The organism is Paenarthrobacter histidinolovorans (genome assembly GCF_014647595.1).
GTDB lineage: Bacteria > Actinomycetota > Actinomycetes > Actinomycetales > Micrococcaceae > Arthrobacter > Arthrobacter histidinolovorans.
The window spans coordinates 57,400-170,350 of record NZ_BMPM01000002.1; the positions used below are offsets into that span (position 1 = coordinate 57,400).

General features: G+C 63.4%; 111 protein-coding genes and 3 tRNA genes (1 of these 114 cut by a window edge). 38 read left to right on the forward strand and 76 right to left on the reverse strand.

All coding sequences use genetic code 11. The features are described 5' to 3' along the window. Nucleotides 1–6: 6 nt before the first annotated feature. From miaA to IEY62_RS04905, 5 genes are all read right to left on the reverse strand, one after another. A complete protein-coding gene (gene miaA / locus IEY62_RS04885; RefSeq protein ID WP_189014549.1) occupies nt 7–924 on the reverse strand; it encodes a tRNA (adenosine(37)-N6)-dimethylallyltransferase MiaA in 918 nt (305 codons plus the stop codon). A gap of 17 nt (nt 925–941) precedes the next feature. Further along, complete coding sequence (gene miaB / locus IEY62_RS04890; protein ID WP_189014551.1) at nt 942–2,471, reverse strand: tRNA (N6-isopentenyl adenosine(37)-C2)-methylthiotransferase MiaB; 1,530 nt, start codon at nt 2,469–2,471, stop codon at nt 942–944. Then, the gene (locus tag IEY62_RS04895) at nt 2,471–3,013 is read right to left on the reverse strand and encodes a regulatory protein RecX (RefSeq protein WP_189014553.1); all 543 of its coding nucleotides are present in this window, start codon (nt 3,011–3,013) and stop codon (nt 2,471–2,473) included. Before IEY62_RS04895 ends, miaB begins: the two co-directional genes overlap by 1 nt. After that, complete coding sequence (recA, locus tag IEY62_RS04900; RefSeq protein WP_018779075.1) at nt 3,003–4,043, reverse strand: recombinase RecA; 1,041 nt, start codon at nt 4,041–4,043, stop codon at nt 3,003–3,005. The genes IEY62_RS04895 and recA overlap by 11 nt, the downstream gene beginning before the upstream one ends. Nucleotides 4,044–4,299: 256 nt before the next feature. Further along, nucleotides 4,300–4,524 carry a DUF3046 domain-containing protein gene (locus tag IEY62_RS04905; RefSeq protein ID WP_189014555.1) on the reverse strand — a complete coding sequence of 75 codons (225 nt, stop codon included), beginning with the start codon at nt 4,522–4,524 and terminating at the stop codon, nt 4,300–4,302. A 41-nt stretch (nt 4,525–4,565) separates the two neighbouring features. Between IEY62_RS04905 and IEY62_RS04910 the strand changes: the two genes are divergently transcribed. Then, nucleotides 4,566–5,114: a MarR family winged helix-turn-helix transcriptional regulator gene (locus tag IEY62_RS04910; protein WP_189014557.1), complete on the forward strand. Its 549-nt coding sequence runs from the start codon at nt 4,566–4,568 to the stop codon at nt 5,112–5,114. A 136-nt stretch (nt 5,115–5,250) separates the two neighbouring features. Here IEY62_RS04910 and IEY62_RS04915 read toward each other — a convergent pair whose 3' ends face one another. The 7 genes from IEY62_RS04915 to IEY62_RS04945 form a co-directional block, all read right to left on the reverse strand. Beyond that, the gene (locus IEY62_RS04915) at nt 5,251–5,685 is read right to left on the reverse strand and encodes a helix-turn-helix domain-containing protein (RefSeq protein WP_189015675.1); all 435 of its coding nucleotides are present in this window, start codon (nt 5,683–5,685) and stop codon (nt 5,251–5,253) included. A gap of 137 nt (nt 5,686–5,822) precedes the next feature. Then, the gene (locus tag IEY62_RS04920; RefSeq protein ID WP_189014565.1) at nt 5,823–6,323 is read right to left on the reverse strand and encodes a CinA family protein; all 501 of its coding nucleotides are present in this window, start codon (nt 6,321–6,323) and stop codon (nt 5,823–5,825) included. Next, nucleotides 6,320–6,922 (reverse strand): CDP-diacylglycerol--glycerol-3-phosphate 3-phosphatidyltransferase, encoded by a 603-nt coding sequence (pgsA, locus tag IEY62_RS04925; RefSeq protein WP_189014567.1) that lies wholly within the window; start codon nt 6,920–6,922, stop codon nt 6,320–6,322. Before pgsA ends, IEY62_RS04920 begins: the two co-directional genes overlap by 4 nt. A gap of 24 nt (nt 6,923–6,946) precedes the next feature. Next, a complete protein-coding gene (locus tag IEY62_RS04930) occupies nt 6,947–9,808 on the reverse strand; it encodes an FtsK/SpoIIIE family DNA translocase (RefSeq protein WP_189014569.1) in 2,862 nt (953 codons plus the stop codon). A gap of 75 nt (nt 9,809–9,883) precedes the next feature. Further along, the gene (locus IEY62_RS04935) at nt 9,884–11,575 is read right to left on the reverse strand and encodes a ribonuclease J (RefSeq protein WP_189014571.1); all 1,692 of its coding nucleotides are present in this window, start codon (nt 11,573–11,575) and stop codon (nt 9,884–9,886) included. Nucleotides 11,576–11,581: 6 nt separating this feature from the next. Then, complete coding sequence (dapA, locus tag IEY62_RS04940; protein WP_189014573.1) at nt 11,582–12,514, reverse strand: 4-hydroxy-tetrahydrodipicolinate synthase; 933 nt, start codon at nt 12,512–12,514, stop codon at nt 11,582–11,584. A gap of 79 nt (nt 12,515–12,593) precedes the next feature. Continuing rightward, complete coding sequence (locus IEY62_RS04945) at nt 12,594–12,929, reverse strand: hypothetical protein (RefSeq protein WP_189014575.1); 336 nt, start codon at nt 12,927–12,929, stop codon at nt 12,594–12,596. Between the two features lie 106 nt (nt 12,930–13,035). Between IEY62_RS04945 and IEY62_RS04950 the strand changes: the two genes are divergently transcribed. Next, on the forward strand, nt 13,036–14,271 hold the full coding sequence (locus tag IEY62_RS04950) for a heparan-alpha-glucosaminide N-acetyltransferase domain-containing protein (RefSeq protein WP_189014578.1): 1,236 nt from the start codon (nt 13,036–13,038) through the stop codon (nt 14,269–14,271). Here IEY62_RS04950 and IEY62_RS04955 read toward each other — a convergent pair. Genes IEY62_RS04955 through IEY62_RS04995 form a run of 9 tightly spaced genes read right to left on the reverse strand, consistent with a single transcriptional unit; the run spans nt 14,247 to nt 21,864 of the window. Then, nucleotides 14,247–14,735 (reverse strand): hypothetical protein, encoded by a 489-nt coding sequence (locus IEY62_RS04955; RefSeq protein ID WP_189014580.1) that lies wholly within the window; start codon nt 14,733–14,735, stop codon nt 14,247–14,249. The two genes, IEY62_RS04950 and IEY62_RS04955, sit on opposite strands and share 25 nt — an antisense overlap. A gap of 3 nt (nt 14,736–14,738) precedes the next feature. Next, nucleotides 14,739–15,497 carry a 4-hydroxy-tetrahydrodipicolinate reductase gene (gene dapB, locus IEY62_RS04960; protein ID WP_189014582.1) on the reverse strand — a complete coding sequence of 253 codons (759 nt, stop codon included), beginning with the start codon at nt 15,495–15,497 and terminating at the stop codon, nt 14,739–14,741. A 51-nt stretch (nt 15,498–15,548) separates the two neighbouring features. Then, a complete protein-coding gene (locus IEY62_RS04965; protein ID WP_189014584.1) occupies nt 15,549–16,004 on the reverse strand; it encodes a molybdenum cofactor biosynthesis protein MoaE in 456 nt (151 codons plus the stop codon). Then, nucleotides 15,994–16,497, reverse strand: a complete 504-nt coding sequence (locus tag IEY62_RS04970; protein WP_189014586.1) for a MogA/MoaB family molybdenum cofactor biosynthesis protein — start codon at nt 16,495–16,497, stop codon at nt 15,994–15,996. The genes IEY62_RS04965 and IEY62_RS04970 overlap by 11 nt, the downstream gene beginning before the upstream one ends. Continuing rightward, a complete protein-coding gene (gene moaC, locus IEY62_RS04975; protein WP_189014588.1) occupies nt 16,494–17,030 on the reverse strand; it encodes a cyclic pyranopterin monophosphate synthase MoaC in 537 nt (178 codons plus the stop codon). The genes IEY62_RS04970 and moaC overlap by 4 nt, the downstream gene beginning before the upstream one ends. Next, entirely contained in the window at nt 17,018–18,241 is a 1,224-nt protein-coding gene (locus IEY62_RS04980; RefSeq protein ID WP_189015677.1) for a molybdopterin molybdotransferase MoeA, read from the reverse strand. The genes moaC and IEY62_RS04980 overlap by 13 nt, the downstream gene beginning before the upstream one ends. A 56-nt stretch (nt 18,242–18,297) precedes the next feature. Then, the gene (locus IEY62_RS04985; RefSeq protein WP_189014590.1) at nt 18,298–19,887 is read right to left on the reverse strand and encodes a molybdopterin-dependent oxidoreductase; all 1,590 of its coding nucleotides are present in this window, start codon (nt 19,885–19,887) and stop codon (nt 18,298–18,300) included. After that, nucleotides 19,884–21,128, reverse strand: coding sequence for a sensor histidine kinase (locus IEY62_RS04990; RefSeq protein WP_189014592.1), 1,245 nt, complete (start codon nt 21,126–21,128; stop codon nt 19,884–19,886). The genes IEY62_RS04985 and IEY62_RS04990 overlap by 4 nt, the downstream gene beginning before the upstream one ends. After that, nucleotides 21,118–21,864, reverse strand: coding sequence for a response regulator transcription factor (locus IEY62_RS04995; protein ID WP_189014594.1), 747 nt, complete (start codon nt 21,862–21,864; stop codon nt 21,118–21,120). The genes IEY62_RS04990 and IEY62_RS04995 overlap by 11 nt, the downstream gene beginning before the upstream one ends. Before the next feature lie 133 nt (nt 21,865–21,997). Here IEY62_RS04995 and moaA point away from each other — a divergent pair, with 133 nt between their 5' ends. Both moaA and IEY62_RS05005 read left to right on the forward strand, forming a co-directional pair. Next, nucleotides 21,998–23,137 carry a GTP 3',8-cyclase MoaA gene (gene moaA, locus IEY62_RS05000; protein ID WP_189014596.1) on the forward strand — a complete coding sequence of 380 codons (1,140 nt, stop codon included), beginning with the start codon at nt 21,998–22,000 and terminating at the stop codon, nt 23,135–23,137. A 4-nt stretch (nt 23,138–23,141) separates the two neighbouring features. After that, on the forward strand, nt 23,142–23,408 hold the full coding sequence (locus tag IEY62_RS05005; protein ID WP_189014598.1) for a MoaD/ThiS family protein: 267 nt from the start codon (nt 23,142–23,144) through the stop codon (nt 23,406–23,408). Here the strand turns inward: IEY62_RS05005 and IEY62_RS05010 are convergent. From IEY62_RS05010 to truB, 8 genes are all read right to left on the reverse strand, one after another. Then, nucleotides 23,405–23,884: a DUF1579 family protein gene (locus IEY62_RS05010; RefSeq protein WP_189014600.1), complete on the reverse strand. Its 480-nt coding sequence runs from the start codon at nt 23,882–23,884 to the stop codon at nt 23,405–23,407. The two genes, IEY62_RS05005 and IEY62_RS05010, sit on opposite strands and share 4 nt — an antisense overlap. A 101-nt stretch (nt 23,885–23,985) precedes the next feature. After that, nucleotides 23,986–25,329, reverse strand: coding sequence for a M16 family metallopeptidase (locus IEY62_RS05015; protein ID WP_189014602.1), 1,344 nt, complete (start codon nt 25,327–25,329; stop codon nt 23,986–23,988). Between the two features lie 81 nt (nt 25,330–25,410). Continuing rightward, the gene (locus IEY62_RS05020) at nt 25,411–27,663 is read right to left on the reverse strand and encodes a polyribonucleotide nucleotidyltransferase (protein WP_189014604.1); all 2,253 of its coding nucleotides are present in this window, start codon (nt 27,661–27,663) and stop codon (nt 25,411–25,413) included. 241 nt (nt 27,664–27,904) lie between these two features. Then, nucleotides 27,905–28,174, reverse strand: coding sequence for a 30S ribosomal protein S15 (gene rpsO, locus IEY62_RS05025; RefSeq protein WP_039240590.1), 270 nt, complete (start codon nt 28,172–28,174; stop codon nt 27,905–27,907). 159 nt (nt 28,175–28,333) lie between these two features. Further along, nucleotides 28,334–29,317: a bifunctional riboflavin kinase/FAD synthetase gene (locus IEY62_RS05030; RefSeq protein ID WP_189014606.1), complete on the reverse strand. Its 984-nt coding sequence runs from the start codon at nt 29,315–29,317 to the stop codon at nt 28,334–28,336. Nucleotides 29,318–29,405: 88 nt separating this feature from the next. Beyond that, nucleotides 29,406–29,840 carry a hypothetical protein gene (locus IEY62_RS05035; protein ID WP_229785085.1) on the reverse strand — a complete coding sequence of 145 codons (435 nt, stop codon included), beginning with the start codon at nt 29,838–29,840 and terminating at the stop codon, nt 29,406–29,408. Between the two features lie 20 nt (nt 29,841–29,860). Continuing rightward, a complete protein-coding gene (locus IEY62_RS05040; protein WP_189014610.1) occupies nt 29,861–30,214 on the reverse strand; it encodes a hypothetical protein in 354 nt (117 codons plus the stop codon). Between the two features lie 2 nt (nt 30,215–30,216). Further along, nucleotides 30,217–31,170: a tRNA pseudouridine(55) synthase TruB gene (gene truB, locus IEY62_RS05045; RefSeq protein WP_189014612.1), complete on the reverse strand. Its 954-nt coding sequence runs from the start codon at nt 31,168–31,170 to the stop codon at nt 30,217–30,219. A gap of 34 nt (nt 31,171–31,204) precedes the next feature. Here truB and IEY62_RS05050 point away from each other — a divergent pair, with 34 nt between their 5' ends. After that, the gene (locus IEY62_RS05050) at nt 31,205–32,359 is read left to right on the forward strand and encodes a pyridoxal phosphate-dependent aminotransferase (RefSeq protein ID WP_189014614.1); all 1,155 of its coding nucleotides are present in this window, start codon (nt 31,205–31,207) and stop codon (nt 32,357–32,359) included. A gap of 40 nt (nt 32,360–32,399) precedes the next feature. Here the strand turns inward: IEY62_RS05050 and IEY62_RS05055 are convergent, their stop codons facing one another. The 6 genes from IEY62_RS05055 to IEY62_RS05080 form a co-directional block, all read right to left on the reverse strand. After that, on the reverse strand, nt 32,400–32,882 hold the full coding sequence (locus IEY62_RS05055; RefSeq protein WP_189014616.1) for a nucleoside deaminase: 483 nt from the start codon (nt 32,880–32,882) through the stop codon (nt 32,400–32,402). Between the two features lie 86 nt (nt 32,883–32,968). Further along, complete coding sequence (rbfA, locus tag IEY62_RS05060; RefSeq protein WP_189014619.1) at nt 32,969–33,472, reverse strand: 30S ribosome-binding factor RbfA; 504 nt, start codon at nt 33,470–33,472, stop codon at nt 32,969–32,971. 78 nt (nt 33,473–33,550) lie between these two features. After that, the gene (infB, locus tag IEY62_RS05065) at nt 33,551–36,391 is read right to left on the reverse strand and encodes a translation initiation factor IF-2 (RefSeq protein WP_189014621.1); all 2,841 of its coding nucleotides are present in this window, start codon (nt 36,389–36,391) and stop codon (nt 33,551–33,553) included. A 152-nt stretch (nt 36,392–36,543) separates the two neighbouring features. After that, entirely contained in the window at nt 36,544–36,885 is a 342-nt protein-coding gene (locus tag IEY62_RS05070) for a YlxR family protein (protein WP_189014623.1), read from the reverse strand. A 194-nt stretch (nt 36,886–37,079) separates the two neighbouring features. Further along, on the reverse strand, nt 37,080–38,060 hold the full coding sequence (gene nusA, locus IEY62_RS05075; protein ID WP_018779040.1) for a transcription termination factor NusA: 981 nt from the start codon (nt 38,058–38,060) through the stop codon (nt 37,080–37,082). Further along, nucleotides 38,060–38,671 (reverse strand): ribosome maturation factor RimP, encoded by a 612-nt coding sequence (locus IEY62_RS05080; RefSeq protein WP_189014625.1) that lies wholly within the window; start codon nt 38,669–38,671, stop codon nt 38,060–38,062. The genes nusA and IEY62_RS05080 overlap by 1 nt, the downstream gene beginning before the upstream one ends. A gap of 105 nt (nt 38,672–38,776) precedes the next feature. On the opposite strand from IEY62_RS05080, the gene IEY62_RS05085 reads away from it, so the two are divergent. From IEY62_RS05085 to IEY62_RS05095, 3 genes are all read left to right on the forward strand, one after another. Then, nucleotides 38,777–39,901: a DUF4439 domain-containing protein gene (locus IEY62_RS05085; RefSeq protein ID WP_229785087.1), complete on the forward strand. Its 1,125-nt coding sequence runs from the start codon at nt 38,777–38,779 to the stop codon at nt 39,899–39,901. Between the two features lie 66 nt (nt 39,902–39,967). Continuing rightward, on the forward strand, nt 39,968–40,696 hold the full coding sequence (locus IEY62_RS05090; RefSeq protein WP_189014629.1) for a VIT1/CCC1 transporter family protein: 729 nt from the start codon (nt 39,968–39,970) through the stop codon (nt 40,694–40,696). Between the two features lie 49 nt (nt 40,697–40,745). Further along, a complete protein-coding gene (locus IEY62_RS05095) occupies nt 40,746–41,750 on the forward strand; it encodes an aminoglycoside phosphotransferase family protein (RefSeq protein ID WP_189015680.1) in 1,005 nt (334 codons plus the stop codon). A 14-nt stretch (nt 41,751–41,764) separates the two neighbouring features. Here the strand turns inward: IEY62_RS05095 and IEY62_RS05100 are convergent, their stop codons facing one another. The 3 genes from IEY62_RS05100 to IEY62_RS05110 all read right to left on the reverse strand — a co-directional run bounded on the left by IEY62_RS05100 (nt 41,765) and on the right by IEY62_RS05110 (nt 44,809). Next, nucleotides 41,765–42,559: a sulfite exporter TauE/SafE family protein gene (locus IEY62_RS05100; protein WP_189014631.1), complete on the reverse strand. Its 795-nt coding sequence runs from the start codon at nt 42,557–42,559 to the stop codon at nt 41,765–41,767. Then, nucleotides 42,556–44,367: a proline--tRNA ligase gene (locus tag IEY62_RS05105; protein ID WP_189014633.1), complete on the reverse strand. Its 1,812-nt coding sequence runs from the start codon at nt 44,365–44,367 to the stop codon at nt 42,556–42,558. The genes IEY62_RS05100 and IEY62_RS05105 overlap by 4 nt, the downstream gene beginning before the upstream one ends. Before the next feature lie 217 nt (nt 44,368–44,584). After that, nucleotides 44,585–44,809: a hypothetical protein gene (locus tag IEY62_RS05110; RefSeq protein ID WP_189015682.1), complete on the reverse strand. Its 225-nt coding sequence runs from the start codon at nt 44,807–44,809 to the stop codon at nt 44,585–44,587. Nucleotides 44,810–44,997: 188 nt separating this feature from the next. On the opposite strand from IEY62_RS05110, the gene IEY62_RS05115 reads away from it, so the two are divergent. From IEY62_RS05115 to IEY62_RS05125, 3 genes are read left to right on the forward strand one after another with little or no spacing between them, the layout of a single operon-like run. After that, nucleotides 44,998–45,777, forward strand: a complete 780-nt coding sequence (locus IEY62_RS05115) for an ABC transporter ATP-binding protein (RefSeq protein ID WP_189014635.1) — start codon at nt 44,998–45,000, stop codon at nt 45,775–45,777. An 8-nt stretch (nt 45,778–45,785) separates the two neighbouring features. Next, nucleotides 45,786–46,529 carry an ABC transporter permease gene (locus IEY62_RS05120; RefSeq protein WP_229785138.1) on the forward strand — a complete coding sequence of 248 codons (744 nt, stop codon included), beginning with the start codon at nt 45,786–45,788 and terminating at the stop codon, nt 46,527–46,529. After that, on the forward strand, nt 46,526–47,137 hold the full coding sequence (locus IEY62_RS05125; protein WP_189014639.1) for a TetR/AcrR family transcriptional regulator: 612 nt from the start codon (nt 46,526–46,528) through the stop codon (nt 47,135–47,137). The genes IEY62_RS05120 and IEY62_RS05125 overlap by 4 nt, the downstream gene beginning before the upstream one ends. A 59-nt stretch (nt 47,138–47,196) precedes the next feature. Here IEY62_RS05125 and IEY62_RS05130 read toward each other — a convergent pair whose 3' ends face one another. The 6 genes from IEY62_RS05130 to dxr form a co-directional block, all read right to left on the reverse strand. Further along, the gene (locus IEY62_RS05130; protein ID WP_189014641.1) at nt 47,197–47,931 is read right to left on the reverse strand and encodes a hypothetical protein; all 735 of its coding nucleotides are present in this window, start codon (nt 47,929–47,931) and stop codon (nt 47,197–47,199) included. A gap of 92 nt (nt 47,932–48,023) precedes the next feature. Beyond that, complete coding sequence (locus IEY62_RS05135; protein WP_189015684.1) at nt 48,024–48,902, reverse strand: GNAT family N-acetyltransferase; 879 nt, start codon at nt 48,900–48,902, stop codon at nt 48,024–48,026. Beyond that, a complete protein-coding gene (ispG, locus tag IEY62_RS05140) occupies nt 48,865–50,031 on the reverse strand; it encodes a flavodoxin-dependent (E)-4-hydroxy-3-methylbut-2-enyl-diphosphate synthase (protein ID WP_018779026.1) in 1,167 nt (388 codons plus the stop codon). Before ispG ends, IEY62_RS05135 begins: the two co-directional genes overlap by 38 nt. Before the next feature lie 48 nt (nt 50,032–50,079). Further along, entirely contained in the window at nt 50,080–50,373 is a 294-nt protein-coding gene (locus tag IEY62_RS05145) for a YciI family protein (protein ID WP_018779025.1), read from the reverse strand. A 63-nt stretch (nt 50,374–50,436) separates the two neighbouring features. Continuing rightward, nucleotides 50,437–51,768, reverse strand: coding sequence for a M50 family metallopeptidase (locus tag IEY62_RS05150; protein WP_189014649.1), 1,332 nt, complete (start codon nt 51,766–51,768; stop codon nt 50,437–50,439). A gap of 33 nt (nt 51,769–51,801) precedes the next feature. Further along, the gene (gene dxr / locus IEY62_RS05155; RefSeq protein ID WP_189014651.1) at nt 51,802–52,989 is read right to left on the reverse strand and encodes a 1-deoxy-D-xylulose-5-phosphate reductoisomerase; all 1,188 of its coding nucleotides are present in this window, start codon (nt 52,987–52,989) and stop codon (nt 51,802–51,804) included. A gap of 101 nt (nt 52,990–53,090) precedes the next feature. Between dxr and IEY62_RS05160 the strand changes: the two genes are divergently transcribed. Further along, entirely contained in the window at nt 53,091–54,551 is a 1,461-nt protein-coding gene (locus tag IEY62_RS05160) for a lipase maturation factor family protein (RefSeq protein WP_189014653.1), read from the forward strand. On the opposite strand, the gene IEY62_RS05165 is transcribed toward IEY62_RS05160, so the two are convergent. Next, nucleotides 54,548–55,585 carry a LacI family DNA-binding transcriptional regulator gene (locus IEY62_RS05165; RefSeq protein ID WP_189014655.1) on the reverse strand — a complete coding sequence of 346 codons (1,038 nt, stop codon included), beginning with the start codon at nt 55,583–55,585 and terminating at the stop codon, nt 54,548–54,550. The genes IEY62_RS05160 and IEY62_RS05165 overlap by 4 nt on opposite strands. A gap of 242 nt (nt 55,586–55,827) precedes the next feature. On the opposite strand from IEY62_RS05165, the gene IEY62_RS05170 reads away from it, so the two are divergent. From IEY62_RS05170 to IEY62_RS05200, 7 genes are read left to right on the forward strand one after another with little or no spacing between them, the layout of a single operon-like run. Beyond that, nucleotides 55,828–57,153 (forward strand): extracellular solute-binding protein, encoded by a 1,326-nt coding sequence (locus tag IEY62_RS05170; protein ID WP_189014663.1) that lies wholly within the window; start codon nt 55,828–55,830, stop codon nt 57,151–57,153. Then, on the forward strand, nt 57,150–58,079 hold the full coding sequence (locus IEY62_RS05175; RefSeq protein WP_189014665.1) for a carbohydrate ABC transporter permease: 930 nt from the start codon (nt 57,150–57,152) through the stop codon (nt 58,077–58,079). The genes IEY62_RS05170 and IEY62_RS05175 overlap by 4 nt, the downstream gene beginning before the upstream one ends. A 1-nt stretch (nt 58,080) precedes the next feature. Then, nucleotides 58,081–58,986 (forward strand): carbohydrate ABC transporter permease, encoded by a 906-nt coding sequence (locus IEY62_RS05180; protein WP_189014667.1) that lies wholly within the window; start codon nt 58,081–58,083, stop codon nt 58,984–58,986. A 13-nt stretch (nt 58,987–58,999) separates the two neighbouring features. Beyond that, nucleotides 59,000–60,187, forward strand: a complete 1,188-nt coding sequence (locus IEY62_RS05185) for a Gfo/Idh/MocA family protein (protein WP_189014669.1) — start codon at nt 59,000–59,002, stop codon at nt 60,185–60,187. Continuing rightward, complete coding sequence (locus tag IEY62_RS05190) at nt 60,184–61,188, forward strand: sugar phosphate isomerase/epimerase family protein (RefSeq protein WP_189014671.1); 1,005 nt, start codon at nt 60,184–60,186, stop codon at nt 61,186–61,188. The genes IEY62_RS05185 and IEY62_RS05190 overlap by 4 nt, the downstream gene beginning before the upstream one ends. A 46-nt stretch (nt 61,189–61,234) precedes the next feature. After that, on the forward strand, nt 61,235–61,936 hold the full coding sequence (locus tag IEY62_RS05195) for a ThuA domain-containing protein (RefSeq protein ID WP_189014673.1): 702 nt from the start codon (nt 61,235–61,237) through the stop codon (nt 61,934–61,936). Next, nucleotides 61,921–63,042: a Gfo/Idh/MocA family protein gene (locus IEY62_RS05200; RefSeq protein WP_189014675.1), complete on the forward strand. Its 1,122-nt coding sequence runs from the start codon at nt 61,921–61,923 to the stop codon at nt 63,040–63,042. Before IEY62_RS05195 ends, IEY62_RS05200 begins: the two co-directional genes overlap by 16 nt. A gap of 64 nt (nt 63,043–63,106) precedes the next feature. Here the strand turns inward: IEY62_RS05200 and IEY62_RS05205 are convergent, their stop codons facing one another. The 7 genes from IEY62_RS05205 to IEY62_RS05235 are packed head-to-tail and all read right to left on the reverse strand — an operon-like array spanning nt 63,107 to nt 71,064. After that, nucleotides 63,107–63,943: an HpcH/HpaI aldolase/citrate lyase family protein gene (locus tag IEY62_RS05205; RefSeq protein WP_189014678.1), complete on the reverse strand. Its 837-nt coding sequence runs from the start codon at nt 63,941–63,943 to the stop codon at nt 63,107–63,109. A 58-nt stretch (nt 63,944–64,001) separates the two neighbouring features. Continuing rightward, a complete protein-coding gene (locus tag IEY62_RS05210) occupies nt 64,002–64,496 on the reverse strand; it encodes a MaoC family dehydratase (protein ID WP_189014680.1) in 495 nt (164 codons plus the stop codon). Beyond that, a complete protein-coding gene (locus IEY62_RS05215; protein ID WP_189015686.1) occupies nt 64,493–65,245 on the reverse strand; it encodes a CoA transferase subunit B in 753 nt (250 codons plus the stop codon). The genes IEY62_RS05210 and IEY62_RS05215 overlap by 4 nt, the downstream gene beginning before the upstream one ends. Beyond that, nucleotides 65,245–66,048, reverse strand: a complete 804-nt coding sequence (locus IEY62_RS05220) for a CoA transferase subunit A (RefSeq protein ID WP_189014682.1) — start codon at nt 66,046–66,048, stop codon at nt 65,245–65,247. Before IEY62_RS05220 ends, IEY62_RS05215 begins: the two co-directional genes overlap by 1 nt. A 38-nt stretch (nt 66,049–66,086) precedes the next feature. Continuing rightward, nucleotides 66,087–67,250 (reverse strand): acyl-CoA dehydrogenase family protein, encoded by a 1,164-nt coding sequence (locus tag IEY62_RS05225; protein ID WP_189014684.1) that lies wholly within the window; start codon nt 67,248–67,250, stop codon nt 66,087–66,089. Beyond that, nucleotides 67,247–69,451, reverse strand: a complete 2,205-nt coding sequence (locus IEY62_RS05230) for an ATP-binding protein (protein ID WP_189014686.1) — start codon at nt 69,449–69,451, stop codon at nt 67,247–67,249. Before IEY62_RS05230 ends, IEY62_RS05225 begins: the two co-directional genes overlap by 4 nt. A gap of 2 nt (nt 69,452–69,453) precedes the next feature. Continuing rightward, nucleotides 69,454–71,064, reverse strand: coding sequence for a carboxyl transferase domain-containing protein (locus IEY62_RS05235; protein ID WP_189014687.1), 1,611 nt, complete (start codon nt 71,062–71,064; stop codon nt 69,454–69,456). Nucleotides 71,065–71,204: 140 nt separating this feature from the next. Between IEY62_RS05235 and IEY62_RS05240 the strand changes: the two genes are divergently transcribed. The 3 genes from IEY62_RS05240 (at nt 71,205) to IEY62_RS05250 (ending at nt 74,953) form a co-directional block, all read left to right on the forward strand. Continuing rightward, nucleotides 71,205–71,837, forward strand: a complete 633-nt coding sequence (locus tag IEY62_RS05240; protein WP_189014688.1) for an SACE_7040 family transcriptional regulator — start codon at nt 71,205–71,207, stop codon at nt 71,835–71,837. 75 nt (nt 71,838–71,912) lie between these two features. Continuing rightward, a complete protein-coding gene (locus IEY62_RS05245) occupies nt 71,913–73,745 on the forward strand; it encodes an HNH endonuclease signature motif containing protein (protein ID WP_189014689.1) in 1,833 nt (610 codons plus the stop codon). A 335-nt stretch (nt 73,746–74,080) separates the two neighbouring features. Then, nucleotides 74,081–74,953, forward strand: coding sequence for an NAD-dependent epimerase/dehydratase family protein (locus IEY62_RS05250; protein ID WP_189014690.1), 873 nt, complete (start codon nt 74,081–74,083; stop codon nt 74,951–74,953). A 111-nt stretch (nt 74,954–75,064) separates the two neighbouring features. Here IEY62_RS05250 and IEY62_RS05255 read toward each other — a convergent pair whose 3' ends face one another. From IEY62_RS05255 to pdhA, 3 genes are read right to left on the reverse strand one after another with little or no spacing between them, the layout of a single operon-like run. Next, a complete protein-coding gene (locus IEY62_RS05255) occupies nt 75,065–76,438 on the reverse strand; it encodes a dihydrolipoamide acetyltransferase family protein (RefSeq protein ID WP_189014691.1) in 1,374 nt (457 codons plus the stop codon). Further along, the gene (locus IEY62_RS05260; RefSeq protein WP_189014692.1) at nt 76,435–77,445 is read right to left on the reverse strand and encodes an alpha-ketoacid dehydrogenase subunit beta; all 1,011 of its coding nucleotides are present in this window, start codon (nt 77,443–77,445) and stop codon (nt 76,435–76,437) included. Before IEY62_RS05260 ends, IEY62_RS05255 begins: the two co-directional genes overlap by 4 nt. Next, nucleotides 77,445–78,614 (reverse strand): pyruvate dehydrogenase (acetyl-transferring) E1 component subunit alpha, encoded by a 1,170-nt coding sequence (gene pdhA / locus IEY62_RS05265; protein WP_189014694.1) that lies wholly within the window; start codon nt 78,612–78,614, stop codon nt 77,445–77,447. The genes IEY62_RS05260 and pdhA overlap by 1 nt, the downstream gene beginning before the upstream one ends. 195 nt (nt 78,615–78,809) lie before the next feature. Between pdhA and IEY62_RS05270 the strand changes: the two genes are divergently transcribed. The 5 genes from IEY62_RS05270 to IEY62_RS05290 all read left to right on the forward strand — a co-directional run bounded on the left by IEY62_RS05270 (nt 78,810) and on the right by IEY62_RS05290 (nt 82,489). Further along, nucleotides 78,810–79,280 carry an Lrp/AsnC family transcriptional regulator gene (locus IEY62_RS05270; RefSeq protein WP_189014696.1) on the forward strand — a complete coding sequence of 157 codons (471 nt, stop codon included), beginning with the start codon at nt 78,810–78,812 and terminating at the stop codon, nt 79,278–79,280. A gap of 149 nt (nt 79,281–79,429) precedes the next feature. Further along, on the forward strand, nt 79,430–80,215 hold the full coding sequence (locus IEY62_RS05275) for a hypothetical protein (RefSeq protein WP_229785090.1): 786 nt from the start codon (nt 79,430–79,432) through the stop codon (nt 80,213–80,215). Nucleotides 80,216–80,343: 128 nt separating this feature from the next. Beyond that, complete coding sequence (locus IEY62_RS05280; protein WP_189014698.1) at nt 80,344–80,751, forward strand: DUF4383 domain-containing protein; 408 nt, start codon at nt 80,344–80,346, stop codon at nt 80,749–80,751. Nucleotides 80,752–80,785: 34 nt separating this feature from the next. Next, complete coding sequence (locus tag IEY62_RS05285; RefSeq protein WP_189014700.1) at nt 80,786–81,391, forward strand: hypothetical protein; 606 nt, start codon at nt 80,786–80,788, stop codon at nt 81,389–81,391. Nucleotides 81,392–81,469: 78 nt separating this feature from the next. Continuing rightward, nucleotides 81,470–82,489, forward strand: a complete 1,020-nt coding sequence (locus IEY62_RS05290) for a PHP domain-containing protein (RefSeq protein ID WP_189014702.1) — start codon at nt 81,470–81,472, stop codon at nt 82,487–82,489. A 58-nt stretch (nt 82,490–82,547) separates the two neighbouring features. Here the strand turns inward: IEY62_RS05290 and IEY62_RS05295 are convergent, their stop codons facing one another. Together IEY62_RS05295 and IEY62_RS05300 are read right to left on the reverse strand one after the other, a co-directional pair. Then, nucleotides 82,548–84,167: a solute symporter family protein gene (locus IEY62_RS05295; protein WP_189014704.1), complete on the reverse strand. Its 1,620-nt coding sequence runs from the start codon at nt 84,165–84,167 to the stop codon at nt 82,548–82,550. Continuing rightward, on the reverse strand, nt 84,164–84,544 hold the full coding sequence (locus IEY62_RS05300) for a DUF485 domain-containing protein (protein WP_189014706.1): 381 nt from the start codon (nt 84,542–84,544) through the stop codon (nt 84,164–84,166). Before IEY62_RS05300 ends, IEY62_RS05295 begins: the two co-directional genes overlap by 4 nt. 201 nt (nt 84,545–84,745) lie before the next feature. On the opposite strand from IEY62_RS05300, the gene IEY62_RS05305 reads away from it, so the two are divergent. The 5 genes from IEY62_RS05305 to IEY62_RS05325 are packed head-to-tail and all read left to right on the forward strand — an operon-like array spanning nt 84,746 to nt 89,245. Beyond that, nucleotides 84,746–85,936, forward strand: a complete 1,191-nt coding sequence (locus IEY62_RS05305) for a sensor histidine kinase (RefSeq protein WP_189014708.1) — start codon at nt 84,746–84,748, stop codon at nt 85,934–85,936. A 21-nt stretch (nt 85,937–85,957) separates the two neighbouring features. Next, a complete protein-coding gene (locus IEY62_RS05310; RefSeq protein WP_189014710.1) occupies nt 85,958–86,677 on the forward strand; it encodes a LytR/AlgR family response regulator transcription factor in 720 nt (239 codons plus the stop codon). Then, a complete protein-coding gene (locus IEY62_RS05315) occupies nt 86,674–87,036 on the forward strand; it encodes a hypothetical protein (RefSeq protein WP_189014711.1) in 363 nt (120 codons plus the stop codon). Before IEY62_RS05310 ends, IEY62_RS05315 begins: the two co-directional genes overlap by 4 nt. Continuing rightward, nucleotides 87,033–88,499 carry a sodium/solute symporter gene (locus IEY62_RS05320; RefSeq protein ID WP_189014712.1) on the forward strand — a complete coding sequence of 489 codons (1,467 nt, stop codon included), beginning with the start codon at nt 87,033–87,035 and terminating at the stop codon, nt 88,497–88,499. Before IEY62_RS05315 ends, IEY62_RS05320 begins: the two co-directional genes overlap by 4 nt. A 41-nt stretch (nt 88,500–88,540) precedes the next feature. Further along, on the forward strand, nt 88,541–89,245 hold the full coding sequence (locus tag IEY62_RS05325) for a hypothetical protein (RefSeq protein WP_189014713.1): 705 nt from the start codon (nt 88,541–88,543) through the stop codon (nt 89,243–89,245). 3 nt (nt 89,246–89,248) lie between these two features. Here IEY62_RS05325 and IEY62_RS05330 read toward each other — a convergent pair whose 3' ends face one another. The 6 genes from IEY62_RS05330 to rpsB all read right to left on the reverse strand — a co-directional run bounded on the left by IEY62_RS05330 (nt 89,249) and on the right by rpsB (nt 94,135). Next, nucleotides 89,249–89,833, reverse strand: a complete 585-nt coding sequence (locus IEY62_RS05330; RefSeq protein ID WP_189014714.1) for a DivIVA domain-containing protein — start codon at nt 89,831–89,833, stop codon at nt 89,249–89,251. A gap of 20 nt (nt 89,834–89,853) precedes the next feature. After that, a complete protein-coding gene (locus IEY62_RS05335) occupies nt 89,854–90,789 on the reverse strand; it encodes a phosphatidate cytidylyltransferase (protein WP_189014715.1) in 936 nt (311 codons plus the stop codon). Then, nucleotides 90,789–91,346 (reverse strand): ribosome recycling factor, encoded by a 558-nt coding sequence (gene frr / locus IEY62_RS05340; protein WP_018777486.1) that lies wholly within the window; start codon nt 91,344–91,346, stop codon nt 90,789–90,791. Before frr ends, IEY62_RS05335 begins: the two co-directional genes overlap by 1 nt. A 101-nt stretch (nt 91,347–91,447) precedes the next feature. Beyond that, nucleotides 91,448–92,185, reverse strand: coding sequence for a UMP kinase (gene pyrH / locus IEY62_RS05345; protein WP_018777485.1), 738 nt, complete (start codon nt 92,183–92,185; stop codon nt 91,448–91,450). Between the two features lie 121 nt (nt 92,186–92,306). After that, nucleotides 92,307–93,143, reverse strand: a complete 837-nt coding sequence (gene tsf, locus IEY62_RS05350; RefSeq protein ID WP_011774217.1) for a translation elongation factor Ts — start codon at nt 93,141–93,143, stop codon at nt 92,307–92,309. A 122-nt stretch (nt 93,144–93,265) separates the two neighbouring features. Next, the gene (gene rpsB / locus IEY62_RS05355) at nt 93,266–94,135 is read right to left on the reverse strand and encodes a 30S ribosomal protein S2 (RefSeq protein ID WP_189014716.1); all 870 of its coding nucleotides are present in this window, start codon (nt 94,133–94,135) and stop codon (nt 93,266–93,268) included. A 407-nt stretch (nt 94,136–94,542) separates the two neighbouring features. On the opposite strand from rpsB, the gene IEY62_RS05360 reads away from it, so the two are divergent. After that, on the forward strand, nt 94,543–95,037 hold the full coding sequence (locus IEY62_RS05360) for a M23 family metallopeptidase (protein ID WP_189014718.1): 495 nt from the start codon (nt 94,543–94,545) through the stop codon (nt 95,035–95,037). A gap of 26 nt (nt 95,038–95,063) precedes the next feature. Here IEY62_RS05360 and IEY62_RS05365 read toward each other — a convergent pair whose 3' ends face one another. The 6 genes from IEY62_RS05365 to IEY62_RS05390 all read right to left on the reverse strand — a co-directional run bounded on the left by IEY62_RS05365 (nt 95,064) and on the right by IEY62_RS05390 (nt 100,336). Then, nucleotides 95,064–96,254, reverse strand: a complete 1,191-nt coding sequence (locus tag IEY62_RS05365; protein WP_189014720.1) for an acyl-CoA dehydrogenase family protein — start codon at nt 96,252–96,254, stop codon at nt 95,064–95,066. Between the two features lie 198 nt (nt 96,255–96,452). Further along, nucleotides 96,453–96,526, reverse strand: a tRNA-Ile gene (locus IEY62_RS05370). An 84-nt stretch (nt 96,527–96,610) separates the two neighbouring features. Then, complete coding sequence (locus tag IEY62_RS05375) at nt 96,611–97,807, reverse strand: glycosyltransferase (protein WP_189014722.1); 1,197 nt, start codon at nt 97,805–97,807, stop codon at nt 96,611–96,613. 107 nt (nt 97,808–97,914) lie between these two features. Next, complete coding sequence (locus tag IEY62_RS05380) at nt 97,915–98,820, reverse strand: DMT family transporter (RefSeq protein WP_189014724.1); 906 nt, start codon at nt 98,818–98,820, stop codon at nt 97,915–97,917. Continuing rightward, nucleotides 98,820–99,443 carry a CDP-alcohol phosphatidyltransferase family protein gene (locus tag IEY62_RS05385; protein WP_189014726.1) on the reverse strand — a complete coding sequence of 208 codons (624 nt, stop codon included), beginning with the start codon at nt 99,441–99,443 and terminating at the stop codon, nt 98,820–98,822. Before IEY62_RS05385 ends, IEY62_RS05380 begins: the two co-directional genes overlap by 1 nt. 44 nt (nt 99,444–99,487) lie before the next feature. After that, a complete protein-coding gene (locus tag IEY62_RS05390; RefSeq protein WP_189014728.1) occupies nt 99,488–100,336 on the reverse strand; it encodes a phage holin family protein in 849 nt (282 codons plus the stop codon). Between the two features lie 171 nt (nt 100,337–100,507). On the opposite strand from IEY62_RS05390, the gene IEY62_RS05395 reads away from it, so the two are divergent. The 5 genes from IEY62_RS05395 to IEY62_RS05415 all read left to right on the forward strand — a co-directional run bounded on the left by IEY62_RS05395 (nt 100,508) and on the right by IEY62_RS05415 (nt 106,374). Further along, a complete protein-coding gene (locus tag IEY62_RS05395) occupies nt 100,508–101,737 on the forward strand; it encodes a multidrug effflux MFS transporter (protein WP_189014730.1) in 1,230 nt (409 codons plus the stop codon). A 48-nt stretch (nt 101,738–101,785) separates the two neighbouring features. Next, entirely contained in the window at nt 101,786–101,965 is a 180-nt protein-coding gene (locus IEY62_RS05400; RefSeq protein ID WP_189014732.1) for a glycine zipper domain-containing protein, read from the forward strand. A 155-nt stretch (nt 101,966–102,120) separates the two neighbouring features. Next, entirely contained in the window at nt 102,121–104,619 is a 2,499-nt protein-coding gene (locus IEY62_RS05405) for a bifunctional lysylphosphatidylglycerol flippase/synthetase MprF (protein WP_189014734.1), read from the forward strand. A gap of 22 nt (nt 104,620–104,641) precedes the next feature. Continuing rightward, nucleotides 104,642–105,925, forward strand: a complete 1,284-nt coding sequence (locus tag IEY62_RS05410) for an alpha/beta hydrolase (RefSeq protein WP_189014736.1) — start codon at nt 104,642–104,644, stop codon at nt 105,923–105,925. A gap of 41 nt (nt 105,926–105,966) precedes the next feature. Continuing rightward, nucleotides 105,967–106,374: a hypothetical protein gene (locus tag IEY62_RS05415; RefSeq protein WP_039240465.1), complete on the forward strand. Its 408-nt coding sequence runs from the start codon at nt 105,967–105,969 to the stop codon at nt 106,372–106,374. A gap of 46 nt (nt 106,375–106,420) precedes the next feature. Here the strand turns inward: IEY62_RS05415 and IEY62_RS05420 are convergent. The 7 genes from IEY62_RS05420 to IEY62_RS05450 form a co-directional block, all read right to left on the reverse strand. Beyond that, nucleotides 106,421–106,493 (reverse strand) — tRNA-Asn (locus tag IEY62_RS05420). Between the two features lie 115 nt (nt 106,494–106,608). Further along, a tRNA-Asn gene (locus tag IEY62_RS05425) sits at nt 106,609–106,681 on the reverse strand. 53 nt (nt 106,682–106,734) lie between these two features. Further along, nucleotides 106,735–108,618 carry a DNA primase gene (gene dnaG / locus IEY62_RS05430; RefSeq protein ID WP_189014738.1) on the reverse strand — a complete coding sequence of 628 codons (1,884 nt, stop codon included), beginning with the start codon at nt 108,616–108,618 and terminating at the stop codon, nt 106,735–106,737. Between the two features lie 49 nt (nt 108,619–108,667). Continuing rightward, nucleotides 108,668–109,984 carry a deoxyguanosinetriphosphate triphosphohydrolase gene (locus IEY62_RS05435; RefSeq protein WP_189014739.1) on the reverse strand — a complete coding sequence of 439 codons (1,317 nt, stop codon included), beginning with the start codon at nt 109,982–109,984 and terminating at the stop codon, nt 108,668–108,670. Between the two features lie 64 nt (nt 109,985–110,048). After that, nucleotides 110,049–111,230 carry a tRNA dihydrouridine synthase DusB gene (dusB, locus tag IEY62_RS05440; RefSeq protein WP_189014742.1) on the reverse strand — a complete coding sequence of 394 codons (1,182 nt, stop codon included), beginning with the start codon at nt 111,228–111,230 and terminating at the stop codon, nt 110,049–110,051. Between the two features lie 43 nt (nt 111,231–111,273). Continuing rightward, nucleotides 111,274–111,885: a response regulator transcription factor gene (locus IEY62_RS05445; protein ID WP_189014744.1), complete on the reverse strand. Its 612-nt coding sequence runs from the start codon at nt 111,883–111,885 to the stop codon at nt 111,274–111,276. Further along, nucleotides 111,882–112,951: the 3' portion of a sensor histidine kinase gene (locus IEY62_RS05450; RefSeq protein WP_189014746.1), read on the reverse strand. The gene runs 40 nt beyond the window's last position; only the last 1,070 of its 1,110 coding nucleotides appear in the window; its start codon lies off the right edge, out of view; it ends in the stop codon at nt 111,882–111,884. Before IEY62_RS05450 ends, IEY62_RS05445 begins: the two co-directional genes overlap by 4 nt.

A 112,951-nucleotide genomic window follows, 5' to 3' on the forward strand; every position in this document is an offset into this window, starting at 1 on the left:
CTGCGTTTACTCCTGGGCGCGGACTACCGAGACGGCCCGGGACGCTAGCCCGGGGTCTTTCCAGTCCAGCCACGAGATCCGTGGATCGGCCCGGAACCAGGTGAGCTGACGGCGGGCGAACTGCCTCGTGGCGACGATGGTTTCCCCGGCTGCGTCCGCGACGTCCATTTCGCCGTCCAGGACCCTCAGGAACTGTGCGTACCCCAGAGCCCGGGATGCGGTCTTGCCGTGGCGCAACCCCTGGGCGTCGAGCCGTTCCACCTCTTTCTCCAGGCCGGCTTCCACCATGCGGTGCACCCGTTGGCCAAGTCGCTCCCGGAGTTCTTCGCGATCTACGGACAAACCGATCTGAACAGCGGGTTGGTAGTACTCCCGCTGGGGCATGAATGAACTGAAGGGGCGACCTGTCAGTCCGTGTACCTCCAGAGCGCGGACTACCCTTCGGGCGTCGCCAAGGCGGGCTGCCGAGACGGGATCCACTTCCTCCAGGCGGGCCCTGAGGGGAGCCAGACCTTTGGCCGCGTACTCGTCCTCAAGGCTTTGGCGCAAAGCGGGATCCGTTCCTGGAAACTCCAGGATGTCCAGAGCCGCGCGCACGTACAATCCTGACCCACCCACCAGAATGGCGCGCTTCCCCCTCGAGTGGATGTCCTCGATGACTGCCCGGCATTCGGCTTGGAAGTCCGCCACACTTGCTTCCTGCGTGACATCCATGATGTCCAGGAGATGATGCGGAATGCCTTTCCGCTCTTCCACGCTGATCTTGGCCGTGCCAATATCCATGCCCCGGTAGAACTGCAGCGCATCAGCGTTGATGACTTCTCCACCGAGTGCCAGGGCAAGGTTGACGCCCAGGTCCGACTTTCCCGAACCTGTTGGCCCGACCACGGCAATGACCGGCTGGGCGTAATGGGAGTGCGACATGGGAATGGACGACGCGGCTACGCGCGACGGATCGGCAGCGCGGGCATGCCCAAGGACACTCCGGTCTTGCCGTTGGATGCGCCTGGTCCGGGGACACCGCAGGAATCGGCCTGCGACCGGTCCCATGCATCCCCTGCCCGGGAACGCCGCACGACGTAGTCACCGGTCGTCGCGGGGTCCGCAATCAGGTGGAAGGCCGCTGCTTCCGTAATGGTCACAGTGACGAAGTCGCCGGGGCGAGGCATCTCCGCACCTGCCGGCACGGAAAAATGAACAAGCCGCTGGTCCTTGGACCGCCCGGAAAGCCGATGGGTCGCCTCAGCTTTCCTGCCTGCCTGGGCTGTCACCAGGACCTCGACCCTCCGGCCAAGCTGCGCAGCGTTTTCCTCGGCAGCAATGCGGTCCTGCAGTGCGGTGAGCCGTTCGAAGCGCTCCTGGACCACCGCCTTGGGCAGTTGCTCCGGCAAGTCGGCGGCCGGCGTTCCCGGACGCTTGGAGTACTGGAACGTGAAGGCCGAGGAAAACCGGGACTTCTCCACGACGTCCAAGGTCGCTTGGAAATCTTCTTCGGTTTCACCCGGGAATCCCACGATGATGTCGGTGGTAATGGCAGCGTTTGGAATCCGCTCACGCACTTTGTCCAGGATGCCGAGGAAGCGGCTGGAACGGTACGAGCGACGCATATCCTTGAGGACTTTGTCCGACCCCGACTGCAGTGGCATGTGGAGCTGCGGCATCACGTTGGGGGTTTCAGCCATGGCATCAATGACGTCATCCGTGAACGCGGCGGGGTGCGGGCTGGTGAACCGCACGCGTTCAAGGCCCTCTATGTCGCCGCAGGCCCGAAGCAGTTTGGAGAACGCCTGGCGATCACCGAATTCCACCCCGTATGAGTTCACGTTCTGGCCCAGCAACGTCACTTCCACAACGCCGTCATCAACGAGGGCCTGGATTTCGGCGAGGATCTCGCCTGGACGGCGGTCCTTTTCCTTGCCGCGCAGCGAGGGCACGATGCAGAACGTGCAGGTGTTGTTGCACCCGACCGAGATGGAAACCCATCCCGAGTACACGGATTCACGCTTGGTGGGGAGCGTGGACGGGAAGACGTCCAGGGATTCCAGGATTTCGAGTTGGGCCTCGTTGTTGTGCCGGGCGCGTTTGAGGAGGGCCGGCAGGGCACCTACGTTGTGGGTGCCGAAGACGGCGTCTACCCACGGCGCCTTCCGGACAATGGTCTCGCGGTCCTTCTGCGCCAGGCACCCGCCAACGGCAATCTGCATACCGGGGTTGGCCTCTTTGACCTGCCGCAATTGCCCGAGGTTTCCGTAAAGTTTGTTGTCCGCGTTTTCCCGGACTGCGCAGGTGTTGAAGACGACGACGTCGGCAACGTCGCCCTCTGCGGGTACATACCCGGCGTCCTCCAGCAGCCCTGCCATGCGCTCGGAATCATGGACGTTCATCTGGCAACCGAAAGTACGGACCTGATAGGTCCTGGGCTCAGCCGAAGCAGTGGTGGCAGGTGTTGGGGAAGGAATGGTCAAACTCACTACTCAAGGGTACCGGCTTCTGCCAGCACCTCACCGACGATTCTGAAGGCCAACGACGGCGCGTAGCCCTTGCGCGCCAACATGGAGGCCAGCCTGCGTGTGTACTTGTCCCGCTCGGAACGGTCCGAAAGGTTCATGCCCGGCCGAAGTTTGCGCTGCACAAGATCCCTCGCAGCTGATTCTTCATCCTGGTCGCTGAGTTGGGACAGTGCGTCCTCGGCGGCCTCGAGGACGATCCCTTTGTCAGCCAGTTCGCGACGAAGTGCGCTCTTGGCCAACTTCTTGCTTTGCGATCGGCTCCGCACCCACATCCGGGCGAATTCAGCATCATCAATCAGCTGAACTTCCTCGAAACGGTCCAGTACCGCCTCGGCAACGTGCTCGGGAACGTTGCGTTCGGCCAGTTTGCGGGACAGCTGCAGCCGGCTCCGTGGCGCCATGGTCAACTGCCGCAGGACGATGGCCCGCGCCACGGACTCGGGGTCGGGCTCGGAGTCTGCAGCTACTGCAGACTCCGGGTCCGGCCCTGTGCTAGCCGTCAACGGCCTTCAGCTTTGGGGAGTCTTCCTCCGGCTTGACTCCCACACCAAGCTTCTCCTTGATCAGGCGCTCCAGCTCCTGGGCCAACTCCGGGTTGTCCCGCAGGAACCGCCGCGAGTTTTCCATGCCCTGGCCTAGCTGGTCGCCGTCGTACGTGAACCACGAACCGGACTTCTTGATGATGCCGTGTTCAACGCCCATGTCGATGATGCCGCCCTCACGGGAGATGCCCTGACCATAGATGATGTCGAACTCGGCGATCTTGAACGGCGGAGCCATCTTGTTCTTGACGATCTTGGCCTTGGTGCGGTTACCAACTGAATCCGCACCCTCTTTCAGGGTCTGGATACGACGAACGTCGATGCGGACAGAAGCGTAGAACTTAAGTGCCTTGCCACCGGTGGTGGTTTCCGGCGAACCAAAGAAGACGCCGATCTTTTCACGCAGCTGGTTGATGAAGATCGCAGTGGTCTTGGTCTGGCTCAAACGACCGGTGATTTTACGCAGCGCCTGGCTCATGAGGCGGGCCTGGAGGCCAACGTGGGAGTCACCCATCTCGCCTTCGATTTCGGCGCGGGGAACCAAGGCGGCCACGGAGTCGATGACGATGATGTCCAGGGAACCGGAACCCACCAGCATGTCCATGATTTCCAGGGCCTGCTCACCGGTATCCGGCTGGGAAACGAGGAGGGCGTCGGTGTCGACACCCAGCTTCGCGGCGTAGTCCGGGTCCAGCGCGTGCTCGGCGTCGATGAATGCTGCGATGCCACCGGCCCGCTGGGCGTTGGCTACGGCGTGCAGCGCCACGGTGGTCTTACCGGACGATTCCGGACCGTAGATTTCAACAACACGGCCGCGGGGCAGGCCGCCAATGCCAAGGGCCACGTCCAGCGCAATGGAACCGGTGGGAATGACCTCGATGGGCGCGCGGGTGTCGTCACCCAAGCGCATGATGGAGCCTTTGCCGAACTGCTTGTCGATCTGGGCAAGCGCTGCTTCGAGCGCCTTTTCACGATCCGGGGTTGCCGCCATGGTTCACACCTCTGATGCTTTCTCGCTGTGGAGTGGCCCGATAGGCCGCTTTCCTGTCATCCCAGACGCTATTACGGCGGCCTGACATTTTTAGGTGCCGACTCCGGCTATGTGGATATCCTGCTTGCCGAATGCTGTGGAATGCGTCCTACGGGATCAATTTTCCTCTCACAGGAGCATATCCCCATCCGAACAGATATTCGAACAATGGCGCGGCGTGTCCCCGCGTCCCGGGGCATCCCTGCCGGGGTCAGGCTCAGTTCGCGGCGGGCTTGATGTCCCTTCCGAGCCTGCGCTCGGGGGGAACGTCCTGGACCTCGCACATGGCCAGCCACACCTCGCGGGGTTGGTATCCGGCGGCCAACGCCTCCACGGCTGTCCGGCCGCCCACACCGGCGAGTACCAGTGAAGTGGCCAGGACACGGGAATAGCCGGCCCCGAATTCATCGTCCATCAATCGCCAAAAGTCACTTGCCCTCACGGATAGAGTCTCTCATGTCAGTGGACTCTAGAATGGTTGCCATGAGCAATCCTCTCCAGAGCGCGCCAGGTTCGGCCGTGCCAGGCGACGACGTCGACGACGCCCTCCAGCAGGTGGAACACCAGCTGAGCCTGCTCTGGCGCCGCGCCCGTTCGATCTCCCACCAGCTGTCCCGCCAGGTCCACCCTGACATGGAACCTGCCGCCTACGGGCTGCTCACTGTCATCAGGAGGGAAGGCCCCATCCGCCTCACTGACCTGGCCACTTGCATCGGCGTGGGCAAGCCATCGGTGAGCCGGCAGATCGCCTTCCTTGAGAGCATTGGCCTCGTTTACAAGGAAGCGGATCCCCAGGACGGACGGGCGCAGTCCATCCGCCTGACGGAAAAGGGCGAAGAGAAAATGCACCTCGTCCAGGATGCCAGGCGCCAGGTTTTCCGGGAAAGGCTTGGCGAGTGGCCCTTGGAAGATGTCCAGACGCTGGCCGACTACATGGGACGCCTGAATGCCATCTACGGAGACGGCGCCCTCAGGGACCTGGGAACCAAGGAAGCCGGAGTCGACACCGCGGACAATTCAACCGGCGCGTGACATGACGCCACAGGCTGTCCCGCACAGGCAATCACATACCGGCGGCCCGCCACGGCAGAGCAAACAAGCACGGCAAAGCAAACAAGTAGGTCCCCAGCCTCAGGCTGGGGACCTACTTCGTTGCTTATGGAACCGTTTAGCGGGCTCCGGAGAGCATTCCCTGGGGGAAGTCGTCCGTGAGTCCGAGATCGCGGCCATAGCGCTGTGAGAATTCCTGCGGGACGGTGTCCGGGACAGCAACACCTTCTGCAACGGCCACGCGGTCGCTGACTTCGCGAAGCATGTGGGACAAAGGAACGTCCAAGGCTGTGCAGATAGAGGACAGGAGCTCGGAAGAAGCCTCCTTCTGGCCCCGTTCCACTTCGCTCAAGTAGCCAAGTGAGACGCGGGCGCTGTGCGAAACCTCGCGAAGGGTACGGCCCTGACGCTGGCGGACATCGCGCAGTACATCACCGATCTCGTGGCGTAGTACAACCATTTTGCGCTCCTTCTGTTCGCTCTGTGCCTGATCAGCCAAGCCCACATCCTTCCAGCGGACAACGCCGTTCACGGATACGGGCTGCTTTACCATCTGTATCGCCATGCTCCCTCGTTGATCCGGTTCGCTGGCTGGCGGACCGGGTATGTTTTTACATCCTAGGCGCCCCGGCTCTTCCGAAGCGACACAATGACACAACTATTGGCAATGAGTTTTTGTTCCCGACTACTTTACGAACGGTAACCAACGTCACTCAACGCGGCAAGCAGGCGCGCCAAAGCGGCCTCGCAGGCCTGTTCGCGGATGGACTGCCGGTCGCCGTCGAAGCTGTACTCGAACGACCCGACACCCTGTGGCGAGGCCACGCCAATGAACACGGTGCCGACGCCTTTGCCGTCATGCGGCTCGGGTCCTGCAACGCCGGTGGTCGATATCCCGATGTCGGCAGCGCAAGCCCGGCGTGCGCCGTCGGCCATTGCCTCGGCGACGCCGCCGTCAACGGAGCCGACCGTCGCAAGAAGCTCCTCCGGGACGCCCAGAATGCCGGCCTTGACCGAGTTCTGGTAGGCGACCACCCCGCCTTGCAGCATGGCCGACGCCCCCGGAGTGTTGGCCAGCGCCGCTGCCACGAGACCTGCCGTCAAGGACTCAGCCGTAGCCACCGTGAGGCCACTGCGGATAGCGGTGCCCACAACCGTCGTCGCGGTTTCCGCGGTGCCGCCGGAGATCATGGGCGACGTCCCGCAGCACGCAGCCTGATGGCCTGGAGGACATATTCGACGCCGGTCCAGAGCGTGATGGCGAGGGCAACCATCATGACCCAGAAAGCGACGGCGCCCAGCCACGGGGCGATCGCCTGGAGGGGAAGGATGTAAAGGAAGATTGCCACGGTCTGAACCACAGTCTTGAGCTTTCCGCCACGGGAGGCCGGCATGACCCCGTACCGGATCACGACGAAGCGCAGTGCCGTGATACCCCATTCACGGACCAGAATCAGGATTGTGACCCACCACGGCAACTCCCCCAGGATGGACAGCAACACCAGTGCTGAGCCGATGAGCAGCTTGTCCGCAATCGGGTCGGCGATTTTGCCGAAGTTGGTAACGAGGCCGCGCGCCCGGGCGATGTCGCCGTCGAGCTTGTCCGTATAGATCGCTACCGCGAAAGCAACCACCGCGGCCCACCGCCAGATCCCGTACCCGCCGTCATCGGCCAGCAGGAACCAGACGAAGAAGGGTACCAGGACGATGCGCAGCATCGTGAGGATGTTGGGCAGGTTCCAAACATCGGAACTGCTGGAGGTCGCGTTATCACCCTCGGCTGTAGTCACCCCTCTAGGCTACCGTCTTTGCGGCTAGCGTCCTGTGAGCGACCAGGCGTCTTCGCCGCCCTCGTCATCGTCATCCGGACCGTCCGCGCCGTCATAGTACTCAATGGCCTGGGTCCGGTTGTCGAGGTCGGCCTGCACCAGGTCTTCGGCGTAACCGCCGACGGCGATGTTCGAGTTCGCGTTATCGCTCAGGGCGGCCGTGTGGGCGTCAGGGGTGGCCGGCGACTCCTGACCCTTCATCGCGGCAAGAACAGCGGCGAGGTCATCCGGCTTGACCAGGACATCGCGGGCTTTGGAACCTTCGGACGGTCCCACGACACCACGCGATTCCAAAAGGTCCATGAGGCGTCCGGCCTTGGCGAAGCCAACACGCAGCTTGCGTTGCAGCATGGACGTTGAGCCGAACTGGGTGGTGACCACCAGTTCAGTCGCCTGGAGGAGGACCTCGAGGTCGTCTCCGATGTCGTCGTCGATCTGCTTCTTGGGAGCCTCGGCTGCGACGTCGTCACGGTAGACGGCCTGCAACTGCCCCTTGACGTGCTCAACAACCTTGTGGATTTCGGATTCGGTCACCCAGGCACCCTGGACACGCATGGCCTTCGACGCACCCATGGGCAGGAACAATGCGTCACCCTGTCCAATGAGTTTTTCCGCACCCGGCTGGTCCAGGACCACCCGGGAATCAGTCACTGAGGAGGTGGCGAACGCCATGCGGGACGGCACGTTGGCCTTGATCAGGCCCGTGACGACGTCCACGGAAGGACGCTGGGTGGCCAGCACCAAGTGAATACCGGCGGCGCGTGCCAGCTGGGTGATGCGGACAATCGAGTCTTCGACATCACGCGGTGCCACCATCATGAGGTCCGCGAGTTCGTCCACAATGACCAACAGGTAGGGGTAGGGCTTGATGACACGCTTGGAATCGACCGGCGGCGTTACCTTCCCCGCCCGGACGGCCTTGTTGAAGTCATCAATGTGCTTGTACCCGTAGTTGGCGAGGTCGTCGTAGCGGGCGTCCATTTCCCGGACCACCCATTGGAGGGCCTCCGCGGCCTTCTTTGGATTGGTGATGATGGGTGTGATGAGGTGCGGGACACCCTCGTAGGCAGTGAGTTCCACGCGTTTGGGGTCCACCATGACCATGCGGACTTCATCCGGTGTTGCGCGCATGAGGATGGAGGTGATCATGGAGTTCACGAAGCTCGACTTACCGGCACCGGTAGCACCGGCGACCAGGAGGTGGGGCATCTTGGCGAGGTTGGCCACCACGTAGCCGCCCTCAACGTCCTTACCCACACCCATGACCATCGGGTGGTCGGTACGGCGGGCGTTCTGGCTCCGCAGGACGTCGCCAAGGGACACTGTCTCGCGGTCGGTGTTGGGGATCTCGATACCGATCGCTGACTTGCCCGGGATGGGGCTCAGGATGCGGACGTCGCTTGAAGCCACGGCATAGGAGATGTTCTTGGAAAGCGCGGTAACGCGCTCCACCTTGGTGCCGGGAGACAGCTCAATCTCGTAGCGGGTAACCGTGGGACCACGGCTGAAGCCGGTCACCGCGGCGTCGACGTTGAACTGCGTTAGGGTGTCCGTCAGCGCGGCGACGACGGCGTCATTGGCTTCCGTACGCTCCTTCGGAATGGAGCCCGGTGTCAGGTAGTCCGAGGCAGGCAGCGTGTACGTGACATCGCCGGCCAGTGACAACTGTTCCGTGCGCTGCGGAATCGGCGTGGGCGGCGGCGGAGGCGTAGCGGGCCGAGCCGGAACCTGGGCCGCCACCGGGGCGGTCATTTCGGGGGTCAGGACCGGAATGGCTTCCGTGGGGTTGTCGATGCCGGGGTTGGCGCCCGCGAGGCCCTGGGCAGCCTTGATCTTCTCCACGGCAATTTCTGCCTGCGTAGGACGCCGAACACCCGGCGGCACACGTGGCGCCGGTGCGGCGGGGGTTTCGTCGTCGTCGACTATTGCGTGCTCGAACGCTTCGTCGCCGACGTAACCTTCCAGGCCGGCGTCGGGTTCTTCATCCTTGCCGAAGAGGCGCATGCGCTTCTTCTTCTTCGGCGCGGACGAGGAGCCGTTGCCGTAAAGGTAGCTCCGGTCGTGGTCGTCCTTGCCGGAGTCGTCCATGAGGTCAACGCCCATGAGGTGTTCGTAGGCACCCCGGATGCGGGCGGGAATCGCACCGAAGGGGGTCGCCGTGACGATCAGCAGGGACACAAAAGCCAGGAGACTGTAGACGATGACGGGAACAGCCACGTGGATGGCGGCCAGCGGTGCCGCGGCGAGGAAGCCCAGCATCCCGCCGGCACGACGCAGGCCGTCGAAGCCATCGGCCACGGTGGGCTGGCCCCCGACGACCTGGGCAAGTCCGGAGCCCGCCAGTGTCATGATCATGAATCCGATGCCCACGCGGTTGTTTCCGCGGCCGTCCTGGGGCTTCCGGAAAAGGCGGAAGGCGCAGACGAAAAGCATGAACGGCAGGATCAGGGACATCCAGCCGAAGGTCCCGTTGACCACGCTGTACACGATGTCAGGAAGCCATCCGGTGAGTCCCCACCAGGCGAAAGTAGCAATCGCGATACCCAGCACCAGGTTGAACAGCGCTGCCCCGTCCCTGCGGTCCGCGGGGTCGAGGTCGCTGACGTCGTGGCCGATCCGGCGCACGCCGGCACCCACCACGTGTCCGATTCCCTGCCAGGCGCCGGACAACATGCGAAGCGGAAGCGGAGCCTGGGGCTCGACGGCGGCTGCTTGCTTGGTGCGGGCAGTGCTTCCCCGCCCGCTTTTGCTTGCGGCGCCGGTTTTGGATGCGGCTCCGCCCCGGCCTGTGCCGCCGGATTTATTGCTGGAGCTGCCTCGTGGCGCGGAGGTAGTACGGGTCGCCATACGTGCCACGGTACCGCAAAGGGGTCTGAAATCCGCGGATTTCAGACCCCTTTGGGTGTTCATGTTGCCGGCGGGCTAAGCCTCCAGGACCACCGGAATGATCATGGGGCGGCGGCGGAGCTTGCGGTTGACCCACGTGCCGATGATCCTGCGGACCACCTGCTGCAACTGGTGGTTGGTGTGGTCTGTGTGATTCAGCACAGCCTCTTCGAGTGCGGCGTTGATTTTCGGGATGATCTCGTCGAAAACGGAGTCGTCCTCCGCCACGCCACGGGCGTGGATTTCCGGTCCGGACACGATTTTGCCGGTGGTTCGGCTGATGACCGTGATGACGGAGATGAAGCCTTCATCCCCGAGGACGCGGCGGTCCTTCAGGTCTGCGTCGGTGATTTCGCCAACGCTGGAACCGTCCACGTAGACGAAGCCGACCTCTACCTGCCCCACAATGTTCGCCACGTGGTCCTTGAGGTCGATCACTGTGCCGTTATCGCTGAGGATGATGCCATCGGACGGCACGCCTGATTCCAGGGCGATGTTGCCGTTGGCAATCAAGTGGCGCGTTTCACCGTGCACCGGCATGGCGTTGAGCGGCTCAAGGATGTTGTAGCAGTAGAGCAACTCCCCCGCCGCTGCGTGACCGGAGACGTGGACCTTGGCTGTGCCCTTGTGGATGACGTCGGCTCCGAGCTTGAGGAGGCCGTTGATGATGCGGAACACGGCGTTCTCGTTGCCGGGGATGAGGCTGGACGCCAGGATGACGGTATCGCCCTTGCCAACAATCACCCGGTGGTCGCCGTTGGCCATGCGCGACAGGGCAGCCATCGGCTCACCCTGGGAGCCGGTGGACATGAGGACCACACGGTCGTCCGGCATGTTGTCGATGTTCTTGATGTCCACCAGGATGCCGTCCGGCACCTCCAGGTAACCCAGCTTGGCAGCAATGGCCATGTTCCGGACCATGGAGCGGCCCACGAAGGCAACCTTGCGTCCGTGCTTTGCTGCTGCGTCGAGTACCTGCTGGACGCGGTGCACATGGGAGGAGAAGGAAGCCACAATGATGCGCTTCTTTGCCTGCCCGAACAACCGGTCCAACGTGGGTCCGATTTCCTTCTCTGCTGTGGTGAACCCAGGCACATCGGCGTTGGTGGAGTCGGCCATGAACAGATCCACGCCTTCTTCGCCCAGTCGGGCAAAGTGCCGGAGGTCCGTGATGCGGCCATCCAACGGCAACTGGTCCATCTTGAAGTCACCGGTGTGGAGGACGGTTCCGCCATCAGTACGGATGAACACCGCCAGTGCATCCGGAATGGAGTGGTTGACGGCAATGAATTCACACTCGAACGGACCGAACTGCTCTACCTGGCCCTCCGTGACGGTGAGCGTGTACGGCTTGATCCGGTGCTCCTGCAGTTTCGCTTCCACCAGCGCAAGGGTGAGCTGTGAACCGATCAGCGGAATGTCGGCCTTGAGGCGGAGCAGGTAGGGAACCGCGCCAATGTGGTCCTCGTGGCCGTGGGTGAGGACAACCCCGACCACGTCCTCCAGCCGGTTCTCGATGTAGGAGAAATCGGGCAGGATCAGGTCAACGCCAGGCTGGGTCTCCTCGGGGAAAAGTACCCCGCAGTCGACAATGAGCAGCTTGCCGTCGATCTCGAAGACCGCCATGTTGCGGCCGATCTCTCCCAGTCCACCGAGCGGAACGATCCGCAGCGTACCTTTCGGCAGTTTCGGCGGCGTAACCAGTCCGGGAAGGGCGGTTTGGGTCATATTGTGCTACTTTCCGGCGGAACCATCCTGGACAGTGAAGTCCATTCCGGCTTCCGCCAAATCCCCGCGGATGATTTCGATCTCGGCCGCGTCCGGCTCCACGAGGGGCAAACGGACAACCGAGTTGGGCAGGACTCCCTGCCACTTGAGAATCTGCTTGGCGGCTACTGCGCCTTGGACCCGGGTCATGGTTCCACGAACCACCGGTTCCAGTTCAAAGTTGATGGACCGCGCCGTAGCGAGGTCGTTGTTGTTGACGGCGTCGATCAGCTCGCGGAAGCGGCGCGTGGCCACGTGCGTGGTGACACCCACCAGGCCTACGGCGCCGAGGGCCATCCACTGAAGGGTCAGGCCGTCATCGCCGGAGTAGAAAAGGAGGTCGGTCTCAGCCATGACGCGGGTGGCGGCGGCGAAATCAGCCTTCGCATCCTTGACGGCAACAATGTTCTGGTGCTTGGCCAGCTCGATCATGGTCTCCGGCGCGATGGCAATGGAGGACCGGCCCGGAATGTCATAGAGCATGACCGGCAAGTCGGTGGCCGAGGCGATGGTTTCAAAGTGGGCGCGTACGCCGGCCTGGCTTGGCTTGTTGTAGTAAGGGGTGACGATCAGGAGACCATCAACGCCCAACTCCGCAGCGCGCTGCGAAAGGTGCACCGAGTGCGCGGTGTCGTTGGTTCCCGTGCCGGCGATGATGGCTGCCTTGCCGCCAACGGCTTCCTTGACAGCCCGGAACATGCCCAGGTTTTCGTCGTCCGTAAGGGTGGACGTCTCGCCGGTGGTGCCGGTAACCACCAGTCCGTCGCAGCCATCCTGGACAAGCTTTTCCGCCAGTGCAGCGGCTTGGTCGTAGTCCACCTTGCCGTCTTCGGTGAAGGGGGTGACCATGGCGGTCAGCAGGGTACCAAGGGCGGGAATGGGCGCGCGAACGTCAGACATAGGAAAAACGTTACCCTGTCACGGCCTCGTTACAAGAATGGGTATCGCGTGACGGTCCTCATGCGCCCTGCCACGGAGTCTACGCAACCCCGGGTGTACGGGCGCGCTGACCCGAGCAGTATTGCCCCACGGCACGCTCTTTGAGTTGTTCTGCCCAGGCAACCAAGCGCTGTGAAGCCCGAACGTATTCGAACAGTTCCAGGGGCGTCAGTGATTCCACATCCGTTTCGGACAAGCGGCGCGCCAATTCAGCACCAGGGGCCTGCTCTGCGAGCACCTTACCCTCGCGGCGCCATTGTGTGTCTTCGGGAGGTTCGCCGGCCACGAGCTGCCTGAAAAGGAAGTCGACCACTCCCGGACTCATCGCTTTCATGGGGCCGCCCATGCCATCCGGCCGCTCTGGAACATCGTTCATGCCGCCATGTTATTCGAACATATATTCGAACACAAGGGCGCGGGCCGGCAACGCCGCAGCAGCCGCTCCCGGCCGGCGACGGGACCGGCTGTGAGACGATCGCTGCATGACTTCGCAAGAGACGGCGCCTCCGCGAAAGACACGCGGGCAACGCGCGGCTCCCACCCGGTTGACCGGCGTTGATGCAGCCAGGGGCGCAGCCCTCCTTGGCATGATGGCCACGCACCTGATGCCGACCTTCGGCCCGGCTCCCCAGTGGGAGCCAACAATGGTGGGTCTGGTGTTCTCGGGCCGGTCCGCTGCGCTGTTCGCTGTACTTGCCGGAATCGGCCTTGCCCTGTCCACCGGCAAGCAGGACCCCCGCAGCGGTGCCGAGCTTTGGTCCGCGAGGGGCGGCGTGGCAATGCGCGCGGTGGTGATCGCCGTCGTCGGACTTGCGTTGGGAGGCCTGGACGTCAACGTCGCGGTAATCCTGGTGCACTACGCGATGCTGTTCCTGTGCATCCTGCCGTTCCTGGGCCTGCGACTGAAGACCCTGTGTTTCTGGGCGGCAGGGTGGATCCTTGTTTCACCGGTCCTGGCATATCTGGTCCGCCCGATGCTCCTGGACGCGAACCCGCCGCTCCAGTTGGGGCACAACCCCGGCTGGGAAGACCTGGAAAATCCCGGCCGCCTGCTCGCCGACCTGTTCTTCACCGGGTATTACCCGGTGTTCCAGTGGATTTCCTACCTCCTGGTAGGCCTGGTCATCGGGCGGCTGGCACTGACGACGGCGAGGGTGCCGCTCATGCTGCTGACGTCCGGAATCGTTGTGGCCTGCATGGCGAAAATATGCGGCGTGCTGGCCATGGAGGCCTGGGGCGGGCGGGCAGCCCTGTCGGTGCTTCCCGGCACCCGGGGCTATCCCTTGGAGAGCATGCTCCAGGTCAATCTCGCAGGGCTCCAACAAGTGGACTCGTGGTGGTGGTTGGCGACGGCTTCGCCGCATGCCGGCACCACATTGGACTTGTTGCACACCAGCGGTGTTGCCGCCGGCGTTGTGGGAATTTTCCTGCTTCTTGGCAGGCTTGCCGAACGCCTGAAAGTCAATTTCCTGCTGGTGCTCAGTGGACCGGGCGCCATGACCTTGAGCCTGTACTCCGCACACGTGTGGGTGGTCTCGGGCTTTACCAACCAGCCTCTTCCCGCCGGGTGGACCGACGAAGGCATGTATTGGACGCAGGCACTCGGCGCCATCGGCATCGGCATGTGTTTCGCCTTGCTCCGGCGGCGCGGACCCCTGGAATGGGTGGCCCACATGGCGTCGAGGCTGGGCAGCTACCGTCCGGCGGCGGTGGGCTGAGACCGGAACAGCTTCACGGCGTCGCGCATGGATGCGCGCGCACGTTTGCGGTCACCGGAGGCGTCGTAGGCGCAGCTCAGCCTGAACCAGGAACGCCAATCCCCCGGCGCGGCCTCGGCCTCGGCCCGGTATTTCTCGAACTCGGCATCGGCAGCGGCGCGAACAATCCGTCCGCCCGGGGTTCGTGGCAGGGTGTCCTCCGGCAATCCACCTTCGGCTTCCAGCACCTTGGCCATCTGCTCGGTCCGGGCGCCGAAAAGCAGCTCGCGGATCATGGCCCAGGCACCAATGACAGGAAGCACCAGATAGGCCGCCCCGATGCCTTTGGCAACCAGGTTGGGATCACCGAGCAAAAGGAACGAGCGTTGGACCGAGACCACCAGGTACAACACCAAAAGCAAGGTGATGGCACCCACCCAGATCTTGGTGCGGTTCTTCTTCAGGGTTGCCAGGAAATTTCCCACGTCCTAGAGCCCCAAGTCCAAGTAGCCGTCCAAGCCGACCGTCAGGCCGGGGTTTGCTGCCACTTTCCGCAGCCCCAACAACACTCCGGGCATGAAGGACGCGCGGTCAAAGGAGTCATGGCGCAGCGTCAACTGTTCGCCAGGCCCGCCGAAGAGCACTTCCTGGTGGGCCACCAGTCCGCGGAGCCGGACGCTGTGGACACGGATCCCTTCCACGTCACATCCCCGGGCACCGTCCAGCGAGGTCTCGGTGGCGTCCGGGCTTGCCGGCACCCCGGCTTCCTTGCGGGCCCCGGCAATGAGCTGGGCCGTGCGCACTGCCGTGCCCGAGGGGGCATCGACCTTGTCGGGGTGGTGCAGTTCGATGACTTCCACGGATTCGAAGTACCGCGACGCTTTGGCCGCGAACGCGGACGCCAGCACTGAGCCGAGGGCAAAGTTGGGGGCGATCAGAACACCGGTGTCCGGCTGTTGTTCCAACAGTGCGCGCAGGGATTCCAGTCTTTCGGCATTCCAACCGGTGGTACCCACCACGGCGTGGATTCCGTGTTCAACGGCGAAGCGCACGTTGGTTTCGGTGATGTCCGGAACGGTGAGGTCAACAACGTACTGTGCACCAGCGTCGAGCAGTTTCTCCAGGGAATCACCGCGGCCGAGAGCTGCCACCAGCGTCATGTCCCCGGCTGCTTCAATGGCCTTGACGGCTTCGATTCCCATGCGCCCATTGGCGCCCAGCACTGCAACAGCAAGTTGTTCGGTCATGCCTTTAACCCTACCGCCGGGCAGGACCCGCCAAGGAACCGTGACTGCGTCCTACTCCCCCGCGCCTACCCATTCCACGGTCCCGTCAGAGAAGAACTGTTCCTTCCAGATGGGAACCTGCTCCTTGACCCGGTCCACGAGTTCCGAGCAAACGGCGAACGCCTGTCCCCGGTGGGCAGCTGCAACTGCACATACCAGCGCGGGATCACCGATCTCCAGCGTGCCGATTCTGTGCGCCGCCCAGATTCGGACCGGCTGCTCGGCCTCGCCCGAGTGTTCGGCCACGAGCTGCGCCACGACGTCGGACATGACCTGGTGCGCTGTAGGGTGCGCGCTGTAGCTGAGCCGGTCTACTGATTTGCCGTCGTCGTGGTTACGCACGACACCGCTGAAGCTGACCACCGCACCGGCGGTGTCCGATTCCACCGCTCTGATGGCCTGGTCCACCGAGATCGGCTCGGAGCTGAGGACAGCGCTGACGACTTCGAAGTCTGTTTCAGTGCCCATGGTTTCCTTCCAATTGCTCGCAGAGATGCCCGATCACAGGGTCAAGGACGGCCAGTCCGTCCATGACCCCCTTGGGCGATCCCGGCAGGTTGATGATAAATGTCTTGCCCGCAACTCCCGCGTGGCCGCGGCTCAACATCGCCATGGGGGTCTTGGCAGCGCCGGCGCGGCGGAGGCCTTCCATGATGCCCGGAATCTCCCGGTCCAGCAGTGGAAGCGTCATCTCCGGTGTGTGGTCGTCGGGGCTGAGGCCCGTTCCCCCGCTGGTGATGACAACGGCCGGTTCCTGGGTCAGCAGGGCCCTGAGGGCGGCACCCACAGCTTCGCCGTCGGGGACCACCATGGTGGGGAACGTGTCGAAGCCGTGCTCTTTGAGCCAGTCGAGAATGATCGGACCTGTCTCGTCGGTGTAGATCCCGGCCGCGGCCCGGGTGGAAGCAATCACGACGCCGGCCTTCCGGGGCCCGTGCGCGTTCGGCTCGCATGCGCTCATGCGCCTGCCTCCGGCCTGGAATTCCCGGAGACATCCCAGCTTCCGCTCTTGCCACCACTCTTGGACAGAACCCGGATGCCGTCCAGGACGGCATGTTTGTCCACGGCCTTGATCATGTCGTAAACACTGAGGGCGGCAACGGAGGCGGCCGTCAGCGCTTCCATTTCGACGCCGGTCACGCCCCGTGTCTTGACCGTGGCCAGGATGCCCACCGAGTCCGTCCCCAGCTCAAAGTCCACAGTGACCTTGGAGATGGGCAGGGGATGGCACAGCGGGATCAGTTCAGGTGTTTTCTTTGCAGCCATGATGCCGGCCACCCGTGCCACTGCGAGCGCATCGCCCTTGGGCAGTTCGCCGGCACCCAGCAGGGCGAGGACTTCGGAGGTGGAGCGGACCGTGGCCGTGGCGGTGGCTTCGCGGGTCGTGACGGCTTTTTCGGAGACATCCACCATCTGGGCGGTTCCGTCCTGCCTCAGGTGGGTCAGGCCTGCGGGGCCTGCCGGGGTATCGGGAGTGTGGTTCACAGCATCCATACTTCCACTTCGTCTCCTTCGGCGAGTTCCGTGACGTCCCCGGGGATCTGCACCAAGGCGTTGGCGCGGGCCAGGGCGTGGACCAGATGGGAGCCGGCACCGCCTTCCATGCGGACAACGCCATCCACCACAGTGCCCCGGCGCACCTGGTGCTTGCCCTCCGGCGAGGTTAGGTCGGCGGCCAGGCGCACCCGCAGCACGGGCCGGGGCGAGGGAGTTCCGGCAACCTGCGAAAGAGCGGGGCGCAGGAACATCTCGAAGGAGACCAGGCAGCTGACGGGGTTGCCCGGGAACCCGACGAACGGGGTTCCCTCGAAAGTACCCAGTCCCTGCGGCCCGCCAGGTTGCATGGCGACGTGGAGGAATTCCACTGGATGTCCAGTCATTGCCAGGCGTACGACTTCGTAGGCCCCTTTGCTCACTCCCCCGGTGGATACGATCACGTCCACCGGCTTTTCCGTGTTCCTGAGGTGCTGCCGCAGGACTGCAAGCAGGTCCCCGGGTTGGTCGCCCGAGATGCCGGTGCGGACCACGTCGAGTCCGGCTTGGCGCATGGATGCTTCCAGGAGCGTTCCGTTGGAGTCGTAGATCTTGCCGGCCGTCAGTTCGGTTCCCGGTTCGAGGACCTCGTCCCCTGTTGTGACCAGGAGGACGCGCAGGGGCTGGCGGGTCTCCACCTCGCCCAGGCCCAGCGCGGCCAGCAGCCCCAGCTGGCTTGGTCCCAGCAGTGTGCCGGCGGCCAGCGCCAGCGCCCCCTTTTCGATGTCGCTGCCGCAGTCGCGCACGTACGTCCCGGGCTCTACCGTTGGCAGCTCCACTTCTGCGTCCACATCAGTGGGCGCCGGGAAGGTGCCGGGCGTTGACTTCTCAATAGGTACGACGGCGTCCGCGCCCTCGGGCATCATGGCTCCGGTCATGATCGGAGCAGCATGGCCTGCCTTCAGGGCTTCCGGCGCGGCACCTGCGGGAACTGGCGCCGCTACGCGGAGCCTCGCACCGCCGTCGGGGATGTCTGCTGAGCGGACGGCAAAGCCGTCCATTTGGGAGTTGGCGAAGGGCGGCAGGGACAGCGGTGCGTGGAGGTCGACAGCGAGCACCCTACCGAGTGCGTCCATCAGCGGAAGCCGGAGCGTGCCTTTCCTTGCGGCGGCAGCTGTCAGCAATTCCGCCACTGCCTGGCGGTGGGCTGCAACGGATCTGGGCACGGATATCCTCCTGGGGGCACAATGGGCTCCGGCTATGGTCCGGACGTACCCAGCGTAGATCCTCAGGCCACTTTCACGTTGATGGTGTGGTATCCCGTGGCGCCGTCGGGGGCGACGGGGGCTTTGTCTTCGGTTTGCGGTTGGCCACTTGCGTCGGTGGCCCTGACCTGGATTTCGTAATCGCCAGGTTGGAGATCGATGCCGATCTGCCATTGGTACCACGTGTCGGTGGAGATGGCGCTGGCCAGTTGCGCGCTCTGCCAGGCACCGCGGTTGACCCGGAGCTCTACGCGTTCTATGCCGCGATGTTGTGCCCAGGCAACGCCCCCGAATTGTACTTTTCCTGGCTGCACCGTTCGCCCACTGCGTGGCACGTCAATGCGTGACTGCGTTTTGATGGGCCCGTGATCGCTCCAACCCCGTGGTGTCCAGTACGCGGTGTCGTCCGCGAAACGTGTGACTTTGAGTTCGGTCAACCATTTCGTAGCTGAGACGAACCCGTAGAGTCCGGGCACGATCATGCGGACGGGGAATCCATGCTCCAAAGGAAGCGGCTCTCCGTTCATGCCGATAGCCAACAACGCGTCACGGTCGTCCGTGAGCGCTTCCAAGGGTGTGCTGGCGGTCCAGCCATCGTTGCTGGTGGACAGCACCATGTCCGCGCCGGCCTTGGGTCCGGCCATGGCGAGCAGTTCGCGCACCGGCCACCCCAGCCAAAGGGCGTTTCCGATGAGATCGCCGCCAACATTGTTCGAAACGCAGGCGATGGTGATGTGGCGTTCCGTCATGGGCTTGGCCAGGAGTTCGGCAAAGTCGAGTTCCATCTCACGCTCCACCATTCCGGTGACTTTCAGTTTCCACGAGGGCGGGTCGATGGCCGGGACGGTCAAAGCGGTGTCGATCCTGTAAAAGTCCGTGTTCGGTGTCACCAACGGGCTGATGCCCGGCACGGGCAACGAGGCGCCGGCGGGAACGGTTTGCGGTGGCGTTGCAGGTGCCGGCAGTGCCAACGAACTTCGGAACCCGGCAGCCACAGCGGTTGCCCGTGTGAGGATGGCGGTTACGGTTCCGCCGACCACTGCAGCCAGCGCAGTTCCGGAGATGGCGTTCAGGAAGCTCCGCCTGGCAAGGGGCACCTGCTCACCGCTGTGCTCATCCACTGTGCTGGCCCGCGGAACCCAGGTGTCAAGCCTCCGGATCAGCATCCTTAAGAGCAGCATGGTCACAACAGCAGCGACGATCGGTGCCAGTGCCGCCTGCGGGCTGGCCTGGGCACGGGTCACGACGGCGGTGAGTCCCGCCGCGCCCGCCAGTCCGGCAAGTGCCAGCCCAAGTCCGTGCCGCCGGCGTTCAAGGATCCCGGCGAGCGCAGCAAGGAATCCGGCGACCACCACGATGGAGGCCACCAGGACGACTTTGTCGGCCGTGCCGAAGAGTTGCACGGCCAGATCCTTCACCCCTGGCGGCACTGCGTCTATCACTGCCCCGCCAAGGGCCGTTACGGGAGAAACCAGTGGGCTGAGGAATCCTGCGGTGAGTTCCCCGGCCGCAATCCCTGCCGCCCCGGCGGCGAGACCGGCGGCGGGTGCCCACAACCGCGGTCCGCCGGCGGGGCTTCCGGTTTTGGCGTGGTTGCGTACGGGCGTGCTCATGATGTGCCTCCAAGGCCTTTGTTTGTTTCAGTGCTGCCCTGCAGTCCAGGCTTGGGTGAAGCCGTGGGAAGCGACGGCCCGGGGAACGAACCCGCCGGAAGTTTCAGGGCGAAGCGGCAGCCGCCGTCGACGTTGCCGACCGTCACTGATCCCCCGTGCGCCTTGACGATGCCCGCCACCATGCTGAGTCCGATGCCCGCGCCGCTGTAACTTCCCTGCAGGGACTCCTGGGCGCCGCGTGAGGGGTCTTTCTGCCAACCCGTTTCGAACAGGCGCGGCAGGTCCTCCTCCCGAATGCCACCGCAGTGGTCCTGGACGGCAATGACGGCGCTTCCGTTCTCCCGCCCCACACTGACATGGACGTCGGTCTCCGGCCGGCTGTAGATAATGGCATTGAGGAGGATATTCCTTACGGCCCTGGCCAGGCTGGGTCCGTCCGCCACGGCCATGCACTCACGGTCACCACCGCCGTCGAGCCTGATGCCCCGCTTCGCTGCCAATGGGGCCAGATCCGAGAGGGCATCACTGACGAGGTCGTACAGGTCCAGCGCCTCAGCGCGCAGGTGCAGTGTCCCCGCCTGGATCTTGGATAGTTCCAGGAGGTCGTTGACCATGGCGGTCATCTGCTCGGTCTGCCCGATGATTTTCCGGTAGTAGCCCGGCACATCCGAGGCCATGCCGTCTTCGAGGGCCTCGGCCATGGCACGCATGCTGGCCAGGGGTGTGCGCAGGTCATGGGAAATCCAGGACACGAGTTCACGTCTGGCCGTCTCAATGGCGGCTTCCCGGTCCCTGGATTCGGCGAGGCTCCGGCTGCTGGCTTCAAGTTCCTGTGCGAGTTCCGCGAGCTCCGATGTCATGGCAGGTGCGGCCCTCTTGCCCCCGGGAGCGGAGTGTTCCAGCGTTTCGCCCCGGCCGATCCTGCGGGCCGCATCAACCAGCCGTGCTGCGTTCCTGGACACTCCCGCGCCGAGCACGAGAGCCAATGCAACGGCCACGGCCGACGCCATCGCCAGGATGTACCACATCACTTCGAGGTCCCTGGCGGAGATGAACATCGCGTTGAAGGCACTGACCATCCCGGCCACCAGCACCGCGACGGTGGCAACAACCACCAAACAGATTTGAGCCAGTACTGACGCCCCACGCAGCAACCTCAGGAGGAGCAACGTCGCAGCGCCGATCAGGACTGCCCAGAAGAGGACCCACGCAAGGATGGTCCAGAGCTCGCTACCCTCCATGGGCGGCCTCCCGGTTTCCCTCCGGGACAACGTCAAACCGGTAGCCGACACCCCACACGGTCTTGATGAGTTCGGGCTTGGTGGGGTTTGCTTCTATCTTCTCGCGCAGCCGCCGGACGTGGACGGTCACCGTGGAGAGGTCTCCGAAGTCCCATCCCCACACTGCCTTGATGAGCTCCTCACGGCTGAACACCTGGTTGGGCCTGCGCATCAGGAAGGCCAGGAGGTCGAATTCACGGGCCGTCAAAGCCAGCGGCGCACCGAGGAGTGTGACGGTCCGGGATGCGGGGTCGAGTTCCAGGCCGGCTGACTGGACCGGGGGTTCGGGCGCGTAGTCCTTGATGCTTCGGCGCAGTACCGACTTGACGCGCAGAACGAGTTCCCGGGGAGAAAACGGCTTGGTGACGTAATCGTCAGCCCCCATCTCAAGCCCCAGTATCCGGTCATCTTCCGTTCCCAGGGCCGTGACCATGATGATTGGCACGCTCATGGATTGCCGGAGTCGCCGGCACACTTCCACGCCGTCCAGTCCGGGCAGCATGCGGTCCAGGATGACCAGGTCCGGTTTGCGCTTCCCTGCCAGCGCCAGGGCGGTAAAGCCGTCACCGGCGGTGTCCACCTGGAAGCCGGCCGTCACCAGGTAGTCGCGGACAACAGCGGCAATGGTCTCTTCGTCCTCAACGAGGAGGATACGCCGGTTTCCGGGCTCCGCTGACGCTGCCGTATTTGTGGTCACGCTCTCAGCATAAGTTTGCCGGGGGTGCCCGGCACGCGATTCCGCCGCTCCCCGGCGAACCGTACGGATTCCGTAAGAACTCATGACTGTAACGGGTATCACTGATCGGCCCGCGGTGGCGTAGCCTGAATTTATGAGTGTTCAGTTGGGCATGCCGATGCCCCCTTCCAGCAGTGCCGCAGGCAGCGCGGAAAGCGGCGGGCACGCTCCGCCACCCCGACCTGCCGGAACGCCTGCCGGATTGTGGGACCAGTACGGTCGTCGCGCCACTGACATGCGTCTTTCCTTGACAGACAAATGCAACTTGCGGTGTACGTACTGCATGCCTGCCGAGGGCCTCGATTGGCTTTCCAAGCAGGCTGTCATGACCCGGGATGAGATCGTCCGGATAGTACGCATCGGCGTTACGGCCCTCGGCGTCCGGGAACTCCGCCTCACCGGCGGTGAACCGTTGGTCCGCGCCGACCTCGCCGATATCATCTCCGGCATCCGCAGCGAACATCCGGACCTTCCCATCTCCATGACCACCAACGGTGTGGGGCTGGATAAGAAAGCTGCTGCCCTGAAGGCTGCCGGCCTCACCCGGATCAATGTCTCCCTCGATTCCCTGCATGAGGAAACATTCACCAAACTCACCCGCCGTCCGTTCCTGGACAAGGTCCTGGCCGGTGTGGATGCCGCCTGGGCGGCAGGCCTGGGTCCCGTCAAGCTCAACGCCGTGCTCATGCGTGGCATCAATGACACCGAGTCCCCGGAGCTCCTGGCCTGGGCCTTGGGCCGCGGCTACGAACTTCGCTTCATCGAGCAGATGCCCCTCGACGCCGACCACGGCTGGACGCGCCGCAACATGATTACGGCCGCGGAGATCCGTGGACTCCTGTCCCGGGACTTCGTACTGTCCAGCGATCCCCGCGAAAGGGACGGCGCTCCAGCAGAGCGCTTTGAAGTACGACGCCGGGACGCAGCGTCCGGGGATGCCTCCGGTCCCGTGCTGGGTACAGTCGGCATTATCGCTTCTGTCACCGAACCGTTCTGCTCGGACTGCCGCCGCACGCGCATCACCGCCGAGGGCAAGATCATGAGCTGTCTGTTCTCCCGTGAAGAGTTTGATCTCCTGGGGCTGCTTCGCAGCGGGGCGACGGATGCCGAGCTCGCCGGACGTTGGCAGGACGCCATGTGGATCAAGCCCAAGGCCCATGGCATGGACCATACCGGTCTCGGCGCAGCGGACTTCGTCCAGCCGGACCGCAGCATGAGCGCAATCGGAGGCTGAAAACTTGTTGGTTCGTTACTTCGCTGCCGCGCGCGCGGCAGCGGGAGTCGAAGAAGAACTCCATGCCCTTCCGGAAGGCACCAGTCTGGAAGGACTCCTGGAAGCCGTCCTCGCCGTCGAACGTCCGGCGCCTCCGGAGGGTACGCCGACTCTGGCGAGGATAGTGGCCCGCAGCAGCTTCCTCCGCAATGAAGTGGCCGTCCGGGACCACTCTGTGCCGCTGGGCACAGAAGACGTCATCGACGTCCTTCCGCCGTTCGCCGGAGGCTAGGGGCGCGGCTGTACCGGCGTTTTCCGGAACACGCTTTTGAGCAGGGGGCTGAAAGCGGTGTGGCCTTCCAGCCGCAAGTCAGCCGTGTGCACCAGGACGCCATCTTCAACGCGGAAGGTGTGCTTGGCCACGCCATCGGCGGTGCGCCTTTCCAAGGTCAGGACTCCCGCGCTCCACGTTCCCCTGACGGGAGCGGTCGGCGGCTTTCCCATGCTGTCCACGTAGTACCACAGGGTGTCGCCATGGTCGCGGTCGACCGTGAACATGCCGTGTCCTTCGAAATGGGCACCGTCGGGTTCCCGGTGCCTGTAGCTCTGGACCACTGCGTGTCCACCGGCGGCCTGGGAAAACACCACTTCGGCCTCAGCCGTCCGTGCTGTCCCCCACGGGGACGGCGCGATCTCCGTAATGCCCCTCCAATGGCCAATGAAATCCCGCAGAACATCGGCAGCATGACCGGTTGCGGGCAGGTCCATCACTTCTCCAAAGTCAACGGGGCAGCATCACCTTGTGAGATCATGCTGCCTCGTTGATGGCGCCTGCGTCCAGAGACTGCGGATTTGGAGGAAGGACCGGTTCAGAGACCGAAAGTCTCCGATTCCTCGAAGGGTCCAACAACCGTGATGGTTCGGGGAGCCCCGGCCAGTTCCCGGGCAAGGTCCCGGACCTCTTCGACGGTGACAGCCTGGATGCGGGCCAATGTCTCGTCGATATCCTGGAACTCACCGGAGACCAGCTCTGCCCGGCCCAGCCGGGACATCCGGGAACCCGTATCCTCAAGGGCCAAAACAATCCCGCCGCTGAGCTGTCCGACTGCTTTCCGGAGCTCGTCCTCGGTGATGCCATCCTCAGCCAGCTTGTCCAGCTCCACACCCAGCAACTCCACGACCTGGCGGACCTTGGAAGGCGTGCAACCGGCGTACATCCCGAAGTATCCGGCATCGGCGTAGGCGGCCGTGAACGAGTACGTCGAGTAGACCAAACCGCGCTTTTCCCGGATCTCCTGGAATAGCCGCGAGGACATGCCCCCACCGAGAACGGCGTTGAGAACACTCATGACAAAACGGCGATCATCGGTGGCGACAATCGTGGGGCAGCCCATGATGATGTTCGCTTGTTCCACAGGACGCTTCACCACGTGCAGGCCCGATGTTCCGGCAATGACCGCCCTGCCAGTCCCACGCCGGTCCACCGGAGCGGCATCGGCGTCAAGCTGCCAGCCGGCAGCGGTCAGGGCGTCGAGAACAAGCCCGCAGACGACGTCGTGGTCCAATCCACCCGCAGCGGTAATGACCAACTCTTCCGGCCGGTAGTAGCGCTGGTAGTGCTCCCATACGGAATCGCGTGCCACGGCTTTAATGGCTTCAGGAGTTCCACCGATGGGGCGGGCCAGCGGGTGCTCACCCAGCACGGCGGCCACAAACTTCTCATGGGCTACATCCGTGGGGTCATCGCTGTCCATGGCGATTTCCTCGAGGATAACGTCGCGCTCCTGCTCCAGTTCCGCAGGGTCCAGGACCGCGCCCGTGATCATGTCAGCGATGACATCGATGGCCATGGGGAGATCGGTGTCCAGCACCCGGGCAAAGTAGCAGGTGCTTTCCTTCGCCGTCGCAGCATTGGACTCGCCGCCTACCTCGTCAAACGCCGAGGCAATTTCCAAGGCTGTGCGGCGTTTGGTGCCCTTGAACAACAGGTGCTCAAGGAAGTGTGTTGATCCGTGCTGGCCTTCTGCCTCATCACGGGAACCGACTGCCACCCAGAATCCAATGGTGGCCGATCGCTGGCCCGGCATTGCCTCGGTCAGCACGCGGACGCCGCCAGGAAGAACGGAACGCCGGACAACGGAACCGCCCTCGGCACCATGGATCAATTCGCCGCCAGGAAGAGTTTGCTCCAACGGCAAGGGTACGACAGTCATTAAAGCCTTTCGGGTTAAGGCCGGAAGGGCCGGTGGAGCTTTTTCAAGCCCACCGGCCCTGCCGGGTGTACTGCTTACAGACTACTCTGCGGAAGCTTCTGCGGCCTCGGCCGGAGCGTCCTCGGAAGCTGCGCCTTCTTCATCGGCAACAACCGGCGAGAGGGAGAGCTTTCCGCGGTCGTCGATCTTGGTGATCTCAACCTGGACCTTCTGGCCCACGGAAACGACGTCATCGACGTTGTCCACGCGCTTGCCGTTGGCCAGCTTGCGGAGCTCGGAGATGTGCAGCAGGCCGTCCTTGCCCGGAGTAAGGGAAACGAAGGCGCCGAAGGTAGTGGTCTTGACGACCGTTCCCAGGTAGCGCTCACCGATTTCCGGTACCTGCGGGTTGGCGATGGCGTTGATGGCCGAACGTGCTGCATCTGCAGACGGACCATTGGTGGCGCCGATGTAGACCGTGCCGTCATCCTCGATGGAGATGTCCGCGCCCGTGTCTTCCTGGATCTGGTTGATCATCTTGCCCTTGGGGCCAATGACCTCGCCGATCTTGTCCACGGGGATCTTCACGGCGATGACGCGCGGTGCGAACTCGGAGAGCTCATCCGGGGTGTCAATCGCGGCGTTGATGACCTCGAGGATGTGGAGGCGTGCTTCGCGGGCCTGCTTCAGTGCTGCTGCCAGCACGGACGCGGGGATGCCGTCCAGCTTGGTGTCCAGCTGGATGGCCGTGACGAACTCGGAAGTACCGGCAACCTTGAAGTCCATGTCACCGAAAGCGTCTTCGGCGCCGAGGATGTCGGTCAGGGCTGCGTAGCGGGTCTGGCCGTCAACCTGGTCGGAAACCAGGCCCATGGCGATACCGGCGACGGCTGCCTTCAGCGGCACACCAGCGTTGAGCATGGAGAGCGTCGAAGCGCAGACCGAACCCATGGAGGTGGAACCGTTGGATCCGAGTGCTTCGGATACCTGGCGGATGGCGTAGGGGAATTCTTCCCGGCTGGGCAGAACCGGAACCAGGGCGCGCTCGGCAAGGGCACCGTGGCCGATTTCGCGGCGCTTGGGGGAACCAACGCGGCCGGTTTCACCGGTGGAGTACGGCGGGAAGTTGTAGTTGTGCATGTAGCGCTTGCGCGTTACCGGCGACAACGAGTCGATCTGCTGTTCCATCTTGAGCATGTTCAGCGTGGTGACACCCATGATCTGGGTCTCGCCGCGTTCGAAGATGGCGGAACCGTGAACGCGGGGAAGAACCTCGACCTCAGCCGTCAGCTGGCGGATGTCCGTCAGGCCACGGCCGTCGATACGGACCTGGTCCTTGAGGATGCGCTGGCGCACGACGTGCTTGGTGACCGAGCGGAATGCCGCGGACAGTTCCTTCTCGCGGCCTTCGAACTGGCCGGCAAGTTCCCCAAGGACTTCGTCCTTGAGTTCGTCGGAGGCGTTGTCGCGGTCCTGCTTGTCGGCGATCTGGAAGACAGCAGCCAGCTTGTCGGCAGCTGCGGCTTCAACAGCGGCGTAAACGTCGTCCTGGTAGTCCAGGAAGACCGGGAACTCCACCGTGGGCTTGGCGGCGCGGGCTGCCAGGTCTGCCTGTGCTTCACAGAGTGCCTTGATGAACGGCTTGGCAGCCTCGAGGCCCTCGGAAACAACCTCTTCGGTGGGAGCGGTTGCGCCCTGTTCCTTGATGAGGTTCCAGGAGTTGTCCGTGGCTTCGGCTTCAACCATCATGATGGCGACGTCGTCCCCGGCAATGCGGCCGGCGACAACCATGTTGAAGACAGCGTTTTCGAGCTGCGAGTGCTTGGGGAAAGCAACCCACTGCGAACCCTGCTCGTCGGCGATGAGGGCAACGCGGACGCCACCGATCGGGCCGGAGAACGGGAGACCGGAAAGCTGGGTGGACATCGAGGATGCGTTGATCGCAACGACGTCGTACAGCTCATCGGGGTTGATCGCCAGGACGGTGACGACGATCTGGACCTCGTTGCGCAGGCCCTTGACGAATGCCGGGCGAAGCGGGCGGTCCATCAGGCGGCAAGCCAGGATGGCTTCGGTGGAAGGACGGCCTTCGCGGCGGAAGAACGAACCCGGGATACGGCCGGCAGCGTACATGCGCTCTTCGACATCCACGGTCAGCGGGAAGAAGTCGAAACCTTCGCGCGGCTGCTTGCCTGCGGTGGTTGCGGAGAGCAGTGCGGTGTCTTCGTCGATGTAGACCATCGATGCGCCGGCTGCCTGCTTGGCAAGGCGGCCTGTTTCGAAGCGAATGACGCGCTTTCCAAAACGGCCGTTGTCGATGATGGCTTCGGAGAACTGGATTTCGGGACCCTCCATAGAGAGTCACCTCCGTTTCTGTTAGCGGAAGTCCACCGCATCAACCCAGGCCTCTTCTTTTTTCCTGGCCTGTACTACACCCGGTCATCGATCGAGATCCACGGGCGCCATCATCACAGATGGCCCTCCCGGGAATCACTACCGAGGACCGCGAATGCGCGATGCGGTTGATTCCTGTTTTTAGTTGTTGGTGAAGAAGGCGGCCCGTCCTGCAAGGGCGCGGGCCGCCCCTAAAGGCAGACTAGCGGCGCAGGCCGAGACGCTCGATGAGCGAACGGTAGCGGGCGATGTCAGTGTTCTTCAGGTAGGAAAGCATGCGCTTACGACGACCGACCATGGCCAGCAAACCGCGCTGGGTGTGGAAGTCGTGCTTGTGCTCCTTCATGTGCTCAGTCAGATCCTTGATCCGCTGGGTCAGGACTGCAACCTGGACCTCGGGCGAACCGGTGTCGCCTTCAGAGGTTGCGTATTCCTTGATGATGGACTGCTTTACAGCGGCTTCAAGTGCCACGTGAACTCCTAGAGTTGTGCCGTGCTTCCCGATGCAGCGCCTCGCTGACGGGTTGCCCTGCATGCGTTGCCGCACACAAAAACAGGTCCAGCTGCCACGGACTGCGGCCGGATCCACTCATCAGTTTACCGGCAGGTCAGCAGTGTTGTCGAAACACCCCTAGCGCGGGGCGAGGAGCTCGCGGGCCTGGGCTACATCCAGGCACATTTGTTCCACCAGGGCTTCAGGTCCGCGGTAGGCCACCATGCCCCGCAGGCGCCGGGTGAATTCGACCGCGACGGTCTGCCCGTAAAGGTCGAAGTCCTCCACATTTTCCTCCGGGCGGTCGATCACGTGTGCTTCGACCTGGCGGCTGACGCCATCAAAGGTGGGGTTGGAACCCACGGATATGGCGGCAGGCCAACGCGTACCCGACTGGTCGATCAGCCAACCCGCGTAGATGCCGTCGGCGGGAATGTAGCCCGTTGAATCATGGGAAAGATTCGCTGTGGGGAATCCGAGATCGCGGCCGCGGGCAGCGCCGTGGACAACTTCCCCACGCATCCGGTGGGGCCTGCCCAGCACGGCGGCGGCTGTCACCACATCGCCTTCGGACAAGGCCTCCCGCACCCAGGTGGAGGAACAGCGGCGGTCCGCGTCGCCGTCGTGGTGGAGCGGGAAGCCGCCCGCACCGTATTCGTTGACCACCTGCACGCCGAAGCCCAGCTGTTCGCCCAGTTCCTGCATTGTTACGACGTCGCCGACGTTCCCGGCACCGAACCGCAGATCGTGGCCAACAACAACGTGCGCCGCATGGAGACCGTCGATCAGGACGTCACGAACGAATTCGACCGGTGACATCGCTGCGAGATCCAGGGTGTATTTCATGACCAGTACGGCATCGACGCCGGTGTCGCCCAGCGCCTCCAGCTTGTCCTGCAGGCCCATGATCAGTTCGGGCGCCGCGTCCGGCCGGTGGACCTGGGCCGGATGGGGATCAAAGGTCACGGCGACGGAAGGAATGTTGTACCGCTTTGCCGTGTCCGTCAGCTGCGAGAGGACATGCTGGTGGCCCCGATGTACCCCGTCAAAATTGCCGATGGTGACAACGGTAGGTCCAAAGTCCTTGGGGACCTCGGTGGGATCGTTCCAGATGTGGACCATCAACCTCGCCTTTTACTGCAGATGTTCGTTCCGTCCGGCAACCTCCCGGCGCCGGAACATTCTAAGGTTACCCGCAAGGGCTGTCGGCTCAGGACGGACGGCGCTTGTTGAGCCACAAGAGCCCAAGGATCGGCAGCAACAGGGGCACGAAGCCATACCCCCGGCCAAACAGCGACCACACGGTGTCGTGCGGGAAGGCCACCGGATCGAAGAGGCTGATCGCCCCAACCACCAGCACGCCAACCAGTTCCGTGAGCACAGCGGCCAGCGACACCTTGAACCAGGTGCGGCCGGGCTTGGCCAACGAAATGGTCGCCACAATGTAGACGACGGCGGCAAACGCCGAGAGGATGTGCGCCAACGGAGCTTCGGCGAACTTGGTGGCAATCTGGTAGCCGGCGCGGGCTGTCGCTGACAGGGCGAACACCGCGTATACCGCAATCAGCAGGCGCCCCGGACCGGTGTTCCGGGTGTCTTTCTGCTTCGGCTGCTGGCCGGCGGAGTTTGTCTCGGTTCCAGTCACTTTGTGTTCTTCCTTCAAGGTCAGTACCAGATCTGGTTCATGCGGGCACCCATCACGAATACCGTCACACCCACAGCTGCGAGGACGAAATTGCTCCACCGGGTCCGTTCCAGGATTGCCCAGTACACGGCGCCGAGCGGGATGATCAGTGCCGTGATCAGGTAACCCCAGAACTCCCAGGGCTCCCCGGCAATCTGCTCACCCAAGGCCACGCGGACGATTGAGCCCACCAGGTACACCAGCAGGACAACTTCGATGGCCAGCACGGAGTAGATCGTGGGGTCGTTCGGGGCTTTCTTCATCAAGCCGGCCACAAGGCACATGATGGTGGAGACCAGGCCGACAATCAGGAGTGCGTAAAAGTATCCGTCCATGCCTACTTTGCCTGCCCTGCTCCCGTGTCCGTTCCAGAGCCCGTTCCCGAGCCCGTTCCCGGCGCAAAGACCAACACGGGTTTGGCAAAGGCTCCACTGTCGGCCAGCAAAGCGACCAACTCCCCCGACGGCGCGAACGCTGCGGCGGGATTCCCGGCCGTGGCAGCATCCGCAGTGCCTGCCCCCGGACCGGCAGCAATGCGGCGTCCGAAGGAGATTTCCGTGGTTTCCTCGTCGCTCAGTTCCCGGTTGGGCATCAGGGCACGTGCGGCCAGGGACATATCAAGGACCTCGAGCTCTTCTGCAAGCTCCTCCAAAGTCCTCGCCTGGTCGATCGAGTACGGTCCCACCTGGGTACGACGCAGGGCCGTGAGGTGTCCGCCGACACCCAAGTCGTTGCCAAGGTCGCGGGCCAAGGCCCTGATGTACGTGCCGGAGGAGCATTCCACGGTGACGTCGACGTCAACTACCCTGCCGCCGTCGACCCTGGTGACCGCGTGGATGTCGAAGCGGTGGATGGTGACCGGGCGGGCAGCGAGCTTGACCTCTTCGCCTGAGCGGACCCGGGCGTAGGAACGTTCGCCGTTGACTTTGATGGCGCTGACGCTGCTGGGCACCTGCTGGATGGGACCGGTCAGCGCGGCAACACCGGCTTCGATGGCGTGGTCGGTGACATCCGCTGCGCTGCGGGCCTCCGTAACCTCGCCTTCGGCGTCGTCCGTGATGGTGGTTTCGCCGAGCCTGATGGTGGCGGTATACGTCTTGGACGTGCCAACAATGTAGGTCAGGAGCCGGGTTGCTTTGTTAATGCCCAGCACGAGCACCCCTGTGGCCATGGGATCGAGCGTCCCCGCATGCCCCACTTTCCGGGTGCCGGCCAGCCGCCGCATCCGGCCAACCACATCATGGCTGGTCCATCCCTGCGGTTTGTCAACGATTACCAGTCCAGAAAGCACGCTTACCAGTATATGGGTGGCTAGGATGACTCCCATGCCTTCGCTTGCCCCGCACGTCCGCGACGTCCCCGTGAACCAGATCCGTGAAATCACAGAAGCCGCCTGGGCCACCGCCGGCGCGATCGTCCTCAGCATTGGCGAGCCGGGCTTTGCCCTGCCGCGCCACGTCCTGGAGGCAGGCATCGCCTGCCTGGACAGGGATGAGACCAACTACACACCCAATGCCGGGTTCCCGGCCCTCCGTGAAGCTTTCGCTGCCCGGTTCCGCGCACAGCAAGGGGTGAACATCGGCGCTGAACGGGTGTATGTGGTGGATGGCGCCCAGCAGGGACTGCATTTCGCCATGAGTCTTCTTCTCTCCCCCGGCGACGAAATCCTCATCCCAAATCCCGGGTACCCCACCTTCGCCATGACAAGCCGCCTCCTGCATGCTGTGCCGGTGCAGTACCCCCTCTACCCGCACAACGACTTCCAGCCGCACATCGAGGACATCGAAGCGCTGATCACCCCGCGGACCAAAGTACTGATGCTGAACTCGCCATCCAATCCGCTCGGCGCCGTCATCAGCGAGGAAACCACCCGCGAACTGGTTGCCCTGGCGGTCAAACACGATCTCTGGATCATCTCTGACGAATGCTATGAAGCCTTCACCTTCGACGTCCCGCATGTCAGTCCGGCCCGCTTCGACAGCACCGTTCCCGGGGAGGCCCGGGTTTTCACGTCCCTGACGTTGTCCAAAACGTACGGCTTGACCGGTCTGCGTATCGGGGCGCTGATCTGCCCACCGGGACTGGAGCAGAAGATGAACAACGTCATGGAATCGATTGTGTCGTGTGTTGCGTCGCCGTCGCAGTACGCAGCCCTGGCCGCCTTGACGGGCCCACAAGACTACGTTTCCACCGCCCGCGACCACTACCGGAGCAACCGCGACGCCGCCTCGGCCGTGCTGGTGTCGAAGAACATTCCCTTCCTCGGTGCGCAGGGCGCCTTCTACCTATGGGCCGACGTTTCGCACGTCAGCGACGGGGATGTCCGGACCTGGGTTCGAAAATTCCTTGCGGAATCGGGCGTATCCTTCGCTCCCGGGACGGCGTTTGGATCCATCGGCGAGGGTTGGATACGGATTGCGCTTTGCGGCAATCAGCAAGGACTGCTCGACGGCGTCAATCGCCTTCCCGCCCGGGCGTAGTACTTCCGGCCCGTACAGGTGCGTCCGGGGACGTCGCGTCCTAGTACGCGGTCCGCCGGACGTGGTTCCGCCAGGCCTCGAAAGGCTGATCGGACGCCACGAGAACGGCTTGCTCAACCGGGAGGAGTTCAGGCCGGGAGCCGCTGAAGTACTCGTAGAACACGGCATCGTCGAAACCTGCCCGCGCGGCTCCGTGCCTGTCAGCGGCGAAGTAGACCCGCCCTATCCTGGCCCAGAGCGTGGCTGACAGGCACAGCGGACAAGGCTCGCAGCTGGCGTAGAGCACCGACCCGGAAAGATCGAACTTGCCGATTGCTGCCGCGGCCCGGCGGATCGCCACAACTTCCGCATGGGCCGTGGGATCGTGGTCCCTGGTCACCCGGTTGACTCCCTCATGGGCAGTCCCGTCAGGGGTGACCACGACGGCGCCGAAAGGGCCACCGCCGTCGGCAACGTTCTGCACGGCCAGCTGTATGGCCCGGTTCAGGTATTCATCACGCTGGTGAGCACTGTGCGCAGACATGTTCCCGATCATAGCGAGTCCGGATACAGAAAATGCCCCCAAGAAGGCCTCTTGGGGGCATCAGCTGTGCAAAATCCTGCGTGGGATCAGCGGTTGGCGTCTTCGTCGAGTTCGTTGTCTCCGATGAGGTCGGTGTCCTCTTCGTCGAAGTCGTCCTCGTCGATGTCTGCCGGGGAATCACTCTTGTACGGGTCAGCGTCGCCTGCGGGCTTGGCGCCTGCAGCCAGTGCGGCTACCTCGGCGTCGCGGCGCTTGGCTTCACGCAGCAACTCCTCAAGGTTCGAGGCGTTGACCGGAATCTGGTCTGCCACGAATTCAAGCGTCGGGGTGAGCCGGACCGTGATATTGCGGCCAACTTCCTGCCGGAGCACACCCTTTGCCTTCTCCAAGGCACGTGCAGCGTCAGCGTGCGCTACTTCATCGCCGAACACGGTGTAGTAGATGGTGGCGTGCTGAAGGTCGTTGGTGACGCGGGCGTCGGTGACCGTAATGGACTCGACGCGCGGATCCTTGACCCGGCGCCCGAGGGCCTCGGCGACGACCACCTTGATCCGCTGTGCCAGCTTGGCAGCGCGTGCGGGATCAGCCATGACTTCCTCCTGGAAAGTAGAAACGGGGAACGGAACGGGTCCGCCGGGGCAACCCGACGGACCCGCTCCATACGGAACCTAGACGCGCGGCTTCTCGCGCATTTCGAAGGTCTCGATGATGTCGCCTTCACTGACGTCATTGAAGGAGCCAAGACCGATACCACACTCGAAGTCCGTGCGGACTTCAGTGGCGTCATCCTTGAAACGCTTGAGCGTCTCAACGGTGAGGTTGTCACCGATGATCTTGCCGTCGCGGGTGACACGTGCCTTGGTGTTACGGCGGATGATGCCCGAGCGGACGATCGAACCTGCGATGTTGCCGAACTTGGAAGAACGGAAGACTTCGCGGACCTCGGCAGTACCGAGCTGGACTTCTTCGTATTCCGGCTTGAGCATGCCCTTGAGAGCCATCTCAATGTCATCGATTGCTGCGTAGATGACCGAGTAGAAGCGCATGTCCACGCCTTCGCGGTCGGCCAGTTCAGCAACACGCTCGGCCGGCTTGACGTTGAAGCCGATGATGATGGCGTTGTCCACCGTGGCGAGGTTGACGTCGTTCTGCGTGATGGCACCCACACCGCGGTGGATGACACGGAGCTGAACGTCGTCGTCTCCGACGTCGATCTTGAGCAAGGCATCTTCGAGGGCTTCCACGGCACCGGACACGTCACCCTTGAGGATGAGGTTGAGGGTGTCGATCTTGCCTTCGGCAACGGCCTGGTCGAAGTCTTCCAGGCTGATGCGCTTGCGACGCTTGGCCAGTGCGGCGTTGCGGTCGGCAGCTTCACGCTTCTCAGCGATCTGGCGGGCCGTACGCTCGTCAGGGGTTACCAGGAAGGTGTCACCTGCACGCGGCACGTTGGACAGGCCCAGGACCTGGACGGGACGGGACGGCAGTGCGACATCAAGTGCCTCACCGTTCTCGTCGAACATGGCACGAACACGGCCGTGGGCCGTACCGGCAACGATCGTGTCACCGACAGCCAAAGTACCGGACTGGACCAGGACGGTAGCAACAGCACCGCGGCCCTTGTCCAGGTTCGCTTCGATGGCAATGCCTCGAGCGTCCTTGTCCGGGTTGGCACGCAGGTCCAGGGCGGCATCGGCCGTCAGCAGAACGGCGTCGATCAGTTCGTCGATGTTGAGGTTCTGGCGTGCAGAGACCTCAACGAACATGGTGTCGCCACCGTATTCTTCGGGAACCAGGCCGTACTCGGTCAGCTGGCCCTTGACCTTGTCAGGGTTGGCGCCTTCCTTGTCGATCTTGTTCACAGCGACAACGATCGGCACGTTTGCTGCCTGTGCGTGGTTGAGTGCTTCCACCGTCTGCGGCATAACGCCGTCGTCGGCTGCGACAACCAGGATCGCGATGTCGGTGACCTTCGCACCACGTGCACGCATGGCCGTGAAGGCCTCGTGACCGGGGGTGTCAATGAAGGTGATGTCGCGGGCAGTGCCCTCGTGGACGTGGCTGATCTGGTAGGCACCGATGTGCTGGGTGATGCCACCGTGCTCGCCGGCCACAACGTTGGAGTTGCGGATGGCGTCCAACAGGCGGGTCTTACCGTGGTCAACGTGACCCATGACCGTAACAACCGGTGCGCGGGGCTCAAGGACGTCGTCGCCTTCGGCGTCGAGTTCGTCCTGGATGTTGATGTCGAACTGGTCCAGAAGCTCGCGCTCTTCGTCTTCCGGCGAAACAACCTGGAGCTTGTAGCCAAGTTCGGCGCCAAGCAGGCCAAAGGTGTCCTCGTCGAGGGACTGCGTAGCCGTGGCCATCTCACCAAGGTGGAACAGCACGGTTACCAGCGATGCCGGGTTCGCGTCGATCTTTTCGGCGAAGTCCGTGATGGACGAACCACGACGCAGGCGGATGATGGTCTCACCGTCACCGCGGGGTACTGATACGCCGCCCAGCGACGGAGCACTCATCTGCTCCAGTTCCTGGCGCTTTGCACGCTTCGACTTGCGCTGCTTGCCACGACCGGCACCGCCCTTGCCGAAGGCACCCTGGGTGCCACCGCGACCGCGGCCACCCTTGCCGAAGCCACCGCCGGCGGGAGCTCCGCCACCAGTGCCCGAACCTGGAGCGCCACCGGGACGACCCGGTCCGCCACCCGGACGGCCTGCGCCACCGGGACGGCCTGCGCCACCCGGAGCCGGACGCTCAGTGCGGTTGGGCATCATGCCCGGAGTAGGACGGTTTCCGCCACCGGGACCGCCGGCAGGACGCGGAGCGCCCGGACGGGGTGCGCCAGGACGCGGAGCGCCCGGACGGGGACCACCGGTACCTGCTGCGGGACGGGGACCGCCCGCACCAGCTGCAGGACGCGGGCCACCGGGGCGTTCGCCGTCGTTACGGCGTTCGCCACGGGGCATGCCCTGTGACGGCGCGAACGGGTTGTTGCCCGGACGCGGCGGACGATCGCCGTCGCCACCACGGCCGCGGGGCATGCCCTGCGAGGTGGCAAACGGGTTGTTGCCGGGACGGGGACCGCCCGGACGGGGGGCCTGGCCGCCTTGGCGCGCCGGAGCCGGAGTCTCTGCCTTGGGAGCAGGACGGGCACCGGGCTTCGCGGAAACCGGGGTTGATGCCGCGGGAGCAGCAGGCGCTGCCGGCGCGGCGGGAGCCGGAGCTGCCGGAGCGGGAGCTGCGGGTGCCGGGGCCGGAGCCTTCGGCGCTGCAGGGCCCGGAGCCGGGGCAGCCGGACGGGATGCTGCGGGACGGGCTGCCGCCGGAGCGGCGGACTTTGCAGTGCCGGCACCCGGGTAGGCGTCGCGAAGCTTCTTCACGACGGGGGCCTCAATGGTGGAAGAGGCGGAGCGAACGAATTCGCCCAATTCCTGCAGTTTGGTTACTGCATCTTTGGAAGTAATACCGAGCTCTTTAGCGAGCTCATGTACGCGGACCTTGGCCACATTTCTCCTGTCTCGGTCCGCACCGAGCCAGGCACGAACCGTCTACTTCTTACTGCGGGCCTTTGACGCTTGCGCGATTGAAAGGCCCATTGCAGAGCGCAACAAAGTTGTCATCGTTACGCACTCATCGCTGGGAACTCATCGGGTTTCCATCAGTTTTCTGACCCGCTTTCAGGTTTGGACGGTTTTCCTGCGGCTGCCGGGGCCTCCACAAGTGGCGTACCCGGCATCAGGTAGCGTTCGATGGCGTCGGTTTCAGTAGCGCCCGCGAGGGCCCTTCCGAAAGCGCGACGCTTGATCGCCAATGCCAGGCACTTTTCGGTGGGGTGAAGCCACGCACCCCTGCCGGCCATCCGGCGTCGAACATCGACGAGGACAGCGGTTGAACCGCTGCCCTGGGCGACCAGCCGGACAAGCTCGGACCGGGAGCCTTGCTTCCGGCATCCGATGCACGTACGAACAGGCCCATGGCCGTGTTCGAGCAGTTCAGCCACGACGCGTCCAACCTGCCTTACGTTACTGGCGCCGACGGCCCCGATCCTGCAGATGCAGCCGAGGCACGCCAAAGCGCGCGGATACCGGACGTAAGCCCGGTTCCATCTAGTCTAGCCCCCCGGCCCCTGACTCCTGAAACCAGAAGTCAGGGAGGGCGGCGCGAAAGCAGCGTCCGGAGCCGCCGGTTCTGCCGTTATTCGGATTTGGCCGGGGCTGCGTCCGAAACGATATCGATCCGCCATCCCGTCAGCTTGGCTGCGAGCCGCGCATTCTGGCCTTCTTTGCCGATCGCCAGCGAAAGCTGGTAGTCCGGCACAACGACGCGGGCCGAACGCGTTGCCTCGTCAGTGATTGTGACCGAATTCACCCGCGACGGCGACAGGGAGTTCGCGATGAAGGTTGCCGGATCCTCGCTGAAGTCGACGATATCGATCTTCTCGTCGTTCAGCTCGGTCATGACAGCGCGGACGCGCGAACCCATTTCACCGATGCAGGCGCCCTTGGCGTTGACGCCGGGGATGTTCGCCTTCACGGCAATCTTGGTGCGGTGGCCGGCTTCCCGGGCCAGCGCCACGATCTCCACGGAATGGTCCGCGATCTCCGGAACTTCCATTTCGAAGAGCTTGCGGACCAGGCCGGGATGCGACCGGGAAAGCGTGATGGACGGACCTTTGGCGCCGCGGTGGACATCCACGACGAAGGCGCGCAGGCGGCTTCCGTGCAGGTACTTTTCACCGGGAACCTGTTCGGGCGGGGGAAGCAAAGCTTCCACGGTGCCGAGGTTGACCTGGATCATGTGCGGGTTGTTGCCCTGCTGGATCATTCCGGCAACGAGCTCACCCTCACGGCCCTTGAACTCGCCCAGCACGTTGTCGTCCTCAACGTCACGGAGGCGCTGCAGGATGATCTGGCGTGCGGTACTCGCTGCGATGCGGCCGAAGCCGGCCGGGGTGTCTTCGAACTCGCCGATGGGCTCGCCGTCGTCATCAATCTCAGTGGCCCAGATGGTCACGTGTCCGCTCTTGCGGTCCAGCTCTGCGCGGGCCTTCTCAAAGGCGCCGGGCGTCTTGTGGTAGGCCACCAGCAGGGCTTGCTCGATGGTGGGAATCAGGAGATCCAGCGGGATTTCACGCTCACGCTCCAGGAGTCTCAGTGCGCTCATGTCAATATCCATTAGGCCTCCTCGGAAGGTCCGTTGTGCTCGTCTTCCAGCGCAGCCTCGTGGAGGTGGCTGAATTCAATCTCGACTTTTCCATGGCGGATCCTGTCGAAAGGAATAGTGATGGGGTCGCCCTGCTTGGGCTTCATGCCCTTCTTGACTTCATGCTCGGGAATGATCGTCACCTCGTTCTCACCAACGGAGGTAATGCGTCCCAGGACGTTCTCTCCCTGCATGACGTTGACCCGCACCATGCGGCCACGGGCGCGGTGCCAATGACGGGGTTCGGTCAGCGGGCGCCCTACTCCCGGCGAGGAAACCTCGAGGTCGTACGGACGTCCGTCATCGTGGGGATCGTTGTCCAGAATATCCGACAGGCCCCGGGAGACCTCCGCGATGGCGTCAAGACTGACACCACCGGTTTCTTCCTGGGGAAGGTCCACGACGACGTGGACAGTGCGGTGCGATCCGGCAACGTGGATGGAAACATCCTCGAGGTAGAGCCTGCTGGCGAGGACAGCCGGTTCGAGCAGCGCTTTGAGCCTGCTCTCTTCCGGGTTGTGGATGGTGGCCGTTGAGTTCGATTCAGAACGGTCTGTTGAAGTCGTGGCTTCCGAGTCACTCACGTTGCCCGCCGCCTCCCGATAGATGTTGTTGTGACTACTAGCCTAACGATTATCCCGGGAACATGGTGCACGGAGTTGCCCGCCCGCGTGACACCATGGTGTGTTGTGAAGGGGCAAACAAGCGAAAAACGACGAACACCAGTCTGGGGGCGGGTCCTGCTGGTTGCCGTGGTGGCCTTGTTGGTGGCGGGCACGGGCATGGTGCTGATTCCGCGCGATTCCGGGACTCCTCCACCCGTTTCCTTCTCCGAAGCGGCCCTCACGGATGCCTCGAAAGAGACCGTGGGTTTGCTCGAATCAGCTCAAGCCCTCTCCGCAGCGGACGGGCAGAGCGCCAAAATCCCGGGGCTTGGCGATCTTGTGACATTGCTGACAACCCACACGCGGGCACTGATGGTTCCCGAAGATGCCACCGGCGCAGTCTCCACCCATCCCACTCCTCCGGCCACACCAGCAACAAACACCACATCCGCCACACCGGCAACACGTGCTTCCCTGCTGGAAGAGCTCGCTGTGAGTGGCCGGAAACGCCTGGCGGCTGCCCGCGAAGCCGACGGCGGGATTGCCCGCCTGTTGGCGTCCGTCGGTACCGCCCAACTGCTCCGGGCTGAGACACTCGCCGCCCAGTGGCAATTGCCGTTGCCCGGGGACCCCTCGGCCGACAGCAAGGCTCCGCTTCCTTCGACGGTTCCGGCGGCCACGCCAACCGCGGCGGCTTGTCCCTCAGTCAGCCCCACACCGGAGCCCTCGTCGGCTACGACCGATGCTGCTCTTGCTGCGGCAGTCCGTTCGCAACAAGAGGCGGTGTACGCCTACCAGGTCGCCCTCAAAAGGCTGGACAACAGTGCCGGCACCGCTGCGGCAAGAGACCTGGAAGTGCACGTGCTCTTGCTCCGGCAGGCAGAAGCGCTGACCCGGGCCAACTGCGGAGACGTACCCGTTTCAACGGCCGGCTATCAGCTTCCCGATCTGTTTGCGAAGGATCCCGCTGCGGCCCTCGCCGCCCTGGAAACGTCCTCGTTGCCGGGCTTGGGGGACCTTGTGGCTTTGTCCACCGGTGAGACCCGCGGATGGGCTGTGGACGGCCTTCTGGCGGCGGCCCGCAGGAGCCTTGCCTGGGGTGCCGCTCTTCCGGCCCTGCCGGGTCTCAAGCTCGACGCCGAGGGGTTGCCACCGCTGCCGGCGGCGGGCGCCGCTTCCCCTCCTGCCACGCCATCCGCTGACAGATAAGGCACCGGTGGATAGGCGAGCCTAGCCATGCTGGCAAAGGCCGTCCACTGGTGCTTGGCTAGGGGCATGGCTTCAACGGAAACTGCCACCACCCATGACAATGAACCGCACCGGGACGATCTGGCCCACCGGCTGAACTGGTTGCGGGCCGGGGTGCTGGGCGCCAATGACGGAATCGTGTCAGTCGCCGCGATCGTGGTGGGCGTGGCCGGTGCCACCACCAACACCGGCAGCATCCTGGCTGCCGGAACAGCGGGTTTGGTGGGCGGGGCCATCTCCATGGCTTTGGGCGAATACGTTTCCGTCAGCAGCCAGAGCGACACCCAGAAAGCCCTGATCGAAAAGGAACGCCGGGAACTCGCCGAGCAACCCGAAGATGAACTTAACGAACTTGCCGCGATCTACGAGTCCAAGGGGCTCAGCGCCAAGACGGCCAGGACTGTTGCCGAGGAACTGACCGAGCACGATGCCTTGGCTGCCCACCTGTCCGCCGAACTGAACATTCACGAAAACGACATCGTGAGCCCCTGGAATGCAGCCTTGGCCTCGGCCGTGGCGTTCACCTTGGGGGCAGTGCTTCCGATGCTGGCAATCCTCCTCCCGCCCGCAGAGATGCGTGTACCCCTGACATTCGTTGCTGTGCTTGTGGCCTTGGCCATCACCGGAGCCATTGGGGCCTGGATCGGCGGAGCTTCCCGCGTCAGGGCTGCGGTCCGTGTGGTTCTTGGTGGAGCGCTGGCCTTGGCTGCGACGTTCTCCATCGGAACGCTCTTGGGCGCCAGCGGCGTTTTCTAGGGGCCGCACATTCCCTCAGAGTTAGGCTGTTCGCGTGGCCCTTCACGCGATGATTCCTGTTCCGGGCGATCTGCACGCCCGTTATAACCGTGACTCAGCGGGCCGGGACTGGCTGGCAAGCCTGCCCGGCCTCATTTCCGATGCCCTGGATCGCTGGGGTCTCACCGTGGACCTGGCGCCCGGGGCCGAGCCGTGGAACGGCCACGGCGCCCTGGTGGTGCCCGTCCGGCAAGACGGCTCGCCCGCAGCCCTGAAGATTGCGTTCCCGCACGACGAAGCAAAAGTCGAGCGCCACGCCTTGGCACTCTGGGACGGCCGTGGGGCCGTCCGGATCCTGGCTTCCGACGCCGCCGGTTGCTCCATGCTGTTGGAACGGTTGAATGCCTCCCGGTGGCTTCAGGACGCGCCAATGGAGCAGGCCGTGGACGCATGGGGGCGCATTGTGCGGGAGCTCTCCATACAGCCTGGCGAGGGACGTGAATGGCAAGCGTTCGATCATATCGCCGCGACTGCGGAGCGTTGGAGCGACGAATTGCCCGCAGAATGGGAACGCCTCGACCAGCCCTTTCCACGGTGGCTGTTGGAGGCGGCCCTTGAAGTGTGCCAAACACGCGGAGCCGTGGGTCGACGTTCAAGCAAGGACGTGCTGGTCCACACGGATCTGCACTTCATGAACATCCTGGCCACCACAGAAGACCAGCAGTTGCGCGGAAGCTACCTTGCCATCGATCCGCAGCCGCAGATCGGCGAGGCCGAATTCGCTGTCGCCCCGATCCTGTGGAACCGTATCTCCGACCTCTCCCGGGCGGACCCTGAAGAGGCCCTGCGCGAGCGGTGCCGCGACTTCAGCATTGCAGCCGGCCTGGACGCCGGGGTCGCGGAACAGTGGAGCATCGCCCGCGAAGTCGAAAACGCTTTGTGGTACGCCGCAAAGCCCGGACACGGCGGAGACCTCGCCCGGTCCCTCTGGGTCGCGAGCACCATGGCGGGCCGGACCCTGGACCACCTGCCCCGGGCCCACGACCTTCCGGAACCGGGCGAACTCAAGAGCTGACGGCCCGGGTACTCCTAGGCGAAGTTCTCGTTCCAGACGTCCACGCCCAGTTTGACGATCAGCGCGGCAACCACCATCAGGAAGACGAGGCGCACGAACCTGCTCCCCCTCGCCACGGCGGTCCTGGCACCCAGATAGCCGCCTGCCATGTTGGCCAGACCCAGCACCAGGCCCACGCCCCACAGCAGCGAGCCATGGGGAAGGAAGAAAATCAACGCGCCGGCGTTGGTTGCCATGTTCACGATCTTCGCCTTGGCGCTTGCTTCCAGGAAGGCGTAGCCCATGGCCGAAACCAGGGCAATGACCAGGAACGATCCCGTGCCCGGGCCGATCAGGCCGTCGTAAAAACCAATGACGGCGCCGATAAGGCAGGCCACCACATAGTGCTTGTGGCCATCATGTCGCAATGCAGTCAGCTCGCCTGCACCGGGACGCAAGGCGGTAAAAATCGCGACGGCGATCAGCGCCACTACGATGATCGGTTTGAAGACACTTGCCGGCAGGGACGCCGCCAGGATGGCGCCGCCGAAGCTTCCCGCCAACGCAATCACTGCCATCGGAATCGCGGTTTTGAGGTCCGGACCCACCCGGCGGTAGTACGTCACCGCGCTGGTGGTAGTCCCGAAGATGGAGCCCATCTTGTTGGTCGCCAGTGCCTGGACAGGGGTGATGCCGGGTACCAGCAGCAGGGCGGGGAGCTGGATCAGCCCCCCGCCACCAACCACTGCATCGATCCAGCCGGCTGCGAATCCAGCCACCACAATCAGGATGATCGTGGTGAGCTGGATTGATTCGAAACCCGAAATCACCGGGAACGTACGGCGTTGACCACGTAGTCCACTGCCTTGTCCACCGGGATGTTCTCGGCGTCACCGCTGCGGCGGTCCTTGATCTCCACGACGCCGTCCACGAGTCCGCGGCCAACCGCCAGGATGGTGGGAACGCCCACGAGCTCGGCATCGCCGAACTTCACGCCGGGCGAAACCTTGGGACGGTCATCGAAAATGACCTCCAGGCCTGCTGCCTCGAGCTCGTTGGAGAGCTTCTCGGCAGCTTCGAAGATGTCGTCGCCGCGGCCAACCGCCACCACGTGGACGTCGGCCGGAGCAACCGAGCGCGGCCACACGATGCCGCGGTCGTCGTGGTTGGCTTCGGCCAGGGCTGCCACGGCGCGCGTGACACCAACGCCGTAGGAGCCCATGGTGACCACTACCTGCTTGCCATTCTGGTCAAGGACCTTCAGGTCCAGGGCTTCGGCGTATTTGCGGCCAAGCTGGAAGATGTGGCCCATCTCGATACCACGTGCCGTCTCCAAGGGTCCCGAGCCGTCGGGGGCGGGGTCGCCCGCACGCACTTCGGTGCTCTCGATGACGCCGTCCCAGGTGAAGTCGCGGCCGGCCACCAGGCCGAAGACGTGCTTGCCTTCGGCATTGGCACCGGTGACCCAGCGGGTGCCGGAAACAACACGCGGATCAACCAGGAACAGCACCTTGGAAGTGCCTTCCAGGCCCAGCACGGGCTGATCCAGGGACAGCCCGGGACCGATGTAGCCCTTGACGAGCCACGGCAGCTTCTTGAGATCCTCTTCGTTGGCAGCTTCAAGGCCGATTTCTCCGGCGATGGGCAGGTGGGATCCGATGTTGGCTTCCACCCGCTTCAGGTCAACGGCCCGGTCCCCCGGGACGCCGATAACAACGATCTGGCGCTCACCGGTGGGCAGCGTCACGGCAAGGACCACGTTCTTGAGGGTGTCGGCGGCAGTCCAGGCGCCGCCGTCGGCCTCACTGCGCGGAGCCAGCTGGTTCGCTGCGGCCACCAGGGTATCGATGGTGGGTGTGTTGGGCGTGTCCAGGACTTCGGCTGCAGGAGCGTTGGTGAAGTCCATGTCCACCGGGACAACCGTGGTGACGGCTTCCACGTTGGCGTAGTAGCCGCCGGCCGAGCGAACGAAGGTGTCTTCGCCGATGTCGGTGGGGAACAGGAATTCCTCGCTCTTGGAGCCACCCATGGCACCGGCGGTGGCGGCGACTGGGATCACTTCCAAGCCCAGGCGCTCGAAGATCTTCAAGTACGCAGCACGATGGGCGGCGTAGCTGGCGTCCAGGCCGGCGTCGTCAACGTCGAAGGAGTAGGAATCCTTCATGATGAACTCGCGCCCGCGGAGGAGTCCGGCCCGGGGACGGGCTTCATCGCGGTACTTGTTCTGGATCTGGTAGAGGCTGAGCGGCAGGTCCTTGTAGGACGAGTAGAGGTCCTTGACCAGCAGGGTGAACATTTCCTCGTGCGTGGGGGCAAGAAGGTAGTCGGCGCCCTTACGGTCCTGGAGGCGGAACAGACCCTCGCCGTACTCGGTCCAGCGGTTGGTGGCCTCGTAGGGTTCACGCGGCAGCAATGCCGGGAAATGGACTTCCTGGGCCCCGATCGCAGCCATTTCCTGGCGGATGATTTCCTCAACCTTGCGCAGGACGCTCAGGCCCAGTGGAAGCCAGGTGTAGATGCCGGGAGCGGCGCGGCGGATATAGCCGGCGCGGACCAGGAGCTTGTGACTGGCGACCTCGGCGTCGACGGGATCTTCACGCAGGGTGCGCAGGAATAACTGGGAAAGGCGAAGGACCACGGGTACGTATCCGTTTCTTTGGCAGATGTGGCAAAACAACTGCGTACTAATCTACCGGCTGACGGCCGTGGGCCTTGAACGGACGGCTTTGCGGGCCTGCCCGCTCCGCACACGGAAGAGCCACGCCGTCGCGAGCGGAAGCCCCTGGCCGCTATGGGCTGGTCATCCTGCAATGGCGTGGCTCAACGGCCGGCCGGCCGCGGGCTTTCTCCGTGGACTACCTGGTCTTGCCCTCCAGGGCGACGAGTACGCCTGCGACTGCGAAGTACTTATTGCTGCCGAGCTCGCGGATGGTGTCGATACCCAGGGAATCCTTCAAGGCCTTTGCCGTGGCATCCGTAACACCTGCCAACGCGGCCGGAGATGCATCCAAAATTTCCTTCAGGGTCTTGTCCTCGTACGCCTTGTCGAGTGCTTTGGAAAGATCAACGCCAACTGCCATTGTCACGATTCCCCTCAATAATCACCCGCGCCCCAACGACACGGTTAGGGATGAACCTATGTGATCGACGACACATCGGTCAAGGATTTTTGTACTTTCGATGGATAAGCAGGGCCATTGACCACTACCGGTCATCAGACTTACTTTTAATTCATCACTTGGTGAATTACTCATCTTCTGAGGCCATCATGTCGCACACTGCCCGCCATGCCGCTCCTCCTGCCGCCCCTGCGGCCATCTCGGCCACGGGACTCCACGTTGCCTTGGGGCGGACCAAAGTACTCCACGGCCTGGATTTCACAGTCGAGCCTGGCCGGATTGCCGGGCTTTTGGGCCCCTCCGGCAGCGGCAAGACGACGCTCATGCGCGCCGTCGTCGGGGTCCAGCGGATCACGCAGGGATCCGTGACCGTCCTCGGACTGCCGGCAGGCAGCGCTCCGTTAAGGCGCGACGTCGGATATGTCACCCAGGGCGCCAGCGTCTACGGCGACCTCAGCGTCGAAGCGAACGTCCGCTATTTTGGCGCCATGCACCACGCGACGGCGGCCGATGTCGCCGAGGCGATTGCCGCCGTCGGACTTCAAGGTTTTGCCCGGCAGAAGGCAGCTGACCTGTCAGGTGGCCAATTCAGCCGTGTTTCGTTGGCCTGCGCGCTCGTGGCGCACCCGAAATTGCTGGTCCTGGACGAACCAACCGTCGGGTTGGATCCCGTACTTCGGGCCGAACTGTGGGAGCGGTTTGCCGCCATGGCTGCTGCGGGGACAACCCTGCTGGTCTCCAGCCACGTCATGGAGGAAGCGTCCCATTGCTCCAGCTTGCTGCTCCTGAGGGAAGGACTGCTGTTGGCCCAGCTCACGCCGGCGGAACTGGCCGAGCGCGGCGGCAGCGAAGACCTCGAGCGGGCATTCCTGACCATCATCAAGGCCGCTGAGCGCGGACAGCAGGAAAGCCAGGTGGCGTCGTCATGAACCTTCGAATGACCCTCGCCACCACCACCCGGGTTCTGGACCAGCTTCGGCACGACCACCGAAGCGTGGCACTGATCCTCGTGGTCCCGGCCCTCCTCCTGACGGCCGTCTATTTCCTCTACGAGAATGAAAGTCTGCCGCCTGGGGCAACCCGCACGTTCGATCGCGTGGGACTGATGATGCTGGCCATCTTCCCGTTCGTGGTGATGTTCCTGGTGACGTCCATCACCATGCTGCGCGAACGCACGTCCGGGACCTTGGAACGGCTGCTCACCACCCCCATCCACAAAGCCGATCTGTTGTTCGGCTATGCACTGGCCTTCTCCATCATGGCCGCCTTGCAATCCCTGGTGGCCACTGCCGTGGCGTACTGGATCTTCAACCTGGACATCAAGGGAAGCCCGGCATTGGTGGTACTGATCGCCGTGATCAACGCCGTACTGGGTGTCGCCCTGGGGCTGCTGTGTTCGGCGTTTGCCCGGACGGAATTCCAGGCCGTGCAGTTCATGCCCGTGGTAGTGGTTCCACAGATCCTGCTGTGTGGACTTTTTGTGGCCAGGGAGCACATGAACCAGGCCCTGGACAACATTTCAGGCGTCCTTCCGCTGACGTTCTCCGTGGATGCCTTGAAGGAGATCGCGGGCAACTCCGAAGCCACCGCGACCATGTGGCAGGACGCTCTTGTGATGGGACTGATCGTGGTGGGCGTCCTGGTCCTGGCCTCGCTGACCCTGAGGCGACAAACGCGATGAGCGTTCCGCAGCTGCGGCGCGGCCGGCGAAGTCCGGGCGACCACTCCAGGGAAGCGATCCTTGCAGCAGCGCGCGGGCTTTTCGCAGAGCAGGGATTCGAAGGGACAAGTCTTCGCCAGGTGGCGCGGGAGGCCTCGGTCGATCCGGCCATGGTGCACCACTTCTTCAAAGGAAAAGACGAGTTGTTCGCAGCCAGTGTCGCATTGCCGGCCGACCCTGCCGGCCTGCTGGCCGGCGTCGAAAACGCGGAGCCGGAGGAGCGGGCCGAAGCCCTCGTCCGTACAGTACTGGAGCTGTGGGAAGGTCCGGCCCAACACGCCTTGGTAGCTTTCGCCCGCGGAACCATCGGTTCCAAGGCCAAGACGGCGCTTATCCGTGAGATGGTCAACCGGGCAGTGCTCCCCCGGATCATGGCCGGGCTGCCGGGGTCGGCCGACGAGGTCCGCTTGCGGGGCACCCTCGTGGCAACGCAAGTGGTGGGACTCATGCTGGTGCGGTACGTGATCCGGCTGCAGCCGCTTGCCTCGGCGAAGCAGGAGGAGGTGGTCCGCTTGGTGGCACCGAACATCCAGCGCTACCTCACCGGGGAACTGGACTCCCCCAAGTAGGTAGCAGTACATGCCGTTATGACGGCTCATAACGGCATGTACTGCTACACAGTTGGGTGCTACTTGACGAGCTCTGCAGCCTGGTCAAGCATCGCTTCAAGCTTGGGAAGGTCTGAGTCCATGACCTTCGTACCGGTCGACTGTGCCACCAGGACAACTCCACTCTTGACCGCGCTGACGAACAGCTGTTCCTGTGTTCCGGCCGTACCGGCGGCAGTGCTGTGATAAGCGATGGCGCCCGAAGTCTTGGCAGAGGTCGGCAGCGCCTTGACGCTTGCATGAACCACCTCTCCCATGACTGTCATCTGGATGTCGCCACAGGCAGCAAGATCCTTCGCACTGTTTTCGGCAACCGCTTTGACCTTTTCCTCCGAGGCTCCGGAGAACAAGGACAGGAGTTGAGCCGTCTCGGCAGTTGAACTGGCGGAAGCACCGATGCTCATGGTGGCGCCCTCTTCCATTTGGACACCCCCACCAGTCAGGAAGCTCGTGCAGGCCGCGGGCTCAATGACGCTGTTTGCCAAGAGGTCTTTCACTTGCTTCAGGGTGTCGGCCAAGCGGTCATCCGGCATCACCATAAGGCGGGTCCCTTTACCGTCACGGACGTCGCCAACGATCTTTGTCAGCTCCGCCTTCGAGTACGTGCGGAATTCGACCTCTGACGGCGTGGGTGTCGCAGTTTCGCTGGCCGGAGCGGACGCGGCGTCCGTGGAAGTACCGGCACCGCCGCATGCGGTGAGGCCCATGGCCAACAGTCCTGACACGGCAAAACCGCGCAGCGCATTCTTATTCATTTGTTCCCCAGGGAAGTTCGAGTGATGTGGTGGCGTGCGCCAACCGGAACAACACTACAAGTTGGGCGCGGCAGGCCTGAAAACGGACAGGCCTAAAACAGCACGGTGGCGAAGGTTCCCACCTGTTCAAAACCCACGCGCTGGTACGTGGCCCGCGCTTTGGTGTTGTAGTCGTTGACGTACAGGCTCGTCACCGGGGCGAACGTCCTGGAGAGATTGACGACGGCGGCCATGTACCCGGCGCTCTGGCCACGGCCACGCAGTTCCGGATTCATCCATACGCCCTGGACCTGGGTGACGTCCCGCGTGACGGCTCCCAACTCGGCCTTGAAGACTACTGTGCCGGTGGTATCGATGTGAACCAGGGAGTGGCCCTGGCGGATGAGGCCGGCGACCCTCTTGCTGTAGAACTCCTGGCCTCCCAGGAAGGGAGAGTAGCCCACTTCTTCCTCGAACATGGCGGCACAGGCGGGAAGGATGCGGTCGAAATCCGCCATGGAGCCAAAGGTCAGGGCCGGATTGGCGCCGATGACCGGGCCGCCGGAAATGGCGAGAAGGGGTTGCCCGGCGCGGACCTCGTGGGCCACATGGCCCAATTGCTCGAACCGCGCATAGAGCGCCAGCACCGTCTCGGCCGGTCCGAAGATGGAAGCGTACCGGCGTCCGGTCAGGTGGGCGGCGTTGGCTACGTAGCCGGCCAGGCCCGGCTCCAGCTGGACGGGAACCAGATTGGCACCGGCCCAGCAGGCACCCAGGAGGGTGTCGCCGTCGAAAACTCCGAACACGCTGGCCCCGCCGCTGGTGGGCGCCGCCGTTCCGGTACTTTCCAGATGGGCAAGGATGAAGACGTTCGCTACGGCGTCCTCGTTTGCGAGCGCGCGAAGGGCCAGGGTGTCGGCACCGCCGAGCACCCTGACCCCCAAGCCGTTCTCGTTACGAGACGCTAACCACGGGGCTACCCTTGACAGCATCTTCGCCATCGGCCTCCCCCATCTCTTCAGCGATACGCATGGCCTCTTCGATCAGTGTCTCAACAATTTCGCTTTCCGGCACAGTCTTAATGACTTCGCCCTTCACGAAAATCTGGCCCTTGCCGTTACCGGAGGCCACACCCAGGTCCGCTTCGCGTGCTTCGCCGGGACCGTTGACAACGCAGCCCATCACGGCAACGCGCAACGGAATCTCCATGCCCTCCAGGCCGGCAGTGACCTGCTCCGCGAGGGTGTACACATCCACCTGGGCGCGTCCACAGGATGGGCAGGACACGATCTCCAGCTTGCGCGGACGGAGGTTGAGGGACTGCAGGATCTGGTTGCCCACCTTGATTTCCTCCACCGGCGGGGCGGAGAGGGAAACGCGGATGGTGTCTCCGATGCCACGGGAAAGGAGCGCACCGAAAGCCGTGGCCGACTTGATGGTGCCCTGGAAGGCCGGTCCGGCCTCCGTCACACCCAGGTGGAGGGGCCAGTCGCCCTTTTCGGCCAGCATCTCGTAGGCGGCCACCATGATCACGGGGTCGTTGTGCTTGACGGAGATCTTGAAGTCGTGGAAGCCGTGCTCCTCGAACAGCGAGGCTTCCCACACTGCAGACTCGACCAGCGCCTCAGGCGTTGCCTTGCCGTACTTCTTCAGAATGCCCGGCTCCAGCGACCCTGCATTGACGCCGATGCGGATGGACGTGCCGTGGTCCCGGGCCGCTGCCGCGATTTCCTTGACCTGGTCATCGAACTTCCGGATGTTGCCCGGGTTCACGCGGACTGCGGCACAGCCCGCTTCGATCGCGGCGAAGACGTACTTGGGCTGGAAGTGGATATCGGCGATCACCGGGATCTGCGACTTCCGGGCGATGATCGGCAGGGCTTCGGCATCATCAGCGGAGGGGCAGGCAACGCGCACAATGTCGCAGCCTGACGCCGTAAGTTCAGCAATCTGCTGGAGGGTGGCGTTGATGTCCGTGGTTGGCGTAGTGGTCATGGACTGAACACTGATCGGCGAATCAGAGCCAACGCCAACGGAACCAACCTTGATTTGTCGCGTCTTACGGCGCGGGGCAAGAACGGGGGGTGGGGCTGCTGGCATTCCCAGGCTGACCGAGGTCACGTGGACTCCTTGGGTTGGGGTGGATCGTTGTGGTGGAGGACGCCGGGGCTAGGAAGCGTGTGCTGCCAGGACGCCGATGATGGGGGCCCATTCGGTGGTGCGGATGCCGGCTATAACCCCGGCTTCGGCGAATGGATCCTGCTTGAGGAGGTTATTGAGTTCGGCTTCTTCTGCAGCCTTGAAGATCAGCAAAGCGCCGGCACCGTCGCCATACGGGCCGCTGGCAAGCAGCTTGTCGTCCTCAGCCAATCCGGCGAGCCATGCACGGTGTGCTGGCCGGGCTTCGTCGCGGAGGGCGTCGGAGTCGGCGACGTATACGTACTCAACAGCGAAAACAGTCATGGAGCTAGCCTATCCCCACTGTCCGGCCGTCAATGTTCACAGGTCACCGCTAATGGTCCTGGCTCAACCGAAAATATTGACGGGCTTGACGATGTCCGCGTATATCAGCAGGACGCTCATGCACAGCAGCAGCGCCGCCACTACATAGGTCACCGGCAGCAGCTTCGCGATGTCGAAGGCACCCGGGTCCGGCTTGCCGCGCAACTTGGCCAGGCGGCGTCGCGCTCCTTCGTACAGGGCACCGGCCACATGGCCGCCGTCGAGCGGCAGGAGCGGGATGAGGTTGAAGATGGCCAGGGCGAAGTTGAGCCCGGCCAGCAGGCCGATCAGTGTCCCTATCCGGGCCTGCAGCGGTACCTGTTCCATGGCGGCAACTTCTCCGGCCACTCGGCCAACACCCACCACACTGATGGGGCCGTTGGGATCCCGGGGCTCCTCGCTGAACGCCGCCTTGGCGACGCCAACCACCCTGGCTGGCAGGTTGAAGATCACACCGGAAATTTGTTTGATGTTCTCCCCCGCCATGGGAAGAACGGCCGACGCCGGCTGGGGAACCAGGGCGCTTTGCGCACCAATGCCAAGGAACCCGACTTCCTGGTATTTGAGGACGCCGTTGGCGTCCTGCTCGGGCCGGCCGTCCGTCCCGATTACGGGGCGCGAGGAAAGCACGGGCGTCACGGTGGTCGCCACGGATGCACCATTGCGTTCCACCGTGATGGGCACCTCCCTACCGGCGGAGGACCTGATCCAGCTGGTCAGTTCATCCCAGCTGGTGACTGGCTTGCCGTCGAACGATGTGACCTTGTCATTAGGCTGCAGCCCCGCAGCCGCGGCCGGGGTGAGCTTGCAGTCGGTTGAATCGGGGTCAACGGTTTCGCCTGCCGCCACCTGGCATTTGGAGACGTCGGAGATCGTGGTGGTTGCCTGGGCAACGCCGAAGCCCATGAGCAACACAGCCAGCAGTACCAGGCCAATCACCATGTTCATGGCCGGTCCGCCGAGCATGATGATGATTTTCTTCCAGACGGGAAGCTTGTAGAAGACCCGTCCTTCATCACCCGGACCCACTTCTTCATGGGCGACCGACCGGGCTTCGGTGGCGAGCGTCTGGAACATGCCGGTGCTGGAAGGGCGGACCCCGCCGTCTTCCTTGTTGGGTGGGTACATGCCGATCATCGAGACATAGCCGCCTAACGGCAGCGCCTTGAAGCCGTACTCCGTTTCGCCCTTTTTCCTGGACCAGAGCGTGGGCCCGAAACCGATCATGTACTTGGTGACGCGCACCTTGAAAAGTTTCGCCGGCACCAGGTGGCCTACCTCGTGCAGCGCAATGGAGACAGCAACGCCGATCGCGACGAAGATAACTCCAAGAATGAAGAGAAGGACGGGACTCATGCCGGTGGGACTGCTTCCGTAAAGGTTTGTGGGCTACAGGGCGCTGCGTGAAGCTAAACGATCGTGGGTTCGGGCTCGTGCCCACTTCTCAGCATCCAGCACTGACTCCACTGTTAGCTCAGAGGACCCTGAATGTTCGCTGAGAACGGATTCGACCGTATCGACGATGTCCGTGAACCGGATCCGGCCGGAGTGGAAGGCCTCAACGGCTTCCTCGTTGGCCGCATTGAACACCGCAGGAAAGGTGCTTCCCTGCTTGGCTGCGTCCTTGGCGAGGTCGACGGCCGGGAACGCCACCGCATCCAGCGGTTCGAACGTCCAGCTTGTGGCTTTCGTCCAATCGCAGGCTTGGGCGGCGCGGGGGACCCTGTCGGGCCACCCCAGCCCGAGGGCGATGGGAAGCCTCATATCCGGAGGCGAGGCTTGGGCAATGATGGAACCGTCCACGAACTGAACCATCGAATGGACCACGGACTGGGGGTGGACCACCACCTCGATCCGGTCCAAGGGGACGTCGAACAGCAAGTGCGCTTCGATCACTTCCAAGCCCTTGTTGACCAGGCTGGCCGAGTTGGTTGTCACCATGAGGCCCATGTCCCAGGTGGGGTGGGCCAGCGCTTCCTGCGGAGTGACGTGGTGGAGCTGATCACGGGTGCGGCCACGGAACGGCCCACCGGAAGCGGTCAGGATCAGCTTCTCCACTTCCTGCTCTGTGCCGGACCGGAGGCACTGGGCGATGGCGGAGTGTTCAGAGTCGACGGGAACAATCTGGCCCGGGCGTGCAGCGGCTTTGACCAGGGCGCCGCCGACGATCAGCGACTCCTTGTTGGCCAGGGCCAGCGTAGCCCCCGTGCCAAGCGCAGCGAGCGTGGGGGCCAGGCCGATGGAGCCGGTGATGCCGTTGAGGACTACATCACAGTCGATGGCAGCAACCTCCGTTGAGGCGTCGGGGCCGGCGAAGATTTGTGGAGCAAAGTCCGGCACGCCCGCTTGTGCGGCCGCAGCGGCAATGAACCGCTGCAGGGTGGCTGGATCGCCGTGGGCAATACCCACGGCTTGTGCCCGGGTGTGGACGGCCTGCTGCGCGATGAGTTCAAGGTTTCCTCCGCCGGCGCTCAGCGCCACCACCTCGAACCGGTGCGGGGCGGCGTCGACGACGTCGATCGCCTGCGTGCCGATGGAACCAGTGGACCCGAGGATGACGATCTTGCGCGGCTGCATTCCTTAAGTATCCCAGCCTGCACGAGGGGCCGCGAACGGAAAAGGCATGCCGTCCGTCCTGCACTGCTTGACCGCCCGCCTCCCCCGCGTACCGTGGAGTTGTGGAATGGCTGTCCTGGTTGGATGCGTGGGACCATGAATTCTCCCGGCAGGTGATGCAGCGCGGCACGGCGGCACTCTACGCGGTGGCGTTCCTCTCGACGCTGAACCAGTTTCCCGCCCTTTTGGGCGAACGGGGCCTGCTGCCGGTACCGGCATTCCTGGACCTGGCACGCCGGTTGGCCAGGCCTACTCTTTTCCGCTGGCACTACTCGGATGCGTTGCTCAAGGCGGTGTGCTGGGTGGGAATCGCAGTGGCTGCCTTGTTGCTGGCCGGCCTCCCGCAACTCGGTCCTCCCTGGCTGCCCATGCTGGCTTTCCTTACCCTGTGGTTCCTGTACATGTCGATCGTCAATGTCGGCCAAACGTTCTATGGCTTCGGCTGGGAGATCCTCCTCCTGGAAATGGGATTCACCGTGGCGTTTCTTGGCTCGGACCAGACGCCCCCACCCACCGCCATCCTCCTTCTGATCACCTGGTTGCTCTTTCGGTTGGAGTTCGGTGCAGGAATGATCAAGGTCCGCGGCGGACGGGAGTGGCGGGATATGACGGCAATGTTCTACCACCACGAGACACAGCCGATGCCCGGCCCGCTCAGCAGGCAGGCCCACCTCCTCCCCCGTCCGCTGCACAAGGCAGAGGTAGTGGGGAACCACGTGGCGCAGTTGGTGGTGCCTTTCTTCCTTTTCGCGCCGCAGCCGTTGGCCAGCGCCGCCGCGGGCATCGTCATTCTCACCCAGCTGTGGCTGGTGGCTTCCGGAAACTTCGCGTGGTTGAACTGGGCTGCGATCATCCTGGCTTTCGGGGCGGTGGGCGATTCCGTGGCCCACGCCCTCTTCCCATTCATCCCACTTGAGTGGCACGCCGGTGCCGAAACCCCGGCGTGGTGGCTCGCCGTCGTCGTTCTGGTCACCGTCTTGCTGCTGGTCCTCAGCTACCGACCACTTCTGAACCTGTTCTCGCGCCGGCAGCTCATGAATGCCAGTTTCAACCGATGGCGCCTGGTCAATGCCTATGGGGCGTTCGGGACGGTCACGAAACAACGCATCGAAATCGTCGTGGCAGGCACCCTGGACAAGGAACCCGACGCGCCCGATGACCGCTGGATGGAATACGGCTTCAAGGGAAAACCCGGCGACGTCCGGCGCCTCCCGCGCCAATGGGCGCCCTATCACCTCAGGCTCGACTGGATGATGTGGTTCCTGCCGCTGCGAACCGTCCACGAGGACTGGTTTTACGCCTTCCTTGACAAACTCCTGGAGGCCGACAAGCCAACGCTGGGGCTGCTTCGCCATGACCCGTTCGACGGCGAACGCCCCCGTTGGGTGCGTGCACGCAGCTACCTTTACCGTTTCGCCAGCCGCGCGGAGTTCCGCGAAACCGGTGACCGTTGGGTGCGGGTGCTGTTATACGAGGCCATTGCGCCGCTGCGGCTCAACCCTGCGCGACGGCATTCCCCTTAGCGCGCCGCCGGCGGCGCTGTGGACTCGCGCACAACAAGATGCGTTGCCAGCTCCACGCGGCGGGAGTCAATCTCTTCGCCGTTCTTTTGCCGGAGGATAAAGCTCAAGGCCGATCGCCCCATGTCCTGGAGGGGTTGGGAGACTGAAGTCAAGGGCGGGAGCGATTCTTCTGCCTGCGGTGTTCCGTCAAACCCCACCAGGCTCATGTCCTCCGGGATCCGGATACTCTGCCGCCGGGCCTCAGCCAGGACGCCGAGGGCAATGCTGTCACTGGCGGCGAAGATGGCAGTGGGCGGATCGTCCAGGGCCAGGAGCGCCTTCATGGCCGCGACACCGTTCGAAGAGCGGAACGGGCCGGCAGAGATGTATTCCTCCACCACATGCACTCCGGCGGCCATGAGGGCGGCCATATATCCATGCAACCGGGCCTGGCTGCACTCGGCAGCGGCAGGCCCGCCGATGTAGGCGATACGGCGATGACCGAGTTCCAACAGGTGCGCTGCAGCGGCCTTGCCACCAGCCCAGTTGCTCGCCCCGACACTGAACACGTCGCCCGGTGGCGGGTTCAGGGGATCAACCACCACAACCGGTATCCGGCGACGGTGAAACGCCTCCAGTTGCCCGGATCCAAAGGCAGAAGTGACGACGATCATTCCGCTGCGTCCTTCATCGAGCATGCGCTGCGCACGCTCCTCCGGGCCAAGGGGCGAGGCTGCCTGCCGGCTGGTAACGGAGAGAATGACTTCCATGTCGGAGGCCGCCGCCTGTTCCATGATTCCGTTGAGGACCTCAACGGAATAGGCGGAGTTCAGGGAGTCGAAGACAACTTCAACGGCCTGTTGGGCGGGAGGGCTTTTGCGCTGGAGCGGGGAACGGTATCCGGTCCTTTGCAAAGCGGCGAGAACACGGTTCCGGGTCTCTTCGGCCACGTCCTGGCGGCCGTTAACCACCTTGGACACGGTCGGCGCGGAGACGCCCACTTCCTTGGCGACGGCGGCCAAGGTCAACTTGGGCGGACGCACTTCTCGAACCATGTTCCCCAACTTTCGAAATCTTTCGATGTGTTTTCAGTATCCGGGATAAATCTGGCGTAGGCAATTCATAGGGGAACGCCCGTACATTCGCCGCGAAAGTCCTTGACGGACTGTGACGCAGGCTTTAGTTTAGACCGTGACCTAAATCATGGCTCCGAAATATTTCGATAAATTTCGGGCCAGCACTCTGTTCGGCTAAGCACCAAGGCGTGCTCAACCATGCGACTACCCCTGGAGAAGCAATGAAGCAGTTCCGATCATCCCGGCGTTCTTTCCTGGCCCTCGCGGCCGTCACTCCCTTCGCCGTCATGGCTACCAGTGCCTGCGGCACGTCCGGTCCGGGCGGGGCGAGCGGCGGAGGAGCCAGCATGTGGTTCCTCACAGGTGAGCCCAACCAAACCACCATGCAGAAGGCCGTGGATGCTTTCGGATCGGCTAACCCCGATAACAAGATCGCTGTGACTTACTTCCAGAACGACGCGTACAAGACCAAGATCAAGACGGCCATTGGCGCCGGCCAGGCCCCCACCATCATCTACGGCTGGGGTGGCGGTGGCTTGAAAACCTACGCCGACGCGGGGCAGGTTGAAGACCTCACCAGCTGGTTCGAGTCCAACCCTGACCTCAAGAACAAGTTCTTCCCGTCCTCCTTCGGAGCAGCAACGGTGGACGGCAAGATCTACGCCCTTCCCAACCAGTACGTGGCCCCGATCGTCCTGTTCTACAACAAGGACCTGTTCGACAAAGCCGGAGTTCAGCCGCCCAAGACCTGGGAAGATCTCATGTCCTTGGTCAAGACCTTCAACGACATGGGCGTAGCCCCGTTGTCCCTGGGCGGACAGTCCCGCTGGACCTCCATGATGTGGCTGGAATACCTGCTGGACCGCATCGGCGGACCCGAGGTCTTCCAGGCCATCTTCGAAGGCAAGCCCAACGCCTGGATGGACCCGGCCGTCATTGAAACCGGAACCAAGATCCAGGAACTGGTATCGGCCGACGGCTTCATCAAGGGTTTCTCCTCCATCACGGCGGATTCAAAGGCAGACCAGGCCCTCCTGTTCACCGGCAAAGCGGCCATGATGCTCCAAGGTTCCTGGACCTACGGCGCCATGAAGAAGGACGGACAGAACTTCGTCCAGAACGGAAAGCTCGGATTCGTGAATTTCCCGACCATTGCCGGCGGCAAGGGCGATCCGAAGAACGGCGTGGGCAACCCTGCCCAGTACATGTCGATCTCGGCCAAGGCCACGGACAAGGAAAAAGAGTCAGCCAAGAAGTTCTTCAAGGACGGCATCATGACGGACACCGTCATCGACGCCTACATCAACTCCGGTTCAGTTCCGATCGTTACCGGTATTGAAGACAAGCTTGCCTCCTCGCCGGACAAGGACTTCCTGAACTTCGTCTATGCCCTGGGCAAGGACGCCCCCAGCTTCCAGCAGTCCTGGGATCAGGCCCTGAGCCCGACCGCTGCCGAAGCCCTGCTGAACAACATTGACCAGCTCTTCCTCAAGTCGATCACCCCGCAGCAATTCGCTGAGAACATGAATGCCACCCTGGGCAAATGAGTTCGACAACCTCGCACAGGGCTCTCCCGGGCACGCAGAAGACCCGGGAAACCGTTAAGCAGAAATCCGCGCTTCCCTGGCTGACGCTTCCTGCCTTGTTCTTCTTCGTCGTCTTCGCCGTCATACCCCTGCTCGGCGTACTGGTCTTGAGTTTTGCCAACTGGGACGGAATCGGCGCCATCGGAGCAGCCGGAATGGAGAACTGGACGTCGGTTTTGTCCGACCCCGAGCTCTACAATTCCTTGGGCCTGACCTTCATGATCATGATCGTTTCGTGGCTCGTCCAGACACCCATCAGTCTGCTGCTGGGCGTCTTTACCGCTGGAACGCAACGGTACAGGGCAGCACTGGCCGTGCTGTACTTCCTGCCGCTGCTGCTTTCCTCAGCTGCCGTCGCCATCGCCTACAAGGCGTTGCTGGACCCGAACTTCGGCCTGGCCATGGGCCTGGGGCTTCCGTTCCTTGCCCAGGACTGGCTGGGAGTCCCCCAACTTGCCCTGGGGTTGATCATCTTCGTGATCGCCTGGCAGTTCGTGCCCTTCCACACGCTCATCTATCAAGGTGGGGTCCGCCAAATCCCCAAGTCGCTTTACGAAGCGGCCCAGATTGATGGTGCGGGAACCATTAAGCAGTTCTTCCACATCACCCTCCCCCAGCTGAAGTACACCATCATCACCTCATCAACGCTGATGGTTGTTGGATCTCTGACGTACTTCGACCTCATCTTCGTCCTCACGGGTGGTGGACCGGGTAACTCCACCCGGATCCTGGCGCTGGACATGTACTTACGTGGATTCCGGGCCAACCTCATGGGGCCTGCAAGCGTCATCGCAGTCATCCTCGTGGTCATTGGCCTGGCGCTGGCCTTATTCCTCCAACGCCTTGGCGGCAAGGACCAACAGGGCAGCCAATTGGAAGGTATGTAACGTGAGTACTGTCCTCAAGAGTGATTCAAAACCCGGAACAGCCGCTTCTACGGCATCGTCCATCAAAGCCAAGCAAAGCCTTGGCACACGGATCAGGCGACTGAACATCCCCGGCGGCCTCGGCGGCTGGATCTGGCTCGCCGTCATTATCATCCCGGTCTACTACATCGTCATCACCAGCCTGAAGACCTCCGAAGGCTACTTCGGACAAAACCCGATGGCGTTGCCAACGTCCCCGACCCTGGAGAACTACCAGCTGGTTATTGAAGCCAACTTCTCCACTTACTTCATGAACAGCGTCATCGTCACATTGGGGTCGGTTGTCCCCACGGTCCTGATCGCCTTCATGGCGGCCTTCGCGATTGTGCGTGGCAAAGGCAGGTACTTGAAGTTCGTCAACGGTGTCTTCCTGATGGGACTGGCGATTCCGCTTCAGGCCACCATCATCCCCATCTACCTGATGATCATCCGCCTGAACCTCTATGACAGCCTGCTGGCCATCATGCTTCCGTCCATAGCATTCGCCATACCGCTGACGGTGCTGATCCTGTCCAACTTCATCCGCGACGTACCGAATGAACTGTTCGAATCCATGCGCCTGGACGGATGCAGTGAATGGCAGACGATGTGGCGTTTGGCTCTTCCGTTGACCAAGCCCGCGATCGTCACTGTGGCCATCTACAACGGCCTGCACGTCTGGAACGGGTTCCTGCTCCCACTGGTGCTCACCCAAAGTCCTGGACTGCGCGTCCTTCCCTTGGGACTGTGGTCCTTCCAGGGTGAGTTCAGCGTCAACATTCCCGCCGTTCTTGCCTCCGTCGTGCTAAGCACGCTGCCCATCCTGGTGATCTACGTCCTTGGACGCCGCCAATTGGTCAGCGGCCTCACCGCCGGCTTCAGCAAGTAGAAAGGACTCTCCTGTGACACAAACAAAACCACTGCGCGTTGGAATGGTGGGCTACGCCTTCATGGGCGCCGCACACTCCCACGCCTGGCGTACCGCGCCGCGCTTCTTTGACCTGCCGCGGACACCTGAACTCACGGCTGTGGCCGGCAGGAATCCTGACGGGGTCAAGGCAGCGGCAGCCAAATATGGTTGGGCATCCACCGAAACCGACTGGCGGCGGTTGATCGAACGGGACGACATCGACCTGATCGACATCTGCACCCCCGGCAACACCCACGCCGAAATCGCCATCGCCGCGCTCGAGGCCGGTAAGCATGTCCTTTGTGAAAAGCCGTTGGCGAACTCAGTGGAGGAAGCTGCAAAGATGACCGCTGTGGCAGAGGCCGCGGCCCAGCGCGGAGTCCTGTCCATGTGCGGCTTCAGCTACCGCCGCACCCCTGCTTTGGCATTGGCCAAGAGAATGGTGGAGGACGGCCGTCTGGGCGACATCCGCCATATCCGGGCCCAGTACCTCCAGGACTGGCTTAGTGATGCGGACGCTCCCCTGACCTGGCGGCTGGACAAATCCAAGTCCGGCTCCGGTTCGCTGGGCGATATCGGGGCGCACAGCATTGACGCCGCACAGTGGATCACCGGACTCAATATCACAGGCGTTTCGGCCCTCCTGGAGACGTTCGTGAAGGAACGGCCAGTGGGCGGGGAGCTGGTTGGGCTGGGCGGCCATGGCGGATCAGACGGACCGCGTGGGCCCGTAACCGTGGATGATGCGGCGCTGTTTACGGCACGCTTTGAGTCAGGACCCATCGGCATTTTCGAGGCCACCCGTTTTGCCCTGGGACGCAAGAATGCCATGCGCCTGGAGGTCAACGGTACCAAGGGTTCCCTGGCGTTCGATTTCGAGGACATGAACTCACTCCAGTTCTATGAATCGGCCCTGGAACCGGACGCGGGCTTCCGGAAGATCATGGTCACTGAACCTTCCCACCCCTACACCGCCAACTGGTGGCCCACCGGACATGGCCTGGGCTATGAGCACGGGTTTACCCATCAGGTTGTGGACCTCGTCAATGCCATCGGCGCAGGCGAGCAGCCCTCGCCGTCGTTCGCTGATGCTTTGCAGGTACAAAAGGTGCTGGCCGCCGTGGAGGCCAGCGCGGACAACGAAAGCCGCTGGCAGAACGTCGACAAGGAAGCATCATGACCCGACCCATTACCCTCTTCACCGGCCAGTGGGCTGATCTGCCATTCGAAGAAGTGGCGCGGCTCGCAGGCGAGTGGGGCTTTGACGGCTTGGAGATCGCCTGTTGGGGCGATCATATGGATCCCTGGAAAGTGGTTGAGGACGACGCTTATCTTCAGGGAAAGCTCGACATCCTGGAAAAGCACAACCTGACTGTCCATGCCATTGCCAACCACCTCACCGGGCAGGCCGTTTGCGATGACCCCATCGATGAACGCCACCGTGACATCCTTACGCCAGCGGTGTGGGGAGATGGTGACCCGGAAGGTGTACGCCAGCGCGCGGCTGAGGCGATGAAAACCACAGCCCGCGCCGCCGCGAGGCTCGGCGTCAAGACGGTCACCGGTTTCACCGGCTCTTCCATCTGGAAGTGCGTAGCCATGTTCCCACCGGCGTCCGAGGCCATGATCGAACGCGGGTACCAGGATTTCGCCGATCGATGGAATCCCATCCTGGACGTCTTTGACGAAGTGGGCGTTCGGTTTGCCCTGGAAGTCCACCCGTCGGAAATCGCCTACGACTACTGGACGGCCAAGCGAACCCTGGAAGCCATTGGGCCGCGGGAGAGCTTCGGCTTGAACTTCGACCCGTCGCATTTCATCTGGCAGGACCTGGACCCTGTGATGTTCCTGCAGGACTTCGCCGACAAGATCTTCCATGTCCACGTCAAAGAGTCCGTCCGGCAACTCAATGGACGCAACGGACGTCTTGGTTCCCACCTGCCCTGGGCAGATCCCCGCCGCGGGTGGGACTTCGTCACCGCAGGTCACGGCGACGTGAACTGGGAGCCAATCTTCCGCACCTTGAACGCTGTCGGTTATGACGGACCGACCAGCATCGAATGGGAGGACGCAGGCATGGACCGGTTGGTGGGCGCTCCCCAGGCGCTCCGGTTGGTCCGTGAACTCGCTGCCATCCGCCCTCCGGCCGCTGCCTTTGATGCGGCCTTCGCAACACGCTGAATTCCTACCATGACTCCAGCGAATACGCCCCGATACGAAGGAAACCATGACAAGCAATAACAAGACCGCGTTGGTGGTCCGCGGCGGCTGGGATGGACACCAGCCAATCGAGGCCACGGAGCTTTTCCTGCCCTATTTGAGGGACAACGGCTACGACGTCCGCGTTGAAGAGTCACCCAAGATCTACGCTGACGCCGAATACATGGCCGGAGTGGACCTGATCGTGCAGTGCATGACGATGTCCACCATAGAAAAGGACGAGTTCCAAGGGCTGCGGACCGCGGTCGAAAGCGGCACCGGCCTGGCTGGCTGGCACGGCGGGATCGCCGATTCGTACCGCAACAACTCCGACTACCTTCACCTGATCGGCGGGCAGTTTGCGTGCCACCCTGGCAAGCATGCGGACGAACAGACCGGCGAGCAATCGGACAATTATGTTCCCTACACAGTGAACATGCTGCCCGCCGCAGCCGAACACCCCATTACCCAGGGAATTGGCGATTTTGACCTCGTCACGGAGCAGTACTGGGTTTTGAGCGACGACTACGTTGATGTCCTGGCCACCACCACCCAAAAGGTACGTGAGTGGGATCCTTGGAACCGTGAAGTCACCTCGCCGGCCATCTGGACACGCCAGTGGGGCAAGGGCAAAATCTTCGTCTGCACCCCTGGCCACCGGGTGGAAATCCTCCAGGACAGCAACGTCCGCACCATCATTGAAAGGGGCATGCTGTGGGCATCCCGCTGAACCCCGCCAAGCCGCTCAACGTCGGAGTTATTGGCTGCGGCGCGATCATCGCACAGTACCTGACCAACTTCCGCCGCCTGGAATCGGTGAACCTGGTGGCCGTCGCGGACCTCGATCCCGCAAGGGCGCAGGCGGTAGCGGACTCCTACGAGGGCGTCAGGGCACTGAGTGTGGAAGGACTTTTGGCAGCCGATGATGTTGAGCTGGTGCTGAACCTGACCATCCCGGCAGCTCACGCAGAGATCGCACTAAAGGCAATCGCCGCCGGAAAGTCGGTCTACGGAGAAAAGCCCCTTGCGGCAACAACCACTGAGGCCAAGGAGGTACTTGAGGCAGCGTCCGCCGCCGGCGTGCTGGTTGGCTGCGCCCCGGACACCGTCTTGGGCACCGGCATTCAAACTGCCAGGAAGGCGATCGACGACGGGTTGATTGGCGCACCGGTGTCGGCGACGGCCACCATGGCAACCCCCGGCCACGAGCGCTGGCACCCGAACCCCGACTTCTACTACCAGCCCGGCGGTGGACCCCTGCTCGACATGGGGCCGTACTACGTATCTGCACTGGTCACGTTGCTGGGGCCCGTGGTGTCGGTGGTGGGGGCCGCGAGCCATACCCGCAACGAACGCACCATTGGCTCAGGGCCACGGGAAGGGCAGAAAGTCCCAGTCGACATCGAGTCCCACGTCACCGGGGTTTTGGTCCACGCTTCAGGTGCGCTCTCCACCCTCTTCATGAGCTTCGACGCCGTGAAAACAAAGAGCCCGAACATCGAGATCCACGGCGAAAAGGGGTCGCTGGTCGTCCCGGATCCCAACCATTTCGACGGGGACGTGCAGCTCTTCGCCCTTGGCGCCGAGGACTGGGAAACCCTCCCGGTTTCTGCGGGCTACAAGGACTCGGGCCGCGGCTTCGGCATCGCTGACCTCGCCGCGACACCCGCCGGTCAGGAACCCCGTGCCGGCGGCCAGCTGGCCTTCCATGCACTGGACGTCATGGAATCGGTACTGGCCTCGGCCAAGAGCGGGAAGGCCGAAGTCATCAAGAGCACAGCTGCCAGGCCCGCGGCCGTTCAACTTACGGAACTCGCGACGGCGGTCCACGCCTAACGCTCCGGCCTCCGCCGACTTGGCAATTAGTGCCCATGTTTCCCCACAACATGGGCACTAATTGTCATCTCGCGGGGCGTCCCGCGCGGCGGAGTGTCGCTTCCGCGTGCTTCAGAACAGGTCCATCGATCATTTTTCCCTTGAACTGGAACACCCCCGAGCCGGCGGCAACTGCTGCTTGCAGGAGTTCTTCGGCCTGCGCAACAGCTTCCGGGGCTGGGGAATAAGCCTCCCGGACCACAGCAACCTGGTTCGGGTGGATGCACGCCTTCGCGCCAAACCCGCTGGCCACGGCGTCCGCGGCCTCGGCCAGCAGGCCAGCCAGGTCCGGGATGTTTACGTACACAGAGTCGATGGCTTCCTTGCCCGCGGCTTTGGCCGCCAGCAGCACGGTGGAGCGCGCGTGCAGCGCGACGGCGCGGTAACCGCCGTCGTCGTTCCTGCTGGAAAGTCCGCCCAGGGACGCCAGGAGGTCCTCCGCACCCCACATCATGCCCACGGTGTTGGGCTCGGCAGCGATGGCAGAAGCATTAACTATGCCGGCCGCTGTCTCGCACAGTGCGATGACACTGTAGCCAGCCAGTGCCCGCAACTGCTCTGCGCTTTCCGCTTTGGCCAACATGACCGTGCGGTACGGCGTCCGTTCCAAGGCCTGGAGATCGAGTTCAAAGTCGCGGGTCCCCACAGGATTCACGCGGACGATGGTCCGCTCGGGGTCCAGTCCCCCAGCACCCAGCTGCTCCAGGACCGCATCGCGGGCGCCGGGTTTGTCCCCGGGAGCCACGGCGTCCTCGAAGTCCAGAATAACCGCGTCCGAGCGGTCAGCGGCCTTGCCGAAACGCTCCGGCCGGTCGGCAGGGCAGAAGAGAAGGGCAGGGCCCATGGTGAAGGGAGGGTGCATGAAGTTCCTTGCTGCTGGTCGTGCTGATTGCTGCTGGTCGTGCTGATTGCTGCGTCTGCTAATGGCCGGCGAGGCTCGCGGCGTGCGCTTCCATGGTCCACATGAGGCATGTCCGGGTGGCCAGGGCTACTACGGTTCCGTCCTGGTTTCGGCCCGTGTGCTGCATGGTCACCACGCCCTGTCCGGGCCGGGACGAAGACAAACGCTTTTCCGTGATCACCGTTTCCGTGTACAGCGTATCCCCGTGATAGAGCGGGTGCGGGAAAGTGACGTCCGTCAGCCCCAACTGGGCAATGATGGTTCCCTGCGTCAGCTGGGTCACCGACTGCCCCACCATGGTGGACAGCGTGAACATGGAGTTCATGAGGCGCTGGCCAAACGGCTGTCCGGAACTCCATGCAGCATCCAGGTGCAGGGCTTGCGTGTTCATGGTCAAGGTGGTGAAGAGCACGTTGTCCGTCTCTGTGACGGTGCGACCCGGCTTGTGTGCATAGATCACGCCTTCTTCGAGTTCGTCGAAGTAGAGGCCTCGTTGTTCCACAACCCGCGTCATACAGTGAGCTCCTGGTCCTCTTCGAACAACTCCGCGCCCGTGGCCGCCAGGACGTCATCCAGCGTGACGTTCGGGGCCAGCTCGCGCAACACCAGGCGCGGATCACCTTCGTCCTTGACCACATCGATCACTGCCAGGTCCGTGATGATCCTGTCCACACACCCCTTGCCGGTGAGAGGAAGCGTGCAGTTCCGGACAATCTTCGGCCTGCCGTTACGGTCCACGTGTTCCATCATGACGATGACCTTCTTGGCACCGAACACCAGGTCCATGGCGCCGCCCATACCCTTGACCATCTTGCCGGGAATCATCCAGTTGGCAAGATCTCCGTTGGCGGCGACCTCCATGGCCCCCAGGACCGCCACATCAACGTGTCCACCGCGGATCATGCCGAACGAGGACGCCGAATCGAAGAACGCGGCACCGGCGTTGGTTGTCACGGTTTCCTTGCCGGCGTTGATGAGGTCCGGATCCACCTTGTCCTCGGCAGGATACGGGCCAACACCAAGGATTCCGTTCTCCGAATGGAGGATCACCTCCACGCCGTCCGGAATGTAATTGGGGATCAGGGTAGGCATGCCGATTCCCAGGTTCACGTACTGCCCGTTAACCAGTTCCTTGGCCACTCGGGCGGCCAGTTCGTTGCGGGTCCAGCCCTTTGCTTCGTGGTGTTCGACGTCGGCCCGCCGGTACTCGTGTCGAACGGCTTCGGGACGCGGCGGTAGGTCCTGATAGGTGTTGTCGGCCATCATGACGCTCCTGTCTGTACGTTCGCTGCGGGGGTCAACACGTTCGCTGCGGGGGTCAACGCGACGGTGCGCTTCTCGACCCGTTTCTCAACGGTCCCGGCTACTACGACCCGCTGGACGAAGATCCCCGGCGTGTGGATGTGTTCCGGATCCAGCTCCCCCGGTTCCACGAGTTCCTCGACCTCGGCGATGGTCACCCCGGCTGCCATGGCACAAAGAGGGTTGAAGTTCATGGCGGTCGCATGGAAAACAAGGTTGCCGTGTCGGTCGCCCTTCCAGGCATGGACCAGCCCGAAGTCCGGTGTCAAAGACTCCTCCAGGACGTAGTCGCCGTCGTGGAAAGTCCGCACCTCCTTGGGCGCCGAAGCAACCGCAACGTTGCCTTCGGCGTCGTACTTTTGCGGAAGCCCGCCCTCGGACACCTGGGTTCCCACACCGGCCTTGGTATAGAACGCGGGGATGCCGGCACCGCCGGCGCGCAGCTTCTCGGCCAAGGTGCCCTGCGGGGTAAGGACCACTTCGAGTTCCCCCGCCAGATACTGCCGGGCAAATTCCTTGTTCTCGCCCACGTACGAGCTGATGGTGCGGCGGATGCGGCCATCCTTGAGGAGGATTCCCAAGCCCCAGTCGTCCACCCCGCAGTTGTTGCTGACGGTCTCCAGGTCCGTGGTGCCCTGTTGGTGGAGGGCTTCAATCAGGGAGACGGGGATACCGCACAAGCCGAAACCTCCCACCGCGAGCGAGGCTCCGTCCGGGATGTCCTTCACCGCTTCCGCGGCGCTGGCAACAACCTTGTCAATCATCCTTGATCCTTCCCTGCCACTGACGACCCAACGTACGGTTACAGACCCAGCTCGCGGGCGATGAGCATCAACTGGACCTCAGTGGTGCCTTCCCCGATTTCAAGGATTTTGGAATCGCGGTAATGGCGCGCCACCGTGAATTCGTTGATGAAGCCATAGCCGCCGAACACCTGGGTGGCGTCCCGCGCGTTGTCCATGGCTGCCTCGCCTGCGACCATCTTAGCGATGGCAGCTTCGGTCTTGAACGGCTTCCCCGCCAGCATCCTGGCGGCGGCGTCGTAGTAGGCAAGGCGGGCCGTGTGGGCCCTGGCCTGCATGCGGGCGATCTTGAACTGGATGGCCTGGTATTTGCCAATGTTCTGCCCGAACGCGCTGCGTTCCTTGGCGTACTTCACGGACAGGTCAACGCACCCCTGGGCTGCCCCTGTGGCCAGCGCGGCGATGGCGATGCGGCCCTCGTCCAGGATGGAGAGGAAGTTGGCATAGCCGCGGCCCCTCTCCCCCAGCAGGTTCGCTTCGGGAACCCGGACGTTGTCCAGAGTCAGTGGGTGGGTGTCGGAGGCGTTCCATCCCACCTTGTTGTAGGGCTTTTCCGCGGTGAAACCCGGCGTGTCCGTGGGCACCAGGATGGTTGAAATTTCCTTCTTGGTGCTGCCGTCAGCGTTTTCCTTCCGGCCGGTCACTGCCGTGACGGTGACAAGCGTGGTGATGTCAGTGCCGGAGTTGGTGATGAACTCCTTGTTGCCGTTGATGACCCACTGCCCGTTTTCCAAGATGGCGTGCGTCTTGGTGCCGCCGGCATCGGAACCAGCCTCACGCTCCGTCAAGCCGAAACCGGCCAAGGACCGTCCGGACGCCAATTGCGGCAGCCACTCCTGCTTCTGTTCTTCGGTTCCGAAACGGTAGACCGGCATGGCGCCCAGGGACACCCCGGCTTCCAAGGTGATGGCCACTGACTGGTCCACGCGCCCCAGCTGTTCCAACGCCAAGGCGAGCGCGAAGTAGTCTCCGCCCATCCCGCCGAATTCCTCGGGGAACGGCAGGCCGAAGAGGCCCATCTCCCCCATCTGCTTGACCACTTCGTATGGGAAGCTGTGCTCTTCGTCGTGCTTGGCGGAGACGGGGGCTACTACCTCGTCCGCGAACTCCCGGACGGAGTCGCTGAGGTCCTGGTATTCCTCATTCAGGTCAAACGTGCTCATGGTTGGACTTCCTTGTCTGTGTTCTTGCCAGTGTTGGTGTTCCCGCTGGCGGAGGCCGCTTCCTCGTCGGCGACGGCGACGTGAATGGTGGCGAGCACCTGGTCTGCTTTGACGAGGTCGCCTGGTTTGCTGGTGAGATGAACCGTTCCGGCGACGGACGCCACCAGTTGGTGCTCCATTTTCATGGCTTCAACTGCCAGGAGGACCTGCCCTTCCTCAACTACGTCACCGTTGGCCACGGACACGGAAACCACGGTCCCCGGCATGGGCGAGCGCACCTCCGGATCGGCGGCTCCTTCCACGCGCTGGATCCCTGCGAGTGTCCGCCGCAGTCGTTCGGCCCGGTCCAGGACCTCAAGCCGGCAGGACCAGCCATCGTTGCTCACGAATATCTCCCGTGGGGCGTCCGCAGTGCCCACCGCGTAGGTGACCTGTCCGCCGTCGAACTCCACGGTTATCCCGGTGCCGCTGCGTTCTGCCACCCGAACGCCGACCGGTTCGCCGGCGTCGATCCTTGCCGTCACGGCGCCGGCTTTTTCGGTGATGGCGACCGTAGCCATGCCGGCGCCGGGCAGGCCGAGGGTCGCGGTCCAGGCACCGTTTGCGCCAACGCGCCAGGCATCAGGGGTCCTCCACGCATCTCCCGCGCTCGCCGGTTCAGGCCGTTCAAGCCACAGCGTCAGGGCGGCAGCGATCAGTTCCCGGGGACCCGCGTGCCGGAACTCCATGGACGGCAGCTTGCGTTCGATCAGCCCGGTGTCGAGGTGCCCGGCCCGGACGTCGGAATCGTTGATCAGGAGTCGAAGGTACTCGACGTTCGTGTCCACGCCCAGCAGCGTGTAACGGCCCAGTGCAGCATCCAAGGTGTCCAGAGCAGCGGCCCTGTCCGCGCCCCACGCGATAACTTTGGCGAGCATGGGATCGTAGTCGCCCGTGATCTGCAGCTGGTCCCGCATGGCCGAGTCGATCCGCACATTGGCGTGGGCCTTTTGCTCTCCTGAAACGGTTGCATCCGCCGCACCGTGCTCGGCAAGGGCCACCACCCGTCCCATGGACGGCATGAAGTTCCTCTCGGGCACCTCCGCGTAGACCCGCGCCTCCACGGCATGGCCCTGAAGCACGACGTCGGACTGCGCCACGGTGAGCACCTCACCGGCGGCGATCCTCACCTGCCATTCAACGAGGTCGATACCCGTGACCATTTCCGTGACAGGATGCTCCACCTGCAGCCGGGTGTTCATCTCCATGAAGAAGAACTCATCCGGATGTTCGTCGGATACCAGGAACTCGACGGTTCCGGCGCCGCTGTAGTTGACCGACCGGGCCGCGTTGCAGGCCGCCTCGCCGATCCGCGTCCGCTGGGCAGCGCCGTCCGCCAGCGATTCAAAGAGGGCGGAAGGAGCTTCTTCAATAACCTTTTGGTGCCGGCGTTGCAGGGAGCATTCGCGTTCGCCAAGATGGATGACGTTGCCGTGGTTGTCGGCCAGGACCTGTACCTCAATGTGCCGGGGAGCCCTGATGAGCCGCTCCAGGAACAGAGTGTCGTCGCCGAAGGCGGACGCCGCCACGCGCCTCGCCGTCAAAAGCGTGGAGGCCATATCCTCGGCCCGTTCCACAACGTGCATGCCCTTGCCGCCGCCGCCAGCAGATGGCTTGATCAGCAGGGGAAATCCGACGTCGGGTGCTGCTTCCAGCAGGTCCTGGTCGGTGAGTCCGGGCTTGGCGATGCCGGGAACGCACGGAACGTCATAGGCCATCACGTGGTTCTTGGAGCGGATCTTGTCGCCCATCACTTCGATGGCGCCGATGCCGGGACCGATGAAAGTGATGCCCGCGGCATCCAGGGCTTTGGCGAACTCCACGTTCTCGGACAGGAAACCGTAACCCGGATGAACGGCCTCCGCTCCACTGCGGCGGCAAGCATCGATGATGGCGTCGATCTTCAAGTAGCTCTCCGCAGGCGACGTTCCACCAATGGCGACGGCGGTATCGGCCAGCGCTACGTGTTTTGCGTCCTCGTCCGCGTCCGAATACACGGCGACCGAGCGGATGCCCATGTCCCTCAGGGTCCGGATGACCCGGCAGGCGATTTCACCGCGGTTGGCAACAAGGACGGCAGTAAAGGTTTGTGCTGGGGCTGTTGGGGCTGGGGCTGTTGGGGCTGGGGCTGTTGGGGCTGGGGCTGTTGTTGGCAGGGTCATGGTCACATCCTGAAGAGACCGAAGGAGGTTTCGGGCAGTGGCGGGCGGGAGACGACGTCGAGGGCCATGCCCAGGACTCGCCGGGTGTCAGCGGGGTCGATGATGCCGTCGTCCCACAGCCTCGCGGTGGAATAGTAAGGGCTTCCCTGGTCCTCGTACTGTTGCTTGATGGGAGCTTTGAAAGCTTCCTCATCCTCGGCGGGCCATTCCTGGCCTGCGGCCTCGTACTGGTCCCTCTTGACGGTGGCCAGGACGCTGGAAGCCTGGTTTCCGCCCATGACCGAGATGCGGGCAGCCGGCCACATCCAGAGGAACCGTGGCGAGTAAGCCCGGCCGCACATGGAGTAGTTGCCGGCTCCGAACGAACCGCCGATCACCACCGTCAGTTTCGGCACCCTGGCCGTGGCTACTGCAGTGACCATCTTGGCGCCGTTCTTGGCAATGCCGCCCTGCTCGTAGTCCTTGCCCACCATGAAGCCCGAGAGGTTCTGCAGGAAGATCAAGGGAATGCCGCGTTGATCGCAGAGCTCGATGAAGTGGGCTCCCTTTAAGGACGATTCGCTGAAGAGGACCCCATTGTTGGCCACGATGCCCACCGGATGCCCATGCAGGTGCGCGAACCCGGTCACCAGGGTGGTGCCGTAATTCGTCTTGAATTCGTGGAATTCGGACCCGTCAACGAGTCTCGCGATGACTTCGCGGACGTCATACTGGGCGTTCACGTCCGTGGGAACCACGCCATAGAGCTCTGAAGGGTCGACGACGGGCGGCAGGACGACGTCGGACACGTCCCATGCCGGCTGCGCCGGCTTCGGCAACGTCGCCACGATGTCCCGGACGATTTCCAGCGCGTGCTGATCGTTCTCGGCCAGGTGGTCCGTGACCCCGGAAATCCTCGAGTGAACGTCGCCGCCGCCAAGTTCTTCGGCCGTGACGATCTCGCCGATCGCTGCCTTAACCAACGGAGGTCCGCCCAGGAAAATGGTGCCTTGGTTCCGGACAATGACCGTCTCATCGCTCATCGCCGGCACATATGCGCCACCGGCCGTGCAGGAGCCCATCACGGAGGCGATCTGCGGGATCTTGGCGGCAGACATCCTGGCCTGGTTGTAGAAGATCCGGCCGAAGTGTTCTTTGTCCGGGAAGACCTCGTCCTGCTTGGGAAGGAACGCTCCCCCGGAATCCACCAAATAGATGCACGGAAGCTTGTTCTCGAGCGCAATTTCCTGGGCCCGGAGGTGCTTCTTCACGGTCATGGGATAGTAGGTTCCGCCCTTGACCGTGGCGTCATTGGAGATGACCAGGACGTGCCGGCCATGGACCAGGCCAATGCCGGCGATCACCCCGGCGCCGGGAGAATCGTCGTCGTACATGCCGTTGGCCGCCAATGGAGCGATCTCAAGGAAAGGGCTGCCGTCATCGAGCAGGTAGTCGATGCGTTCCCGCGGCAGGAGCTTACCGCGGGCGATGTGCCGCTGGCGGGATTTTTCCGGTCCGCCCAGGGCTGCCGTTGCAAGGCGCTCCCTTAGTTCCTCCACCAGGGCACGTTGCGCCTCCTGGTTGGCTTCAAAGGTGCCGGTGGCGGCTCCCGTCAGACTGGCAATTGTCTCCATCGACCCCTGTTCCATTCCCGGCTCACCGCCATTTCGGTTAGTGCCGCGTAACTGAAATTTAGGTTAGTCTTTATTAACTGATATGTCCAGCACAGAGGGCTCCTGGCCCGTTGCGTTGGTATGGGCACAAGGAGGACATCGTGACAGCAAGCCCGGAAGCACACGCCGAAGGCCACCGTGCCGCCACAACCCAACGGAGCCAGGCCAAAGAACTCCGCCGGTTGGCACTGCTGTCAGCTGCAGCCGGCCTTTTTGCGGACAACGGATTCAGCCGGGTTTCACTGGAAGACCTGGGAGCCGCAGCCGGCGTCAGTGGACCGGCCGTGTACCGGCACTTTCCTGGAAAGCAGGGAGTCCTCGGTGAACTCCTCCTCAGTGTCAGCCGCGACCTGCTGGACGGCGGTCGTCGCGTAGCAGCGGAGGCCGGCAGTCCCGAGGACGCCTTGAAAGCCTTGGTGGCGTTCCAAGTGGACTTCGCCCTGAGCAACCCGGATGTCATCCGGGTACAGGACCGCGATTTCACCAGCCTCAGTGAGGCAGACCAGGCCGAGGTCCGCTCCTTGCAACGCAGTTATGTGGAGACCTGGGTTGACGTCCTGGCCAGGATTCACGCCGGCGCGGATGTCGCGGGCCTGCGCGTCCGGGCACACGCCGCCTTTGGGTTGATCAACTCCACCCCGCACTCTGTGCGGCATCACGGCCGGAAGATCGCGGTGAAATCCGCGAGGCCCATTCTGGAGCAGATGGCTTTGGCTGCCCTGACATCTGCCTGATCGATTTTTTAGAACCTGGAGCAGCCGTCCGGGTGCAGGGCCAATAATGTCCGACCCTGGTGAAATGCTTTAAACATGGAAGCTATGGGGCAACTGACAGCAGAGTGGGCGGCATCGTCCCCTGCTGTCGCTGCCCTGGCCGCGAGCCACTCACGGCGATACCCGGGCAACTTCCAGTGGATCAAGGGGTCGACGGCGGTAGCCACCTCCATCGGCCGCTTCCACGGTGTTGGGCTACTCACCGACGAGGCCACTTTCTCCGGAAATGCAGGACGCCGGGAACGCGCGTCGGTTGCGGGGTCAGATCTCGCGACACTTTTTGACAGCGGCAAGGCTCTTCTGGACTCCGCACGGCAGACGTTCGCCGGGCAGGCGCCCTCATTCAGTGTGGAGAAGGCGGCCGACTTTGCCGGCATGATCGAGGACATCTCGCGGTCGATCGAGTACCTCCAGGTGGTCGCGGCCCAGGCTGTGGAACGGACCCGGCGCGAGGCGCAGGCGCGGCAGTCAGGGGCGTCCGGGGCACAGGAATGGCGGACGGGGTGGACCGAACCAGACGGTGGCACAGGTGCTGGTGCTGGGGCTGTGGCTGGTGCTGTGAGTAGTTCTGGGGCGGGTGCTGGTTCCGTGGCTGCTGGTGCTGGTGCTGGTGCTGGTGCTGGTGGCAGTGTTTTGGATGATGGGTACCGGAACGCGGCCGAATTCCTCCGGGCCCGGCTGCGGATCGGCATCAGCGAAGCCCGGCGCCGGCTCGCCCTCACAACCGACGTCCTGCCCGGGACAGGAATAACCGGCCACCACGTCCCGGCCCGGCGCGAACACCTCGCCCAAGCCCTCGCCACCGCACAAATACCGTCACGGTCCGCCACGATCATCAGCACCACCCTGGACAAAGTCCAACACCTCACCGACCCGGAGACCCTCACCCGCATCGAACACGCCCTCACCACCACCGCAGCACAATCCGACCCCGACTTCGTCACCACCATGGCCAAACGCTGGATCGACCGCATCGACCAAGACGGCCCCGAACCCACCGAAGAAACCCTCCGCCACACCCAAGGCGCGTTCCTCCGCCGCCGACGCCGCTACGGCCTGCACCACCTCGAAATCTTCGCCACCACCGAACAATACGAAACCCTCGCCACCGCCATGAACACCGCCACCAACCCCCGACTCACCACCACCCCAACCGGCAAAGCAGGAACACCAACCGGCCCGGAACTGGACCGGCGCTCCCGTGCCCAGAAACTCCTCGACGGCCTCGTCGGCGCCTGCGCAGTCGCGATGACCACCAGCAAACTGCCCTCCAACGGCGGACTCCGACCCCAACTCACCGTCACCGTCGACCACCGCGAGCTCTTCAGCCAACTCACCAGCACCACAAAGCCCAACGGAACCGATCAGCACGGCACCCGGACCCAGCCCGACGCCAGCACCCCCACCCAGTACGGCCCCCGGAACACCAACAGCACCGTCAGCACCGGCAGCGCGACCTTCACCGGCCCACTGCACCCCAACACCATCCGCAAAATAGCCTGCGACGCCGAAATCCTCCCCGTCCTGCTCGGCACCGACTCCCAAATCCTCGACATCGGCCGCACCACCCGGATCTTCCCACCCCACATCCGCAAAGCCATCACCGCCCGCGACGGCGGCTGCGCCTTCCCCGACTGCACCCTCCCCGCACCCTGGTGCGAAGCCCACCACATCACCTACTGGTCACACGGCGGCACCACAGGAACCAACAACGGCACCCTCCTCTGCTCCCACCACCACCACCTCATCCACAAAGAACAATGGACCATCACCATCAACACCGGCATCCCCTGGTTCATCCCCCCACCCCACATCGACCCCCACCAAACACCCCGCCGCAACCACCACCACACACCACCCAGAACATGAGCGCGGACGGGTAAACCAGCACCCGACCTGGCGCGCCACGTACCCAAGACAGAGGTGCGACCGTGCCAAACCGCGCCCCGACCAGGGCACCGCACCGCGAACCAGGGCACCGCGCCCCGACCAGGGCACCGCACCCCGAACCAGAGCACCGGGCCCGCTCCTGCCATGCGCACCCGTGCTCCGCCATGTGCTTGGGTCGCTCCCATATTCCTAGGACTCACAGAGCCTGCCTTAAGGGCTGCGCGCTGCGCGTGTGCCGCCTAGGCTGGAAGACCAAAGCCCTGCTGAAAACACAATGCACAGGGTAAGGTCCAGCCACTAACAAGGAGCACACCATGAGGATTGCCGTCACCGGCGGAAGCGGGAAACTGGGCAGAAGTGTTGTCCGTCGGCTCACGGAGGATGGCCACCAGGTGCTCAACATGGACCGGGCCGGCACGCGCGGGCGAGGCTACGTCAGCGTGGACCTCCGGAATTACGGACAGGTCCTGGACGTCATCCTGGGCCTGGATGACCAACACGACGGCCTCGATGCGATCGTTCACCTGGCCGCCATTCCCGCGCCGGGGCTCGCCCCCGACGCCGCGATCTTCGAAAACAACATGGTCTCCACCTACAACGTGTTTCAGGCAGCGCGGCGTGCGGGCATCAAGAAGGTTGTTTATGCATCGAGTGAGACCGTGCTGGGACTTCCCTTCGACATCGACCCTCCCTACATTCCGGTCGATGAGGAATACGCTGCACGCCCGGAAAGCACCTACTCACTGGTCAAGCACCTCGAGGAGCAGATGGCCATCCAGCTGACGCGGTGGGATCCGGATCTGAGCATCACGGCGCTGCGTTTCTCCAATGTCATGGACCCCGAGGACTACGACGCCTTTCCGTCCTTCGACAACGACGCCACACTGCGCAAATGGAACCTTTGGGGCTACATCGACGCCCGGGACGGCGCCCTCGCTGTGGTGCGTGCCCTTGAACATGGGGAACCGGGCTTCGAGACCTTCATCATCGCCGCCGCCGATACTGTGATGAGCCGAAGCAGCGCGGAGCTGGCAGCGGAAGTCTTCCCCGGCGTCGAGGTTCTCAAGGAACTGGGTGAACACGAAACCATGCTGTCCATCGACAAAGCGCGCAAACTGCTGGGTTTCGAACCGGAGCACAGTTGGCGCACGGTCCATTCCAACCGCACCACTCCCACAGAGGACTAGCGCTCAGCGAGGTCTGGCCACCATTGTGCCCCGACGCGCGACGGCCCATCCCTTAGCTGCAGTTTCCTGCAAGCACTCGTAAAGGGATGGGCCGGCGCAGCGTGGGACGCGTCAGATCATGGTCATGACCATGGCGGGGTCGGACAGGATGGCACCGAGGTCCGCAAGGAACCGGGAGCCCTGTTCGCCATCCACCAGGCGGTGGTCGAAGGACAGGCTCAGGGACATGACCTGACGGACTGCCAGTTCGTCGTTCACCACCCACGGTGCCTTCCGCACAGCGCCAAGGGCCACAATGGCGGCCTCGCCCGGGTTGAGGATGGGCGTCCCCGCGTCGATCCCGAACACACCGATGTTCGTGATGGAGATGGTCCCACCGGACAACTCCGACGGCGACGTCTTGCCTGCACGCGCCGTGTCCGTAAGCTGGGTCAACGCTGATGAGAGCTCGCGCAGGGACAGTTGATCAGCATCCTTGATGTTCGGGACGGTCAAGCCCCGCGGTGTCGCAGCGGCGATGCCCAGGTTCACATAGTTGAACTGGACAATCTCCTGGTTCACCTCATCCCAGCGGGAATTCAGTGTGGGATTGTTCCGCAACGCCACCAGGACCGCCTTGGCCGCAATGGTCAGGGGTGTGAGCTTGAAGCCCTCGAAGGTCCTGTTGCCCTTGAGCTTGGCCAGCAGTTCCATGGTGGCCGTGACATCCACCGTGAGGAATTCCGTCACATGCGGGGCAGTAAAGGCGCTCTGCACCATGGCAGCCGCAGTGAACTTCCGGACACCCTTGATGGGCGTTCGCGTCTCGCGGTCGCCCGGCGCTCCAGCAATCCCGGCGGGGACATCCGCTGCGCCGGTGAAGTTCTGGACATCCTCGCGGGTGATGAGCCCGCCCGGGCCGGTTCCTGGAACCACTTCCAAGTCGATCCCCAAGTCACGGGCCAGTTTGCGCACTGGCGGCGTGGACCTCGGCCGCTCCGCAGCGACTTCCGATTCCGGCACGGCGATCGATTCCGGGATAGCCGGAACTTCCGCTGTCGCCTGAACGCGGGCCCGTCGCGTGGGACGGCCGGAATGTTCGACGACGGCGCCGTAACCCACCAGATTCGGCTCGCGCTTCGCGGGGCTCCCCACCGCTTCAGCGGCGCTTGCGGAAGGCGCACCATTCGCAGAAGTCACGACGGCGGACCCGTCACCGGCAGCCGGTGCGCCACCTCCGTTGGAGGACCCGGCGTCGTCCACTTCGAAGGAGACGATCGGCTTCCCGACCTCCACTACCGTTCCCGGTTGCTCGTGAAGGGCAGCGACGGTGCCGGCAAATGGCGACGGCAACTCCACCACCGCTTTGGCCGTCTCAACCTCGGCGATGACCTGGTTCAAGGTGACCGTGTCCCCCACGGCCACCTTCCAGCTCAGGATTTCCGATTCGGTCAATCCCTCGCCAAGGTCCGGCAGCCTGAATTCCTTGATCATGGTGGCGCTCATCCTTCCAGTCCACTCAACGAGTTGCGGCGTCCCAAGGCGCGGTCCACGCCGTCGAGGATCCTGTCCAGATCCGGCAGGTGGTGCATTTCGAGCTTCGAGTAGGGATACGGCACGTCAAAGCCGGTGATCCGGACGGGCGCGGACTCAAGGTAATTGAAGCAGCGTTCCGTAATGCTCGCCGCGATCTCGGCGCCAAGGCCGCCGGACTGCCCAGCTTCGTGGGTGATCACCAGTCGTCCTGTCTTGCGGACGGAAGCTTCCACAACCGGGTAATCCACGGGGGCCAATGAACGCAGATCGATCACTTCCACTGAGATGCCTTCGTCAGCGGCAGCCATGGCTGCATCCTTCGCCGTCTTGACCAACGGACCGTACGCAACCAAGGTGACGTCGGAGCCGGGGCTTACCACTACGGCACGGTCCAGGGGCAATGCCGTGGCAAGGTCGAGTGACTCATCCACATCGCCCTTGTCGTGGTAACGCCTTTTGGGCTCGAAGTAGAGCACGGGATCATCAGAGGCGATGGCCTGCTGGATCATGGTGTAGGCGTCCTGGGGGTTGGAGACAGCCACCACCCTCAGGCCCGAAGTGTGGGTGAAGTACGCTTCAGGCGATTCGGAGTGGTGCTCCGGCGACCCGATGCCACCACCAAAGGGCACGCGGATGGTGATGGGCATCTTGACGCGGCCCTGGGTGCGGTAATGCATCTTGGCTACCTGGCTGACAATTTGGTCGAACGCAGGGTAGATAAAACCGTCGAACTGGATCTCGCACACCGGGCGGTAACCGCGATAGGCCAGCCCCACGGCGGTACCGATAATGCCGGACTCCGCCAGCGGCGAATCAATGACGCGGTGCTTTCCGAAGTCCTTTTGCAGCCCGTCCGTGACACGGAAAACACCACCAAGGGAACCAATATCCTCACCCATGAGGACCACTTTGGGATCATTTTCGAGAGATTTCCGGAGGCCGGCGTTGATTGCCCGGGCAAAAGTAAGCTTGGACATCAGAGTGCACCTTCCTCGACGGGCTGGTTGAAACTGCTCAGGTAGCGGGAGTAGTGGTCCTTCTGGCGCTCGATCCAGGAATTCGGCGTGCTGTAGACGTGGTTGAACACGTCCAACGGCTGCGGGTCGGGCATGCCGATGCAGCTCGAGCGGAGATCGGCTGCAACGGCGTCTGCCTTGGCCTTGACGCGCGCTTCCACATCATCCGTGAGCAGGCCTTTGGCCTCCAGGAGCTTCCGGAGCCTCAGAATGGGGTCCTTGGCGGCCCAATCTTCCAGCTCAATCGGATCGCGGTAGCGGGTGGGGTCATCAGCGGTAGTGTGCGGACCCATGCGGTACGTGACAGCTTCAATGAAGGTCGGTCCCCCGCCCTTGCGCGCCCGGTCCAGGGCCACACGCGTGGCCGCCATGACAGCCAGGACGTCATTGCCGTCCACCCGCATGCTGGGAATACCGAACCCAGTAGGCCTGTCGGCCAACTGAACGTGCGACTGGATGCGCACGGGCTCCGAAATGGCCCAGTGATTGTTCTGGCAGAAGAACACCACAGGAGCCTGGTAGCTGGCTGCGAACACCATGGCCTCGTTGACATCGCCTTCACTCGTTGCGCCGTCGCCGAAGTACGCAAGGACTGCCGTGTTTGCGCCGTCCAGTTGCACGCCCATGGCATAGCCCGTGGCGTGCAGGCTTTGGGAACCGATGATGATCTGGGGAGTGGCCAAGTTGATGCGCTGCGGGTCCCAACCGTACGAAGCATTGCCACGCCACACGCGCGCGATCTCGGAAAGGTGGGCGCCCCGGACGTAGGCCACTCCGCTTTCCCGGTAGCTCGGGAACACGAAGTCGTCGTCGCGCAATGAACGGCTGGAGCCGATCTGCGCTGCTTCCTGGCCGAGGAGCGGCGGCCACAAGGCCAACTCACCCTGGCGTTGGAGTGCCGTGGCTTCTGCGTCGATTCGCCGGATGACGGTCATGTCCTCATAGAGCGAGCACAATTGTTCGTCGCCGACGTCCTTAACCCAGACATCAAACTCGGGATGGCTGATGCGCTCGCCCTCCGGAGACACCAACTGGAGCAAATCGCCGCCAGTCCGCAAAGAGATATGTGCACTTTGTTCCGGGCCCGGAGCATCATGTCGCACTCCCTTGCCCGCCTGATCCGTCAACACAGGTGATCGCAACCTTCCGGCTCGTTTTCGTCGGCGCTCGCAGGACTTGTGATCCTGCCGCACGCCGGCCCTCCGGCACCTTCGCCGGAGTTAATTGTGACCCTACTCACAGAAGGCATCGGGTACAACTACCCTCGATGAAGTTGAGCATTATGCACTATTCGCTACATCCGGGGCGTGCTAATCTTGCGCATTATGCAACCCTTGGATGGCACTGACACCCGTCTCCTTTCCGCGATGGCCAAGGACCCCCGTGGCACTGTGGTTGCCCTCGCGCAGAAGCTTGGCCTCTCCCGCAATACGGTGCAGGCCCGCATGGCGCAGCTCGAAAAGAAGCATGCCTTCCTGTCATTCGAGCGACGGATCAACCCCGTGGCCCTTGGCTACCCCTTGACTGCGTTCATCACCGTCCACGTGCAGCAGCAAAAGCTTGCTTCCCTGGCACGGGACCTGGCCGACATCCCGGAAATCCTCGAAGGCTTTGGCCTTACCGGCTCCGCGGACCTGCTGTTGCGCGTCGTTGCCCTGGACGCGGAAGACCTCTACCGCATCAATGGAAAGATCCTCGGTTGCGACGGAGTGGATCGGACGGACACCGCCCTGGCGATGCGGGAGATGATCCCGTACCGTGTGCAGCCGCTCCTCGGACGTCGCTCCGGGACCTGAAACGCCACCTCAGCCGCGGCTCTGTTCCGCCGTGCCTCTTGCCCGCGGAAGCGGAAATGCGCTTTGATTCAAGAGGACGCACCGGGGGCCGCCCAGAGGATCCCGGCCAGGTGGTGGCGCTGCCGCAGGCTGCCGAAAGGGGCACTACCGTGAGCACTCCGCAAGAACCTAACCAACCCAACCAGAATCAACCCGGGTACAACCCGCCACCGGTTCCTCCCGGGCCCGGGTACCCGCCCCAAACCGGCGCGTCGCCGCAGTGGCAGCAGCCGCCGTCGTCCGCTCCCCAGGGCGGGAACCCGCAGTACGCTGCCCCTGGCCAGTTCCAGCAAAACCCCTACCCTCAGGGACAAAGCCAAGGCCAAGGACAAAGCCCGTCAGGGCAGTATCAACCCGGCCAGTATCAACCCGGCCAGTACCCGCCCGGCCAATACCCGCCCGGCCAATACCCGCCCGGCCAATACCCGCCCGGCCAATATCAACCCGGCCAGTACGGCCAGCAACCGCCCAAGAAGAACCGGAAAGTCCTGTGGATCGTCCTCGGCATCGTCGCGGGCGTCATCGTGCTGGCCGTTGTGGGCGTCCTCATCCTGGTCAACGTGGTGGGCAACGCCACCTCCAAGGCCCGGTCCCTGGCAGACGAGTTCACCAACCTCGTGGTCTCCGGGCAGGCAGAGCAGGCCTACGACAACTACCTCAGCCAGCCCCTCAAGGACGAACTGGACAAGCAGTCCTTCGTGGACGGCATCGCCAGCCTGGAACTGGACAGCTCGTGCAAGCCGAACTACAACTCCGTGAGCGTCGACTCGAACAACGGAAACAACAAGGCCAACCTCGCAGGCAAACTGCAATGCGACGGAAAGACCATTGACCTGCAGTACGTCTTCGAGGGCACCAACGACCTCAAGATGAGCAGCATCCGGCTCCGCCCCTAGCCAGAAAAAATAAATCCGCACTTCCACCCATCCACGCAAACGCATGATCCGAATCACTGCTTGAGAGTCCCGCCCGGGACTCAGCAGGTCGGCCGGGAATCCCGGCCATCACCGGAAGGCTCGGACCAATGCGTACTTCGCCCAATCGCTTGATCGCCACCATCTTCGGAGCCGTCTACCTCCTGGTAGGCGTACTCGGATTCTTCGTCACCTCGGGAATCGGCTTCTTCGCCACCGAGGGCGCCAACTTGATCATTTTCGCCGTGAACCCGCTTCACAACATCATCCACTTGGCCATTGGCGCAGCCCTCCTCCTCGCCGGCATGAACAGCGTCACGTTGTCCAAGTCCATCAACACCACAGTCGGCGGCGTTTACCTGCTGGTCGGCATCGTGGGCCTGTTCCTCGTTGGAAGCTCGCTGAACATCATCGCCCTGAACGGTGCGGACAACGTCCTTCACCTCGCCAGCGCCGTGGTCCTGCTGGGCGTTGCACTGTCTCAGGACAAGGCCACCGTAGCTTCCGCCCGCGCCTGACCATCGACTCCAGAGCACCAGGACGGTAACAGCCATGGACCGCGTGAACCACCCCACCCTGAGGGCAGCCATTGTGCTGTACGTATACTTCGCTGCGATGGCGGCCGGAATGGTTGAACTGTCCCTGGCCGCCGGGTACCTCGCTGGAGCTGGCTCCGCTGCCATCGGCATGGTGGTTGCCGGCGGCGCGGCCCTCACGGCGGGCCTGGCCTTCATGGCCTGGTCGCTGTGGGGGCTGCACCGCAACTCGCTCGTCCTGGCCCGCTACGCACTCCCGGTCCTTGCCACGGCAGCGGCAGCGCACGTAGCAGTCCTCGCCGCCGGTGTTACCTCCCAGCGCTCCCTCGATGTCAGCCATTTTGCTGCCCTCGGCCTGACCCTTATGGCACTTGCCGGGGCAGGTTGGCTCAGGCGGCAACACAAGACCAACGACGGCGGCGCCCACGGCCAGCCAAGGACCGGGCGGCTTCTGGCAGCCGCGTTCGGAGCCGCCGTCGTTGTTGCTTCAGTCGCAACACCCGGACTGGCCGCGTCAATGGCCGGCCAGTACGCCGTTCCGCACGGGGAACACGGCCAGGCACCCGTCGGAGAAAACGGCCAGGGCTCCAATCCCGCCCTGGATCCGGGCCACCACCACTAGGTGGCGGTCACCGGACCGGCGCACCATCAAAACCGTGCCCACTGTTGATGGTGCGCCTGGTTCGTGGATCATGGAGCCATGGATCCCATTGAGGCGCTCGACGAAATCTCCTTCTGGCTCGAACGCAGCCAAGCCCCCACCTTCAAGGTCCAGGCCTTCCGCAAAGCGGCCGACGCCGTACGGCAACTTTCAGCCGATGAGCTTGCCCGGCTTGTGGCCAGCGGGAGGATCACCAGCGTTAAGGGCGTCGGCAGCCGCAGCGCCGAAGTAATCACGCAGGCCTTGGGCGACCGGGTCCCGGACTACCTGGCTGACCTCCGCGAGAAGGGCACCGAGGCCCTCGCGTCAGGCGGTGACACGCTCAGGGCCGCGTTGCGCGGCGACCTCCACAGCCACAGCAATTGGTCCGACGGCGGCTCGCCCATCGAAGCAATGGTGGCGGCGGCCCGCACGCTGGGACGCGAATACCTTGCCCTGACCGACCATTCCCCCAACCTCACCATCGCCAACGGCCTCAGCGTCGAAAGGCTCGAAAATCAGCTGGGGGTGGTGGACGGGATCAATTCTTCGCACGACGACTTCCGCTTGCTCAAGGGCATTGAGGTGGACATCCTGGAGGACGGCACCCTCGACCAGACCCCTGCAATGCTGGACCGGCTCGACGTCGTGGTCGCCAGTGTCCACTCAAAGCTCCGTGCCGATAAGAAGACAATGACCGAAAGGATGCTGGGCGGGATCAGCGATCCCCACACCAACGTCCTGGGACACTGCACCGGACGCCTCGTCCAAGGGTCCCGCGGCACCCGGCCCCAGTCCGAATTCGACGCCCCCAAAGTCTTCAAGGAGTGCGCCGAGTGGGGTGTCGCCGTCGAGATCAACTCGCGGCCGGAACGGCAAGACCCACCGGATGACCTCATCAAGTTGGCCCTCGACGCCGGATGCCTGTTCAGTATTGACAGCGATGCCCACGCGCCCGGCCAGCTCGACTTCCTCCAGTACGGCGCCCAGCGCGCCGAAGCCCTGGGAGTGCCCACGGAACGCATCGTCACCACATGGCCGCTGGCCCAATTGAAAGAGTGGCTCAGCCTGAAGAGATGACGCACGCAAAAGGCTCCCCCGGGAACGCTGTTCCCAGGGGAGCCTTTTTGGTCCGGCCTTAGTGGTCCACCGCCTTCTCGGCGCCGATGCCGGTCAGCGAGCGCACTTCCATTTCCGCTTGCTTGGCCGGGTCCTCGCGCCGCTTGTCCAGCACGGTTCCAAGCCAGCCCAGGAAGAAGGCCAACGGAATGGACACGATGCCCGGGTTGCTCAGCGGGAAGATGGCGAAGTTGGCGCCGGGGATCATGGACGTCTTGGCGCCGGAGACCACGGGCGAGAAAGCGATGAGCAGGATAGCGGCGGCCAGGCCGCCATACATGCTCCACACAGCGCCCTGGGTGGTGAACTTCTTCCAGAAGAGGGAGTACACGATGGTGGGCAGGTTCGCCGATGCCGCAACAGCGAAGGCGAGCGCCACCAGGAAGGCCACGTTCTGGCCGTTGGCGAAGATGCCTCCCAGGATGGCGAGGACGCCGATCACCACCACTGTACGCCGGGCAACCTTGACTTCGGTGGTGGCGTCGGCCTTGCCCTTGGAAATGACGTTTGCGTAGATGTCGTGGGCGAAGGATGCTGCCGCGGTGATGGTCAGTCCGGCCACCACCGCGAGGATGGTTGCGAAGGCCACGGCCGAGATGAATCCAAGCAGCAACGGGCCACCGAGGTGGAAGGCCAGGAGCGGTGCCGCCGAGTTCACGCCACCGGGTGCGGATTTGATGGTTTCTGCACCCACCAGGGCAGCTGCGCCGTAGCCCAGTACCAAAGTGAACAAGTAGAACAGGCCGATCAGCCAGATGGCCCACACAACGGACTTGCGGGCTTCCTTGGCCGTGGGGACGGTGTAGAAGCGCATCAGCACGTGTGGCAGGGCGGCTGTTCCGAGCACCAACGCAAGGCCCAGGGACATGAAGTCGAGCTTGGACGTTTCGGTCTTGCCGTACTGCAGGCCCGGGTTGAGGATATTCGGGTTGTTGGCTGCCTCCGCTGCAGATCCCAGCAGGCTGGAGAGGTTGAAGCCGTAGATCGCAAGCACCATGGCCGTCATGACGGCGGCACCGGCGATCAGCAGGATGGCTTTGATGATCTGCACCCAGGTGGTGCCCTTCATGCCACCGATGAGTACGTACATGATCATCAGGGCGCCGACGACGATAATCACCAGGGCTTGTCCGCCCCAGTCGCTGATACCCAGCAGGAGCGAGATCAGGCTGCCGGCACCGGCCATCTGGGCGAGGAGGTAGAAGAAGCAGACGGCGAGGGTGGACAGTGCCGCCGCAATCCGTACCGGGCGTTGCCGCAAACGGAAGGACAGGACGTCGGCCATGGTGAACTTGCCGGTATTACGGAGCAGTTCGGCCACCAGCAGCAGGGCCACCAACCAGGCGACGAGGAAGCCGATTGAGTACAGGAAGCCGTCATAGCCGTTGATGGCGATGGCGCCGGTGATACCGAGGAACGATGCCGCCGAAAGGTAGTCTCCGGCGATGGCAGTACCGTTCTGTGAGCCGGTAAAGGAACGCCCGGCTGCATAGTAGTCGGCAGCTGTCTTGTTGTTCCGGCTGGCCCTGAAGACAATCACCATGGTGACGGCGACGAAAAGGGCGAAGATGCCCATGTTCAGGAGCGTGGTGTCCTTCAGTGCGGCAACCTCGACTGCCGGGACCATGGTGGTGTTCATTTGGCTCCTCCGTGGATGACGTTGCCGTCCTTATCGAATTGGTGCCCCTCGATCTCATTGCGGATTTCGGCCGCGATGGGGTCCAGCTTCCTGTTGGAGTAGCTCACGTACCAGGCCGTGATGCCGAAAGTGGTGACGAACTGGAGCAGGCCAAGGAGCAGGCCGACGTTGATGTTGCCCCAGACTTTGGTGGACATGAAGGCGACGGCATAGTCGGCCAAGAGAACGTATGCGAAATACCACAGCAGGAAGATCACTGCCATGGGAAAGACAAAGCTGCGGTGCCGCTTGCGCAGCGTCTTGAACCGTTCCGTCTGCTGGACTTCCTGGAAGTCCACGGACGCCGTGGCGTCCTGGGGTTGGGCCTCATTACCCATGGTTCCTCCTGGTTGTGATGGTCCACATCAGCACGCGCGGCTGATGTGACTGCAATCACTATCGAATGTGCTCCGGCTTCCCATCCAGAGCTTCGCCTGTCGCCGTCGCCCAGCGGCTGCACCGCTGCGCCAAACGGTGGATTGCGCCGGGGCCAGCGGGGATGACGGGGTTCCGGGAACGCATCGGACTACGCTGGCCTTATGCCCGATTCCCCGCTCTTCACCGCCGCCGCCATCGCCGTGATCGTGCTGGCGGTGGCCGTCGTCGTGGGCGTTGGCCTGAAGGTGATCCGCTCCTTCCGGGACCTCGGAACCGACGCCGAACGCGCCACCTACACAACACTTCACGCAGCATCCCGGGCCGGGCAGCATCTTCGCGCAGGCCTTCAGCCGGCAGGGGCTGCCAAAGCCAGCAGGCAGCTGCGCGTCCTGCTGGGCTGCGATGCCTTCGCCATGACCGACACCACCTCGGTGCTTGCCTGGGACGGCGCCGCGGAGGATCTCCGGCCATCGCTGATGGGGCTCGCAGCGGAGGTCCTTGCCACCGGGCGCACCGCCGTGGTCCCCCATGTGGGCCATTCCACGAACAGAACGGGGCCCGGCTTCAGCGCTGTCATCGCTCCGATCAGGGCAGGATCAAGGATTGTCGGTTCGGTTGCGGCGTTGGCTCCTGCCGCTGGGGCGGGTCTGGTGAGGGCGACCAGTGAGGTTGCCGACTGGATTGCGGCCCAGCTGGAGCTGGCGGAGCTGGAAGCCTCAAGGACCCTGCTGATGGAGGCCGAAGTGCGGGCCCTGCGCGCACAGATCAGCCCACACTTCATCTACAACTCGCTGAACGCCATAGCTTCCTTCATCAACACAGACCCGGCCAGGGCGAGGGAACTCGTTGTGGAATTCGCCGACTTCACCAGGTACTCCTTCCGCAGGCACGGCGACTTCACCACAGTGGCGGAAGAACTTCGCTGCATCGACCGCTACCTCCTGCTGGAGCGGGCGCGCTTTGGCGAACGCGTCCAAGTCAGCCTGCGGATCGCGCCGGAAGTGTTGAGCACCGTCATCCCGTTCCTGAGCCTCCAACCGTTGGTGGAAAATGCTGTACGGCACGGTCTGGAAGCGAAGGAAGGTCCAGGACACATCACCATCTGCGCCAACGATTCCGGAGCGTTCGCCGAAGTCACCATCGAAGACGACGGCGTGGGCATGGATCCGGAGCACCTGCGGTCAGTCCTCGCCGGACATACCGATGGCGACCATGTGGGGCTGCGCAACGTCGATGCCCGACTACGACAGGTCTACGGCGATGAGCACGGACTCGTGATCGACACAGCCCCCGGCGAAGGCACCTTGATCACGCTGCGGGTCCCCAAATCGCAACCCGGCCACGACGCCTGAAGCGGCGGTTAGTCTTTAATCATGATCAACGTGCTCGTCGCCGATGACGAACTCCCGGCGGTGGAAGAACTCGCCTTCCTCCTTGGACGGGACGCGCGGATCGGCGCCATCCATCGCGCGTCCTCCGGTACCGAGGCGCTGCGCAAGCTGGAAACCGAGTCCGTGGACGCCGTCTTCCTGGACATCCATATGCCCGCCCTGTCAGGCTTGGACATTGCACGCGCCATATCCCGCAGCAGCAGCCCGCCCGCCGTCGTTTTCGTCACCGCAGACGAAGACTGCGCGCTGGAGGCCTTCGACCTCGCCGCCGTCGACTACCTGCTCAAGCCGCTCCGGGCAGAGCGGCTCGCGCGTTCGGTGGACCGGATCAGTGAACTTATCAAAGACGGCACTCCCGCCCCGGAGATGATTACCGTCGACCTTGGCAGCACCACCCGGATGATCCGGCGGGATGACGTAACGTACGTGCAGGCACAAGGTGACTACGCAAGGCTGCACACCGCCGAGGCCAGTTACCTCATCCGGGTTCCCCTCACCGATCTTGAGCAAAAATGGGCGGACGCGGGATTCATCAGGATTCACCGCTCATACCTGATCGCGCTCAACCACGTGCAACACCTCAAACTCTCCACCACCGGTCCGAGCGTCGCGGTGTCGGGTGCTGAGCTGCCCATCAGCAGGCGGCACCTGCCCTCGGTCAGGGACAAGCTCCAGTCCACCCGCATCCGGCCACAGGCATGACGCGCGTCCGCGTTACCGCACCACGTCAATCGGCCGCGCCCGCGTCCGGTCGCGTGGTGCACTCCCATGAGGCAACCGAGGACTCAGATGCCGGCCGGATCTTTGTCCGTTCCCTGATCCGCTCCCAACTCCGCCTTGCGTTGGTGGTGGCGTGCGGATTCCTGGTCATCCTCGCGGTGCTTGCGGCGATTTTGGTTTATGGGCCCGGCGTAGCGGAGACGCGCGTAATGGGCATGCGCTTGGACTGGCTGGCGCTTGGAGTTGGCATCTATCCGGTGATTGGCCTGAGCGCCTGGCTTTACAACCGGGCAGCGGCACGCAATGAAGCCCGCTACCGGGACCTGGTGGAGGACAAGTGAACCCTGCCGTCGGTTTGTTCGCTTTCCTCGCCGTGTCACTGGCGACGGCGGTCATCGGGTTTTACGGGTTGCGCGTCTCACGCACCACCAGCGACTTCTACGTGGCCTCACGCACCGTCCCTCCATGGTGGAACGCCTCCGCGATCGGCGGCGAGTACTTGTCCGCCGCAAGCTTTCTTGGGGTGGCTGGGCTGATCCTGCTCTCCGGTACCGACGCCCTCTGGTTCCCCGTGGGTTATACGGCCGGTTACCTCATGCTGTTGCTCTTCGTGGCAGCGCCCCTGCGCCGCTCCGGGGCGTACACCATCCCGGATTTCACCGAGGCCCGTCTGGACTCCGCCCTGGTCCGCCGCGTCACGAGCCTGGTGGTGGTGGCCGTCGGCTGGCTCTACATCGTTCCGCAACTGCACGGCGCGGCGCTCACCATCCGGATTACCACCGGCTTGCCGTCGTGGGTAGGTTCGACGGCGGTGGTGGCGGTTGTGTGCCTCACGGTGGTGGCAGGTGGCATGCGGTCCATCACCTTTGTCCAGGCCTTCCAGTACTGGCTGAAACTGACGGCTCTTGCCGTGCCGGTGGTGTTTATCCTGTTGGTGCTTGCCGGCAACGGCACACCACCGCAGGCGCCGTTGCCGGTCAACCCCACCGGCCAAGCCGCCGCGGGTGCCTACCAAAACATTTCGCTGCTGGTGGCTTTGCTGTTCGGAACCCTGGGCCTGCCACATGTGCTGGTACGGTTCTATACCAATCCGGACGGCCAATCTGCGCGCCGGACCACGCTAATCGTCCTGGGTTTGCTCTCCGTGTTCTACCTCTTCCCCACGCTCTCCGGCGCTTTGGGACGGATGTTCGCCCCCGAACTCGCTCAGTCCGGACAAGCCGACGCGCTGATCCTGCTCCTCCCCGGCAAGCTGATCGGCGGGGTGGCAGGCGACTTGCTCTCAGCGCTCGTGGTGGCAGGCGCGTTCGCCGCCTTCCTGTCCACAACATCGGGCCTGGTGGTGTCGCTGTCCGGCGTCATCAGCCAGGACCTGTTCGGGGGAAGCGTCAGGGGCTTCCGCCTGGCGGCGGTGATGGCCGCCGTCGTGCCTTTGGGTTTTGCTTTCATGACTGACACTTTGGCCCTTGCCGGCAGCGTCGGCCTGGTGTTCGCTTTCACCGCTTCCACTATCTGCCCTGTGCTGCTGCTGGGGATCTGGTGGCGGGGGCTGACGGACTTCGGCGCGATCGCAGGGATGATTACCGGCGCACTGCTGTGCGGGGGTGCCATGGTGGCGGGCACCCTGACAGGCGCGGGGAACGCCCCCGCCTGGCTGGCCCAGCCCGCAGCCTGGAGTGTGCCCGCAGCGTTCGCGGTGACGGTGGTTGTCTCCATCGCGACGCGGAACCGGGTGCCGGCTTCAGTTAACCGGGTGATGTCCCGGCTGCACGTACCAGAGCGGCCGGTGGCTACAGAACGCTGAAAGCTGTTGTGGGGGCAACCGCCCGGGGGGACAATGTCGCCATGTCCGAGGAATCGAACGCGGCAAACCCTGAGCCACCCACGGCCAGCCGTGCGGAGCTGTTGCCCGGCGTCCGCGCCCAACTGCTGGCCACGGAACATTGGAGCCTTCTCGCCTCACGCAGCACCACTCAGGGTGAAGTGCTCACCCGGATCAGCATGTTCCTGACGTTTACCTCGGCCAGCTTGCTCAGTGTGGCGCTGGTGGGTAATGCCACCCAGTTTTCAGATGCATTCAGGGCCTTCGCACTGACCATTCTGTGCATTGATTTGGTGGTCGGCCTGCTCACGCATATCCGGGTGATGAGCGTTGCCATGGAAGACCTCATGTATGTGATCGCCATGAACCGCCTGAGGGCCGCCTATGTTGACCTCGATCCGGGCATTGCTCCGTATCTGATGGCCGGATCCGCGGATGACGAGGAGGGGGCCAAAAGGACCTATTACTTCCTCGGAGGCCGAAGGGACTTCAACCAGGTGGCCGGAAGCAGCATGGTGTTCATGGGCGTCGTCAATGCAGCCCTGATCGCCCTGCTCACGGGGTCCGCGCTTTTGACCGCCGGACTTCCCGCAGTGGCGGCCGTCCCTGTTGCCGTCCTTGCCGCCCTGGGCTTTTTTGGCACGTCCCTGGTCCGGGGACACCATCGCTACCTGGACGTGTGGAGGAACAATCCGCCGATCTCGCCCACTCCCCCGCACCCCGGGTAAGCGTCAGTCAATGGCCGCCATGAGCTCCACGACGCGGGCGAGGAACGCATCGACCTGGGCTTCTTCGTAGCCCTCATCACCTTTGGCTGCACGGAAGACGGCCCGTCGAACGGTGTCCACGCTCAGTGGCTGATCGTTTTCCAGGTAACCGATCAACTCGACGCACAAGGCATCAACATCCTGGACGTTGTAGCTGCGGGTCCGCTTGCTTGCCGGGCGGCGGAAACGTTCACCATCGGGCCGGTGCAACCTGCCACGAAGTATCCCGGAAAGCTTCCCGATCTGCCGCAACCAGGCTTCTTCGCCCTGTTGGCTGATCAGTTCGTCCCGCTCGCGTCGCGCGAACGCATCTTCAAGGCGGTCCAGGGCGGCATCCACGCTGTGGGCGTCATAGCCGCCCTTGACGGGGTCGAAAGCCACCTCACGGACATCCACGCTGGCCACCTGGTCGGCAGCACCAACGGGGTTCTCAAACGACGTCCGTGCACGCTGAAGAAACTCGTCAACCTGCTTGGCGTTATAACCGTATTTGCTGCGCTCCACGCGGTCGAACGTCGCGGGGATCTGGCGTCGAATATCCAAGGCCACTATTTTTCCTTCATCGGTTGTCAGACGCCGCTCAGCAGCGCGAACAAAACATAGGCCACAGGGGCCGCGAACACGATCGAGTCCAGACGGTCCATCACACCACCGTGGCCCGGCAAAATACTGCTCATGTCCTTGACGCCAAGTTCCCTCTTGACCATTGACTCGGCAAGGTCCCCTGCGGTTGCTGCGGCAACCATTCCAACGGCAAGAACCAAGCCGACCCACCACGGCCGGTCAAGCAAAAAGATGCAGGCCAGGACGCCGATGAGCATGGCACCGCCTACAGATCCCGCGAACCCTTCCCATGACTTCTTGGGACTGATCTTGGGAGCCATCGGATGCTTGCCGAACGAAGCTCCCACAATGTAGCCGAAAGTGTCATTCGACACGACCAGCAGCAGCATCGAGGCAATCTGCCAGGCGCCGTCCGGGATTCCATGCGGCCAGAAGCCCACAGGGGTTGCTCCGCCGGTGGCATGCAGGGGCAGCGCAGCGAAGCTGATCAGGAACGGTATCCATGCCAGGGTGAAAACGCCGGCAAAGACGCTGCGCGGCGCACCTGCCGCGCTCTCGATGGAGCGCCAGAGCAACACCGCCACCGAGCTGGCTGTCATGGTGAAGAGCAGGCCTTCCAGACCACCAAAGTAGGCCGATACCGGCATCACCAGGCTGCCGACCATCACCGGGACGATCGGCATCCTGGTGCCTTGGGCTTCCAGGGCACGGAAAACTTCCCAAACTCCCAGGACCGCGAAGGCCGTGGTGAGCAGGACAAACCCCAGGGGCAGGAACAGCAAGCCTCCCAGGACGGCCAGCAGCATGGCAAGGCCGACGCCGATGGCCGCGGGCAGGTTGCGGCCAGCCTTGGGTGTGGGGTTCGCCCGCACACGCCGGGCGCGCTTGGGGGTATCGCGTGTCGGGACCCGTTCAGCGGGCGCCGGCTCAGCCTGGCTCATCAGACCTCGAGCAGCTCGGCTTCCTTGCGCTTGAGCAGCTCGTCGATGCTGTCGACGTGCTGCTTCGTCAGGGCATCGAGCTCCTTCTCAGCGCGCGAGCCCTCGTCTTCGCCGGCTTCGCCGTCCTTGACGAGCTTGTCCAGGGTGTCCTTTGCCTTGCGACGGATGCTTCGGATGGAGACCTTGGCGTCCTCACCCTTGCCCTTGACGATCTTCACGTATTCCTTGCGGCGCTCCTTGGTGAGCTCCGGGATGGTGACGCGGATGACGTTGCCGTCGTTGGAGGGGTTGGCCCCAACCTCGGAGTCGCTCAGTGCCTTTTCGATGTCGCGCAGGGCGGTCTTGTCGTAAGGCGTGATCAGGATTGTCCGGGCATCGGGAACACCGAAGGACGCCAGCTGCTGGAGCGGGGTAGGTGTGCCGTAGTACTCAACGATGACCTTGTTGTAGAGGCCGGGGTTGGCCCGGCCCGTACGGATCGTGGCGAAATCGTCCTTGGCTACTTCCACGGCTTTGTCCATCTTCTCGCCGGCTTCGAGTAAGGTCTCTTCGATCACGGGTTTCTCCTCAGAAATAGTTGCTGCCCAACTGCAGGCGCCAATGCACAGTAAAGATCCGCCACCAGGGGCGGACGGTCCTAGAAATATCCTAGCCCTTGCTAGGGAGTTACCAGGGTTCCCAGCGTTTCGCCCAGGATCGCCCGGGTTACATTGCCTTCGCCTTCCATGCCGAACACCACCATGGAGAGGTTGTTGTCCTTGCACATGGTCATGGCGGTCTGGTCCATGACGCGGATGTCGCGGCGCAGTGCGTCGTCGTAGCTGAGGACATCGAGCTTCTCGGCTGTGGGGTCCTTCTTGGGGTCGGCCGTGTAAACGCCGTCCACCCCGCTCTTGGCCATGAGCACGACGTCGGCGTGCACTTCCAGCGCCCGCTGCGCAGCAACGGTGTCGGTGGAGAAATACGGCAGGCCGGCGCCGGCACCGAAAATGACTACGCGGCCCTTTTCCATGTGGCGGATGGCGCGGCGGGGAATGTAGGCCTCGGCCACCTGGCCCATGGTGATGGCGCTCTGGACGCGGGTCTCCACTCCGGCCTGCTCCAGGAAGTCCTGCAACGCGAGGCAGTTCATGACGGTGCCCAGCATGCCCATGTAGTCGGCGCGGGAACGATCCATGCCGCTTTGCGACAGTTCAGCGCCCCGGAAGAAGTTGCCGCCGCCAACAACGATTGCTACTTCCACATCCGCAACGCCTGCTGCGATCTGCTTGGCAATTGCCCTGACGGTCTCGGGATCGACGCCGAGCTTGCCTCCGCCGATGACTTCGCCGGAAAGTTTCAGAAGTACACGTCGGCGGGTCTTCTCGGGCTGGATTGCAGTGTTGACGGTTTCCATGGTGCCTTCCCGTTGGTGGACTCTGGCTAGATTATCGTGCTGGGGGTCCGTGCAGGTACTACCCGGACGCGTGCATGAAAAAGGGGCGGCCACCGAAGTGACCACCCCTTTTCATGAATTACTAGTTTCCGACGCGGAAACGGGTTACTGCGGTTGCCTTGACGCCGGCTTCTTCGAGGACCTGTGCAACAGTCTTCTTGGAATCCTTGGCGAATGCCTGGTCGACCAGAACTTCACCCTTGTAGAAGCCCGTCACACGGCCTTCAACGATCTTCGAGAGTGCAGCTTCGGGCTTGCCTTCAGCCTTGGCGGTCTCTTCGGCGATGCGGCGCTCGGACTCGACCAGTTCGGCCGGGACGTCTTCGCGGGTCAGGTAGTTCGGTGCCATGGCTGCAACGTGGACAGCGATGTCGTGTGCGGCGGTGGCAGCGGCTTCGCCTTCACCGTCAACAGCGAACAGGACGCCGACCTGGGCCGGAAGGTCCTTGGACGTCTTGTGCAGGTAGGCGTCAACCGTGGTGCCCTCGACGCGGGAGATGCGACGGACGACAACCTTTTCCCCGAGGACAGCGCCCTCTTCGACGACGACCTCGGACAACGGCTTGCCGTCGACCTCGGTGGCCAGCAGGGTTTCGAGGTCGGCTGCGCCGGACTCGACTGCAACGTTGAGGACCTTGTCGGCCAGCTGGATGAACTTGTCAGCCTTGGCGACGAAGTCGGTCTCGCAGTTGACTTCGATCATTACGCCAACGCCGCCGTTGACCTTGGCAGCAACCAGGCCCTCAGCCGTGGAACGGCCTTCGCGCTTGGTGGCACCCTTGAGGCCCTTGATGCGGATGATCTCGATGGCCTTCTCAGCGTCACCGTTGGCCTCGTCAAGAGCCTTCTTGACGTCCATCATGCCGGCGCCGGTGCGCTCGCGCAGGGCCTTGATGTCAGCAGCAGTGTAGTTCGCCATGTGAACCCCTCTGTCTAGAAATTTGTGTGTTTACGTAACTGACAGGACGGCAGCCCACCGCGTGAGCCGCCATCCTGTCAGTTGCCCCGGACGCTGTCTCCAGCATCAGGGAAGGTCCAGATTTACTTGGCTTCGGCTTCGCCGGCTGCAGCTTCGGTTGCTGCCGGTGCTTCTGCTGCGGGAGCTTCTGCGGCCGGAGCCTCAGCTGCTGCTGCTTCTTCAGCCTTGCTGCCTTCGAGGAGCTCGCGCTCCCACTCGGCCAGCGGCTCTTCCGGAGCTTCGGTGGTGCCGGTTGCGCGCTGGTTGCGGGCGATGAGGCCCTCAGCCACGGCGTCGGCAACAACGCGGGTGAGCAGGTTGACGGAGCGGATGGCGTCGTCGTTGCCCGGGATCGGGAAGTCAACTTCGTCGGGATCGCAGTTGGTGTCCAGGATGGCAACAACCGGGATGTTCAGCTTCTTGGCTTCGTCAACAGCAAGGTGTTCCTTCTTGGTGTCAACAACCCACAGAACCGAGGGAGCCTTGGTCAGGTTGCGGATACCACCGAGGTTGGACTCAAGCTTGGTGAGTTCGCGCTTGAGGAGCAGGAGCTCCTTCTTGGTGTAAGCGGAGCCGGCGACGTCGTCGAAGTTGATCTCTTCGAGTTCCTTCATGCGCTGGATACGCTTGGCGACAGTCTGGAAGTTGGTGAGCATACCGCCCAACCAACGCTGGTTGACGTACGGCTGGCCAACACGGGTAGCCTGCTCGGCAATTGCTTCCTGAGCCTGCTTCTTGGTGCCGACGAACAGGACGGTGCCGCCGTGGGCGACAGTAGCCTTGACGAACTCGTAGGCGCGGTCGATGTAGGACAGCGACTGCTGAAGGTCGATGATGTAGATGCCGTTGCGTTCCGTGAAGATGAAGCGCTTCATCTTCGGGTTCCAACGACGGGTCTGGTGTCCAAAGTGGACGCCGCTGTCAAGCAGCTGGCGCATGGTTACGACGGGCATGCCGACGCTCCTTCCGGCAGGTCATTCATGAGAGAGCCCAAGGGGCTGCTCTTACCCTGCCAATAGTTGACGGTTGTTTAGCCTTTGCCCGGACGGGCGCGGCTCCTGGCATCCATTGCACTTCTCATCCGGCACGGAACCAAAGGCTCCACCGGACCGCAAGAGGCACAATCCTCCGCAGCCTGAAACCGTGGGCTTCGCTGAAGGAGGGCTGGATACGCGTAGTCAGCCTGGGACCCCCACACATCTGAATGAGACATGTTCCTGAACAAGCTTGAGGGCACAGCAAACTGCTCCACCAAGTGTACTACAGCGATACCGGCCAGCCGACCGCCCATCACCGGCAGTTGTCCACATACCGGCTCCCCGGGATAGCCCGGGGATCACACAAACGGAAGGCTGGGTCCATGCCCTTCCTGAAGCTCCCAGCATCCATGCTCCTTGCCCTCATCATCCTCTCCGGGTCAGACACCGCCCCTACCGCTCCCCAAGGGCGATGGAGCTGGCCGCTGTCCCCCAAACCGGGCGTTCTACGGATGTTCGACCCTCCGGACAAACCGTGGCTGAGCGGGCATCGCGGCGTGGATTTGGGCCCAGCGCCCGACGGCGGACAGGTCACCGCGCCATCCGACGGCGTAGTGACCTTCGCCGGCGTCGTGGTTGACCGCCCTGTCCTCACCATCGATCACGGTGAAGGGCTCAGGAGCAGCTTTGAACCCGTGGCCAGCGAACTCAAGCCCGGCGACCACGTGGCCAGGGGACAACCGGTCGGCACCGTCCAGCCGGGACACTGCGAAAGGGGAATCTGCCTGCACTGGGGCGTTCGACGCGGCGAGGAATACCTCAATCCATTGGCCTTTGTGTCCGACCTGCGCCCATCGGTGCTGCTGCCGCTGGATTGAGGCCCCGCCTGCCGTCCACAGAAGTTCTAGACGATGGCAGACACACCCGTGATCGCGCGCCCGGTCACAAGCGTGTTGATTTCGTGTGTGCCCTCGTAGGAGTAGATCGCCTCGGCATCGGAGAAGATCTTGGCCATGCCATAGTCCGTCACGATGCCATTGCCGCCGAGGATACTGCGACCCAAGGCGACACTTTCACGCATACGGGCAGTGGTGAAAGCCTTGGCCAGGGCCGACTGCTCGTCCTTCGCCACGCCTGCGTCCTCGAGCTGCGCAAGCCGCACCATCATGCCCATCGAGGCCACAGTGTTGCCCAGGATCTGCACCAACTGGTTCTGCACCAACTGGAACGCTGCCAACGGGCGCCCGAATTGCTGGCGCTCCACCGCGTAACTGCGTGCAACGTCAAAGGCGGCCATCTGAAGTCCTACAGCCTGCCACGCCACAGCCAGGCGCGTGACCTTCAGGACCTTGTTGGTATCGCGGAAGCTGTTGCCGTTGGCCAGCTTGAAGAAGTCCGGCACCACCACGTTGTCCAGCGTGATGTCAGCGTTCTGGACCGTGCGAAGGGAGATCTTGTTCTCGATCTTGCTGGCGGAGTAGCCGGGCAAGGTGGTGTCCACCAGGAATGCCTTCACCTGGTTGTCGGCCACATCCTTGGCATAGATGACCACCCAGTCCGAGAAAGTGGCGTTGCCGATCCAGCGCTTGGCGCCGTCAAGGATCCAGGTGTCGCCGTCACGCCGCGCCGTCGTACGGGTTCCGCCGGCAACATCCGAACCACCCAGGGGCTCGGTCAGGCCAAAGGCGCCGATCTTCTTGAGGGAGTAGATGTCAGGCAGCCACGCGTCCTTCTGTTCCTGCGATGCCAGGGCTTCAATCGACCCCGTGAAGAGGCCATCGTGGACGCCCATGAAAGTGGCAATGGAAGCATCCGCACGGGTGACTTCGGCGTGGAGCATGCCGGCAAAGAGGTTGGAGTATCCCTGCCGCCGCACCGGGCTGACAAGGTCCAATTCGCCGAGCTTGGGAATGAGGTCCATGGGGAATTCGCCGCGGTTCCAGCAATCCACCGCGATCGGCTTGACTTCGCGGGCAAGGAATTCCCGGACTTCGGCCAAGCGGTCCTGTTCCTTACCTGTCAGCAACTGCTCAAAGGCATAGAAGTCACCGTCGGCGTAGGGAAGATTGGTGGCGTCGAATGCAGTGTTGGACATGTTCGCTCCTTCAAGGGTGGTCACCTGCGACCACGTCAAGGCCCGGAAGGACTGCGCTGCGACCCGGAAGTCCGCAGGGCAGCCAAGTTACCGGCGAGTAATAAGTTACTGATCAGTAACATACCGCATGAGGCAACCTCCCGCAACGAAAAAATCCCCCTTGCCGACTTTGCGTCGGCAAGGGGGATTTTCTTCCGGTAGGGCTACTCGGACTTGAACCGAGGACCTTAGGATTATGAGTCCCGCGCTCTAACCAGCTGAGCTATAGCCCCGTGATGCCCCGAACAAACCACCGTGAAGCAGCCGTTCCGGGCAAAGCACTCTAGCAATACTAATAGCTAAAAGGAGTGCTGTGGTCACACCACCATGTCCTCGTAGGAGGCGCCCCGGTAAAGGTCCTCGAAGGTCTGGAGCGTGCCGTTGATGCTGTGGGGCTCCACCATTTCGCGGCTCATCTTGCCCATGGCCTCCAGCTCATCCTTGGGAAGCCCGACCAGCTTGGTGATCTTCGCTGCGAGCTCGGAGCTGTTGTTGGGGGTAAAGAGGTATCCGTTTTCGCCATCCCGGACCAGGTGCGGCAAGGCCATCGCATCGGCCAGCAGCACGGGGGTGGAAGCGGACATGGCCTCCAACGTCACCAAGGACTGGAGTTCTGCGGTGCCGGGCATGCAGAAAATGTCGGCCTTGATGTAGGCCTCGCGCAGGTCCTCGTCGCTTGCGAGTCCCAGGAACTTCACCCGGTCCCCCAGCCCAAGCCGGGCAACCTGTGCTTCCAGAGCGGGACGGACTTCTCCACCGCCCACAATTTCCAGGTGGATGTTCAAGTCCTTGGGTGTTTTGGCCACAGCATCGATCAGCACATCGATGTGCTTTTCCTCGGCAAGGCGCCCCACGAAGAGAACGGTGGGATGGTTGTGCGGTTCAATGACTTCACCGGGGTGGAGTTCATAGGCTGACGAGTCGATGCCGTTGGACAGCGGCAGGACTTTGCGCAGGAAGGCGTGCTGGTGCATGGCCTTGGCCGCCAGCGGCGTAGGCGTCGTGACCACATCCGCCTGCCCCATGACCTTGCCCATGTCCTTCCAGGAGATGCGGCCCACGATGTCCTTGAACCACTGCGGGAACGGAAGGAATGGATTCAGGTTCTCGGGCATGAAGTGGTTTGTTGCAATAATCCGGATGCCCCGCTTGACGGCCTCGTAAAGGACGTGTTCACCGATCATGTAGTGGCTTTGGATGTGCACGACATCGGGCTGCACCTTGTCGAACAGCAGGCTGATTTCCTTCTTGATCTCCCAAGGGAAACAGATACGGAAGTATTCGTGGGTGAAGACGCCGTGGGAGCGCAGGCGGTGCACGGTGGCTTCGTCGCGGAATTCCGTGTAGCTCTTGCCCGAATCCGGACGGCAGGCCAACACGTGAACGTTGTGTCCGCGTGCCGTCATCCCCTTGGCCAGTCGGTAGCCGAACTGGGCGGCTCCGTTGACGTGCGGCGGGTAGGTGTCCGCAGCTATCAGGATGGTGAGGGGCTTGTTGGTGTCGGGAATGGTCACGTGGAGAACTCCTGATGGTCACGGTGCGGACAGCGTTGCTTTTGGCAATGCTGCGGTGTCGCCGGTTTGCCGCCCGCAAAAGCGGTGGCGCAAGGTAAAGATCTGCCCTAGGCCTTCCGGCTGGCAGCCGCCTTCGCGTCCTTCTTGCGCTTGGTGACTTCCGGATGGTGCCGGCTCAGGGCAATAACACCCACGATAGCAAGCGTAGCGGCCGCTGCCATGGCGATCGCCATCACGGCGTGGACATCAGGACGAAGCTCACCAAGAATGATGATGCCGATTGCAATGCCCACCATCGGGTCAATCACCGTCAACCCGGCGATCACGAGGTCCGGCGGCCCGCCCGAGTAAGCACTCTGGACGAACCAGGACCCCAGGCCGCCCGCTGCCACGATGGCGATCAGCGTGTACCACTGAACATTGAGCAGGAACATGCCATTGGGATCCAGCAAGTGCTTGCCGATGATGCGCGTGAGGACTGCGACAAAGCCAAACAGGACACCCGCGCCAAGGATGTAAATGAAGGCGCTCATCCGGTGTTTGAACAAGACAGCCAGGGTGCCGAAAATGCCGACTGCCAGGGCAAGGAGCAGTACGATCGTCAGCTCATCGTCACCGCTGACATGGTGGTTTTCCTGGGTGACGAAGACGGCCAGCAGCACAAACAGCGCAGAGCCGGTGACACAGGCGCTGATCGCCACAACTGTTGCCCGGTTGATGCTCAGGCCCTGGTCCTTGGCGTTGACCACCGTAGTAATGACCAGCGCAATCGCCCCGATCGGTTGCACCACGGTCAGGGGTGCAGACACGAGCGCTATGGCATTCATCACCATGCCCAAGGCAAGGAACAACAGGCCCAGCATCCAGCGCGGATTCCGCAGGAGCCGCAGAAAGCCATTGGAACTCAGCGCAAGTCCACCAGTATCGGCTTTCACCGCGCTCCCCTGCCGCTGGGCGCCAATGGCGAGGAAGAAGGCCCCAAGTACCGCCAGGCAAACCGCCAGCCAGACCATCAGCCGAGTCCGCCGTCGTCGGTTTTCAATTCTTTTCCTTTACGCAGGATGGCCCAGAAGTAGTTGTACGCAGCGATCCAGTGGCCGGCCAGGCCCAGGCCCAGGAACGTCCAGGCCGCCACGAAATATACCTCGGTCAGGGGAATGGGTAGTTTGGAAAGGACGAGCAACGGCGTACCTACCAGCAGCAGGGCGGTGCGGATTTTCCCAATGATGCTCACGGGAAGATCCGGGTGGCTCCTGAAATAGATCAACGATGCAATCGCCAGGATCGCGTCCGGCACCAGAAGCGCCGCCAGGTACCACCACTGCACGACGCCGGCAATCGCCAAGGTGAATGCCACGGCCAGGAGCGCGGCCCGGTCGGCCATCGGGTCCAGGATCCTGCCCAACTTGGAGGTCTGGTCGAACCGCCTGGCGATATATCCGTCCACCCAGTCCGTGCTGCCCATGATGACAAGCACGAGGACTGCAAAGCCGTACTCCTGCTCAGCCAGCACAAGCCAGACAAAAAGCGGCACGCCCATGAAACGCAGGACGGTGAGGATATTGGGGACAGTGAAGATGAGGTCATGGTCGACCTGCGGACGATCCGGGTGCGAACCAGCGCCGATCAGCCTCATGTGTCCCCCTTCCTCATGTTCAATATCCGGCGCCCAAAATACTGCTACTTCTTCAGCAGCTTCCTCAGCGCAACCACGAAGACCACCGCGGCGGTGGCGAAAGCTGCAAGGTCTTTCCAGTGCGCGGCCATCCGCTCACTGACGCTTGGCGGAACGGAGTCGCCGAGGTCGGCAAATTTCGCGGTGGCAAATTCCTTGCCCTCCTGGAACCTGATGGTGGCGCTCTCGAGCAGAGCCTGGCCCTGCTTCTTGACGTCCAGCTGTTCGCCCAGCTCATCGCGGACTCCCGTAAGGTGCTCACGGCGCCTCTTCAGTCGGGATCGAAGCTCGGCTTCCGTGGGCGCCTTGACGGCATCGGCTTCCTTGGCGGCTTCCTTTGCTGCCTTTTCGGCCTTGGCCTTCTCGGCTGCGGCTTCCTTTTCGGCTTTGGCGGCCTTGGCGGCAGGTGAGTTCGGGTCGAGGATCGACTCGTCGAAGGCTGAACCTTCCTTGGCGATCCCAAGGTCATGCTTGATGCCCCGGATGGTGTCCTCGGGTACCAACGGCATGGCCTTCTTGAACTTGGCGATACCGATCAGTGATGCGATGGCGACGACCACAAGGAAGAACGCTGAGACGAGCAACGCGGCGAGCCAGCCAGGCATGATGGTGGCCAGGCCCAGAATGGCTGCCACCACCAGCGCGATAACCAGCAGCGCCAGAAAAACGAGGGCGACGCCGAAGAAGGCGCCGGCCACGCCAAGCTGGGTGGCCTTGCGTTTGAGTTCCACCTTGGCAAGGGCGATCTCATCATTGATTTGCCGTGGGGCCAAGCGTGCAACGAGCTTGAGGGTCTTCGGCAAAGTACGAATGGCTGGTCCTTGACTGGTCCGGCCGGTGTGACGTCCACTCATGGGTTCCGCCTAACTGCTTCCTCTTGGCATCGTGTCGGGCGAACGCAGCGGAAAACTCCACTGCGGACACCTGTCCTCAAAGCTATCATTCAGGCTCCTGCTGAACTTTCGGTCCCGCGCTCCGGCGCGCCCGTCATAGCAGCAATAAATATGATCTGGGCCATAGGATAGATGATCGTGACCCCTCCCATTGCTCCGGGCGATTCCCTGAGCCGACGCGAAAAACTTGTCTACATTCTCCTCCTGGGCGCTTTGACGGCCCTGGGCCCCTTCACCATCGACCTCTACCTTCCGGCGTTCCCGGCCCTGGAGTCGAGCTTCAATGTCTCGGAAGCTGCAATCCAGCTCACCCTGACCGGAACGACTGTCGGCTTCGGCGTCGGCCAGCTGGTGGTGGGACCGTTCAGCGACAAGGTGGGCCGCAGGCTCCCGCTGATCCTGGCCACAGCCGTGCACATCGGCTCTTCCTTGGGCGCGGCGCTGGCAACCGACATCGGCATGCTCTCCGTATTCCGCGTGCTCATGGGAATCGGGGCCGCCGGAGGTGGCGTAGTGGCCATGGCAATGGTCAGGGACCTTTTCCACGGGTACTCCATGGTGCGGATGTTCTCCCGCATGTCCCTGGTCAACGGGCTCGCTCCCATCCTGGCCCCGGTGATCGGGTCACAACTGCTCCTCGTATTTCCGTGGCCCGGAATTTTCTACTTCCTGGCGTGCTACGGCTTGCTGGTCATCATTGCCTCCATTTTCTTTATCCGGGAAACCTTGCCTGCCGAACAGCGTGGCAAGTCCACAGTGACGGTTGGACAGCGTTACAAGAAGGTACTTACGGACCGGATTTTTGTGGGCATGGTGCTGGTGGGCAGCCTGAACTTCGGCGGCCTGTTCGCCTATCTGTCCGCGTCCACCTTCCTCTTCCAGAAGGTCTACGGCTTCTCGCCCCAGGAATACGGCATCCTGTTCGGCATCAACTCACTCGGTATTGTGGCCGGCGTCCAGATCAGTTCGCGTCTGATCCGGCGCATGGCCCCGCAGTGGATTGTGGCCGGAGCAACGCTGTTCATGTTGTGCATGTCCGTTGTGATCATCGTGCTGGATCTGTTCCAGGTGGGGCTGTGGGGAACGTTGATTCCTTTGTGGTTCTACATCTGCGCCACCGGGTTCATGTTCCCGTGCGTCCAGGTGTTGTCCCTGGCTAACCACGGCGCACAGGCGGGCACGGCGGCCTCACTCCTTGGTGCTTCGCAGTTCATGATGGCGGGCATCGTTCCACCGGTGGTGGGATGGTTGGGGGTCACTTCCGCCGTCCCCATGGGCGCCGTGATGGCCGTCTGCATTACGGGCTCCATGACTGCCCTTTGGTTGGTGGTGCGGCCCCGGACCGTGCCCTCCATCCACTAGCGGCCATCCACTAGCGGCCATCCATCAACTGCACCGTAGGCTGTCACCATGACGAACAAACCGCACCGCAATGGCAGGGGCCTCTTTCTCGGTGCGATGCTGGGCGCGGTGGCCGGGGCACTCATCGGCCGTGCTGCAGGAAGCCCGGTGTTCGGTGCGTTGCTGGGTGCCGTGATCGGCGCCGCGGTTCTCTACCGCATCAACCCGGGACCCTGGAATCGTGACTAAACGGGAATCGTGACTAAGCGGAAACCGTGACCAAGCGGCCTCCGCTGCCGGCCGTCCGGCGTCGAACGTTCCAAACTCTCCCCTAAAGCCCTGCCGCAGGGCAGAATGGTGGCCAGCCGGTGTAACCGGTGCCAAACCGGTGAAGGGGACATCACATGAGCACGGCCGTCGGATTTCGTGGCACCCTGCGGGGCCTGGCAACCGTGCGGAGTTTGCCGCTGACGCTGGCTCTGGTGGTCGTCCTCTGGGTTGTGGCAGTGGCTACAGGAAGCGTCCTCAACGGCCCTCCCGAAGCCCTCCTGGAGCAGGTGGGGCTTGGCCTGGCCGTGGAGCCCGGGCCGTGGTGGTCGGTCTTCACCTCAACCTTCTTCGGTTCCTCGCTGCTGGACTACCTGGCTTGCACCGCGGCGATCCTGCTGGGGGTCGGCATTGCCGAAAGGGTCTTGGGCCCGTGGCTGGCCCTTGCCGCCTTCGTCGCAGGCTCCGCCCTCAGCGCCCTGGTGCTGGTCGCGTTGGTGGCTTTCGGTACCGGCAACAGCGACCAATGGCTGAGCTTCCTCGGCGGGGAATACGCGGTGGGCGCCTATGGTGGCGCCGCTGCTGCCCTGGGATTTTCGACGGCGGCACTTGACTCGCTGTGGCGGCGTCGCCTCCGGACATGGTTGCTCGCTGCGGCCCTGATGTTCGCCCTGTTCGTTGGAGTGGCCCAAACATTGCAGGCTCTGGCCGGCGCGGTGATCGGGATAGTTGCCGGGTGGGCCGCACAGTCCGTTGTTCTCCATAAGAGCGGCGGGTCTTTCAACTCCTCCAGCCTCCGTGAAACGCGCTTCCTGGTGGGCACGGTGGTGGGCGTCTTCGCCTTGGGGCCCCTGCTCACGCAGCTGACGGGCACCTGGGAGGTTGGCCCGCTGTCGGTGGTCTCGGAGGTGATGCTCCAAGCCAGCCCCGACGTCGATGAGGTACAGGAGGCTTGCAGGAACGAGGCAAACTGCGTGGCCCTGCAAAACATTGTGGGTGTCCGCAGTTTTGGTGCGGCCATCCTGACGGTGATCCCTGTTCTCCTCTTGCTGGTCTGCGCCGAAGGCCTGCGCCGCGGGCGCCGCCTGGCGTATCGGCTGACACTGATCATCCAGGTGTACCTGGCTGCGGTGACCGTCCTGGCGATCGTCCAGTACATCACTGACCCGGATGTCACCCTGGGCGACGACGATTTCGGCTACCTCCTGCTGTACGTGGTCCCGGCGCTTCTCGCGCCCATCATCATCGTGGCGCTGCTGCTGGCTAACCGGCACAGGTTCAGGGTGGAGTCCAGCGATGCCGGATACCGTGCCCTGGGCCGGGCTGCCCTGGTCCTGGCAGTGACCGCAGTGGCTCTCTATGTGGCGTTTTGGTTCCTGGAGGGCAATCCGGGCCAGTCAACCCTGTGGGACCTGGCCGGACAGCTGACGCACATCCTGGTGCCTTTCCCTGTCCCGTTCGTTGTGGCCCTCCCGCAGGGGTTGCTGAGCACGGTGCTGTACGGCTTGGGCGGAGACGTCATCTGGCTTCTCATCCTGGTGCTGGTCCTCAACAACTTCCGCCGCTTCAGGATGATTGCCACGGACCCCGCTGCCGACCTCGGCCACACCCGCGAGTTGCTGCACCTGGGCGGCGGCACCTTGTCCTGGATGGCACTGTGGGACAACAACCAATACTGGTTCACCCCGGACAGGAAGGCCGGAGTCGCCTACCAGGTCCATAACGGGGTGGCACTGACCGTGGCCGGTCCCTACGGCGATGCCGCCCACCATGACGAGGCAGCGCTTGGTTTCGTGGCGCACTGTTCCGCCCTGGGTTTGGTCCCCTGCTTCTACTCTGCAGATTCCGGGCTGGATGGTCCGCTGCTCCCCTACGGCTTCAGGAAACTGGAGGTTGCCGAAGAAACGCTGCTGAACGTCCAGGCAATGACTTTCAAGGGCAAAGAGTGGCAGAACGTCCGTACCGCGCTGAACCGCGCGGAGAAGCTGTCCATCAAGGACCTCTGGTACCACTACGGCAGCATGCCGCCTGGCATCAGGGCCCAACTGGCCGAAATTTCCGAAGAGTGGGTAGCTGACAAGGCGCTTCCCGAGATGGGATTCACCCTGGGCGGCTTGAACGAACTCAAGGATCACGAAGTGCTCTGCTGCGTGGCGGTGGACGACGACGGTCTGGTCCACGGGGTGACCAGCTGGCTTCCCGTTTTCAGCAACGGCACGATCTCCGGTTGGACCCTGGACTTCATGAGGCGCCGCACCACGGGATTCAAGGGCGTCATGGAGTTCCTGATCGCCTCGGCCGTGACTCACTTCAAGGAGGAAGTTCCCCGGATCTCCCTCTCAGGTTCTCCCCTGGCCAATGCGGGGGCCGGAAATGCAGAAGGTGACCGAAGCACCCTGGACCGCGTCCTGGCGCTGCTGGGCAATGCCTTGGAGCCGATGTACGGCTTCAAGTCATTGGCTGCCTTCAAGTCGAGGTTCCAACCGGAGCACCGGACCTTGTACATGTACTACCAGGACCCCCTGGCCTTGCCTTCGATCGGTCTGGCGGTTGGCTCCGCCTACCTGCCCGGGCTCTCGCCCGCCCAAAGCGCTGGTTTGTTGAGGCAGATGGTGGCCCGGGAGCCTGCCGCATGATCGGTCATCCAGCGGCGCGACCATGAACGATTTCCTGAAGCTCGAGATCAGCAGCCCGGTGGTCCTGACCATCGCCGGGATCATCGCCGTCGGGTTCTTCCTGGTGCTTTTCCTCCGGCCGTCAGCCCACTGGGTACCCAGGGCACTGACCGCCATTGTGGTGGCGGGGCTGGTGGGGTGGTTCACCGTATGGATCGTGGAGGACGTGCTGGACGTCTTTCACGTGGGGTTGACGCCGCGGGTGTGGTTCTGGTCGATCAGCTGTTTCGCCGCGCTGGGGCTGGTTGCGGTGAGTTTTCTTCGAAGCGCGCGCTGGCGCAAGGTGGTCGCAATCATCTCGGTACCCGTGTTCGTCATTGTTGCGGCCCTGCAGATCAACGCCGAGTTCGGGCTGAACAACACTTTGGGTTCGGCCTTGGGAGTCTCCACCGAGGACGTCATTGAACTGAACAAGCCGGACCCGGACGCGTCCATTCCAGCCGGACCCTTGTGGCAGCACTGGACTCCGCCTGCCACCATGCCGGCCAAGGGAAAGGTGGGGACCCAGGTCATCCCGGCCACGGTCTCGGGGTTCGACGCGCGCCCGGCGGGGATTTATCTCCCACCGGCGGCCCTGACAGCCAATCCGCCGCGGCTTCCCCTGTTTGTCCTCATGATGGGCCAGCCTGGCCTCCCCGATCCGCAGTACGTCTCCGCCGCCCTCGACGAGTTCGCGGCAAAAAACAACGGCCTGGCCCCCATCGCGATCGTCGCAGACCAGATCGGTCCGGACCAGGACGACACCCTGTGCCTGGACACCCCCAAGTACGGGAACGTGGAGAAGTACATCAACCAGGACGTGGTGAACTGGGCCAAGGCCAACCTGAACATCCTCCCGGACAGGGACCACTGGACCATTGCCGGTTATTCCAATGGCGGCCAATGTGCCATCTCCTTCGCCGTCAAGTACCCCGGGATGTGGGGCAATGTGGTGGACATCTCCGGCGAGGAATTCCCGGGTGCGGAAGACCCTGCGGAGAACCTGGCCGGGATCTTTGGCGGTAACCAGGCCGAATATGATGCCCAAAAACCCATCAACATCATGAAGGGCAAACAGTTCCCCGACACCACTGCCGTGTTCACGGCGGGCTCGGACGACCCCACCTACGTAGCGGCCGCCAAAGCCGTCTCAGCGGCGGCACAAGCGGCCGGAATGACCGTGACGTACTACGAGGTCCCCAATGGCGGACACGTGGGCCTGGCATTGAACGCGGGCCTGGAGAAGGGCTTTGAAGTGCTGTACCCGCGCCTGGGCCTGTCCCGCTAGAAGCTCTTTCCGCGGCCACCCACCGGCGATAAAGTTGAGATGTGCCACATTGGCAAGAGCTGAACCCGTTACCGGCACCGTGGCAGCGCAAGGATGACCGCATCCTCCCGCTGTGGTGGGAACGCCTGTGCTCGGTGACCAGTCCGCCGTCGGCCGCTTTGTACGCCGGAGGGCTCTTCACTGATGACCGGCGAAGGCCCATAGCCCAGTGGTACAACCCCGAAACCGACGCCGCACTCCTGGTCGCTCCGGAAACCTCCCCCGAGTGGCCCGTCCAGAGGTTCGGGATTTTCTATGCCCCTCCCGGCGGCGGTTTCACGAGAGTCTACTCGGCGCCGCATGAATGGCATCCACGCGAACCGAGGACCCCTCCCACCGAGCAGGATTCCTTCATGGCAGCGGTGGCCGAGGCCGCGCGCTTCCTCCAGGTGGAGATGGATTTCGTTTAAAAGGCAGACCCCGCACCAGCTGAAAAGCCGGTACGGGGTCCTTGTGCTCCTCCGACTGGACTTGAACCAGTAACCCTTCGATTAACAGTCGAATGCTCTGCCAATTGAGCTACGGAGGAATGAAGCGGTTATGACTTTAGCAAAGGTTTTACCGGATGTGAAATCGGTCGGCCATACCCCCTGGGGGTATAAAAATACCCCCGCTCCGGCGAACCGGAACGGGGGTATTGTGCGCTCCTCCGACTGGACTTGAACCAGTAACCCTTCGATTAACAGTCGAATGCTCTGCCAATTGAGCTACGGAGGAATGAAGCGGTTACTAGCTTAACAGGGGCCCGCCGGAAAACGAAATCGAGGTTCTCAGCCGTCCGATCGCAACGCGCGACGCTCCATTTCGAGCTGCATCAACTCACGGTTCAGCCGCTGGAACTCCTCAGGATGGGAGGCAGCATCGAGCCGCTGCAGCTGCCCCATCTTGTCGGCCTTGATACGGGTGATCTGAAGTTCGAAGAGACGGGCCAGGATATCGCGGCAGTACCGTTGCATGGCCTCGGGAGTGCTGGCAGGCAGCGGTGTCACCGCAAGCTCTGACACCAGGTTGCGCAGGGGTTCGGGCACTTCCTGCCGGATCTGCTCCACCCATGACACCGGATCCGCCGCATGGGCGAGCCCTGTGGCACGGATGGCCGCATGGATGGCAGCGTAGGCCGGCGTGGAGAACATCGTCGCCGCGAAGCGGTCCCACGCCATCCCGCCCAGCACTGCAGGATCTTGAAGCACCACCTCCAGTGCCTGGCGCTCCATCCCCGCTACGGGGTCGCGGGGGTTGGGACGGTTGAAGACCGGGCCGCCCGACGGCGGCGCTGCCGCGGCTGCCGCCTGCTCGCCGTTGCCGGCAGCGTTGCTGCCGCTTGTCCCCCGCTTGGCGGCCGCACCAACGTAACGGCTGACTTCCTCGATGGGCATCCCCAGCCAGCCGGCAAGGTTCCGCGTGTATTCCGGCCTCGTGGCTGAGTCACGGATCTGTGCAACCACCGGGGCCGCTTCACGGAGCGCTGCCACGCGGCCTTCCACGGTGTCCAGGTTGTGCCGCCGCAAGGTAGCCCTGATGGCGAACTCGAAGAGCGGCTTACGGGTGCCGATGAGCTCGCGCACCGCGGCGTCGCCCTTGAGCTGGCGAAGATCGCAGGGATCAGCACCGGAAGGCTCCACTGCCACATACGTCTGGGCCGTGAACCGCTGGTCCTCCTCGAATGCCCTCAGGGCAGCCTTCTGGCCGGCGGCATCGCCGTCGAAGGTGAAGATGACCTCTCCCCCGCTGCCGTCGTCCGAAAGCAGCCGACGGGCCACCTTGATGTGCTCGGTACCGAAGGCAGTACCGCAGGTGGCTACCGCCGTCGTGACTCCTGCAAGGTGGCAGGCCATGACGTCCGTGTACCCCTCAACCACCACCAGCTGACGGTCCTTGGCGATGTTCCTTTTGGCGAGGTCGATTCCATAGAGGACCTGGGACTTTTTATAGAGCGTGGTTTCCGGGGTGTTCAGGTATTTGGGGCCCTGATCGTCCTCATAGAGCTTGCGGGCACCAAAACCGATGGTGTCGCCGGCGATATCCCGGATGGGCCAGATCAGCCGGCCGCGGAAGCGGTCATAGATGCCGCGATTGCCTTCGGAAAACATGCCAGTGAGCCTCAGCTCCGCGTCCGTGAAACCGCGCCCGCGCAGATGCTTCAGGAGCGCGTCCCAACCCTGCGGGGCGTAGCCCACCCCGAAGTGTTCGGCAGCGGCACGGTCGAAGCCACGTCCGTCCAGGAAGTTCCGCCCCTCGGCAGCACCCGGTGTCAGCAGCTGTGCCCGGAAGAACTCATCGGCGATCTTGTGGGCGTCGAGCAGGCGCTGGCGCTTGCCCACTTCCTCGCGGCTGGGGCCTGTGCCGCCGTCCTCGTACCGCAGCTCGTAGCCAATCCTGGCCGCGAGCTTTTCCACGGCTTCGTGGAAGGAACTGTGATCCATCTTCTGGATGAAGGAAATGGCGTCGCCATCCTCGCCACAGCCGAAGCAGTGGTACCTGCCCACCTGTGGGCGGACGGTAAAGGAGGGGGAACGTTCGTCATGGAAGGGGCACAAGCCTTTGAAACTGCCCAATCCGGCACCTTTGAGCGTGACGTATCCGTCAACGACTTCCTTGATGTCCGTGCGCTGGCGTACTTCGTCGATATCTTCACGTTTGATCAGGCCAGCCACGTGTCCATCCTAGTCGCATCGAACAAACCGCCCGCCGAACGGGCAGGCCCTACCAAAGCGACGGGAGGCTGCCCACCAGACGTTCGTACATGGCCAGGGCAGAGACATCCGTCAGCGACGCCACTTGGTCGATCACCACGCGCAGGCGGGCTCCGTCGTCGACGGCGTCCCGCCAGTCCGCGGCGAACATCGGCTCCAGATGACGGTCGCCTGTGGCGTTCAAAACGCCCACGAGTGCGTGCAGCACCTCGCGTTGGCGCTCGTAGACAGGCTGGCGGTGGTCGGTGGAGATGACGAACGTGGTGGCCAGGCCCTTGAGCACCGCGATCTCGGTCACGGTTTCCTCCGGGACCATGAGCTCGGCGTCATAGCGGGTGAGGTTGGCCGGTCCGAAATGGTCCCGGGTTGTTTCCATGGCGCTCTGGCAGAACCGGCCGATCAACTGGCTGGTCATGTCCTTCAGCGCTGCCATCGACTTGCGGCTGCCATCAGCTTCGCGGACCCAGACCTGGGTGGCCTCAAGCCGGGCAAGGGCAGCGTCAATCTCGGCGGGATCGTTGTGCGGGAGGTACCACTGCTTGGTGTAGCCCACTACCCTGGCCCGGTGGTCCGGGTTCTCCATCCACTTGAGCTGGAAGTGGCCGGCCACGATCGCATCTTCCACATCGTGTACCGAGTACGAGATGTCATCGGCAAGGTCCATGACCTGGGCTTCAATGCAGGAGCGGTTGCCCGGAGCGCCTTCCCTGAGCCATTCGAACACGGGCAGGTCGTCTTCGTACGCGCCGAACTTGCTGGTGCGGTGGCCATGGATCACAGGGGCGTCGACGGCGGACCACGGGTATTTGGACGCGGCGTCCAGGCTCGCACGGGTCAGGTTCAGCCCTGCCGGCCTGCCGTCCGCCGCGAGCACTTTCGGTTCGAGGCGGGTCAGCAGCCGAAGCGTCTGGGCGTTGCCTTCGAAGCCGCCGATCGTGTGCGCCACTTCGTTCAAGGCGGATTCGCCGTTGTGGCCAAAAGGAGGGTGGCCAAGATCGTGGCTCAGGCACGCGGTGTCCACGACATCGGGATCGCACCCCAGGGAGCGCCCCAGTTCGCGGCCCACCTGGGCTACTTCAAGGCTGTGCGTGAGCCGGGTGCGGACAAAGTCATCGGTATCGGGAGCCACAACTTGTGTTTTGGCGCCCAACCGGCGCAGGGCAGAGGAATGCAGGACCCTGGCACGGTCCCTTTCAAAGTCGGAGCGGTAGTTGCTCTTCCGCGGCTCCTCAACCCACCGGGCAGAGTCTGCCTCGGAATATCCGGGGATGGCCAGCACAAAATCGTGGCTTGCTGCATCGTGGCCAAGCATTGCTTCGGTTCCCATGGGTATCTGCCTCCTTCAAGCGCCGGGGTGTGGAGCTTCTTGAGCCAGTCTTACACGTGTGAGGCTAACCGCCCGAAACGTCCAGCTCTGCTGCTGAGATATCCGCGCTCTGTTCAGCGTTCAGCTGACGGCTGTCCAGCCAGTCCTTGGGCAGCGCCGGTTTCTTGGGGGATCCCGCGCGGCCACGGGGGCCCTCCGAGTCGACGCCCGGATAGGGAAGATCCATGTCCAGTTCGTCGAGCAATTCGCGCAGGACCTCCAGGGTGGGCACTGTGGCAAGTTTCGCCCGCAGCTCCCCGCCCACCACGTAGCCCTTGAAATACCAGGCCATGTGCTTGCGGATTTCACGGAGGGCCTTGTATTCGTCGTTCCCGAAGGTCTCCACCATCAATTCCGCGTGCCGGTAGACGCCCTCGGCAACCTCGCGGAGCCCAGGGCGGTGCCGCTCGTCGCTGCCTTCAAAGGCTGCCTGGAGATCGCCGAAAAGCCAGGGACGGCCCTGGCACCCACGGCCCACCACAACGCCGTCGACGCCGGTTTCCCGCACCATCCGCACAGCGTCTTCTGCGGACCAGATATCGCCGTTGCCCAGCACCGGGATGTCCGGGAGTGCCTCGCGGAGGCGGGCGATCGCCGACCAGTCGGCCTGGCCGGAATAGAACTGCGCCGCCGTCCGCCCATGGAGCGCCACCGCGGCAACGCCGGAGTCCCGGGCGATGCGGCCAGCGTCCAGGTAGGTCAGGTGGTCATCGTCGATGCCTTTGCGCATCTTGATGGTCAGCGGGATTCCGCCCTTGGAGGCTTCCTTGACCGCAGTCTGCACGATCGATGTGAAGAGGTCGATCTTCCACGGCAGCGCGGACCCTCCCCCGCGGCGGGTGACCTTGGGCACGGGGCAACCGAAGTTGAGGTCGATGTGATCGGCACGGTCCTCGTCCACGAGCATCCGCACCGCAGCGCCGACGGTTACCGGGTCCACGCCATAGAGCTGTACGGAGCGGACTTTCTCGTCCTCGTCGTGGGAGATGATCCGCAGCGATTCCGGGGTCCGCTCCACCAGGGCACGCGAAGTCACCATCTCAGCGACATACAGGCCGCCACCGTATTCACGGCAGAGCCTTCGGAAGGCGGAGTTCGTGATGCCCGCCATGGGGGCAAGGATCACCGGGGTGTCCACGGTGATCCCGCCGAGCTTCAGGGGCGGGAGCTCGAGCTTCGGGGTGGGGGGCGTTGCTACTACAGTCACCTATCCATTGTTGCAAAGCAGGGCAAATCGGGGGCGCGGGGACTCAAAGAAGCCACCCGTTCTCCTGTGCCAGGCGGACCGCTTCCGCCCGCGTCCGCCCGCCCGTTTTCGCCATCGCAGCTGAGAGGTAGTTCCGTACCGTGCCCTCCGACAGCATCGACACTCTGGCAATGTCCGCCACCGTACCGCCGTCGGACGCCGCCTTCAGCACCTCGGCCTCCCGGTCGGTCAGCGGGCTGTCACCGGAGGTCAGGGACTCCGCGGCGAGCAGCGGGTCCACCACGCGGAGGCCATTGTGGACGCGTCGCACGGCTTCGGCCAGCTGCCGCGCCGGCGTATCTTTGACCACGAACCCGGAGGCACCGGCCTGCATCGCCCTCCTGAGATAGCCCGGCCGGCCGAACGTCGTCACCATGAGCACACGGCACGACGGGGCCGCCTGGCGGACTGCGGCTGCTGCGCTGATGCCATCCAGCCCGGGCATCTCGACGTCGAGCATCGCCACGTCAGCGGAATGCTCCACCACGGCCGGGACAACGCCGGTGCCGTCTCCCAGCTCCGCTACCACCTCGATGTCCTCTTCAAGCCCCAGCAGCGCGGCGAGGGCACCCCGCACCAGCGCCTGGTCGTCTGCGATCACCAGTCGGATGGTCATACGTCAACAGCCAATCTGAACCCTCCCAGGTCGCTCGCACCTATGTTTACTGTTCCGCCGGCATTGGCCACTCTCTCCCGAAGTCCTGCCAGCCCGCTGCCGGCTGCCGCCAAACCCGGCCCCACGCCGTCGTCCTCCACCAAAACCGTCGACGCCGTCAACCGGACCCGGCACCGCACTGCGCCTGAATGCCGCACGACGTTCGTGATGCCCTCCCGCAGGACCCAGCCGAAAAGTTCACGGTGTTCGGCGGGCACCTGCTCTACAGTCCCCGGAAGATCTGCGTCGATACCGGCCGACTCCAGCGCCATCCGGGCCGCTGCGAGTTCGGCCAGGACGTTGACCCCGCGATAGCCGGCAACGGTGGCCCTGACATCTGCGAGCGCACCACGCGCCAACTCCTGGACTTCCACGATCTCCGCGGTGGCCTTGTCCGTGGCCGGCCCCCCGGGCGCATTCTCCATCAGGCGCCCCGCCAGCTCGGCTTTGACGGCAATGACGGTGAGGGAATGCCCCAGGATGTCGTGCATGTCCCGGGCCACCCGGCTGCGTTCGGCGGCGACGGCGGCATCGGCCAGTTCGGTCTGGGCGGCCCGTAGTTCAGCAGTCTGGCGGATCAGGCGCGCAAACGAGGACATCATGAACCCCAAGGACAGAATGAGCGCCGGTTGGAAGAAGGCCTGTTCCGGGTTTCCGCCCGCGAGTTCGGATGCCAGTGAAATTCCCGAAAGCGCCATGATCACAGCGAAGTCGACGCGGGGCGGCAGCGTAGTCATTCCGATGGCGCACGCCAGAAAGGGCCACGTCCACAGTGCTTCCCTGCCCACCAGGAGGATCACCAGGCCGTTGAGCGCCAGCAGGATCGCGACGCACAGCAGTCCCGTCCGGCTGTCCCGTCGCCGGCTGAACATCGGCAACACCGCATAAGCGGCGAAGAAGGCCACCAACGACGCCGAGGCCAGCACCTTCCAGCCTGCCGGTTCGTCCACGGACCACACGAGGTTCCAGGTGGGCCAGGCCCAAAGAACAATGGAAAGGCCGGCGCCGATGAACCACTTGCGGGGTC

What these genes read in the sequence shown, in the direction of transcription:
- IEY62_RS05175 (WP_189014665.1), top strand. Translation starts at nt 57,150, where the DNA reads ATGAGTTCGACAACCTCGCACAGGGCTCTCCCGGGCACGCAGAAGACC.
- IEY62_RS04930 (WP_189014569.1), bottom strand. Translation starts at nt 9,808, where the DNA reads ATGGCGACCCGTACTACCTCCGCGCCACGAGGCAGCTCCAGCAATAAA.
- IEY62_RS05400 (WP_189014732.1), top strand. Translation starts at nt 101,786, where the DNA reads ATGACGAACAAACCGCACCGCAATGGCAGGGGCCTCTTTCTCGGTGCG.
- IEY62_RS05235 (WP_189014687.1), bottom strand. Translation starts at nt 71,064, where the DNA reads ATGGAGACAATTGCCAGTCTGACGGGAGCCGCCACCGGCACCTTTGAA.
- rpsB (WP_189014716.1), bottom strand. Translation starts at nt 94,135, where the DNA reads ATGCCCGTCGTAACCATGCGCCAGCTGCTTGACAGCGGCGTCCACTTT.
- IEY62_RS05230 (WP_189014686.1), bottom strand. Translation starts at nt 69,451, where the DNA reads ATGACCCTGCCAACAACAGCCCCAGCCCCAACAGCCCCAGCCCCAACA.
- IEY62_RS05335 (WP_189014715.1), bottom strand. Translation starts at nt 90,789, where the DNA reads ATGAGCCAGGCTGAGCCGGCGCCCGCTGAACGGGTCCCGACACGCGAT.
- IEY62_RS05410 (WP_189014736.1), top strand. Translation starts at nt 104,642, where the DNA reads ATGAACGATTTCCTGAAGCTCGAGATCAGCAGCCCGGTGGTCCTGACC.
- IEY62_RS05055 (WP_189014616.1), bottom strand. Translation starts at nt 32,882, where the DNA reads ATGTCTGCGCACAGTGCTCACCAGCGTGATGAATACCTGAACCGGGCC.
- moaC (WP_189014588.1), bottom strand. Translation starts at nt 17,030, where the DNA reads ATGGATGCTGTGAACCACACTCCCGATACCCCGGCAGGCCCCGCAGGC.
- IEY62_RS05395 (WP_189014730.1), top strand. Translation starts at nt 100,508, where the DNA reads ATGATCGTGACCCCTCCCATTGCTCCGGGCGATTCCCTGAGCCGACGC.
- IEY62_RS05435 (WP_189014739.1), bottom strand. Translation starts at nt 109,984, where the DNA reads ATGGGAACCGAAGCAATGCTTGGCCACGATGCAGCAAGCCACGATTTT.
- IEY62_RS05210 (WP_189014680.1), bottom strand. Translation starts at nt 64,496, where the DNA reads ATGACGCGGGTTGTGGAACAACGAGGCCTCTACTTCGACGAACTCGAA.
- IEY62_RS05130 (WP_189014641.1), bottom strand. Translation starts at nt 47,931, where the DNA reads ATGAATAAGAATGCGCTGCGCGGTTTTGCCGTGTCAGGACTGTTGGCC.
- pyrH (WP_018777485.1), bottom strand. Translation starts at nt 92,185, where the DNA reads ATGGAAACCGTCAACACTGCAATCCAGCCCGAGAAGACCCGCCGACGT.
- tsf (WP_011774217.1), bottom strand. Translation starts at nt 93,143, where the DNA reads ATGGCGAACTACACTGCTGCTGACATCAAGGCCCTGCGCGAGCGCACC.
- IEY62_RS05250 (WP_189014690.1), top strand. Translation starts at nt 74,081, where the DNA reads ATGAGGATTGCCGTCACCGGCGGAAGCGGGAAACTGGGCAGAAGTGTT.
- IEY62_RS04990 (WP_189014592.1), bottom strand. Translation starts at nt 21,128, where the DNA reads ATGGAGGGTAGCGAGCTCTGGACCATCCTTGCGTGGGTCCTCTTCTGG.
- IEY62_RS05040 (WP_189014610.1), bottom strand. Translation starts at nt 30,214, where the DNA reads ATGGACGGATACTTTTACGCACTCCTGATTGTCGGCCTGGTCTCCACC.
- IEY62_RS05015 (WP_189014602.1), bottom strand. Translation starts at nt 25,329, where the DNA reads ATGACTGTCGTACCCTTGCCGTTGGAGCAAACTCTTCCTGGCGGCGAA.
- dapA (WP_189014573.1), bottom strand. Translation starts at nt 12,514, where the DNA reads ATGTCTGACGTTCGCGCGCCCATTCCCGCCCTTGGTACCCTGCTGACC.
- IEY62_RS05195 (WP_189014673.1), top strand. Translation starts at nt 61,235, where the DNA reads ATGACAAGCAATAACAAGACCGCGTTGGTGGTCCGCGGCGGCTGGGAT.
- IEY62_RS05390 (WP_189014728.1), bottom strand. Translation starts at nt 100,336, where the DNA reads ATGAGTGGACGTCACACCGGCCGGACCAGTCAAGGACCAGCCATTCGT.
- IEY62_RS04935 (WP_189014571.1), bottom strand. Translation starts at nt 11,575, where the DNA reads ATGACCCAAACCGCCCTTCCCGGACTGGTTACGCCGCCGAAACTGCCG.
- miaA (WP_189014549.1), bottom strand. Translation starts at nt 924, where the DNA reads ATGTCGCACTCCCATTACGCCCAGCCGGTCATTGCCGTGGTCGGGCCA.
- IEY62_RS04970 (WP_189014586.1), bottom strand. Translation starts at nt 16,497, where the DNA reads ATGAGCGCATGCGAGCCGAACGCGCACGGGCCCCGGAAGGCCGGCGTC.
- recA (WP_018779075.1), bottom strand. Translation starts at nt 4,043, where the DNA reads ATGGCGGCAACCCCGGATCGTGAAAAGGCGCTCGAAGCAGCGCTTGCC.
- IEY62_RS05285 (WP_189014700.1), top strand. Translation starts at nt 80,786, where the DNA reads ATGGACCGCGTGAACCACCCCACCCTGAGGGCAGCCATTGTGCTGTAC.
- dapB (WP_189014582.1), bottom strand. Translation starts at nt 15,497, where the DNA reads ATGACCGAACAACTTGCTGTTGCAGTGCTGGGCGCCAATGGGCGCATG.
- IEY62_RS05305 (WP_189014708.1), top strand. Translation starts at nt 84,746, where the DNA reads ATGCCCGATTCCCCGCTCTTCACCGCCGCCGCCATCGCCGTGATCGTG.
- IEY62_RS05150 (WP_189014649.1), bottom strand. Translation starts at nt 51,768, where the DNA reads ATGAGTCCCGTCCTTCTCTTCATTCTTGGAGTTATCTTCGTCGCGATC.
- IEY62_RS05325 (WP_189014713.1), top strand. Translation starts at nt 88,541, where the DNA reads ATGTCCGAGGAATCGAACGCGGCAAACCCTGAGCCACCCACGGCCAGC.
- moaA (WP_189014596.1), top strand. Translation starts at nt 21,998, where the DNA reads ATGAGTGTTCAGTTGGGCATGCCGATGCCCCCTTCCAGCAGTGCCGCA.
- IEY62_RS05165 (WP_189014655.1), bottom strand. Translation starts at nt 55,585, where the DNA reads ATGGTTCGAGAAGTGCGTCCGCCCAAGTTGACCTTGGCCGCCGTCGCC.
- IEY62_RS05010 (WP_189014600.1), bottom strand. Translation starts at nt 23,884, where the DNA reads ATGGACCTGCCCGCAACCGGTCATGCTGCCGATGTTCTGCGGGATTTC.
- IEY62_RS05445 (WP_189014744.1), bottom strand. Translation starts at nt 111,885, where the DNA reads ATGACCATCCGACTGGTGATCGCAGACGACCAGGCGCTGGTGCGGGGT.
- IEY62_RS05220 (WP_189014682.1), bottom strand. Translation starts at nt 66,048, where the DNA reads ATGATTGACAAGGTTGTTGCCAGCGCCGCGGAAGCGGTGAAGGACATC.
- IEY62_RS04920 (WP_189014565.1), bottom strand. Translation starts at nt 6,323, where the DNA reads ATGATCTCCGGCGGCACCGCGGAAACCGCGACGACGGTTGTGGGCACC.
- IEY62_RS05115 (WP_189014635.1), top strand. Translation starts at nt 44,998, where the DNA reads ATGTCGCACACTGCCCGCCATGCCGCTCCTCCTGCCGCCCCTGCGGCC.
- IEY62_RS05365 (WP_189014720.1), bottom strand. Translation starts at nt 96,254, where the DNA reads ATGTCCAACACTGCATTCGACGCCACCAATCTTCCCTACGCCGACGGT.
- IEY62_RS04965 (WP_189014584.1), bottom strand. Translation starts at nt 16,004, where the DNA reads ATGGGCACTGAAACAGACTTCGAAGTCGTCAGCGCTGTCCTCAGCTCC.
- IEY62_RS05030 (WP_189014606.1), bottom strand. Translation starts at nt 29,317, where the DNA reads ATGGTCCACATCTGGAACGATCCCACCGAGGTCCCCAAGGACTTTGGA.
- IEY62_RS05315 (WP_189014711.1), top strand. Translation starts at nt 86,674, where the DNA reads ATGACGCGCGTCCGCGTTACCGCACCACGTCAATCGGCCGCGCCCGCG.
- IEY62_RS05225 (WP_189014684.1), bottom strand. Translation starts at nt 67,250, where the DNA reads ATGAGCACGTTTGACCTGAATGAGGAATACCAGGACCTCAGCGACTCC.
- nusA (WP_018779040.1), bottom strand. Translation starts at nt 38,060, where the DNA reads ATGGATATTGACATGAGCGCACTGAGACTCCTGGAGCGTGAGCGTGAA.
- IEY62_RS05360 (WP_189014718.1), top strand. Translation starts at nt 94,543, where the DNA reads ATGCCCTTCCTGAAGCTCCCAGCATCCATGCTCCTTGCCCTCATCATC.
- IEY62_RS05245 (WP_189014689.1), top strand. Translation starts at nt 71,913, where the DNA reads ATGGAAGCTATGGGGCAACTGACAGCAGAGTGGGCGGCATCGTCCCCT.
- IEY62_RS05280 (WP_189014698.1), top strand. Translation starts at nt 80,344, where the DNA reads ATGCGTACTTCGCCCAATCGCTTGATCGCCACCATCTTCGGAGCCGTC.
- IEY62_RS04915 (WP_189015675.1), bottom strand. Translation starts at nt 5,685, where the DNA reads ATGGTAAAGCAGCCCGTATCCGTGAACGGCGTTGTCCGCTGGAAGGAT.
- IEY62_RS05170 (WP_189014663.1), top strand. Translation starts at nt 55,828, where the DNA reads ATGAAGCAGTTCCGATCATCCCGGCGTTCTTTCCTGGCCCTCGCGGCC.
- IEY62_RS04950 (WP_189014578.1), top strand. Translation starts at nt 13,036, where the DNA reads ATGACTTCGCAAGAGACGGCGCCTCCGCGAAAGACACGCGGGCAACGC.
- IEY62_RS05215 (WP_189015686.1), bottom strand. Translation starts at nt 65,245, where the DNA reads ATGGCCGACAACACCTATCAGGACCTACCGCCGCGTCCCGAAGCCGTT.
- IEY62_RS05255 (WP_189014691.1), bottom strand. Translation starts at nt 76,438, where the DNA reads ATGAGCGCCACCATGATCAAGGAATTCAGGCTGCCGGACCTTGGCGAG.
- IEY62_RS05135 (WP_189015684.1), bottom strand. Translation starts at nt 48,902, where the DNA reads ATGCTGTCAAGGGTAGCCCCGTGGTTAGCGTCTCGTAACGAGAACGGC.
- IEY62_RS05050 (WP_189014614.1), top strand. Translation starts at nt 31,205, where the DNA reads ATGCCTTCGCTTGCCCCGCACGTCCGCGACGTCCCCGTGAACCAGATC.
- IEY62_RS05380 (WP_189014724.1), bottom strand. Translation starts at nt 98,820, where the DNA reads ATGGTCTGGCTGGCGGTTTGCCTGGCGGTACTTGGGGCCTTCTTCCTC.
- IEY62_RS05295 (WP_189014704.1), bottom strand. Translation starts at nt 84,167, where the DNA reads ATGAACACCACCATGGTCCCGGCAGTCGAGGTTGCCGCACTGAAGGAC.
- IEY62_RS05385 (WP_189014726.1), bottom strand. Translation starts at nt 99,443, where the DNA reads ATGAGGCTGATCGGCGCTGGTTCGCACCCGGATCGTCCGCAGGTCGAC.
- IEY62_RS05260 (WP_189014692.1), bottom strand. Translation starts at nt 77,445, where the DNA reads ATGTCCAAGCTTACTTTTGCCCGGGCAATCAACGCCGGCCTCCGGAAA.
- IEY62_RS05125 (WP_189014639.1), top strand. Translation starts at nt 46,526, where the DNA reads ATGAGCGTTCCGCAGCTGCGGCGCGGCCGGCGAAGTCCGGGCGACCAC.
- IEY62_RS05310 (WP_189014710.1), top strand. Translation starts at nt 85,958, where the DNA reads ATGATCAACGTGCTCGTCGCCGATGACGAACTCCCGGCGGTGGAAGAA.
- IEY62_RS05145 (WP_018779025.1), bottom strand. Translation starts at nt 50,373, where the DNA reads ATGACTGTTTTCGCTGTTGAGTACGTATACGTCGCCGACTCCGACGCC.
- IEY62_RS04910 (WP_189014557.1), top strand. Translation starts at nt 4,566, where the DNA reads ATGAGCAATCCTCTCCAGAGCGCGCCAGGTTCGGCCGTGCCAGGCGAC.
- IEY62_RS05290 (WP_189014702.1), top strand. Translation starts at nt 81,470, where the DNA reads ATGGATCCCATTGAGGCGCTCGACGAAATCTCCTTCTGGCTCGAACGC.
- IEY62_RS04945 (WP_189014575.1), bottom strand. Translation starts at nt 12,929, where the DNA reads ATGAACGATGTTCCAGAGCGGCCGGATGGCATGGGCGGCCCCATGAAA.
- IEY62_RS05300 (WP_189014706.1), bottom strand. Translation starts at nt 84,544, where the DNA reads ATGGGTAATGAGGCCCAACCCCAGGACGCCACGGCGTCCGTGGACTTC.
- IEY62_RS04985 (WP_189014590.1), bottom strand. Translation starts at nt 19,887, where the DNA reads ATGAGCACGCCCGTACGCAACCACGCCAAAACCGGAAGCCCCGCCGGC.
- IEY62_RS05110 (WP_189015682.1), bottom strand. Translation starts at nt 44,809, where the DNA reads ATGGCAGTTGGCGTTGATCTTTCCAAAGCACTCGACAAGGCGTACGAG.
- IEY62_RS05270 (WP_189014696.1), top strand. Translation starts at nt 78,810, where the DNA reads ATGCAACCCTTGGATGGCACTGACACCCGTCTCCTTTCCGCGATGGCC.
- IEY62_RS05190 (WP_189014671.1), top strand. Translation starts at nt 60,184, where the DNA reads ATGACCCGACCCATTACCCTCTTCACCGGCCAGTGGGCTGATCTGCCA.
- IEY62_RS05205 (WP_189014678.1), bottom strand. Translation starts at nt 63,943, where the DNA reads ATGCACCCTCCCTTCACCATGGGCCCTGCCCTTCTCTTCTGCCCTGCC.
- dxr (WP_189014651.1), bottom strand. Translation starts at nt 52,989, where the DNA reads ATGCAGCCGCGCAAGATCGTCATCCTCGGGTCCACTGGTTCCATCGGC.
- rbfA (WP_189014619.1), bottom strand. Translation starts at nt 33,472, where the DNA reads ATGGCTGATCCCGCACGCGCTGCCAAGCTGGCACAGCGGATCAAGGTG.
- IEY62_RS05090 (WP_189014629.1), top strand. Translation starts at nt 39,968, where the DNA reads ATGGCTTCAACGGAAACTGCCACCACCCATGACAATGAACCGCACCGG.
- IEY62_RS05405 (WP_189014734.1), top strand. Translation starts at nt 102,121, where the DNA reads ATGAGCACGGCCGTCGGATTTCGTGGCACCCTGCGGGGCCTGGCAACC.
- IEY62_RS05020 (WP_189014604.1), bottom strand. Translation starts at nt 27,663, where the DNA reads ATGGAGGGTCCCGAAATCCAGTTCTCCGAAGCCATCATCGACAACGGC.
- IEY62_RS05095 (WP_189015680.1), top strand. Translation starts at nt 40,746, where the DNA reads ATGATTCCTGTTCCGGGCGATCTGCACGCCCGTTATAACCGTGACTCA.
- IEY62_RS05120 (WP_229785138.1), top strand. Translation starts at nt 45,786, where the DNA reads ATGACCCTCGCCACCACCACCCGGGTTCTGGACCAGCTTCGGCACGAC.